At 33.4% G+C, this 115343-nt stretch carries 100 protein-coding genes, 2 tRNA genes and 1 pseudogene (2 of these 103 running past the window's edge); 74 read left to right on the top strand and 29 right to left on the bottom strand.

Annotation, left to right across the window (positions count from 1 at the left end):
* Together Q0820_RS08920 and Q0820_RS08915 are read left to right on the top strand one after the other, a co-directional pair.
* On the top strand, positions 1 to 949 hold the 3' portion of the coding sequence (locus tag Q0820_RS08920) for an iron-containing alcohol dehydrogenase family protein (protein ID WP_298487089.1). Its footprint begins 128 nt before the window's first position; the window shows 949 of its 1077 coding nt (coding positions 129-1077); the start codon falls outside the window, past its left edge; its stop codon occupies positions 947 to 949.
* A 43-nt stretch (positions 950 to 992) separates the two neighbouring features.
* Positions 993 to 1532 carry a 1-acyl-sn-glycerol-3-phosphate acyltransferase gene (locus tag Q0820_RS08915; RefSeq protein ID WP_298487290.1) on the top strand — a complete coding sequence of 180 codons (540 nt, stop codon included), beginning with the start codon at positions 993 to 995 and terminating at the stop codon, positions 1530 to 1532.
* On the opposite strand, the gene Q0820_RS08910 is transcribed toward Q0820_RS08915, so the two are convergent.
* From Q0820_RS08910 to thrA, 9 genes are all read right to left on the bottom strand, one after another.
* A complete protein-coding gene (locus tag Q0820_RS08910) occupies positions 1529 to 2032 on the bottom strand; it encodes a hypothetical protein (RefSeq protein WP_298487087.1) in 504 nt (167 codons plus the stop codon). The two genes, Q0820_RS08915 and Q0820_RS08910, sit on opposite strands and share 4 nt — an antisense overlap.
* Before the next feature lie 105 nt (positions 2033 to 2137).
* Complete coding sequence (locus Q0820_RS08905; protein ID WP_298477157.1) at positions 2138 to 2848, bottom strand: YebC/PmpR family DNA-binding transcriptional regulator; 711 nt, start codon at positions 2846 to 2848, stop codon at positions 2138 to 2140.
* A gap of 74 nt (positions 2849 to 2922) precedes the next feature.
* Complete coding sequence (locus Q0820_RS08900) at positions 2923 to 3210, bottom strand: 4a-hydroxytetrahydrobiopterin dehydratase (RefSeq protein WP_298487085.1); 288 nt, start codon at positions 3208 to 3210, stop codon at positions 2923 to 2925.
* A gap of 19 nt (positions 3211 to 3229) precedes the next feature.
* Positions 3230 to 4051: a sugar nucleotide-binding protein gene (locus Q0820_RS08895; protein WP_298487083.1), complete on the bottom strand. Its 822-nt coding sequence runs from the start codon at positions 4049 to 4051 to the stop codon at positions 3230 to 3232.
* A gap of 2 nt (positions 4052 to 4053) precedes the next feature.
* Positions 4054 to 4968, bottom strand: a complete 915-nt coding sequence (locus Q0820_RS08890; protein WP_298487081.1) for a glutaminase — start codon at positions 4966 to 4968, stop codon at positions 4054 to 4056.
* Positions 4968 to 6053 (bottom strand): glycine cleavage system aminomethyltransferase GcvT, encoded by a 1086-nt coding sequence (gcvT, locus tag Q0820_RS08885; protein WP_298487079.1) that lies wholly within the window; start codon positions 6051 to 6053, stop codon positions 4968 to 4970. Before gcvT ends, Q0820_RS08890 begins: the two co-directional genes overlap by 1 nt.
* Before the next feature lie 93 nt (positions 6054 to 6146).
* On the bottom strand, positions 6147 to 7439 hold the full coding sequence (thrC, locus tag Q0820_RS08880) for a threonine synthase (RefSeq protein ID WP_298487077.1): 1293 nt from the start codon (positions 7437 to 7439) through the stop codon (positions 6147 to 6149).
* Between the two features lie 3 nt (positions 7440 to 7442).
* Positions 7443 to 8366 (bottom strand): homoserine kinase, encoded by a 924-nt coding sequence (locus Q0820_RS08875; protein ID WP_298487075.1) that lies wholly within the window; start codon positions 8364 to 8366, stop codon positions 7443 to 7445.
* 2 nt (positions 8367 to 8368) lie between these two features.
* Complete coding sequence (gene thrA / locus Q0820_RS08870; RefSeq protein ID WP_298487073.1) at positions 8369 to 10813, bottom strand: bifunctional aspartate kinase/homoserine dehydrogenase I; 2445 nt, start codon at positions 10811 to 10813, stop codon at positions 8369 to 8371.
* Between the two features lie 261 nt (positions 10814 to 11074).
* On the opposite strand from thrA, the gene Q0820_RS08865 reads away from it, so the two are divergent.
* Positions 11075 to 12622 carry an NAD(P)H-hydrate dehydratase gene (locus Q0820_RS08865; RefSeq protein WP_298487072.1) on the top strand — a complete coding sequence of 516 codons (1548 nt, stop codon included), beginning with the start codon at positions 11075 to 11077 and terminating at the stop codon, positions 12620 to 12622.
* 1 nt (position 12623) lies between these two features.
* Here the strand turns inward: Q0820_RS08865 and Q0820_RS08860 are convergent, their stop codons facing one another.
* The gene (locus tag Q0820_RS08860; RefSeq protein ID WP_298487070.1) at positions 12624 to 13019 is read right to left on the bottom strand and encodes an STAS/SEC14 domain-containing protein; all 396 of its coding nucleotides are present in this window, start codon (positions 13017 to 13019) and stop codon (positions 12624 to 12626) included.
* Between the two features lie 196 nt (positions 13020 to 13215).
* Entirely contained in the window at positions 13216 to 15768 is a 2553-nt protein-coding gene (locus Q0820_RS08855; RefSeq protein WP_298487068.1) for an ATP-dependent Clp protease ATP-binding subunit, read from the bottom strand.
* Between the two features lie 263 nt (positions 15769 to 16031).
* Here Q0820_RS08855 and gyrA point away from each other — a divergent pair, with 263 nt between their 5' ends.
* Positions 16032 to 18590, top strand: a complete 2559-nt coding sequence (gene gyrA, locus Q0820_RS08850) for a DNA gyrase subunit A (protein ID WP_298487066.1) — start codon at positions 16032 to 16034, stop codon at positions 18588 to 18590.
* Positions 18591 to 18623: 33 nt separating this feature from the next.
* Complete coding sequence (locus tag Q0820_RS08845) at positions 18624 to 19886, top strand: tetratricopeptide repeat protein (RefSeq protein ID WP_298487064.1); 1263 nt, start codon at positions 18624 to 18626, stop codon at positions 19884 to 19886.
* Positions 19887 to 19962: 76 nt separating this feature from the next.
* Here the strand turns inward: Q0820_RS08845 and Q0820_RS08840 are convergent, their stop codons facing one another.
* Positions 19963 to 21138, bottom strand: coding sequence for an acetyl-CoA C-acyltransferase (locus tag Q0820_RS08840; protein WP_298487062.1), 1176 nt, complete (start codon positions 21136 to 21138; stop codon positions 19963 to 19965).
* A gap of 124 nt (positions 21139 to 21262) precedes the next feature.
* Here Q0820_RS08840 and Q0820_RS08835 point away from each other — a divergent pair, with 124 nt between their 5' ends.
* The 12 genes from Q0820_RS08835 (at position 21263) to Q0820_RS08780 (ending at position 29982) form a co-directional block, all read left to right on the top strand.
* Positions 21263 to 23314 carry an HDIG domain-containing metalloprotein gene (locus Q0820_RS08835; RefSeq protein WP_298487060.1) on the top strand — a complete coding sequence of 684 codons (2052 nt, stop codon included), beginning with the start codon at positions 21263 to 21265 and terminating at the stop codon, positions 23312 to 23314.
* A 110-nt stretch (positions 23315 to 23424) separates the two neighbouring features.
* Positions 23425 to 23513 (top strand) — tRNA-Ser (locus Q0820_RS08830).
* Positions 23514 to 23611: 98 nt separating this feature from the next.
* Positions 23612 to 23686: transfer RNA gene (locus Q0820_RS08825), tRNA-Pro, on the top strand.
* A 228-nt stretch (positions 23687 to 23914) separates the two neighbouring features.
* Entirely contained in the window at positions 23915 to 25180 is a 1266-nt protein-coding gene (locus Q0820_RS08820) for a site-specific integrase (RefSeq protein ID WP_298487058.1), read from the top strand.
* 395 nt (positions 25181 to 25575) lie between these two features.
* Positions 25576 to 25911 carry a single-stranded DNA-binding protein gene (gene ssb, locus Q0820_RS08815; protein ID WP_298487056.1) on the top strand — a complete coding sequence of 112 codons (336 nt, stop codon included), beginning with the start codon at positions 25576 to 25578 and terminating at the stop codon, positions 25909 to 25911.
* 76 nt (positions 25912 to 25987) lie between these two features.
* Entirely contained in the window at positions 25988 to 26437 is a 450-nt protein-coding gene (locus tag Q0820_RS08810) for a JAB domain-containing protein (protein WP_298487055.1), read from the top strand.
* A gap of 3 nt (positions 26438 to 26440) precedes the next feature.
* Positions 26441 to 26638: a hypothetical protein gene (locus tag Q0820_RS08805; protein ID WP_298487053.1), complete on the top strand. Its 198-nt coding sequence runs from the start codon at positions 26441 to 26443 to the stop codon at positions 26636 to 26638.
* Between the two features lie 126 nt (positions 26639 to 26764).
* Positions 26765 to 27622 carry a methylated-DNA--[protein]-cysteine S-methyltransferase gene (locus Q0820_RS08800; RefSeq protein ID WP_298487051.1) on the top strand — a complete coding sequence of 286 codons (858 nt, stop codon included), beginning with the start codon at positions 26765 to 26767 and terminating at the stop codon, positions 27620 to 27622.
* 2 nt (positions 27623 to 27624) lie between these two features.
* Entirely contained in the window at positions 27625 to 28338 is a 714-nt protein-coding gene (locus tag Q0820_RS08795) for a 2OG-Fe(II) oxygenase (protein WP_298487049.1), read from the top strand.
* Between the two features lie 4 nt (positions 28339 to 28342).
* Positions 28343 to 28588, top strand: a complete 246-nt coding sequence (locus Q0820_RS08790; protein ID WP_298487288.1) for an Ada metal-binding domain-containing protein — start codon at positions 28343 to 28345, stop codon at positions 28586 to 28588.
* The gene (locus Q0820_RS08785) at positions 28575 to 29174 is read left to right on the top strand and encodes an alpha-ketoglutarate-dependent dioxygenase AlkB (RefSeq protein WP_298487047.1); all 600 of its coding nucleotides are present in this window, start codon (positions 28575 to 28577) and stop codon (positions 29172 to 29174) included. Before Q0820_RS08790 ends, Q0820_RS08785 begins: the two co-directional genes overlap by 14 nt.
* Positions 29175 to 29250: 76 nt before the next feature.
* The gene (locus Q0820_RS08780; protein WP_298487045.1) at positions 29251 to 29982 is read left to right on the top strand and encodes an SDR family oxidoreductase; all 732 of its coding nucleotides are present in this window, start codon (positions 29251 to 29253) and stop codon (positions 29980 to 29982) included.
* A 44-nt stretch (positions 29983 to 30026) separates the two neighbouring features.
* Here Q0820_RS08780 and Q0820_RS08775 read toward each other — a convergent pair whose 3' ends face one another.
* Positions 30027 to 30578 carry an NADPH-dependent FMN reductase gene (locus tag Q0820_RS08775; RefSeq protein WP_298487044.1) on the bottom strand — a complete coding sequence of 184 codons (552 nt, stop codon included), beginning with the start codon at positions 30576 to 30578 and terminating at the stop codon, positions 30027 to 30029.
* A gap of 426 nt (positions 30579 to 31004) precedes the next feature.
* On the opposite strand from Q0820_RS08775, the gene Q0820_RS08770 reads away from it, so the two are divergent.
* The 34 genes and pseudogenes from Q0820_RS08770 (at position 31005) to Q0820_RS08605 (ending at position 68828) form a co-directional block, all read left to right on the top strand.
* Entirely contained in the window at positions 31005 to 31388 is a 384-nt protein-coding gene (locus tag Q0820_RS08770; RefSeq protein WP_298487043.1) for a BfmA/BtgA family mobilization protein, read from the top strand.
* Positions 31389 to 31394: 6 nt separating this feature from the next.
* Positions 31395 to 32423, top strand: coding sequence for a MobB family relaxase (mobB, locus tag Q0820_RS08765; protein WP_298487042.1), 1029 nt, complete (start codon positions 31395 to 31397; stop codon positions 32421 to 32423).
* Complete coding sequence (locus Q0820_RS08760; protein ID WP_298487041.1) at positions 32420 to 33859, top strand: type IV secretion system DNA-binding domain-containing protein; 1440 nt, start codon at positions 32420 to 32422, stop codon at positions 33857 to 33859. Before mobB ends, Q0820_RS08760 begins: the two co-directional genes overlap by 4 nt.
* 122 nt (positions 33860 to 33981) lie before the next feature.
* On the top strand, positions 33982 to 35154 hold the full coding sequence (locus Q0820_RS08755; RefSeq protein ID WP_298487040.1) for a hypothetical protein: 1173 nt from the start codon (positions 33982 to 33984) through the stop codon (positions 35152 to 35154).
* 410 nt (positions 35155 to 35564) lie between these two features.
* The gene (locus Q0820_RS08750; protein ID WP_298487039.1) at positions 35565 to 35810 is read left to right on the top strand and encodes a hypothetical protein; all 246 of its coding nucleotides are present in this window, start codon (positions 35565 to 35567) and stop codon (positions 35808 to 35810) included.
* 3 nt (positions 35811 to 35813) lie between these two features.
* Positions 35814 to 37886 (top strand): GMC family oxidoreductase, encoded by a 2073-nt coding sequence (locus tag Q0820_RS08745; protein WP_298487038.1) that lies wholly within the window; start codon positions 35814 to 35816, stop codon positions 37884 to 37886.
* Positions 37886 to 39379, top strand: coding sequence for a ferritin-like protein (locus Q0820_RS08740; RefSeq protein ID WP_298487037.1), 1494 nt, complete (start codon positions 37886 to 37888; stop codon positions 39377 to 39379). Before Q0820_RS08745 ends, Q0820_RS08740 begins: the two co-directional genes overlap by 1 nt.
* Positions 39380 to 39620: 241 nt before the next feature.
* Positions 39621 to 39944, top strand: coding sequence for an LCI fold-containing protein (locus Q0820_RS08735; protein ID WP_298487036.1), 324 nt, complete (start codon positions 39621 to 39623; stop codon positions 39942 to 39944).
* Between the two features lie 127 nt (positions 39945 to 40071).
* On the top strand, positions 40072 to 41154 hold the full coding sequence (locus tag Q0820_RS08730) for an efflux RND transporter periplasmic adaptor subunit (RefSeq protein WP_298487035.1): 1083 nt from the start codon (positions 40072 to 40074) through the stop codon (positions 41152 to 41154).
* 23 nt (positions 41155 to 41177) lie between these two features.
* Positions 41178 to 44426 carry an efflux RND transporter permease subunit gene (locus tag Q0820_RS08725; RefSeq protein WP_298487034.1) on the top strand — a complete coding sequence of 1083 codons (3249 nt, stop codon included), beginning with the start codon at positions 41178 to 41180 and terminating at the stop codon, positions 44424 to 44426.
* Positions 44426 to 45865: a TolC family protein gene (locus Q0820_RS08720; RefSeq protein WP_298487033.1), complete on the top strand. Its 1440-nt coding sequence runs from the start codon at positions 44426 to 44428 to the stop codon at positions 45863 to 45865. Before Q0820_RS08725 ends, Q0820_RS08720 begins: the two co-directional genes overlap by 1 nt.
* A 28-nt stretch (positions 45866 to 45893) precedes the next feature.
* Positions 45894 to 46307: a hypothetical protein gene (locus Q0820_RS08715; protein WP_298487032.1), complete on the top strand. Its 414-nt coding sequence runs from the start codon at positions 45894 to 45896 to the stop codon at positions 46305 to 46307.
* Between the two features lie 46 nt (positions 46308 to 46353).
* Positions 46354 to 46785, top strand: a complete 432-nt coding sequence (locus Q0820_RS08710) for a TerB family tellurite resistance protein (protein ID WP_298487031.1) — start codon at positions 46354 to 46356, stop codon at positions 46783 to 46785.
* Positions 46782 to 47390: an HD domain-containing protein gene (locus Q0820_RS08705; RefSeq protein ID WP_298487030.1), complete on the top strand. Its 609-nt coding sequence runs from the start codon at positions 46782 to 46784 to the stop codon at positions 47388 to 47390. The genes Q0820_RS08710 and Q0820_RS08705 overlap by 4 nt, the downstream gene beginning before the upstream one ends.
* Positions 47391 to 47488: 98 nt before the next feature.
* Positions 47489 to 48640: a helix-turn-helix domain-containing protein gene (locus Q0820_RS08700; protein WP_298487028.1), complete on the top strand. Its 1152-nt coding sequence runs from the start codon at positions 47489 to 47491 to the stop codon at positions 48638 to 48640.
* A 287-nt stretch (positions 48641 to 48927) separates the two neighbouring features.
* Positions 48928 to 49293 carry a hypothetical protein gene (locus tag Q0820_RS08695; RefSeq protein WP_298487027.1) on the top strand — a complete coding sequence of 122 codons (366 nt, stop codon included), beginning with the start codon at positions 48928 to 48930 and terminating at the stop codon, positions 49291 to 49293.
* Positions 49294 to 49421: 128 nt separating this feature from the next.
* Entirely contained in the window at positions 49422 to 49802 is a 381-nt protein-coding gene (locus tag Q0820_RS08690) for a hypothetical protein (RefSeq protein ID WP_298487026.1), read from the top strand.
* A 107-nt stretch (positions 49803 to 49909) separates the two neighbouring features.
* Positions 49910 to 53620, top strand: coding sequence for an efflux RND transporter permease subunit (locus Q0820_RS08685; protein ID WP_298487024.1), 3711 nt, complete (start codon positions 49910 to 49912; stop codon positions 53618 to 53620).
* The gene (locus tag Q0820_RS08680; protein WP_298487022.1) at positions 53617 to 54831 is read left to right on the top strand and encodes a TolC family protein; all 1215 of its coding nucleotides are present in this window, start codon (positions 53617 to 53619) and stop codon (positions 54829 to 54831) included. Before Q0820_RS08685 ends, Q0820_RS08680 begins: the two co-directional genes overlap by 4 nt.
* 30 nt (positions 54832 to 54861) lie before the next feature.
* A complete protein-coding gene (locus Q0820_RS08675; protein WP_298487020.1) occupies positions 54862 to 55392 on the top strand; it encodes a DUF3347 domain-containing protein in 531 nt (176 codons plus the stop codon).
* 1 nt (position 55393) lies between these two features.
* Positions 55394 to 56659 (top strand): annotated as a pseudogene (locus Q0820_RS08670) (efflux RND transporter periplasmic adaptor subunit); the annotation flags it as partial.
* Between the two features lie 187 nt (positions 56660 to 56846).
* Positions 56847 to 57692, top strand: a complete 846-nt coding sequence (locus tag Q0820_RS08665; protein WP_298487017.1) for an RteC domain-containing protein — start codon at positions 56847 to 56849, stop codon at positions 57690 to 57692.
* A gap of 326 nt (positions 57693 to 58018) precedes the next feature.
* Positions 58019 to 58297: a helix-turn-helix domain-containing protein gene (locus tag Q0820_RS08660; RefSeq protein WP_298487015.1), complete on the top strand. Its 279-nt coding sequence runs from the start codon at positions 58019 to 58021 to the stop codon at positions 58295 to 58297.
* Between the two features lie 290 nt (positions 58298 to 58587).
* Positions 58588 to 58836 carry a hypothetical protein gene (locus tag Q0820_RS16980; protein ID WP_366941654.1) on the top strand — a complete coding sequence of 83 codons (249 nt, stop codon included), beginning with the start codon at positions 58588 to 58590 and terminating at the stop codon, positions 58834 to 58836.
* A 31-nt stretch (positions 58837 to 58867) separates the two neighbouring features.
* The gene (locus tag Q0820_RS08650) at positions 58868 to 59533 is read left to right on the top strand and encodes an ATPase (protein WP_298487011.1); all 666 of its coding nucleotides are present in this window, start codon (positions 58868 to 58870) and stop codon (positions 59531 to 59533) included.
* A gap of 103 nt (positions 59534 to 59636) precedes the next feature.
* Complete coding sequence (locus Q0820_RS08645) at positions 59637 to 59939, top strand: helix-turn-helix transcriptional regulator (RefSeq protein ID WP_298487009.1); 303 nt, start codon at positions 59637 to 59639, stop codon at positions 59937 to 59939.
* 11 nt (positions 59940 to 59950) lie between these two features.
* Entirely contained in the window at positions 59951 to 61309 is a 1359-nt protein-coding gene (dndC, locus tag Q0820_RS08640; protein WP_298487007.1) for a DNA phosphorothioation system sulfurtransferase DndC, read from the top strand.
* Positions 61296 to 63362, top strand: a complete 2067-nt coding sequence (gene dndD, locus Q0820_RS08635; RefSeq protein ID WP_298487005.1) for a DNA sulfur modification protein DndD — start codon at positions 61296 to 61298, stop codon at positions 63360 to 63362. The genes dndC and dndD overlap by 14 nt, the downstream gene beginning before the upstream one ends.
* Positions 63355 to 63750: a DndE family protein gene (locus tag Q0820_RS08630; protein WP_298487003.1), complete on the top strand. Its 396-nt coding sequence runs from the start codon at positions 63355 to 63357 to the stop codon at positions 63748 to 63750. The genes dndD and Q0820_RS08630 overlap by 8 nt, the downstream gene beginning before the upstream one ends.
* A gap of 3 nt (positions 63751 to 63753) precedes the next feature.
* Positions 63754 to 64326, top strand: coding sequence for a hypothetical protein (locus Q0820_RS08625; protein ID WP_298487001.1), 573 nt, complete (start codon positions 63754 to 63756; stop codon positions 64324 to 64326).
* On the top strand, positions 64326 to 65573 hold the full coding sequence (locus Q0820_RS08620; RefSeq protein WP_298486999.1) for a DGQHR domain-containing protein: 1248 nt from the start codon (positions 64326 to 64328) through the stop codon (positions 65571 to 65573). Before Q0820_RS08625 ends, Q0820_RS08620 begins: the two co-directional genes overlap by 1 nt.
* A gap of 50 nt (positions 65574 to 65623) precedes the next feature.
* A complete protein-coding gene (locus Q0820_RS08615) occupies positions 65624 to 66970 on the top strand; it encodes an ATP-binding protein (protein WP_298486996.1) in 1347 nt (448 codons plus the stop codon).
* Positions 66963 to 67895, top strand: a complete 933-nt coding sequence (locus Q0820_RS08610) for an O-methyltransferase (RefSeq protein ID WP_298486995.1) — start codon at positions 66963 to 66965, stop codon at positions 67893 to 67895. Before Q0820_RS08615 ends, Q0820_RS08610 begins: the two co-directional genes overlap by 8 nt.
* 192 nt (positions 67896 to 68087) lie before the next feature.
* Complete coding sequence (locus Q0820_RS08605) at positions 68088 to 68828, top strand: hypothetical protein (protein WP_298486994.1); 741 nt, start codon at positions 68088 to 68090, stop codon at positions 68826 to 68828.
* Here Q0820_RS08605 and Q0820_RS08600 read toward each other — a convergent pair.
* Positions 68814 to 69461: an N-acetylmuramoyl-L-alanine amidase gene (locus Q0820_RS08600; protein ID WP_298486991.1), complete on the bottom strand. Its 648-nt coding sequence runs from the start codon at positions 69459 to 69461 to the stop codon at positions 68814 to 68816. The genes Q0820_RS08605 and Q0820_RS08600 overlap by 15 nt on opposite strands.
* 165 nt (positions 69462 to 69626) lie before the next feature.
* Between Q0820_RS08600 and Q0820_RS08595 the strand changes: the two genes are divergently transcribed.
* The 8 genes from Q0820_RS08595 to Q0820_RS08555 all read left to right on the top strand — a co-directional run bounded on the left by Q0820_RS08595 (position 69627) and on the right by Q0820_RS08555 (position 77282).
* Entirely contained in the window at positions 69627 to 69914 is a 288-nt protein-coding gene (locus Q0820_RS08595) for a hypothetical protein (protein WP_298486989.1), read from the top strand.
* A 272-nt stretch (positions 69915 to 70186) separates the two neighbouring features.
* Positions 70187 to 72586, top strand: a complete 2400-nt coding sequence (locus tag Q0820_RS08585) for a TraG family conjugative transposon ATPase (RefSeq protein ID WP_298486984.1) — start codon at positions 70187 to 70189, stop codon at positions 72584 to 72586.
* A gap of 10 nt (positions 72587 to 72596) precedes the next feature.
* The gene (locus tag Q0820_RS08580; protein ID WP_298486983.1) at positions 72597 to 73178 is read left to right on the top strand and encodes a conjugal transfer protein; all 582 of its coding nucleotides are present in this window, start codon (positions 72597 to 72599) and stop codon (positions 73176 to 73178) included.
* Complete coding sequence (locus Q0820_RS08575; RefSeq protein WP_298486981.1) at positions 73178 to 74020, top strand: hypothetical protein; 843 nt, start codon at positions 73178 to 73180, stop codon at positions 74018 to 74020. Before Q0820_RS08580 ends, Q0820_RS08575 begins: the two co-directional genes overlap by 1 nt.
* Before the next feature lie 33 nt (positions 74021 to 74053).
* Positions 74054 to 74671: a conjugal transfer protein TraK gene (locus Q0820_RS08570; protein ID WP_298486980.1), complete on the top strand. Its 618-nt coding sequence runs from the start codon at positions 74054 to 74056 to the stop codon at positions 74669 to 74671.
* Positions 74661 to 75593, top strand: a complete 933-nt coding sequence (traM, locus tag Q0820_RS08565; protein ID WP_298486978.1) for a conjugative transposon protein TraM — start codon at positions 74661 to 74663, stop codon at positions 75591 to 75593. The genes Q0820_RS08570 and traM overlap by 11 nt, the downstream gene beginning before the upstream one ends.
* Positions 75594 to 75609: 16 nt before the next feature.
* Positions 75610 to 76401, top strand: coding sequence for a DUF4138 domain-containing protein (locus tag Q0820_RS08560; RefSeq protein WP_298486977.1), 792 nt, complete (start codon positions 75610 to 75612; stop codon positions 76399 to 76401).
* Positions 76402 to 76487: 86 nt separating this feature from the next.
* Positions 76488 to 77282, top strand: a complete 795-nt coding sequence (locus tag Q0820_RS08555) for a cation transporter (protein ID WP_298486976.1) — start codon at positions 76488 to 76490, stop codon at positions 77280 to 77282.
* Positions 77283 to 77697: 415 nt separating this feature from the next.
* Here Q0820_RS08555 and Q0820_RS08550 read toward each other — a convergent pair whose 3' ends face one another.
* Genes Q0820_RS08550 through Q0820_RS08525 form a run of 6 tightly spaced genes read right to left on the bottom strand, consistent with a single transcriptional unit; the run spans position 77698 to position 85555 of the window.
* On the bottom strand, positions 77698 to 77868 hold the full coding sequence (locus Q0820_RS08550) for a hypothetical protein (protein WP_298486975.1): 171 nt from the start codon (positions 77866 to 77868) through the stop codon (positions 77698 to 77700).
* A gap of 53 nt (positions 77869 to 77921) precedes the next feature.
* Entirely contained in the window at positions 77922 to 79118 is a 1197-nt protein-coding gene (locus Q0820_RS08545; RefSeq protein WP_298486974.1) for an acetate kinase, read from the bottom strand.
* Positions 79119 to 79132: 14 nt separating this feature from the next.
* Complete coding sequence (pta, locus tag Q0820_RS08540; RefSeq protein ID WP_298486972.1) at positions 79133 to 81220, bottom strand: phosphate acetyltransferase; 2088 nt, start codon at positions 81218 to 81220, stop codon at positions 79133 to 79135.
* A gap of 37 nt (positions 81221 to 81257) precedes the next feature.
* The gene (gene pckA, locus Q0820_RS08535) at positions 81258 to 82889 is read right to left on the bottom strand and encodes a phosphoenolpyruvate carboxykinase (ATP) (protein WP_298486971.1); all 1632 of its coding nucleotides are present in this window, start codon (positions 82887 to 82889) and stop codon (positions 81258 to 81260) included.
* 25 nt (positions 82890 to 82914) lie between these two features.
* Positions 82915 to 84753: an SLC13 family permease gene (locus tag Q0820_RS08530; protein WP_298486970.1), complete on the bottom strand. Its 1839-nt coding sequence runs from the start codon at positions 84751 to 84753 to the stop codon at positions 82915 to 82917.
* A 22-nt stretch (positions 84754 to 84775) separates the two neighbouring features.
* Entirely contained in the window at positions 84776 to 85555 is a 780-nt protein-coding gene (locus Q0820_RS08525; RefSeq protein WP_298486968.1) for a universal stress protein, read from the bottom strand.
* Positions 85556 to 85787: 232 nt separating this feature from the next.
* On the opposite strand from Q0820_RS08525, the gene Q0820_RS08520 reads away from it, so the two are divergent.
* A complete protein-coding gene (locus Q0820_RS08520) occupies positions 85788 to 86516 on the top strand; it encodes a DUF2490 domain-containing protein (RefSeq protein ID WP_298486966.1) in 729 nt (242 codons plus the stop codon).
* On the opposite strand, the gene Q0820_RS08515 is transcribed toward Q0820_RS08520, so the two are convergent.
* A complete protein-coding gene (locus Q0820_RS08515; protein ID WP_298486965.1) occupies positions 86511 to 88115 on the bottom strand; it encodes a LuxR C-terminal-related transcriptional regulator in 1605 nt (534 codons plus the stop codon). The two genes, Q0820_RS08520 and Q0820_RS08515, sit on opposite strands and share 6 nt — an antisense overlap.
* Positions 88116 to 88504: 389 nt before the next feature.
* On the opposite strand from Q0820_RS08515, the gene Q0820_RS08510 reads away from it, so the two are divergent.
* From Q0820_RS08510 to Q0820_RS08500, 3 genes are all read left to right on the top strand, one after another.
* Positions 88505 to 89323: an SDR family NAD(P)-dependent oxidoreductase gene (locus Q0820_RS08510; RefSeq protein WP_298486964.1), complete on the top strand. Its 819-nt coding sequence runs from the start codon at positions 88505 to 88507 to the stop codon at positions 89321 to 89323.
* Between the two features lie 96 nt (positions 89324 to 89419).
* Positions 89420 to 90691, top strand: a complete 1272-nt coding sequence (locus tag Q0820_RS08505; protein ID WP_298486962.1) for an NTP/NDP exchange transporter — start codon at positions 89420 to 89422, stop codon at positions 90689 to 90691.
* Between the two features lie 41 nt (positions 90692 to 90732).
* Positions 90733 to 91509 (top strand): ThuA domain-containing protein, encoded by a 777-nt coding sequence (locus Q0820_RS08500; protein ID WP_298486960.1) that lies wholly within the window; start codon positions 90733 to 90735, stop codon positions 91507 to 91509.
* Positions 91510 to 91570: 61 nt separating this feature from the next.
* Here Q0820_RS08500 and Q0820_RS08495 read toward each other — a convergent pair whose 3' ends face one another.
* Positions 91571 to 92722 (bottom strand): hypothetical protein, encoded by a 1152-nt coding sequence (locus tag Q0820_RS08495; protein ID WP_298486957.1) that lies wholly within the window; start codon positions 92720 to 92722, stop codon positions 91571 to 91573.
* A 143-nt stretch (positions 92723 to 92865) separates the two neighbouring features.
* Here Q0820_RS08495 and uxaC point away from each other — a divergent pair, with 143 nt between their 5' ends.
* From uxaC to Q0820_RS08470, 5 genes are read left to right on the top strand one after another with little or no spacing between them, the layout of a single operon-like run.
* Complete coding sequence (gene uxaC / locus Q0820_RS08490) at positions 92866 to 94269, top strand: glucuronate isomerase (protein WP_298486955.1); 1404 nt, start codon at positions 92866 to 92868, stop codon at positions 94267 to 94269.
* Between the two features lie 7 nt (positions 94270 to 94276).
* Positions 94277 to 97099, top strand: a complete 2823-nt coding sequence (locus Q0820_RS08485; protein WP_298486953.1) for a glycoside hydrolase family 2 TIM barrel-domain containing protein — start codon at positions 94277 to 94279, stop codon at positions 97097 to 97099.
* Positions 97100 to 97111: 12 nt separating this feature from the next.
* Positions 97112 to 99940, top strand: coding sequence for a glycoside hydrolase family 2 TIM barrel-domain containing protein (locus Q0820_RS08480; protein WP_298486952.1), 2829 nt, complete (start codon positions 97112 to 97114; stop codon positions 99938 to 99940).
* Between the two features lie 7 nt (positions 99941 to 99947).
* Positions 99948 to 101270 carry a family 43 glycosylhydrolase gene (locus Q0820_RS08475; protein WP_298486950.1) on the top strand — a complete coding sequence of 441 codons (1323 nt, stop codon included), beginning with the start codon at positions 99948 to 99950 and terminating at the stop codon, positions 101268 to 101270.
* Positions 101271 to 101330: 60 nt separating this feature from the next.
* Entirely contained in the window at positions 101331 to 102851 is a 1521-nt protein-coding gene (locus tag Q0820_RS08470) for an alpha-L-fucosidase (RefSeq protein ID WP_298486948.1), read from the top strand.
* A 64-nt stretch (positions 102852 to 102915) separates the two neighbouring features.
* Here Q0820_RS08470 and Q0820_RS08465 read toward each other — a convergent pair whose 3' ends face one another.
* Genes Q0820_RS08465 through Q0820_RS08455 form a run of 3 tightly spaced genes read right to left on the bottom strand, consistent with a single transcriptional unit; the run spans position 102916 to position 103795 of the window.
* Positions 102916 to 103095, bottom strand: coding sequence for a hypothetical protein (locus Q0820_RS08465; protein ID WP_298486946.1), 180 nt, complete (start codon positions 103093 to 103095; stop codon positions 102916 to 102918).
* Between the two features lie 43 nt (positions 103096 to 103138).
* Positions 103139 to 103300 carry a DUF1328 family protein gene (locus Q0820_RS08460; protein WP_298486944.1) on the bottom strand — a complete coding sequence of 54 codons (162 nt, stop codon included), beginning with the start codon at positions 103298 to 103300 and terminating at the stop codon, positions 103139 to 103141.
* 45 nt (positions 103301 to 103345) lie between these two features.
* Positions 103346 to 103795 (bottom strand): PA2169 family four-helix-bundle protein, encoded by a 450-nt coding sequence (locus tag Q0820_RS08455; protein ID WP_298486942.1) that lies wholly within the window; start codon positions 103793 to 103795, stop codon positions 103346 to 103348.
* Positions 103796 to 104247: 452 nt separating this feature from the next.
* Between Q0820_RS08455 and Q0820_RS08450 the strand changes: the two genes are divergently transcribed.
* From Q0820_RS08450 to Q0820_RS08440, 3 genes are all read left to right on the top strand, one after another.
* Positions 104248 to 104757 carry a DNA starvation/stationary phase protection protein gene (locus tag Q0820_RS08450; RefSeq protein ID WP_298486940.1) on the top strand — a complete coding sequence of 170 codons (510 nt, stop codon included), beginning with the start codon at positions 104248 to 104250 and terminating at the stop codon, positions 104755 to 104757.
* Positions 104758 to 104801: 44 nt separating this feature from the next.
* Positions 104802 to 105701 carry a mechanosensitive ion channel family protein gene (locus Q0820_RS08445; protein ID WP_298486938.1) on the top strand — a complete coding sequence of 300 codons (900 nt, stop codon included), beginning with the start codon at positions 104802 to 104804 and terminating at the stop codon, positions 105699 to 105701.
* Positions 105702 to 105862: 161 nt separating this feature from the next.
* Entirely contained in the window at positions 105863 to 106927 is a 1065-nt protein-coding gene (locus tag Q0820_RS08440) for a helix-turn-helix transcriptional regulator (RefSeq protein ID WP_366941653.1), read from the top strand.
* 96 nt (positions 106928 to 107023) lie between these two features.
* On the opposite strand, the gene Q0820_RS08435 is transcribed toward Q0820_RS08440, so the two are convergent.
* From Q0820_RS08435 to Q0820_RS08425, 3 genes are read right to left on the bottom strand one after another with little or no spacing between them, the layout of a single operon-like run.
* Positions 107024 to 107224 carry a hypothetical protein gene (locus tag Q0820_RS08435; RefSeq protein ID WP_298486937.1) on the bottom strand — a complete coding sequence of 67 codons (201 nt, stop codon included), beginning with the start codon at positions 107222 to 107224 and terminating at the stop codon, positions 107024 to 107026.
* Position 107225: 1 nt separating this feature from the next.
* Complete coding sequence (locus Q0820_RS08430; RefSeq protein ID WP_298486935.1) at positions 107226 to 107573, bottom strand: hypothetical protein; 348 nt, start codon at positions 107571 to 107573, stop codon at positions 107226 to 107228.
* Positions 107573 to 107905: a YtxH domain-containing protein gene (locus Q0820_RS08425; protein WP_298486934.1), complete on the bottom strand. Its 333-nt coding sequence runs from the start codon at positions 107903 to 107905 to the stop codon at positions 107573 to 107575. Before Q0820_RS08425 ends, Q0820_RS08430 begins: the two co-directional genes overlap by 1 nt.
* A 518-nt stretch (positions 107906 to 108423) precedes the next feature.
* On the opposite strand from Q0820_RS08425, the gene Q0820_RS08420 reads away from it, so the two are divergent.
* Genes Q0820_RS08420 through Q0820_RS08410 form a run of 3 tightly spaced genes read left to right on the top strand, consistent with a single transcriptional unit; the run spans position 108424 to position 114942 of the window.
* Positions 108424 to 108981: a DUF4347 domain-containing protein gene (locus Q0820_RS08420; RefSeq protein ID WP_298486933.1), complete on the top strand. Its 558-nt coding sequence runs from the start codon at positions 108424 to 108426 to the stop codon at positions 108979 to 108981.
* Between the two features lie 10 nt (positions 108982 to 108991).
* Positions 108992 to 114037 carry a gliding motility-associated C-terminal domain-containing protein gene (locus Q0820_RS08415; protein WP_298486931.1) on the top strand — a complete coding sequence of 1682 codons (5046 nt, stop codon included), beginning with the start codon at positions 108992 to 108994 and terminating at the stop codon, positions 114035 to 114037.
* 17 nt (positions 114038 to 114054) lie between these two features.
* Positions 114055 to 114942 (top strand): type IX secretion system membrane protein PorP/SprF, encoded by an 888-nt coding sequence (locus tag Q0820_RS08410; protein ID WP_298486930.1) that lies wholly within the window; start codon positions 114055 to 114057, stop codon positions 114940 to 114942.
* 171 nt (positions 114943 to 115113) lie between these two features.
* Here Q0820_RS08410 and Q0820_RS08405 read toward each other — a convergent pair whose 3' ends face one another.
* Positions 115114 to 115343, bottom strand: partial view of a TetR/AcrR family transcriptional regulator gene (locus Q0820_RS08405; protein WP_298486928.1) — the 3' end only. 352 nt of this gene lie beyond the right edge of the window; only the last 230 of its 582 coding nucleotides appear in the window; its start codon lies beyond the right edge, outside the window; it ends in the stop codon at positions 115114 to 115116.

Raw genomic sequence — 115343 nt, 5'->3', positions numbered from 1 at the left:
AATTTTTGAAAATCAAGAATTGTCTAAAGAAATTCCAGTTTTATTTAATGACCAAATAATCTATGTTTCTACCGAAGAAGAACCTAAAACAGAGCAGGTAGATGCATTAGTTTCTCTACTAAAAACTAATTATTCAGAATTACCAGCAGCTATTGTTGGTATTGGTGGAGGCTCTATTTTAGATTTAGCAAAAGCGGTGTCTATTATGCTTACTAACAAAGGAAAAGCTGAAGAATACCAAGGTTGGGATTTAGTCAAAAACCCAGCAGTATACCACGTAGGTGTACCAACACTTAGTGGAACAGGGGCTGAAGTTTCTAGAACAGCAGTACTTTCTGGTCCAGAAAAAAAATTAGGAATTAATTCCGACTATACCCCTTTTGACCAAGTTGTGTTAGATCCAGATTTAACCACAAACGTAGAAAAAAACCAATGGTTTTATACAGGTATGGATTGTTTTATTCATTGTGTAGAGTCTTTAAATGGCACATATTTAAATGCTTTTAGCCAATCTTATGGAGAAAAAGCATTAGATTTATGTAAAGAGGTTTTTATGGAGGAATTAGATGAATCTAGTTCAAGAGATAAATTAATGATGGCTTCTTGGCATGGAGGTATGAGTATTGCCTACTCTCAAGTAGGTGTTGCACATGCAATTAGTTATGGTTTGTCTCATGTGTTGGGTGTTAAACACGGTATTGGTAATTGTCTTGTTTTTCAATACTTAGAAGAATTTTACCCAGAAGGTGTTGCTTTATTTTCTAAAATGATGAATAAGCATAATATTATTTTACCAAAAGGGATTTGTGAAAATTTGTCTGAAGCGCAACTTAACACCATGATAAAGGTAGCTATGGCAATGACACCTTTATGGGAAAATGCTTTGGGTGTAAATTGGCAAGACACAATTACCGAGAGTAAACTTAAGGCTATTTATAAAAAGATATAAGGGTTTATAGGTTTATTAAGACAAAACAATTCTAATTTTTTTGATGCACAAAATTGCAAAATTTATTTACTTTAAACTTTTAGGGTGGAAAACTGTTGGAGATTTCCCTCAAGTAAATAAGTGTGTTATTGCGGTGGTGCCGCATACCAGTTGGGTAGATTTTTTTCTTGGACTCCTTATTAGAAAAGTTTGGAATGAAGAGATTAATTATGTAGGAAAAAAAAGCTTGTTTAAATCTCCTTTTGGATGGTTTTTTAGATGGACCGGTGGTGCTCCAGTAGATAGGAGTAAAAATAATAATATGGTGAATGCCACTGCTGAGGTATTTAAAACTCGAAAAAAGTTTAGATTAACCTTAGCTCCAGAAGGTACACGTAAAAAAGTAACAGAATGGAAAACAGGATTTTACTATATAGCAATAGAAGCAAAAGTTCCAATAGTATTAGTTGCTTTTGATTTTGGAAAAAAACAAGTAAAAATATCTAAACCATATACACCAACAGGAAATAAAGAAGAAGACTTTAAATCTTATGAATTATTTTTTAAAGGAGTTAAGGGGATGGTAGAGAAATATAGCTATTAAAACCGTTCAATTAATTTTTTTTCTGGTGTTTTCTCTTCTTTTTTAGTGTTGCCAGGAAAAACTAGATTGGTGCTAGAATAGGTAGAGCCAAAAGTAATATTGGCATTGTATACTTGTTTTATTGCATCTTCTACTTGATGCGCTGTGAGCTCTTTTAATGGGTGAATAAAAACGGACCAAATTATTTCATCACTAAGGGCGTATTTTACGTCTAAAGCAGAATGAAAATTGGCTACTAAGGAGTTTAGTATTTGTTCTTCTTCTAATTTTTTAAATTCTATAATAGGAGAAATAATTCGCATTCGGTTGGCGTTTTCATCGTAAACACATACGAGCATAGTACGGTTGTATATAAACTGTATAGAGTTACCTTTTAAGTTGGTGGTATCTGCAATTTTAGTAATTATGTCTTCTAACTTTTCTGGACTCATATCCTGAGAATAGGCCTTAAAAGTAATAGCGAAAAATAGAATTGCAGGTAAAAAAAACGACTTAACCATAATGTTAATTTAGGATTAAGTCGTATAATTTATGAAGAGTTAACAGTAAACTCGTTTTTACTCTAATATCGCGAGTTAATGTTTCGTGGTTTTTTAATTGGTAGTTTATTCTTCCATGGTATGATATACATTCTGTACATCATCATCTTCTTCTATTTTTTCTAATAGCTTTTCAACATCTGCGGCTTGTTCCTCCGTAAGTTTTTTAGTTACTTGCGGAATACGTTCAAAACCAGAGGACAAAATTTCAATTTCTCTAGATTCTAATTCTTTTTGGATAGAACCAAAACTTTCAAAAGGAGCGTAAATTAGAATTCCGTCATCATCCACAAAAACTTCTTCCGCGCCAAAATCTATTAATTCTAGTTCTAATTCTTCTGGGTCTATTCCTTCAGCAGGAATTCTAAAATTACAGGTGTGGTCAAACATAAATTCTACAGAACCAGAAGTTCCCATATTACCATTACACTTGTTAAAATAGCTACGAACATTAGCTACTGTTCTGGTATTATTATCTGTTGCAGTTTCTACTAGTATTGCAATTCCATGAGGAGCATATCCTTCAAACAAAACCACCTTAAAATCACCAAGACTTTTATCACTTGCTCTTTTAATAGCGCGTTCTACATTATCTTTAGGCATGTTTACAGATTTTGCATTCTGTATAACTGCTCTTAGTTTTGCGTTTGAGTCTGGGTCTGGCCCTCCTTCTTTTACAGCCATTACAATATCTTTGCCAATACGTGTAAAGGCTTTGGACATAGCAGACCATCTTTTCATTTTACGTGCTTTTCTAAACTCAAAAGCTCTTCCCATGGTTATATTTTTTTAAGGTATAATTACAAATTTAATAAATTTTATTGCTGTAGCAAGTGCAAGAGGCTGCAGGTTTATTCGCTAGTAATTATTTCTTCTATGGTATGCGCAAGTGTAATATCGTTATCTGTAATACCATTAGCATCGTGCGTATTTAAACGAATATTAAGTTTGTTGTATACATTTGACCAATCTGGATGATGATTTTGCTTTTCGCACTCAAAAGCTATTCTAGTCATTACCGAAAAAGCATCTTTAAAATCTTTAAATTCAAAAGTTGTTTCTATAGCTCCGTTTATATATTCCCAGCCATCTAATTTTTTTAAATTCTCTTCTATTTGAGTATTGGTTAGTTTTTGCATTTTTTTATTTTTTATAAAGTTAGGTAATAATATGATGGTCTATTATTTCTTGATAAGTATACTGTAAGTTCTTTGGTAGTTTGTTAGATTTTGGTAAAACGGCTAAATAACGTTCGTTATTAGTTGTAAAATTTCGTTTATAAATGGGGTTAAAAGTACCAATACGTTCTATTATTTCTTTTATGAAATCTTCATGGTGTACTAAATCTTTAGAGCCTAAATGATAAATTCCACTTTTATTTCTATTAATTAAATAATGAATTTGTTGTGTTAGCTTATCATCATTAGTAACATTAATTATAAGGTTAGGAAAAACATCAATGGGTACATTATTTAGAATATACGTTTTAAAATCTTTTATTCTTGTAGACGTGTTTCCAAAAACCATAGGAACTCTTAATATTGCCATTTTTTCTTTTGGCAGTCTTAAGAGCATGTTTTCAATCCTGATTTTTAAACGGCCATAAATACTTTCTGATAACGTTTTATCATTTTCATAGGATGGATATTTGCTATACGCATCAAAAACGTTGGCAGAGGATATAAATAGAAGTCTACAGTTATGCTCTTCAACATATTCTACTATATGATGATGCGCTTGAATCTGCGATGCAAAATTACCTCTAATGGCAGAAATAATTATTTGCGGTTTTATATTTTCAAGGATGGTGTATATATCATCCTCTTCCATATTGTATTTAAAAAATTGTTGATTTTTTTCAAAAGACCTTCTGGCAGAATTATAAGTACCGTAGGTATTAAAATAGGGGTATAGCTCTTTATAAATAGCATTACCTATAAAGCCACTCCCGCCTATTATTAAAATTTTTTTTACTTCCAATTTTAAAAAATTGAGTACCCTGTTCTAGTTGTTAATTCTTCTAAGGCAGCCATGCCTAATTTGGAATTTCCTTTTTTGTTTAAACCAGGAGACCAAGTTACTACACAATATGTATTGGGTAGTAAGGCTACTATACCGCCACCAACACCACTTTTTCCAGGAAGACCTACCTCAAAAGCAAATTCCCCTGCTTCGTCATAAAAACCACAAGTTAGCATTAGGGCATTTATACGTTTTACTTGATTAATGTTTAAGTAATTTTTCCCTCTTTGGCATGTACCGTGATTCATAAAAATATAAAAAGCATCAGCAAGTTGTTTGCAATTCATTTCTATGGAGCATTGGTGAAAATAAAAATCTAATACAGTTTCCGTGTCATTATCTAAGTTTCCATAGGACTTTAATAAGTTGGCAGCTGCATAGTTTTTAAATCCAGTATTCTTTTCAGATAAAGCTACTTTTTCATTGTAGTGAATGGAGGAATCGTTAGTTAATTCTCGTATGAAATTTAAAAAATCTTCTTTCGGGTTTTCTAAATGAGAAACCAATATATCTGCAATTACAATTGCTCCAGCATTTATAAATGGGTTTCTTGGAATGCCATTTTCTAATTCTAGAAGAGATAAATGATTAAAAGGATCGCCAGAAGGTTCTACATCTACTCGTTTCCATAAATCATCTCCTATTAAAGCAAAAGATAGTGCTAGTGTTAATACTTTAGAGATACTTTGTATAGAGAAGCCTTCTAAGGCATCTCCAGAACTATAGCTGTTATTTTTAGCATCAAGAATATGAATTCCAAATTTATTTAAATTAATAGTTGCAAGTTCTGGGATGTAAGACGCCACAACACCTTTATTTAAAACGTTTTTAGAGTCTATTACAATTTTATCTATTATATTTTGGTATGCAATCATTATCCTTTGTAAAAAGGTAGCTTAACTACGGTTGCTGGTATTGCTTTTTTACGTACTTGTATGTTTATTTTAGAACCAATTTCTGAGAATACTTTTGGTACGTATCCTAAGCCTATTCCTTTTCCTAATGAAGGAGACATGGTGCCAGAAGTAACAATTCCTATTTTGTTTCCTTGGTGGTCTACAATATCATAATCTTGTCTAGGAATACCTCTTTCATCTAGCGCAAAGGCTACTAATTTTCTTTTTAATCCATGTTTTTTTTCTTCCGAAAGAGCTTCGCTATTTACAAAATCTTTAGTGAATTTTGTAATCCAACCAAGTCCAGCTTCAAAAGGAGAAGTAGTGTCATTGATGTCATTGCCATAAAGACAATAGCCCATTTCTAAACGTAAAGTATCTCTTGCGGCTAATCCTATTGGTTTAATACCAAATGTAGCGCCAGCTTCAAAAACGTTATCCCAAACTTTTTTTACCTCGTCATTTTTGCAATAAATTTCAAATCCTCCAGATCCAGTATATCCTGTGGCAGATATAATTACATGTTCTATACCTGCAAAATCTGCAACTTTAAAATTATAAAATTTAATTTCAGATAAATCTATACTGGTTAAGCTTTGCATAGCTTCTACCGCTTTTGGGCCTTGTATAGCTAGTAAAGAATACCCTTCCGAGATATTGCGCATATCTGCATTAAATTCTTTGTTGTATTTAGTAATATGGCTCCAATCTTTATCAATATTAGAAGCATTAACAACAAGTAAGTATTGTTCCTCTTTTATTTGATAAACAATTAAGTCGTCTACAATACCACCAGTTTCATTAGGTAAGCAGCTATATTGTGCTTTTCCAACAGAAAGTTTGGATGCATCATTAGAAGTTACTTTCTGTATTAAGGCTAATGCATTTGGGCCTGAAATTAAAAACTCTCCCATATGTGAAACATCAAAAACGCCAACAGCCTTGCGAACGGTTTCGTGTTCTATGTTTACCCCTTCATAAGAAACGGGCATATTATATCCAGCAAAAGGAACCATTTTTGCTCCTAGAGATTCGTGAATAGTAGTTAATGCAGTATTTTTCATTATTTCATAAATTTAGTCGCGCAAATTTATCGAAAATTTATGGATACGCTTATTTCGACTGAATTTTTTAATAAAAATGTAATAACAAAAATACTATTGTAATAAGTAGCTTTTTAGTTCTTCGTAAGTTCCTATTTTATGAGAAACTTTTTCTTTATCCATGACTTTCAAGATTTGCGAAGGGATAGGAATTTTAACATCCATGGTTTCTTCCACAATATCTAAAAACTTTACAGGATGAGCAGTCTCTAAGAAAATACCAAAAGTATTAGGATTTTCTTTTTGGTATTTCTTTAAACCTAAATAACCTACAGCTCCATGAGGGTCCGCAGTATATTCAGAATCTTTATAAATGGCTACCATAGCTTTTTTGGTTTCTTCATCTGTAAAAGAATAAGAAGAAAGGTTTTTAGCTAAATCTTGAAAATTGTCTTTAAATAAATGACGAATTCTAATAAAATTACTAGGGTCACCAACATCCATGGCATTAGATATTGTTGCTGTAGAAGGTTTAGGAGAATATTCTTGTGTTCTCATAAACTCAGGAACGGTATCATTAACATTAGTAGCTGCAACAAATTGTTTTACCGGCATGCCTAAACGTTGTGCCACTAAACCAGCACAAATATTTCCAAAGTTTCCACTAGGAACAGAAAATACAATTTCTTTTCCCTTGGATTTAGCTTCTTTGTAAGCAAATAAGAAATAAAATAATTGAGGTAACCAACGTGCAACGTTTATAGAGTTTGCGGAGGTTAACTGCATTTTATCTAATAACTCGCTATCTAAGAAAGCATTTTTAACCATTGCTTGGCAATCATCAAAAGTGCCATCTACTTCTAAGGCAGAAATGTTTTGCCCTAAAGTGGTTAATTGTCTTTCTTGAATATCGCTTACTTTTCCACTAGGATATAATATTACAACTTTTACACCTTTAACACCTAAGAAACCATTAGCTACAGCGCCTCCAGTATCTCCTGAAGTAGCAACTAAAACAGTAACTTCATTATCTTCTCCTTCAGAAAAATAGCCCAAACAGTTAGCCATAAATCTTGCCCCTACATCTTTAAAAGCCATAGTAGGGCCATGAAACAATTCTAAAGTTGCAGTATCTTCATTTAATTCTACCACAGGAAAATTAAAATCTAAAACGGTATCTAATATTCCTTTTAATCTATCTTCTGGAATTTCTGAAGAAACAAATTGTTTTATGGCTTTAAAGGCAATTTCCGTATTAGATAAGGATTCTATATTTTCAAAGAATGAAGCGGGTAATGGCGTTATACTCTCAGGAAAGTATAGTCCTTTATCTGGCGCAATACCTTTAATAACCGCGTCTTTGAAAGATACATTTGGAGCTTGTTTATTTAGGCTGTAAAAGTTCATTCTTTAATTTATTATTTTTATCCCTTGGGTATTAATTTTGGATACATGTATGTCAAAATCAATACCAATATTTTTGTATACTTTTTTCATTGCTTCAGCAACTTTTTGTGCGGTTTCTTCTCCTTTACTAAACGTAAATATAGAAGGCCCAGAACCAGATATACCACATCCTAAAGCACCAGCTTTAATGGTTTCTTCTTTAATAGAATCGAAACCAGGTATTAAGATAGAGCGTATAGGTTCTATGATATGGTCCTCTAGGGAACGGCCTATTAAATCATAATCCTCCATAAATAAACCAGCAATTAATCCGCCAACATTACCCCATTGTTTTATGCCATTTTCTAGAGAAATAGTAGTTTTTAAAATTTTTCTAGAGTCCGATGTTTTTACTTCAATCTGGGGATGTATAACAGTTGCATAAAGCTCTGACGGATTCTTTATAGGAACAATATCTAAAGGCGTATAACTACGCACTAAAGTAAAAGCGCCAAATAGGGCTGGAGCAACATTATCTGCATGTGCAACACCACTAGCTAAACGTTCTCCTTCCATTGCAAATTTTACCAATTCGGTTTGGGAAAAAGGATTTCCAAGTAAGTGGTTCATAGCCCATACTGCACCAGTAGAACTTGCTGCGCTACTTCCTATACCGCTACCAGCTTTAATTTTCTTGTAGATTTCTATTTCAAAACCACCAGTATATTCTGCTTTTTCTAAAAGAGCTAAGCCAGCAACACCTGCAACATTTTTATTGGTTTCTAAGGGTAAATTTTGCCCTTCTAGTTTTGTAATTCGTATTCCGGCTTCTTTGGTTTTACGAACAATCATTTCATCTCCAACAGAATCTAAAGCAACTCCTAGAACATCAAAACCACAAGAAATATTTGCAATTGTAGCAGGGCAAAAGACTTTTATTTCTTCCATATTTAAAAGTTTCCTATTCTAATAATATCTGCAAAAATACCAGATGCAGTAACATCTGCACCAGCGCCAGCTCCTTTTATAATCATAGGTTGGTTAGGATATCTTTCTGTATAGAAAAGAACAATATTGTCGCTTCCTTCTAGATTGTAAAAATCATGACCTTTTGGTATTTCTTGTAAACCTACACTAGCTTTTCCATCTTCATATTGTGCAACATACTTAAGTTTACTATCCGCGTCTTTTGCTTTCTTATAAATAGCTTGGAAAGAATCTTCATGTTTAATAAGTGAAGCAAAAAAGTCTTCGTTATTGGTTGTGTCTAAACTTTCTTTAGGTAAAAAAGGATTGTTAACAATATCCTCAATCTCAATTTGGTTTCCGCTTTCTCTTGCTAAGATTAATATCTTACGCATTACATCAACCCCACTTAAATCTATTTTTGGATCCGGCTCTGTATATCCCTCTTCCTGAGCTTGTTTCACAATATCATGAAAGGTTGTTTCATCATTAAAATAATTAAATACAAAATTTAAACTTCCAGAAAGTACCGCTTGTATTTTTAAGATTTTATCTCCAGAAGCAATTAAATGCTTAAGTGTATCTATAATTGGTAAACCTGCACCTACATTAGTTTCAAACAAGAAAGGAGCATTGTACTCTCTTGCTAATCTTTTTAATTCTTGGTAATTATCAAATTTAGAAGAACACGCAATTTTATTACAAGTAACTACAGAAATACTGTTTCCTAAATATTTATTATACGTTTCGGAAACTTCTGCACTAGCTGTATTATCTACAAAAATGCTGTTTCTGTAATTTAGAGAATTAACTTTCTCAAAGAACTTTTGCTTATCTGCTTTTTCCCCTTTTGCTAGAGAGTCTTCCCATTTACTAAGGTCAATTCCACTCTCATTAAATAGCATAGTTCTGGAATTAGAAATTCCAATTACTCTAATATTTAATTTTAAATTTTCTTTTAGATATTTCTTTTGTTGCGAAACTTGAGTTAAGAATTTTGCGCCAACGTTACCAACACCCATTACAAATAGGTTAAGTTGTTTTACGTTTTCTTCAAAAAACTCCTCGTGTAAAGTGTTTATTGCTTTCTTTACGTCGTCTTTTTTAATAACAGTTGATATGTTTCTTTCCGAAGCACCTTGCGCAATGGCTCTAATATTTACATTGTTTTTTCCTAAAGTGCTAAACATTTTACCACTTAACCCTTGATGGCTTTTCATATTATCTCCTACAAGCGCAACAATTGCTAAATCTTTTTCCGGAATTACAGGGTTAATTTTTCCGCGTTCTATCTCATATTCAAAAGCTGCGTTTACAATTTCTACAGCTTTATCTATGTCGTCTGCAGAGATACCTACACAGATAGAATGTTCTGAAGAAGCTTGTGTAATTAGAACTACACTAATTTCTGCTTGCGATAATACTTCAAAGAAACGCTTAGAAATACCTGGTATTCCTACCATTCCAGAGCCTTCTAAAGATAGTAAAGCAATATTTTCTACACTACTAATACCACGAACTGTTTTTCCTTTTTCGTTTTTAGATTTTGTAATTAATGTTCCGTCATTTTCTGGTTCAAAAGTATTCTTAATGCAAATAGAAATACCTTCTGAAAGTACTGGTTGTATTGTTGGAGGATATAATACTTTGGCTCCAAAATGAGAAAGTTCCATAGCTTCTTCATAAGATATATGAGGAATAGCCTTTGCTTGTTTTACCAATTTTGGGTTCGCAGTATACATACCGCTAACATCTGTCCAAATTTCTAGAATATCTGCTTTTACAGCAGCTGCATAAATAGCAGCAGTATAATCAGACCCTCCACGACCTAAGGTTGTAGAATTTCCATTTTCAGAAGATGCTATAAAGCCAGGGGTTACTACAACAGCATGTTTTGTATTAGAGAAAAAGGTGCTTGCATTTTTATAAGTAAGGCTAAAGTTTACAACAGCATTACCATTTAAATCGTTTGTTTTTATAAGTTCTCTACTGTCTTTATAAATAGCGTCTAAACCTTCTTGTTTAAAATATTCACTAATAATAAAGGAAGAAAGTAGCTCTCCAAAACTTACTATTTTATCCGATAATTTTGCAGTAATTTCTCCGATTAAAAAAGCGCCTTCTAATAAAGTTTCTAATGTGTTAAGTTCACTTTTTACTTTGCTTAGAACGGAACTTTGGTTTTTTACCGAAATAAGTTCTTTAGCAGTAGCTAAATGCCTTTCTTCTATTTCTGTAATTACTTGTTTGTATGTTGCGTCTTGTTTTGCAGCTAAATTGGCAGCTTTAATAAGTAAATCTGTAACTCCGCCAAGGGCAGACACAACAACTATATTTTTTTTGTTATTACTATTGCTAACAATGTTTTTTACTAAACCTATATTCTTTGCGTTGGCAACAGAAGTGCCTCCGAATTTTAAAACTTTCATTATGTATGGAAATTAACTTGTACTATATGAGTGAATTGCGTAAAATAACGCGAAAAATGGACGTATATGTAGTTGCTTACCCCAAAGGGGTAGTGGTTCCAATTGTAGTTGTACCATTGGTTAAAGTAGAAAATAATATGTCCGTAATTTTGTCGTACATGGTTCTTTGTGAGATTCAAAAGTAGTACATTTGGGTTGTTAATCAAATGTTTCTAGTGATTTTTATGAAATTATCACTAATTGACTGAATAATTGTATAGTATGAAACTTTTTGCTGCGGAGCAGATTTATGCTGCGGATAAATTTACAATAGAAAAACAACAAATAACCAGCGATGCTCTTATGGAGCAGGCTGCAATCCAGATTTTTAATTGGATGCATTTGCGAATGCAAGGAGCGCCAGTTAAGATTCACTTGTTTTGCGGGATAGGGAATAATGGTGGAGATGGAATGGCTTTAGCGAGACATTTACAAGAGCACGGTTATAATATAGAGGTTTATGTTGTTAATTATAGTGAGAAAAGGTCTAAGGATTTTTTAATTAATTTAGATAGATTAAAAGACCGTAAAATATGGCCAAACTTCATGGATTCTGATTGTGAGTTTCCTGAAATTCATAGAGATGACATTATTGTAGATGCTATTTTTGGAATTGGTTTAAATAGAGCGCCTAGTGATTGGGTTGTTAATTTAATAGATCATTTGCACAAGAGTGAGGCATTTGTTCTTTCTGTGGATATTCCTTCTGGTTTGTATACAGATAAGATTCCTACTAATGAAAAAGCTGTTGTTAAAGCAAATTATGTTCTAAGTTTTCAAGCGCCAAAGCTCATTTTCTTTTTACCAGATACGGGAATTTATATAGGGCAATGGGAGGTTTTAGATATTGGTTTAGATCCAGAATATTTATCTGCAACAGAGGTAGAGTATGAAATTATTGGTAAGAATGAAGTGCTCCCGATATACAAACCAAGAGAAAAGTTTACGCATAAAGGAACCTATGGTCATTCTTTACTAGTAGGTGGTAGTTATGGTAAAATAGGGGCTTCTATTTTAGCTACAAAAGCAGCTTTAAAAATAGGAAGCGGATTAGTAACAGCGTATATACCAAAGTGTGGATATATTCCAATGCAAACTGCAGTTCCTGAAGCTATGGTTGTAACAAATTCAGACGAAAATATTGCGGATATAGACTTTAAAATTGAACCAGATGCTATTGGTATAGGAGTTGGTTTAAGTACAGAGAAAGAAACTGTAAATGCTTTTTCTAAATTCTTAGATAAAAATAAGTTGCCTTTGGTAGTAGATGCCGATGGTTTAAATATACTGTCTGAGAATAAGGAATTATTAAAAAAACTCCCAGAGAACTCTATTCTTACGCCGCATCCTAAAGAATTGGAAAGGTTAATTGGTAAGTGGAAAGGAGATTTTGATAAGCTTAAAAAGGCCAAAGCATTTTCTAAAAAATATGCTTGTGTACTTGTTATAAAAGGAGCAAATACAGTTATTTTATTTAACGGAAAAGGCTATATAAATACTACGGGTAATCCAGGAATGGCAACAGCGGGAACGGGAGATGTATTAACAGGCGTAATTACAGGTTTACTAGCGCAAGGCTATGATTCTCTAGGAGCTGCAATATTCGGTGTTTATTTACACGGTAGAGCAGGAGATATGGTTGTAGAGCAAGTTGGGTATCAATCCTTAATGGCAAGTGATATTATAGAGGCCCTTGGTGATGCTTATATAGATTTGTTTAAAGTTCCAGAGCAATCTCCTGAGCAACAAGAACAGCAAGAGGAAGGGTAGGTTATTTTGTTTTAACCCTTCTTTTTATCCAAGCAATAGCGTTATCATATTCTATATAGAATTTCATAGCTTTTTTGTAGAAGAGTTTTTCTATATTAAAGTTATGCATATCTATTTCGTTTACAGAGACTATAGCAAACCCTTTTAAATTGTTTAGTTCTCGTAAATGACTATATATTGTAGGGTCTACTGCATAAGAATTTTTACGATAGCTAACATAGCCAAAAGGTTTGTTTTTAAAGTGAATTTCTGCAATACCAATTATTTGGAAAACACGCTCTAAAGTAAGTGTAATCCCTTCATTAAAAATGGAAACCATATGGGTGTCAAAAACCTGTATTTTTCCAATTTCTAATTGATATTCTTTTACTATAATTTTTTTCTTCGCCAAACTCACTTTCAAGTATTATTTGTTATAGTGTCTTAGGCGAATTTAGGGGTTAGTAAAGGTTTGGTATAATATTTTAGATTAAAGGCTTAAAATTCGTTTATACTGCTTTTGGGTATTTTTTTTATACAATATAGCTGTGGTTTTTTTTTGAGCATAAAAAAAGGGCTCAACGGAGCCCTTCTTCTTATAATATGGTAAAAAATTATTCTGTTTTAGAAGATTCTTCCGCTTTTTCAATTTTAATAGTAAGCTCATCTTTCTTTTTATCTAAATCCATGAAAATACTATCTCCCTCTTTTAATTTAGAATTTACAATCTCTTCAGCAAGTGCATCTTCAATATATTTTTGAATAGCTCTTTTTAGAGGTCTGGCGCCATATTGCTTATCAAAACCTTTTTCAGCAATATAATCTTTAGCTTTATCTGTAAGATTAAGGTTGTACCCTATATCTCTAATTCTAGCGTATAATTTAAGAAGTTCTATATCTATAATTTTATGAATATCTCCTCTTTCTAAAGCGTTAAATACTATTACATCATCTATTCTATTTAAGAATTCTGGAGCAAAAGCCTTTTTAAGGGCGTTTTCTATAACTCCTTTTTGATGTGCATCTGCTTGCGATTTTTTTGCTGCAGTACCAAAACCAACACCTTGGCCAAAGTCTTTTAATTGACGAGCACCAATATTAGAAGTCATTATAATAATGGTATTTCTAAAATCAATTTTTCTGCCTAAACTATCGGTTAAGAAACCATCATCTAACACTTGAAGCATCATATTAAACACATCTGGATGTGCTTTTTCTACTTCATCTAATAGTACAACAGAATAAGGTTTGCGTCTAACTTTTTCTGTTAATTGTCCTCCTTCTTCATAGCCAACATAACCTGGAGGTGCACCAACTAATCTAGAAATGGCAAACTTTTCCATATACTCACTCATGTCTATACGAATTAGAGCTTCTTCAGAATCAAATAATTCTTTAGCAAGAACTTTTGCTAACTGGGTTTTACCAACACCGGTTTGTCCTAAGAAAATAAAAGAACCAATTGGCTTGTTAGGGTCTTTAAGTCCTGCTCTATTTCTTTGAATAGCTTTTGCAACTTTAGCAACAGCATCATCTTGCCCAATTACGTTAGATTTAATTAATTCTGGTAATTCGGCTAATTTGTTGCTTTCCGTTTGTGCAATTCTGTTAACAGGAATACCACTCATCATAGAAACAACATCAGCAACATTGTCTTCAGATACAGTTTCTTTATGAAGTTTGCTGTCATCTTCCCATTTTTCTTGAGCAGTAGCAAGGTCTTTTTCTATCCTTTTTTCGTCGTCTCTAAGTTTTGCAGCCTCTTCATATTTCTGCTTTTTGACAACGCTATTTTTTAATTCTCTAACATCTTCTAATTGTTTTTCTAATTCTAGAATTTGTTTAGGAACATCCATATTAACAATATGTACTCTAGAACCGGCTTCATCTAAAGCATCAATAGCTTTGTCTGGAAGAAAACGGTCTGTCATATACCTATTTGTTAGTTTAACACAGGCAATAATTGCTTCATCTGTGTACGTAACATTATGGTGGTCTTCGTATTTAGTCTTAATGTTTTGCAGAATCTCTATCGTTTCTTCCACAGAAGTAGGCTCTACAATAACTTTCTGAAAACGTCTTTCTAAAGCGCCATCTTTTTCAATATACTGTCTGTATTCATCTAAAGTGGTAGCACCAATACATTGAATTTCACCTCTTGCTAAGGCTGGTTTAAACATGTTAGAAGCGTCTAAGCTCCCGGTGGCACCACCTGCACCAACAATGGTGTGTATTTCATCAATAAAAAGAATAACATCATCATTCTTTTCTAACTCATTCATAACGGCTTTCATGCGTTCTTCAAACTGGCCACGGTATTTTGTGCCAGCAACTAAAGACGCTAAATCTAAGGTTACAACTCTTTTGTTGTATAGAATTCTAGAAACCTTTTTATTAATAATTCGTAATGCTAAACCTTCTGCAATAGCACTTTTACCAACTCCAGGTTCTCCTATTAATAATGGGTTGTTCTTTTTTCTTCGACTTAATATTTGAGAAACACGTTCTATTTCTTTTTCTCTACCTACAACAGGGTCCAAATTATTTTCCTCTGCCATACGTGTTAGGTCTCTTCCAAAATTATCTAAAACAGGTGTCTTAGATTTTTTGTTCCCTTTAGGGGAAGAAGAGTTCCCGAATGTACTTTCTTTATTGTCTCCGCTCTCATCAGAATCACTTGGAAAAGATTCAGATGTTGGTGGGTTTACAATATCATCATCGCTTGTAATCATAAATTTAAACTGTTCTTTTACGCCATCATAGTCTACTTTTAACTTGTGAAGTAGTTTGGTGGTGGGGTCATTCTCATTTCTTAATATGCAAAGTAATAAATGAGCAGTATTAATTGAGGAACTTTGAAATAACTTAGCTTCTAAAAACGTGGTTTTTAGAGCACGTTCCGCTTGTCTTGTTAAATGTAAGTTCTTTTTGTCTTTTTGTATGCCGCTTGGGTTAGGATTAGAAGGGCTAAGAATTTCAACCTTTCTTCTTAAATGGTCTAAATCTACATCTAGAGCATCAAGAATGTTGATAGCTTTGCCGTTTCCATCTCGTAATAATCCAAGCATAAGATGCTCTGTACCAATAAAATCATGGCCAAGTCTTAGCGCCTCTTCTTTACTAAAGGCTATTACATCTTTTACCCGTGGTGAGAAATTATCATCCATATAATTATTTGTATCAACTATAAAATTACTAAATATTGCTTAATTAGTCGCAATTACCATACCTATATTCGTTAAACTATTCCTAAATGACGAAAAAAGAGCTGGATTACAAAATTTTACCCTATATAATTGTTAACGATAGTTTTTCATGAAAAGTGTTAATAAATTATTTAATAAAAAACTTTAAGTGTGCTGTGTTAGCTTCGATTTTGAGTATATTGGCATGCTTTTTTAACCTTAATTAAAACAACTAGATTTTTAAGATGGCAGACGGAGAAAAATTGATTCCTATTAATATTGAAGATGAAATGAAATCGGCTTACATTGATTACTCAATGTCGGTCATTGTGTCACGTGCACTTCCAGACGTAAGAGATGGATTAAAACCTGTACACCGAAGAGTTTTATTTGGAATGTATGAATTAGGGGTAAGATCTAGTAGTGCTCATAAAAAATCTGCCCGTATTGTTGGGGAGGTTTTAGGTAAGTATCACCCACATGGAGATACTTCCGTTTATGACTCTATGGTACGTATGGCTCAGGAATGGAGTTTGCGTTATATGTTAGTAGACGGCCAAGGTAACTTTGGTTCTATTGATGGAGATAGCCCTGCAGCAATGCGTTATACGGAGGCTCGTATGCGTAAGATTGCAGATGACATGTTAGCAGATATTGATAAGGACACGGTAGATCATCAATTAAACTTTGATGATTCTCTTAAAGAACCTACTGTATTGCCAACAAGAATCCCAAATTTGTTAGTAAATGGTGCTTCTGGTATTGCTGTTGGTATGGCAACAAACATGCCTCCTCACAACTTATCTGAAGTTGTAGACGGTACTGTTGCTTATATTGATAATAATGATATTGAGATTGATGAGCTAATTACACATATTAAAGCGCCAGATTTTCCAACTGGTGGAATTATATATGGGTATGAAGGTGTAAAAGAAGCTTTTCATACAGGTAGAGGTAGAGTTGTAATGCGTGCCAAAGCTGTTATTGAAGAAGTGCAAGGAAGAGAATGTATTATTGTTACAGAAATTCCTTATCAAGTGAATAAAGCGGATATGATTAAGAAAACCGCTGACTTGGTAAATGATAAAAAGATAGATGGTATATCTACAATCCGTGATGAATCGGATAGAAAAGGTATGCGTATTGTATATATACTTAAAAGAGATGCAGTTCCTAATATAGTATTAAATATGCTATATAAATACACGGCTTTACAATCTTCTTTTAGTGTAAATAATATTGCTTTAGTTAATGGTAGACCGCAATTATTGAATGTTAAACAGATGATTCATTATTTTGTGGAGCATAGACATGAGGTAGTTGTAAGGCGCACAGAATATGAATTAAAGAAAGCCGAAGATAGAGCGCACATCTTAGAAGGTTTAATTATAGCGTCGGATAATATTGATGAGGTAATTGCTATTATTAGGGCATCTTCTAACGCAGATGAAGCTAGAGAGAATTTAATGGAGCGTTTTAAGCTAACAGAAATTCAATCTAAAGCAATTGTAGAAATGAGATTGCGCCAGTTAACTGGTTTAGAGCAAGATAAGCTACGTGCAGAATATGATGAAATATTAAAGACTATTGCAGATTTAAAAGATATTCTTGCTAATAAAGAGCGTAGAATGTCTATTATTAAAGACGAGCTTTTAGAAGTAAAAGATAAGTACGGAGATGAGCGTAGATCCGAAATTAACTTTGCAGGTGGTGATTTAAGTATGGAAGATATGATTCCTAATGAGCAAGTAGTAATTACTATTTCTCATGCGGGTTATATTAAAAGAACGCCACTTTCAGAATACAAAACACAAAATAGAGGAGGAGTTGGTCAAAAAGCATCTTCTACAAGAAATGAAGACTTTTTAGAACATTTATTTGTAGGAACTAATCACCAATACATGTTATTCTTTACGCAAAAAGGAAAATGTTTCTGGATGCGAGTTTATGAAATTCCGGAAGGAAGTAGAACTTCTAAAGGGCGTGCAATCCAAAACCTTATAAACATTGAACAAGATGATAAGGTAAAAGCTTTCATCTGTACACAAGATTTAAAGGATGAGGAGTATGTAAATAGCCATTATGTAATTATGGCTACTAAAAAAGGTACTGTTAAGAAAACTTCATTAGAGCAATATTCTAGACCACGCCAAAACGGAATTAATGCTATTGGTGTTAGAGAAGGAGATGAGCTATTAGAAGCTAAATTAACCACAGGAACTAGTCAGGTATTCTTAGGATTAAAATCTGGTAAAGCTATTCGTTTTGAAGAAAGTAAAACTAGACCTATGGGAAGAAATGCTTCTGGTGTGCGTGGTATTACTTTAGCGCATGATGATGATGAGGTAATAGGAATGGTAACCGTACATAACTTTGAAGATGAGCTCTTAGTAGTTTCTGAAAATGGATATGGTAAACGTTCTAGTATAGATGATTATAGAGTAACTAACCGTGGTGGTAAGGGTGTTAAGACTATATCTATTACAGAGAAAACAGGAGGTTTAGTGGCTATTAAAAATGTTACAGATTCTGACGATTTAATGATTATTAATAAATCTGGTATCGCAATTCGTATGGCGGTAGAGGATTTAAGAGTTATGGGTAGAGCTACGCAAGGAGTTAAGCTTATTAATATAAAAGGCGAAGATTCTATTGCTGCAGTTGCTAAGGTGATGAAGGATGAAGATGAAATCGATGAATCTGAAATAGCTGATTTAGAGGTGAATGCAGAAGATGGCACGGCAATTGATAAGGATAGTTCGGATAGTAACACAGACGATACTACAGAAGAAACAAAAGAGTAATTTACGAACACTAATATTTAATTAAATTAAAAAATGAAAACGAAGGTTATATTATTGGCAGCACTATCTTTTACAATGGTAGGTTTTGCCCAGAAGAATGAATTAAAAGCTGCAGATAAAGCTTTAAAAGGGGGAGACTCTGCAAGTGCAAAGGCTTCTTTAGAAGCAGCTTCTAGTTTAGTAGCTGGTGCAGATGCTAAAGTACAAGCACAATATGAGTTTTTAAGAGGAAAAACATATGCAGATTTAGCAAAAAAAGGGGATGGCTCTGCTTTTCAAGAAGCTGTTAGCTCTTTTAAGAAAGTTTTAAAAATAGAAAAAGAAAGCGGTAAGTCTAAATATTCTGCAGAAACAAAGCAGCAAATGTCTGCTATTACTGCAGATTTAGTTAATTCTGCTGTAGCAGATAATGGAGCTAAAAAGTTTAAAGAAGCTGCAGAAAAATTATATTTAAGCTACAAATTAAGTCCAAAAGATACTTCTTACCTTTATTATGCAGCAAGTAGCGCAGTAAATGGTGGTCATTATGAAGAAGCCTTAACTTATTATAACGAATTGCAAGAGGTTGGCTATGATGGTAGTGCTATTGTATATAAAGCAACAAACGTTGCTTCTGGTGAAGAAGAAGAAATGGATAAAGTACAAAGAGATTTAATGGTAAAATCTGGTACTTATAAAGATCCTAAAGATGAGAAAACGCCATCTAAAAAAGCAGAAATTGTTAAGAATACGGCATTAATATACACACAGTTAGGTCAGGACGACAAAGCGTTAAAGGCTTATGAAGCAGCAAGAGCAAATGACCCTAAAGATGTTAACTTAATTCTTAACCAAGCTAACCTATATTTTAAATTAGGAGATAAGGATAAATTTAAATCATTAATGGCAGAAGCTGTAGCTGTTGCTCCTGATAATCCAGATTTACACTATAATATTGGTGTAATTAATATGGAACAAGGGAATATAGAAGAAGCAAGAGCGTCTTATAAAAAAGCATTAGAAGTTAATCCAGGGTATACAAATGCACAATTAAACTTATCTACAACCTATGTAAATGAAGGTAATGGATTAATTGATGAAATGAATTCTTTAGGTAACTCTAGAGCAGATATAGCTCGTTATGATGAGTTAAAACAACAAAAGGATGATTTATTTAAAGAAGGTGCAGGGGTTTTAGAAGAAGCATTAAAAACTAATCCAGATAACCAAGGGATATTAACACAGTTAAAAAATATCTATGGTGCAATGGGAGATAATGAAAACTTTATGAGATTAAAGAAGTTATTAGGAGAGTAATTCTCTAATATTATTATAGAATACAAAAAGGGTCTTTCACCAAGTGAAAGACCCTTTTTTGTTTTGATATATTTTGTTAGTCTCTTTCAATAATTATGGCAGACGCACCACCACCACCATTGCATATTGCAGCGGCTCCAGTCTTAGCATTTTTTTGTTCTAAGACATTTATTAGGGTAACTAGTATTCTTGTTCCAGAACATCCTAAAGGGTGTCCTAAAGAAACAGCACCACCATTTACATTAACGTTGGAGTCGTTAAGGCCTAAAATTTTCATATTAGCAAGCCCTACTACAGAAAAAGCTTCATTAAATTCAAAATAATCCACATCAGAAATAGAAATATTAGCTTTTTCTAAAGCTTTTGGTAAAGCTTTAGCAGGAGCAGTTGTAAACCATTCTGGTTCATGAGCAGCATCCGCATAACTTTTAATAGTAGCTATAGGTTTTAAATTTAGTTCTTTCGCTTTTTCTTCGCTCATTAGAACTAAGGCAGCAGCTCCGTCATTAATTGTAGAAGCATTTGCGGCAGTTACCGTACCTTCTTTGGTAAAAGCAGGTCTTAAATTTGGTATTTTTTCTAATTTTACGTTTTTATACTCTTCATCTTCCTCTACTAGAATAGGTTCTCCTCTTCTTTGTGGTACTTCAACAGGAACAACTTCATTTTTAAAAAGATTGCTTTTCCAAGCATCTGTAGACCTTTTGTAAGATTGGATTGCAAAATTATCTTGGTCTTCTCTAGAGAATTCATATTCTGTTGCACAAGCATCTGCGCAAACACCCATTGCATTTTCATCATAAGCATCTACTAGTCCGTCTCTCTGCATGCCATCAACCATAGAAGTAGGTCCAAATTTTACTCCATTTCTTAAGTGTACGTAATGAGGTATTTGACTCATGTTTTCCATTCCGCCAGCAACAACAATAGAGGCATCTCCTAGGGCAATTGCTTGTGCAGCTTGCATAACAGCTTTCATACCAGAAGCACAAACTTTGTTAATAGCGGAACAGGGAACCGTGTTTGGTATTCCAGCATATATGGCAGCTTGCCTAGCAGGAGCTTGCCCTGTGCCAGCTTGTACTACGTTGCCCATTATTACTTCTTCTATTTTATCTGGGCTTAAATTTATTTTTTGCAAAGCCCCTTTAATGGCAGTTGCGCCTAGTTTTGGAGCAGGTATTGTGGATAATGCCCCCATGAAGCTTCCAATTGGGGTTCTAACTGCGGAAACTATTACTACTTTTTTCATTTATCTAGTTTACTTAAACGTTTTCGTAAAATTAAGAAATTTAATTACAAACTAAATGGTTAATAGTGCAATAGGCTATTTAACGTTATATTTTTCTATTTTTGGAATTCAGATACATCTATATATGCAAAAATCTTTGGACAATATTTACAAGAATCAGTCCCATATTTATAAATACGGTTTATATATAGTATCTATTTGTTTTATAGTTTTCTTTTTTCCTAAAGGAGGAAAATTTAAATATGAATACCAAAAAGGAAAGCCTTGGCAGTTTGAAAACCTTTATGCACCTTTTGATTTTTCTGTTAATAAATCAGAAGAAGAAATTTCTATAGAAAAGAATTCAATACAAAAAAATCAAATTCCTTATTACAGAGTTGACAGGAATATAGAAAAAGAAGTATTTCAAGCTTTTGTTTCTAACTTTTTTGTCTTTTTTGATAGAGAAGCATACACAAAAGAGCAACTAAAAACCTTAGATGAAGTTGGTAGGGAAATTTTAAAAAATATTTATAAAAAGGGGTTTAGTTCTGGAAAAGATATAAAAGAAAATGCAGAGTTAATTTATTTGATAAAAAATAATTCGGCACAGCAATTAGATAAGGAAGACTTACCAAGTTTATTAAGTAAAGAAAATTATATAAGTGAGGTTCTTTCTCAAAAAGGACTTATGAATTTTGAAAAAGTGTATCAAGCATTTTTTAATAAAATATTAAAACCCAATATTTCTTTTGATGAAAAATTGTCTAAAAAAGCATTAGATGATGCATTGTCAAAAATATCTTATACAAGAGGGGCAATTGAGGAAGGAGATATTATTATAGCTAAAGGAGAAGTAGTTAGGGCAGATAATATTAAAATTTTAGATTCATTAAAAGGAGAGTATGAATCTGAATTATGGTCTGATGCAAATTATTATTTCATTATTGGTGGATACATTGTTTTGGTTGCTCTTGTTTTAATGATGTTATTACTTTTTATTAGAAAGTATAGGAATGTAATTTTTGAAAATAATACCAAAGTAACTTTTATTTTTTTTAATATACTCTTATTTATATTGGTAACCACGTTAATGCTTAAATATAAAGAAGCATACGTTTTTGTAGTTCCTCTATGTATTTTGCCATTAATATTAAAAACTTTTTTTGACTCTAGGTTAGCATTAATTGTACATGTATTAACCGTTTTACTTTTAGGATTTATTGTTCCAAATAGTTTTGAGTATCTTTTTTTACAAATTATTGCAGGAGTAGTAACTGTGCTTACAATTTCGGAACTTTATAAGAGAGCAAATTTATTTATATCTATTGGGCAAATTACACTTATATACATATTAGGGTATTTGGCTTTTCACGTAATACATGAAGGTAATTTAAATAATTTAGATTGGATAACACTCAGCCTGTTTTTGTTAAATGGGATGATTACAACAGTTTTTGTACAACCATTAATATATATCTACGAAAAAGTATTTGGGTTAGTGTCTGATGTTTCTTTGTTGGAGTTGTCCGATACAAATTCTAAGCTACTAAAGGAGCTTTCTAATAAAGCGCCAGGAACTTTTCATCATTCTTTACAGGTTTCTAATTTAGCAGAAGCAGCAGCCAACGAAATTGGAGCTAATGCAATGTTAGTTAGGGTAGGGGCTTTGTATCATGATATAGGAAAAATGGCAAATCCTACATTTTTTACCGAAAATCAGGTTACAAATGCTAATCCTCATGATGAGTTAGAGCCTAAGGAAAGTGCAAAAATAATTATAGATCACGTAATAAAAGGTATTGAAATTGCTAGGAAGAATAAACTTCCAGATAGAGTTATAGATTTTATACGTACACATCATGGTTTTACCTTGGTCTATTACTTTTATAAAAAAAATATAGATATTCATGGAGAAGCAGATGAAAAAGATTTTAGGTATCCTGGACCATTACCTTTTTCTAAAGAGACTGCAATTTTAATGATGGCAGATTCAGTTGAAGCAGCATCAAAGAGTTTAAAAAACCCAACATATGTTATAATAGATGAGTTTGTAGATAAAATTATAGCCGGACAAGTTAGCGCAAACCAATTTTTAAACGCAAATATTACGTTTAAAGAGATAGAAATTATAAAAAAAGTGATGAAACAGAAGCTTAGAAACATTTATCATTTAAGGGTAGAGTATCCAGAATGAGATAGTTATGATTTTGGGTTAAAAAAAAGTAAAAAAAATGTTGCATTATAGTATATGAAAATATACATTTGCATCCGCGTTTTGATACGCACGTTCTTAAAAAAAGATTTGGAGAGGTGCCTGAGTGGCCGAAAGGAGCGGTTTGCTAAATCGTCGTACCTAGAAATAGGTACCCAGGGTTCGAATCCCTGTCTCTCCGCAAGAGTCTGCGTGAGATGGCAGATATATAATATAAACAAAGAAACTTATCACCGGTTGTTTTTTTGTTTTCTACAGAAGTAGAAATACACTCATTATCGGGGTGTAGCGTAGCCCGGTTATCGCGCCGCGTTTGGGACGCGGAGGTCGCAGGTTCGAATCCTGCCACCCCGACAAAAAGGGTTTCAAGCGAAACCATAAAAATGCTAACTAAATGATTTTCAGTGAAATTCATTTTTTCTGATTCCATTTAGTTAGCTTTAATATCACAACAAAAGTTACCTATTCGGTTACCTATTTTTGGCCGAATTTTTTCACTACTTTGGTAACTCCTTAGCGTTTGACTTTCGCTTCGATTTGACTTTCGATTTCAAATCGAGTATTAACTTAAAGCGAGAGTATATGGACTCTTCAAGAACATTTAGCATCCATTTTTGGCTTAAAACGGCCAAGAATAAAGGCGATTTTGCACCAATATATGCACGTGTAACGGTTGATGGCAAGCGGGCAGAAATTAGTTTAAAACGCCAAACAAAAGTTACCTATTGGGACACCAAATCCAAGAAAACCACCTCTAGAACACCTGAAGGGAAGGAATTGAATGCTTATTTGGACCAAGTGAAGTCCAAACTACTACTGTGTTATAAACAATTAACTTCTGATTTTGAGCTGGTTACGGCAAATTCAATAAAGGCTAGGTTCGTCGGGCAAGATGAAAAACATAAAACCTTGATGGATTTAGTGGTCTACCACAATGAAAATATGTCGGGAATACTTAAACAAGGTACCTTAAAAAACTATTATACTACTGAAAATTATTTAAGACGTTTCCTAGTCAAGAAAAAGAAGACTACAGACATTTATTTGAAACATCTTAAATATAGTTTCATTATAGACTTTGAACAATACTTACGAAAAGGACCATCGCTCCAGAATGCCAATCCTCTAAATAATAACGGTATAATGAAACACTTGGAACGACTTCGTAAACTAATGAATTTTGCAATGGACTTAGAATGGTTGGACAAAAACCCGTTCGGTCGATATAAACTCAAGTTTAATAGACATAAGAAGGAGTTTCTATCCAAAGAAGAACTGAAGGTCTTTGAGGAGGCCATAATTCATGATAAAGGTCATCAAAAAGTTCTAGATATCTTTTTGTTTTCTTGTTATACCGGATTATCATTTACTGATGTCAAAAATTTGACAGAAGATAATATATCAAGAGGAATTGATGGGGATTACTGGATATTTACTCAACGTGAAAAAAATGAACAACCTGTAAAGATTCCATTATTGGATATAGCATGGAATATTTTAAAAAAATATGCTCCATATTCAGAAAAAAATAACGGACAACTCCTACCTGTATTTTCAAATCAAAAAATCAATGTCTATTTAAAGGAGATAGCCAGTTCTTTAAAGATTAATAAGAACCTGACATTCCATTCAGCGAGACATACATTTGCCACTACGGTAATGCTTTCAAATGGTGTACCTATCGAGACAGTTTCTAAGTTGTTGGGGCATACCAAAATTTCCACTACTCAGATTTATGCAAGGGTACTAGAGGAAAAAATAAGCGTCGATATCAAGAATCTAAAGAATAAATTTCAAGAATTAAATAAAATGAATAAAGAGAATGTTAGGTCTATTTCTAATAGTTAATTTCATAAGTTAACAATTTAGGTTTATTAATTAGTCCCACTCCCTTCCATTTTAAACTTCATATAGTTTTTTAATTTACTTACCGAGCCCTCGCCATCACACTTTTTTTGTCAGCAAAACAACAACATTAAGTTTTGAACTACGGCATAAACCAGGCTCGTTCCTCGCACTTTTTTATACGTCTTATCAAATCTGAATATTGAATCACACAGGGCATCAAAAAAAGGTAACAACGAAGGCTCTATGGGAAGTAAATCAAAATATCGAACTATGAAATCATCTCAAAATATCCAAAAAGGAAGTGGAACTAAAAAAATCAAAAAAGGAAAACACTCTGGATATAATAAGTAAATCACTTTTAAAACAAACGAATATTAATCTTTAAATCTATAATTATGAGTACTATTAAAAATCATGTACAGTTAGTTGGAAATGTTGGACAAGAACCAACGATTACAAACCTTGAAAGCGGTAAAAAAGTTGCTCGCTTTTCTTTAGCTACTAATGAGAATTACAAAGACAGCAAAGGAGAAAAGCAAACAGACACCAACTGGCATACGGTAGTTGCTTGGGGTAAGGTTGCAGAAATCATCGAAAAATATGTAACAAAAGGTAAAGAGGTTGGAATTGCAGGAAAATTAAAAACTAGAACCTATGAAACCGAAAACGGCAACATGCGCTATGTTACAGAAGTTGAAGCAAGTGAAATATTGCTTTTAGGTAGTAAGTAAACCAAAAAAATAAAGAGGGCATCTCTGTCGAAAGTTCTGCCCTCTTTTTCATTATCAATCCTATAAAGAAAAAACAATGAAAGACAAAGTTAACGAAATACAGATTAGTTACAAAGAACGAGTAACATCCCCTTTTTGGAAAAAAATAAATTCATCGCAAGATGCTAGTGAATTATTATATGAGCATTGGAACAAAAACACCATAGAGGTGCAAGAATCTTTTAAAGTGGTATTACTAAATAATAGTAATAAAGTAAAGGGTATATACGAACTTTCTAAAGGTGGAATAACGGGAACTATGATTGACTTACGCATTTTATTTGCCGTTGTTTTAAAAACCCTTTCGGTTGCTATTATTTTAATCCACAATCATCCATCGGGAAAATTGCAACCTAGTGAAGCTGATAAAAAAATCACTAAAAAAATAAAGGATGCAGCTTCTCTTTTTGATGTGAATGTGTTAGACCATTTGATTATTGCACCTAATGGAGGCTACTACAGCTTTGCAGATAATTCAATGCTTTAAGCCATGGTCTACTTAAATTATAATAATCTTGATGAAGAAACACAGCAACATTTATTATCCGTTTCTAAAGAAGATGTAGAACATAAAATTGGAGAGAGTTTAAAAGAATATGCAAAAGAGAATCATATAGAATATGAGACTGTTTTATACGAAGAAGCTGTAAAAAATTTATATAGCTACAAATATGTTTTTAATATCTAACCTTTAAAAAAAAATCTAAGACCTTTGAATTATCAAAGGTCTTAGATAATAAAAATAATAAGCAAGTTTCGGGTTTTATTCCAGTACAATCACTTTTATTTTTGTTATTAGAAAATTTCATTTAATATGAACGAACAAGAATATATCAATTATAATCGAATAGCAGAAGCTATCGAATATATACAACATAACTATACGGAACAACCAACACTTGAGGAAATTGCGGATAAAGTTCATTTAAGCCCTTTTCATTTTCAAAAAATGTTTACTGATTGGGCAGGTGTTAGCCCTAAAAAATTCTTACAATTTATAAGTGTTCAACATGCAAAACAAATTCTGAATGATTCACAATCTACATTATTTGAAACGGCATACAAAACAGGACTTTCAGGTACAGGTAGATTACATGATTTATTCGTGAAAATTGAGGGGATGACACCCGGAGAATACAAAAACAGAGGTGAAAATTTGACTATAAACTATAGCTTTTCAGAAAGTTTATTTGGGAGAATTTTAGTTGCTTCCACATATAAAGGTATTTGTTATATGGGGTTCTCGGACGACAAAAAAATAGCATTTTTGGAACTGGAAAAACGATTTCCCAAAGCCAGATTTATTCAACAAACAGACGAAATTCAACAAAATGCTTTGCAAATTTACACACAAGATTGGAGTAAGATTAACAAAATAAAACTACACCTAAAAGGAACCGATTTTCAACTAAAAGTTTGGGAAGCACTTTTAAAAATCCCAACGGGAAATTTAGCAACTTATGGTAACATTGCTAACCTCATTCAGAAACCGAAAGCATCAAGAGCAGTCGGAACGGCTATTGGAAACAATCCTATTGCCTTTTTAATTCCTTGCCATAGAGTTATTCAATCCACAGGAGTATTTGGTGGTTATATGTGGGGAACTACTAGAAAAACAGCCATTATTGGTTGGGAAGCATCAAAAATCAATTCTTCAAATAGTACTATATAGCAATGGAATATTTAAAAACAAAAATTGCTACAACCGATTGGCAATCTGTATCTGAAGCAATGAATGAAAAAGGTTATGCAATTATTCCCAAAATTCTATCAGATGAACATTGCAATGAGTTAACACAAGAATACAATAACGAAAACCTGTATCGAAAAACGGTTGTAATGGAACGCTATCGTTTTGGTTTGGGCGAATATAAATACTTCAATTATCCACTTCCCAAAATCATTCAAATTCTAAGAGAAACCATATACCCTAAACTTTCACCTATCGCAAACCTATGGATGAAAGTATTGAATATCGATAAAATATTTCCCAAAACATTGGAAGAATTACAGTTGCTTTGCCACCAAAATAACCAGTTAAAACCAACACCATTGATTTTAAAATATGGAAAAGGTAGTTTTAATACTTTGCATCAAGATTTATATGGAGACGTTTATTTTCCTATGCAATGTGTTCTTTTTTTAAACGAGCCTGATAAAGATTTTACAGGTGGAGAATTTGTTTTGACACAACAAACACCAAGAGCACAATCAAAAGCCATAGTTTTAAAACCCAAAAAAGGCGATATGCTCATTTTCACCACGAATTTTCGACCAGTTAAAGGAACAAGAGGTTATTATCGAGTAAATATGAAACACGGAGTTAGTGAAGTAATTAGTGGAGAACGACATACCTTAGGTATTATATTTCATGACGCAACAAGCTAATAAAATGATAAAACATATCGATATTGATGCTGCCGAACTTCATCAAAAAATAAGGAAAAAGGAAATCGTTTATGGTGGAAATCTCAACCTAAAAATTTACGGAACTCTGCAATGCAAATCGGGCAAAAGAATGAAAGCCAAAAACCGTGTTTTTTTCAATACAGAAGAACAAGCCAAAGAATTTGGTTTTAGACCCTGTGGACATTGTTTACGTGCCGACTATAAAATTTGGAAAAATGGACTTATTTAATACTTCAGAAACTAACCTTTTACCTTTTGATGGAGAAGTAAATTATTATGGCGCTGTAATGAATACAGAAAAAGCTCAACATTACTTTGACCAATTATTACAAAATATTCAATGGGAAAATGACAAAGCAATCATTTTTGGAAAATTAATTATTACCAAACGAAAAGTAGCTTGGTATGGTGACAAACCATTTAATTACACCTATTCAAAAACCACTAAATCCGCTTTACCTTGGACTAAAGAACTTTTAGAACTTAAAGGAATTATAGAAAATAAAACAGGAGAGAAATTCAATTCTTGCTTACTTAATCTATATCATAACGGCGATGAGGGAATGGCTTGGCATAGTGATGGCGAAAAAGATTTGAAAAAAAATGGGGCAATTGGTTCATTAAGTTTTGGAGCAGAGCGTAAATTTTCATTCAAACATAAAACTACAAAGCAAACAGTTTCTGTCCATTTAGAAAAAGGTAGCTTATTGGTTATGAAAGGAAAAACACAAACAAATTGGTTACACCGTTTACCACCAACAAAAAAAGTGAAAAATGCAAGAATAAATTTAACCTTTAGAACTATTGATATTTAAGACAGCAAGTATCGGGTTTTATAGGCTTTAGCATGAGTGTAAGTTTGCATGGTAATTATTAATTTAAAGACGAAATATGCAAACATTAAAAGACAAAATTACCCTAATTACAGGAGCAAATAGAGGAATTGGAAAATCACTCGTTAAAGCATCATTGGAAAAAGGAGCAAGAAAAATTTATGCTACTTGCAGAGATTTAAACAAAATGCCAAATTTTGAAGACGAGAGAGTAGTAACATTAGAATTGGATATTACAGATAATTCTCAAATTTTAAAAATTGTAGAAAAAGCAAAAGACGTAGAAATTCTAATCAACAATGCAGGTGTACTAAGTCAAGGTAATGTATTAGAAGGTGAAGTTAGTGGCTTCGAAAATAATATGAATGTCAATTATTACGGTACAATTAATATGATGCGAGCTTTTGCTCCTATTTTAGAGAAAAATTCCCCTGCTAAGATAATTAATATTGTTTCTATCGCTGCTTATTCCCCTTTGCCTTTTATTTCGGGCTATGCAGCTTCTAAAGCAGCACTATTTTCTGCAACCAAATCTGTAAGAATTGAGCTTGCAAAAAAAGGAATAACTGTATATGCAATAAATCCTGGAGCAATTGACACCGATATGAACAAAGGAAGTGAATGGGATATGCCAGCACCAGATGGAATTGCAACTATAATTTTGGATAAAGTAGAAGCAGGAGAATTAGATGTTATTCCAGATGAAATGGGGCAAGGAATGTATAAGGCTTGGAGAGAAGAACCATCAAAATTGGCTGAAATGTTTTCTAATATGTATCACGGAGAATAACAAATTGCAACATGCCTTTATTAGAAAGGCATAAAAAAATAATCTTAGACCTTTGAATTATCAAAGGTCTTTTTTATAATATCTTTAAATGATTGTGTGAATTTTTTCAATTCATTTTTGGTTTTTGCATCTAGGGTTTTACCCTCTTCATCAATTTTTCCTTTTATGCCTTGAATTAAAAGTGTCGTCTCTTCTGTAAAATTAGTTTGAATAGTTTCCATAATTAACTTTAGTTCTTCATGTCCTTTTAGACCACTTGCAGAAGCTGTTATAAGTCCAACAGGTTTGTCAGAAAAAACGGTTGTGGAAACACACCATTCAACCATATTTTTTAAACCGCTCGGAATACTAAAAACATACTCAGGTGTACATATAATAATTCCATCTGCTTTTTCAATTTTATTCCGAAATTCAACGATTTTTTCAGGTGTATTTTTATCGGTAAGTTCCGTTTTAAAATGTGGCAATTGGGTTAAGTCATCGATTATTTCTAATTCAAAATAAGGCTGACCTAATTCTGCAATGATTTTAAGAAGAGATAAATTTGCTGAATTACTACTAGCACTCCCACAGATTCCAATTACGCTTTTTTTCATAACTACTCCTTTTTAGAGCTAAGGTAAGAATCTCATTTGTTAAACTTGAACTACTATTTTAAAATCTGACGTTCTATTTTCAAGGTCATTATCAATTCATAAGAACTGCGATTAAAACAGGGTATTTGGTACTATTCTTCGTTTCAATATTTCACTTCAAATAGATAGCTTTATAAGGCTTGTTACTCATAAAAAAAGCAACTGACTTTTTGGTCAGGTTGTTTGGAATTTTGTTCGCTTTGGGCGAACGAAATGGAAAAGCAAGAGGGTAACACGCTGCGCGATGTTTCAGCTAGCCTCTTGTTTTTAAACATCTGTATAACAGTGGTTTAAAAAATAATTTTATGTGAGATAATATTTAAAGTATTGATTTTTAGAGTAAAAAGGCGTTCAGCCCAATAAAACCAATGAATTTTTAGAGTAAAAATGGATAACGGATACGAAAAAGAACAATTTACAACCATCAGTTTTAAAAGCTCGATAGCTAAAAAGTTTCGTGCATTTAGCAAGAAAATGGGAGCCTCAAATTCTATGACCTTGCTCATGATGTTGGATTTTTTTGAAACTAATAATCTTTCCCCAAAAGAATCCATTGGACCGACTGTCCACACTCTTGAAAATCTCATTAAAAAAAGGGTCAGTGCGGTCATTGCTATTTTAAGAGATATGGAAAAAAGCCAGACTCGACCTACCGTAGCCATGATGCAATCACTCTTTGAAGAAGTCGAGCCTAAAAACAAACCGTTATTGGTTGAAAAGAAAAATACAGAAGATAGAAAAGTAAGATTTCAAGAAAAGAATCAATTATAAGTAAAAATGTATATCACCATCACACCTCAAAAACTAGGAGGCTCATATTCACAAAGTGTAGCAGATTATGTTGCCTATCTGGAGAAAGAAAATCAGGGATTAGAGCAACAGGATATGGAACACTTTTTCAATCAATACGGAGAAGAAATAAGTGCAAAAGAAGTGGTAAAAGAAATTGATGGAAACACCGCAAAATTGAAAAAGACCGAACCCAAATTTTATTCCATCACCATAAGCCCAAGCAAATACGAATTGAAGCAATTACAAAATAACAGCAAAGATTTAAAAGCCTATACCCGTGAGTTGATGAAAGACTATGTTGCATCATTTAATAGAGAAATCAACGGTAAGCAGATAACCATCAATGATATAAAATACTATGCCAAGATTGAACACCAACGAAAGTTCAAGGGAACGGATTTTCAAATTAAAGAAAACCAACCCTATGCTACCAAAATACTTCAGTTAAAGCAAGACATCCGAAGAATTGAAAATGGCAAGCTGGAAGGCGATATTTCAAAACTGAAGAAAAGAATGAATCAACTGGAGAAAGAAGCACCACACCAACAGAACGGAAAGCGGATTGTTCAAGGAATGCAAAAGGAAGGAAGCCAAAGTCATATCCACATTATCGTAAGCCGAAAAGACGCATCCAATTCCGTGAGCCTATCCCCAGGAAGTAAATACAAAGCTTCGGAAGTGGAGATGAACGGAAAAAAAGTCAAGCGTGGATTTAATAGGGATTCATTTTTTGCCAATGCGGAAAAGAGGTTTGATAAACAATTTGGGTATAAAAGAAACTATGCAGAAACCTATCAAGCTAAAAAAGATTTTATCAAAAATCCCAAGCTCTATTTTTCTGTACTGAGTGGATTGCCTACCAATGAAAAAGCAGCAGCATTTAAAATTCTAGGCAAGTCAGGTGTACCCGTGATGAACATTCCAACTAATCAGGCGCAATTGGCAATCAAAGCCATTAAACGCCTTAAAAAAGGGGTAGACATTGCCATTAAATCAAGTTCCATAGGTATATGAGTTGGTCAGTGGCTCATATCGTCCTTTATATAATTGCCCCAACACTATTTTTATGTACAGTGCTTTATGTGTTTTTAAGTTCTTCAAGTAGTAAAGCGGATAAAAAATATCAGGTTCAGTTCAAAACTAAATCGGGTAAGTTCCAAATCGATAATATAAAACGGGGCGCATCCGTAATTGGTTCTGCAGGCAGTGGGAAAACCGAAAGCGTCGTCTATAATTTTCTAAGGCATTTTAGCCAACATTCATTTTGTGGGGTGCTTCACGATTACAAACATTTTGAACTTACGGAGATTGCTTATCCTTTATTTGAAGCAGCCAAAATTCCGTTTTATATTGTCTCGTTTGATAGGATATATCATCGGGTAAATCCCATTGCTCCCCGTTACATGATTAATGAAGAAAGTGTCAACGAAGTTTCCAGGGTATTGATTGAAAATCTTTTGGAGCAAAAAGAGTCAGGTAGTACAGGAACATCTAAATTTTTTACCGATGCTGCAGAAGGCTTGATTAGTGGATTGATATGGAAATTAAAAACATCATACCCAGAGTACTGTACCTTACCTCATTTAATAGCTATCTATCAACTTCTAGATACCGATAGCCTCATTGCTTTTCTAGAAAGCAATGTAACCTCCAGAGCTATGGCAGACGCTTTTATAAGTGGTAAAGATTCTGATAGACAGACTGCAGGCGTAAAAAGCACCTTGGCAAATGCGTTTAAAAAGATAAGCACACAACGCATCTTTATGGCATTATCTGCAGATGAAGTTCCTCTGGACATCAATAGTCAGGAAAAATCAGGTGTAATTTCGGTGGTTAATAATCCTAAATATGAATCCGCTTATTCACCCATCATAGCCACTATTGTGCATACCATTACCAAACAAATGAGTGTACGAAATGCAAAGCCCTCATTTTTGATGATGGAGGAAGCTCCTACGATTCGCTTATTGAATATGCATCGTATTCCTGCCACTTTACGTAGTTACGATATTGCCACAGTTTATGTAATGCAGGACAAAATCCAAAATGATATGATTTATGGAGATAAGGCGAGTAGAGCTATTTTAAGTAACCTATCTTATCAATTTTTTGGAAAAGTAAACGACCCTGATACCGCCAAATACTATGAACGCTTTTTTGAATTAATCAAACAGCCAACGAAAAGCATTAGTAAAAGTAGCGGATTGAGTTTAGAGAGTCGAATAACTAAAGGTGAAAAAGAAGTCTCCAAACGTAGAGCTGATATTTTCTTTCGATTAAAGCAAGGAGAATTTATCACGTTTGCAGATGGTAAAGACAAAAAAGTACAGTTTACCTTGCCCAAAATTGAAAAGGAATTGCCTGAAAGAAGAAAGCAATTTTCAGAAGCTGAATTGCAATCGAATTTTGAACAAGTATATCGAGATATAAGGTCATTGTTTACCAAATAGATTCAAAGACTTTTAAAAGAGAGTCTACTTCAGTTTTTTTTTTGAGTAAAAAAATACCCAGTAAAAGGTATGTTTTTTAATGTTAAAATTCTTATTTTGAAGACTTTAAAAAATCAATCAAAATGAAAGAAATCGACAATAAAAATGACCTTCGGATATGGTTGGATAGCGGAGCCAAAGAACCAACAGCGATACAAGCTATAGACTTAACCGATTTCACAGAAAAAATAACTAAACTCTTTTTCAAAGATTCAATATTCTTAGGTTGTGAAATGCCAGATGAATTAGCGGGATATATTGTTAAAACTGGAGGTATGGTTATTTCCAATGGAGAAGATATAGCTTTTGAAACACACAGGGCACGTTTATATAAAGTAAAAGAACTATTTAAAGGATTTGATATTAAAAATGAAGATGGTTATAAAAGTACTTATGACTATAAAGTTTATAAGGAATACGTAGTTAACGGAATGGAAAATCCATTGTCCATAAAGACAAGTCTTATGAGACGACTTCATGACCATAGTATTACGGATGCTTTGGGTGAAGTTTTAAAAGGGCGTAAGGTAGTGGCAATAATGGGAGGTCATTCGATGGAGCGTCGAGACCCATACTATTTACGAGTTGCTAAAATTTCAAGAACACTTACGCAAAAAGGTTTTTTAATGGTAAGTGGTGGTGGTCCTGGCGCTATGGAAGCTACTCATTTAGGTGCATACTTCGCTTGTAGAAAATTGGAAGAATTAGAGGAAGCCGTTGACGAAATAAAAGTACGTCCGCCAGATGCACCAGATGGTAAAGAATATGCTGATAAGGATTGGTTGCATAGAGCTTGGAGAGTTATGGAAAAATATCCTATTCCTAATGGAAAAGAAAAAGAATCTAAGAGTGTTGGAATCCCTACTTGGTTGTATGGACATGAACCACCAGCACCATTTGCAACGCACATAGCTAAATATTTTGCAAATAGCGTTCGAGAAGATGGGCTTTTAGCGATTGCAAAATATGGAGTCATTTTTGCTCCTGGCAGTGCAGGAACTACACAAGAGATTTTTCAGGATGCTGCCCAAAATCATTATGCTCCCTACAATAAACATGATTTTAAGAAATATGTCTCCCCAATGATTCTATTTGGGAAGCAAAGATGGACAAAGGAACGACCTGTTTGGGACTTAATAAAGAAAGTGTCTGAGGGTAGACCATATGGAGAGCTGCTACATCTATCTGAGGATGAAAATGAAATTATAGATATAATATTGAAATATAATCCAGACAAATACTCTTTTCCCAAATAAAGTGATGTAATCTATAAATGTCATTGTCTTTAAAGATTTTTAGCAGATGATATTATCCTAAAAAGCAATACAAATCTGATACAAGGCATTTTATTTTAGAGAGAAAATTTAAGAGTCAAATATCAAGTAATAGTATTTAAAGAGGTAACTGATTTTTATGATTACATGATACTAGATGAATTAAGAACAATTGTACTTCATTAAAACAAATAATTGAAATGAGGATAAATGAAATAATAAACATAAATGACTTTTATTACGAGGTATTTATGTCTATTTCGAAAGCCCTGACAGGGTTTTCTATAGAAGAATTACAATCCACTGGTTTAAGTATAGAATATTACAATTACATTTTGAACTCAATGGAATCAGGCACTTTTGTTGAATTTCTCAGTGTTTCCAAATCTATTTTGGAAACTTCATCTAATGAAGATGAATTGAAAAAAAACATAACAGATAGCTTGGTAACTGCTAAAGATATGAAGGTCATTACAAGCAAGATAATTAATGTTTGGTATTTAGGTTCGTGGAATGGAACTTATATTACTCAGTTGTCTTATACCGAAGGTTTAATCTGGAAGTTAATGGAGAGTCATCCTCCTGGTGCTAAACAACCTGGATTTAAATCATGGAGTGTTAAACCATTTAATTCATAATCCATGTCTAAATCAGAAAAGAAAAAAAAGAATGATGTTATTATAGTTGGCACAGGAATTTCAGGTTCAATGGTCGCAAAACTTCTTACTGATCATGTCTATGAAAAAAATGAAAATCGAATTATTCATAGAAGAGAGGTGGGTTCTAAATCGAACATTAGAGAAATATCTATTTTAATGTTAGAGGCAGGTTTAAAGGCTGGACTGGAACTAGAGAACACTGATGCACTAAATACATACAGTGATTATATAAAGACTTACTATGAAAGTGTGGCTAAAGTACCCAATTCTCCTTATCCTAATTTGAAACAAGCTCCTTCTCCTGATGTAATCCACATACGTAAAATTACCCCTCCATTTCCAGATAAAACAGGCTACCTCGTACAGTTTGGTCCGATGCCTTTTGCTAGTGACTCAATTCGTATTGGTGGTGGAACAACGCTTCATTGGCTAGGAACTACCCCTAGAATGCTACCAAATGATTTTAAATTGAAAAACAAATATAATCGGGCGGTAGATTGGCCAATAGATTACGATGAGTTAAAACCATATTATGAGATGGCCGAGTTTGAAATAGGTGTTTCTGGTAATGTTCATGTTCAACAATATCCCGAAATAACAGATATGGATGAGTATTATGGAAAAGATTATGTATTTCCAATGAAAGAAATCCCTCAGAGTTATATGGATAAAAAAATCATGGAAAAACTGTCAGGTGAGAATGTAAAAATGGGCTCGGAAAATTATCCACTAATCTTTGTGCCTTCTCCTCAAGCACGAAATTCTACACCCAATCCAAAATTTAAGAATACTAAACTAATTAAAGCACAGAAAACGAAAAAGTTACCTAACTATCGTTTGGTTTTAGATGAAGACAAAGAAAAGTATGCTGCGATTGGAGCTACATGGAATCCCTATTTAGGTGAGCGTTGCGAAGGTAATGCTTCTTGTGTACCTATTTGCCCTGTTCAGGCCAAATACAATGCTTTGAAAACTTTAAAAAAAGCATTGTATAAGAGAAATGATAATGATAGTCTAACACGTATTGACAATATTGAAGTTCAAGCTCAGAGTGTTGTATACAAGTTGGAAGTTGATACTTCTGATAATGAGCGTATCACTAAGCTTTATTTACGTAAATATTTTTCAGAAGATAAGAGTGACTTTGTTGAAGAAGTAATTGATACTTCCGAGTCTATAGTGGTTCTTGCTGCAAATGCCTTTGAAAACCCGAAAATTTTATTGAATTCAAAATACTTAAAAATAGAAAATAACAAAACAGTAGAGAGAACTGTTGCAAACCGTAGTGATCAGGTAGGTAGAAATTTAATGGACCATATGGTATTGCTTACATGGGGATTGTTCCCTGAACCTGTTTATCCTTTCAGAGGACCAGGTTCTACAACCAATATTTCTACTTTTCGAGATGGTGATTTTCGAGGTGATTATGCTCCTTGGATTTCGCCATTAGATAATTGGGGGTGGGGTTGGCCCGCGTTTTCACCTGGCACAGATATTCAAGAATTCATTAGAAATGGCCAATTTGGAACTGAATTAAAGGAATCTCTAAAACATAGACTTACAAGGCAATTCTTGATTCACTTTGAGATAGAACAACTTCCCCATCCAGAAAACAGAGTGACTATCAGTGAAGAATATCTTGATGTTATGGGGATTCCAAGACCTATTGTTCACTTTCAATTGACGGATTATGAAAAGAAAGGTATGGAACAGGCAAAACTTGTGTCTGATCAAATGATGAAACAAATGGGAGCTAAAGATTATACAGATTATAGAGAAGGAGACAATAACACTTTTGTTTACAACAATGTTAGATATTCATATAATGGGGCAGGCCATGTAGTAGGTACGCATCGAATGGGTGATGACCCAAATAAATCGGTTACCAATAACTATTGTAAAGCTTGGGATCATCCAAATTTATATATCGTAGGTGCTGGTAATATGCCAACTTTGGGAACATCAAATCCAACCTTGACCTTAACGGCTTTAGCCATTCGTTCAGTAGAATCCATTCTTAGCGATATTGAACAAAATATTAAATACAATAAATAATGAGGCAGAAACTAATCGACAAAAACAAAAATGTAGAAGAGCCAGTTCTTAAACCTAAAAATTCGAAGTCGTTACCTGAAAATGATTTTCCATCTCTTTCTCAACTTCTATTCAATAAAGAGATTAGTATAGAGGATTGGAAACTTGGACTCAAAGAGCATAGTAATACGCTGTCAAACTTACTTATTAATGGCGATTACGAAACTTTTCAACAATATATGGAAAGCACATCTAAATCATTGCTGGAAATGGAGTTAGAAGTTAAGAAAGAAACTGATAGTAGTATTTCATTAGTTGAGCAAAGTGATATTGCTACGATAGATTACAAAGGGTTTCTTCAGGAACTTTTACAATTAGCAATACTTATAGAACATTCTACAATTCCTCCTTACTTAACTGCACTTTACTCTATTAAAAATGGCACAAATGAATGGGCATCTCAAGTCGTTAGAAGTATTGCTGTGGAGGAAATGCTTCATATGATTATGGTATGTAACGTTATGAATGCAATGGATATTCAACCTTCGGTTAATGCTCCTGAAAACTATCCTGTTTACCCAATGCAATTACCGTTGAATGTTGATTTTTATGTTGGTCTTGAAAAATTTTCTCAAAATAGTGTATCAACTTTTATTTCCATCGAAAGTCCAACTAGTCCATTGGTAGAAGCTCCCGTCTACCAGGATCCTTTAATGGGTGTTAAATTATTTGGAATAGAAGAAATAGCTAGAACCGATGGACACTGGAATATTAAAAACTTAGAAGAGTATATAAAAATGTATGTCAATACCATAGGGGAATTTTATGACCTTGTGTTCTTCTTTATTGTTCTGTTCCAGGCTCTTGATTATTATCGTACAACAGGGAAATGGCCTTCTTCCTTTGAAGAAATAAATACCGGAGGAATATTTAAGGGAAACCCTAAAAAACAGATACGTCCTGAACAATATTATGGTAGTGGTGGTAAGTTGCATACTGTAGAAAGCCTAAAAGGAGTTATAGAAGTTTTTGAAGAGATTAAGGGACAGGGAGAAGGTGCAGATGGAACAGTTTTTTCTGTTGACCCATCTCAGTTTGGAGAAGGGTTTGAACTTGCCCATTATTTCAGGTTTAAGGAAATTTTTCATGAACACCTCTATTCGGGTGGGGATTATAAACCATTTATGGATAAAGATGGAATGATGCCCGTATCTACACCTCCTGTTGGAAATGAACTTCTAATAGATTGGAGTGCGGTATATCCAATTAAGTCAAATTTTAAAATTGAGGAAGTGTCATCTAATGCTTCATTGAGTCGAATGGTCAATGAATTCAATAAAACTTACAAAAAACTATTAGATGCTATACAACATGCTGTAGAAGGCAAGCATGAGGAATTGGAGAAGTCAATCATTATAATGTATGCTTTGAAAGAACAAGCGGTAAATTTGATGCGTCAACCGTTGTCTAGTGTAGAAAATGCTGCTCCTACTTTTGAATATCCAATTGATTGAAAGGGTATAAAAATTAATTCAAAAGGATTACTGTTTTAATAGCTTCTCTCAAATGTAACTTCTGTTTGAAATTAAAGCTATATGGAAATCGGAATCAGTTTTCAAAGGTTAAAATCGGTTCATAAAAAGGTTATTGAGTTCAAATTTCTGAAATTTAAACTCCCCTAATCACTTACTTCTTGTATATAAAGGTGATTCTAAAATACTTTTGCCCTCGATTAAAACGATTCTATAAAATTTAATGAAACTTAAGTTTCTCATATTAATTTCTTCCTTGCTTTTAGCTCCTCTGACCTCAGGGGAGGTATTCAATACACAACCTTTGGAAGGTATTACTTCAGAGGTTGAAGAAGAAATTTATGTAGATGTCATCGCACCCATTGTCGATGATGTTATCATTGAGGACGGTGGAAGTTTCGGAAATGGAGCACTGCTTCAAAATTATGTTGATATACGGCATATAGAGATTCTCGTAAAATCAAGTATTGGTTCTTTTTCCAATAATTTCAGTCTAAACCAGACACCACATTATATCAAGTATTGTCGTCTGAAGATTGCTTGTTAATCCTACACTTTAAAGTCCTAACGATTTAGGCATTTCCCAGTATTTAAAATTTCAATTCAAATAATCAATTGAGTTCGATGATATGTAATCGTACTCACAATATCAATTCATTTAAACAATCAAAGTAATGAAAAGAATTCCCATTGTTATGGTCTTATTGATTCTGTTAAGCTATACAAGCTGCAATCAACACAAAAAAGAGCATAAAGAGCAGGTCAAACATTTGGTAACCAGTCCAATTAAAATGGATACCATAATTACCAAAGACTATGTATGTCAAATCCATTCCATAAGGCACATAGAGTTAAGAGCTCTTGAAAAAGGATACTTGCAAAAGATATCCGTAGATGAAGGACAGACGGTAAAGAAAGGGCAACCCATGTTTAAAATAATGCCCAATGTGTATCAGGCAGAACTACAAAGAGCCGAAGCTGAAGCCGATGTAGCGGAAATCGAGTATAAAAACACCAAATTATTGGCAGATAAAAATGTGGTTTCCCCTAATGAGTTGGCAATGTCCAAAGCAAATTTTGAAAAAGCGAATGCCGAAGTTACGATGGCAAAAACCCATCTTGGGTTTACGGACGTTAAAGCGCCATTTGATGGTATTATGGACCACCTGCATGTAAGGGAAGGAAGTTTGCTGGATGAAGGTGAACTGCTCACCACTTTATCCGATAATAGTAAGATGTGGGTCTATTTCAATGTTCCCGAAGCTGAATATCTGGATTACATTACAGATGGCCATAAAGATGACAGAACGGAAGTAAGCCTATTGATGGCCAATAACAGAGAATTCAATCATAAGGGAATCGTAGAAACCATAGAAGGTGAATTTAATAACGAGACGGGTAATATTGCCTTTAGAGCGACATTTCCAAATCCGGACAAGATTCTAAGGCACGGGGAAACTGGTAGTATTTTAATGAGGGTACCACTTATGGATGCTCTTATTATTCCACAGAAAGCAACCTTTGAAGTGTTGGACAAGAAATTTGTTTTTGTACTGGATAAGGACAATGTGATTCAACAAAGAGAAATTTTTATAAGTGCCGAACTCCCTCATTTGTTTGTCGTGGAAAAAGGACTTTCCGAAAATGATAAGGTGTTGTTGGAAGGGATTCGATTGGTAAAAGAAGGGGAACAAATTGCCTATGAGTTTCTTGAGCCTGAAAAAGCGATGTCAAGCTTAGACCTCTACGCAGAATAATCCACCCGTAAATAGCAAAAGAAATGTTCAGTCAATTTATAAAACGGCCCGTATTGGCCATAGTCATCTCTGTAATTATTGTTTTTACGGGGTTGCTTTCCATCAATAAATTACCAACTTCTCAATTCCCGCAGATTGCCCCAACAACGGTCAATATTTTTATTGCCTATCCAGGTGCAAGTGCAGATGTATTGGTGAAATCCACCTTGATTCCCTTGGAAACCTCCATTAACGGGGTTCAGGGAATGCGTTATATCGCCTCAGATGCTACCAGTGCTGGTGAAGGTACTTTGCGCATCATTTTTGAACCAGGTACAGACCCTAACCAAGCTGTGGTACGTGTAAAGACAAGGGTAGACCAAGTCATGCCATTATTGCCGCCATTGGTACAACGTGAAGGGGTAATCATTACTCCCGTTCAGCCGAGTATGCTCATGTATGTGAACCTGTATAGTGATGCAAAGAAGAACGATGAAAAGTTCCTATACAATTATGCTTATACCAAAATCGTACCTGAGTTACAGCGAATCAACGGTATTGCGAGTGCTAAAATTTTGGGTAGCCGTAAATATGCTATGCGTGTATGGCTCAAACCAGACCGTATGCGTGCCTATAATATATCAGCCGAAGAAGTTTTGGAGGCTATGGACGAACAGAGTGTCATTGCCAGACCAGGTAGGTTGGGAAGAAGTTCTGGAAAACAGGCGCAATCCCTAGAATACGTACTTACTTATGAAGGGAGGTTCAATGAGGCAGACCAATACAAGGATATTATTATAAAGGCAAATGAAGAAGGTGAAATCCTTACGTTGGGAGATATTGCGGAAGTAGAGTTGGGAAGTGAGTTCTTTGATATCTATTCCAATTTGGATGGAAAGCCTTCAGCATCCATAGTATTAAAACAAACGTTCGGTAGTAATGCCAGTGATGTTATCGATACCGTAAAAGATAAATTAAATGAACTTGAAGAATATCTCCCTCCAGGAGTAGACTATAAAATCAGTTATGATGTTTCCAATTTTCTGGATGCATCCATAGAGCAAGTAATACATACACTCAGGGATGCATTTATCCTAGTAGCTATTGTAGTATTCCTGTTTTTAGGGGATTGGAGGTCTACGCTCATTCCCATTATAGCCGTACCCGTTTCATTGATTGGAGCGTTCTTTGTGATGCAGTTGTTCGGGCTCTCTATCAATTTGATTACGTTGTTCGCACTGGTACTGGCAATTGGAATTGTTGTGGATGACGCTATTGTTGTGGTCGAGGCGGTTCATGCCAAAATGGAGGGAGACCACAACTTAACACCTTATCAGGCGGTGAAAACGGTAATAGGTGAAATTGGTGGTGCAATTATAGCCATTACACTGGTCATGGTATCGGTTTTTGTACCCGTATCGTTTATGACGGGGCCTGTTGGGGTGTTCTACAGACAGTTTTCAATCACAATGGCAGGTTCCATTATTATTTCAGCCGTTGTCGCATTGACACTGACCCCAGTGTTATGTGCCATGATATTGAAAAATGACCACAACAAACCAAGGAAGAAAACACCAATCAACCGATTTATTGATTGGTTCAATGGCAGATTTGAGAAGTTGACAGGACGTTATGTTGGCATTTTAACGCGTATTGTAAACAGAAGAGTTGTCACTTTTGGTATTCTAATAGCTTTCTGCGTAGGAATCTTTGTAACCAATAAGGTTTTGCCTGCAGGATTTATACCAAATGAAGACCAGGGTACTATTTATGCTATAATTCAGACTCCCCCAGGTGCTACATTGGAGCGCACGAATGAGGTTGCGAGAAATCTACAGTTGTTATGTGAAGAAACGGAAGGCGTAGAATCTGTTTCATCACTTGCAGGATATGAGATTATGACGGAAGGACGTGGCTCCAATGCCGGTACTTGTTTAATCAATTTGAAACCCTGGTCAGAACGGGACAAATCGGTACATGAAATCATGGAGGAATTGGAAGAGGAAAGTAAGGATTTAGGTGCCGTAATTGAATATTTTGAACCTCCTGCAGTACCTGGTTTTGGGTCTTCGGGTGGATTTTCAATGCGTCTGTTGGATAAGACAGATGGTACGGATTATCAGGAATTCGAGAAAATAAACAATGCCTTTATGGATGCGTTGCGCGAAAGAAAAGAACTCACAGGGCTTTTTACCTTTTTTGCGGCAAACTATCCACAGTATGAGCTTAAGGTCAATAATAAAGCGGCCATGCAAAAAGGGGTTTCCATTGGAAAAGCAATGGAGAACCTGAACATTCTTATAGGAAGTACCTATGAGCAGGGATTCATTAAGTTCGGACGATTCTTTAAAGTGTATACACAGGCAGGTCCAGAATACCGTAGACTTCCGTCTGATTTGGAAAAACTCTTTGTTAAGAATGAAACAGGAGAAATGGTACCCTATTCTTCTTTTATGACCTTGGAAAAAAAATTGGGACCTAATGAGATTACCCGTTACAACCTGTATAATTCAGCAGCGATTAGGGGGCTTCCAGCGGCAGGGTATACCAGTGATGATGCCATCAAAGCCATTCGTGAAGTAGCCAAAGAAAAGTTACCCCGTGGATATGATATCGCTTGGGAAGGACTTTCCTATGATGAGGCTGGTCGTGGAAACGAATCCATTTACATTTTTGCAGTGGTATTGATATTTGTTTACCTCGTTTTAGCCGCCCAATATGAGAGTTTTCTATTGCCTTTGGCGGTGATATTATCATTGCCCGTTGGTATTTTCGGTTCATTCCTGTTGCTTAAAATGATGGGCTTAGCCAATGATGTATACGCTCAGATTGGACTCATCATGTTGGTTGGACTACTCGGTAAAAATGCGGTGCTTATTGTTGAATTTGCCGTACAAAGTAGACGTGAAGGTGCCACTGTACTGGCTGCGGCCATTGAAGGCGCAAAGATGCGTTTTCGTCCTATTCTCATGACCTCTTTTTCATTTATTGCTGGATTGATTCCATTGGTAATTGCTACAGGAGCAGGCGCCATTGGAAACAGAACCATTGGTGGTTCCGCTATGGGAGGAATGCTTATTGGAACCTTAATTGGTGTTTTGGTAATTCCTGGACTGTACTACATTTTTGGTAGAATGGCCGATGGTCGCGGACTGATTAAAAACGAGTCCGATGAACCGGTTTCCGAAGAGTTTATGAGAACATCTGAAGGTAAAAGTGAAACCAAAATGGAATTGACCCGCATAAAGAAACTGTTACAAAAGCTTACAGCTAGAAAAAAAACGAATAAGTAATGAAAACAATATTCAAACATAAAAAATCATATATCCTTCTTTTAGTTCTGGTGGCGTTCCTACAGTCTTGTGTGCCAACTAAGAACATACGGGAAGCAAATACAACTGTCCCAGAAGTGTATAAGCAACAATTGAACGACACGCTTAATAGTGGCGTGGTTCCCTGGAAGGATTTTTTCTCCGACCCATATTTGAGTGCTCTTATTGACACTGCACTGGTGAATAATCAAGAATTAAACATCGTGTTGCAGCAGATAGCAGTTGCCAAAAATGAAATTAAAGCACGAAAGGGAGAGTATCTTCCTTTCGTGAATTATCAGGCAGGAGCAGAAGTTGAAAAAGTGGGAGAATTTACCCGTAATGGTGCTGTGGAGGGCAACTTGCCAATACGAGAAGAAGAAGCATTTCCTGACCCGTTACAGAACTATACTGCAGGACTGTTTGCTTCTTGGGAGCTTGATGTATGGAAGAAACTGCGCAATTCAAAGAAAGCAGCGGTGATGGAGTATCTCGCCAGTATGGAAGGCAAGAATTTTATGGTAACCAATCTGGTGGCTGAAATAGCCGATGCTTATTACGAATTGATTGCCCTAGATAATCAATTAGCTATCATAGAACAGAATCTTGAAATTCAACAAAATGCCCTAGAAATTGTCAAACTTCAAAAACAAGCTGCTCGTGCTACCGAGTTGGCGGTAAAACGTTTTGAAGCCGAGGTATTAAAAAACAGAAGTGGTAAATATGAAGTGAAGCAACAGATTGTTGAAACTGAGAACAGAATCAACTTTTTGATGGGTAGACAGCCTATGCCAATTACCAGAATCTCAGAAAGTTTCTTAGGTACTTCTATTGATGCGGTATCTGCAGGGATACCGTCGCAATTATTACAAAATCGCCCAGATATAAGAAGGGCTGAGTATGAATTGGCAGCTTCCAAATTAGATGTAAAAGCAGCAAGAGCCAATTTTTATCCATCGTTCGGTTTAAAGGCAGGAGTCGGACTGGAGGCATTTAAACCAAAATTTTTGACTTCAACCCCTGAATCTCTTCTTTATAGTTTGGCTGGTGATGTTGTTGGTCCTTTAATCAATAGAAATGCTATTAAAGCCGAATATGCTAATGCTAACGCCAAACAATTAAGAGCCGTTTTTGAGTATGAGAAAACCATTTTGAACGGATATATGGAAGTAACCAATGAGCTGTCCAATATTGAGAACTTGAAAAAGAATTATGAGTTTAAAAATGAACAGGTCAATGCGCTCACAAAATCCATAGAAATATCAAACCAACTCTTTCAGTCGGCCCGTGCAGATTATATGGAAGTATTGCTCACACAACGAGATGCGTTAGAATCCAAAATAGAACTTGTAGAAACCAAAAAAGAGCAGATGATGGCTAGAATTTCAGTATACCGCGCTCTTGGAGGTGGATGGAAATAAAAAATATCAGTAATTAAAAAAAATAAAGATGTTCATCAATGACATTAAAAACAGTAAAATCGGTCTGCTGAAGTTAGACCATCAGGAAGCAATTTTATATCAAAGAAGCAATGAGTTTACTCAAAATCCTGAAAAGAAACATAAACACAGTGATGATTGGAAAGCAGTGGGTAAAATAAAAAATAATGCAGGTGGCAAATCAAAGAATGATGAGCACCGCTTTTTTAAAAAAATAATAAAAGAAATTTCGGATTTCGATTTTCTGCTCATAGCTGCACATGGAAAAGGAAGTGCCAATGAGGGTGAAAACCTAGAGGCATATATAAACAAACACTATAAGAATCTAGGTAAAAAGATAATGGGGCATATAGCAACCCATAATCATCGAACGGAAAATGAGTTGCTCACAGAAGCTGACACTTTTTTAAACTTTCGATGGTAAGGTCTTTTTAAATGCAAAGAATTAATAAACTAAAAACACACATAAAATGTCTATATCACAAATATATGAGTCTGGAACCCAGAAACGGAATGTACTGCATTTTGCAGCAATAGTCAATATGGCTTTGGTGGATGGGAAAGTGAACAAAGCAGAGCAGGAAATGTTGAACAACTTTTCAAGAAAGCTTGATATTAGTGAAGAACAGCACAAGGAAATAATGAATAATATTTCTAGCTATCCTTTGCCTATGGTAACATCCATAAAAGAACGCTTTGAATACATCTATGAATTGTTTTGCATGATTTATGCAGATCATGAGATTGATGAACTTGAAATGCACCTGATTAAAAGGTATGCGATAGGTATTGGATTTGATGATGTTATGGCAAAAAAATTGATACAAACCTCTATCAAGATATTCAGTGGAAAGGTCTCTTTTGATGAGTATACACTGTTCGTTAAGCTATTATCAGAATGAACTATGATATTGTAAGCATAGCAAAGAATCATTGTATGCAACGGCTTTCCAAAAGCCGTTGCGCTATGCTGCAATTCCATAATTTAAGACATACGATAGAGGTATATCAAAATGTCTTGAAAATAGGAAAATACGAAAGGATAGACTTAAAAATGCTCGAACCAGTTTTATTGGCAGCACTATTCCATGATATTGGAAATTCGCTGGTTTTTGAAGGTCATGAAGATTGCAGCTGCCATGAGGCTCGTTCGTTTTTATCCAAATACAAGTATGACAAGGTTAAGATAGCTATTGTTTGTGCCTGTATAAATGCCACTAAGATGCCGCAGAAACCTTACAGCAAATTTGAAAATATTATCTGTGATGCAGATTTATATCATTTAGGAACAAAGATGTTTTTTACGAAATGTGAGTTATTGCGAAGGGAGTGGTCAGATTTTAAGAAGGTGAATTATTCAGATGAAGATTGGAAAGTCTTAAATGTCTGTTTTTTGGAGAAGCATAAGTTTCACACCTCCTATGGTAAAAACATTTTGGATCCTATCAAGCAGGAAAATATTAAACTCTTAAAAACAGGATACAAAAGAAGGATTATTAAAGACTGATATTACCCGTGTTTAATTGGCTATTTTATAACGATGAGTATATTTTATGCATTTCAATGAATATAAAAAACTATTAAAATGTAATTTTGTAATCCTTAATGGAGTTTTCATATAACATAATAAGTATCATAGATATCCTTGGTGTAATTCAAGGACTGCTTTTTGGAATAATGCTACTATTATTGCATTCCAAAAAGAATAGGCCCACACTGTTTTTGGGGCTATTTATACTATTGTTTTCTTTAGAGCCAATTCCAAATATATTAGAGGATATGGGGATTTTGCATCAATATCCCATATTAGAACTACCACCTATTCATTTTCATTTTTTGGCCTATCCGTTGTTTTATATCTATATCCAAAAAGTATCGGTATTCAATGGTAGAAAACTGAGTTATTGGACGCTGATACCTGGTGTTGTTGAAACTGTTGTTGGGCTGATAATTTTCTTTCTTCCGATTGAAACCAAACTGCAACTCAAGTTTTCATACTATGCGTTGATTTATTTTGTGTTTGGTCTAGGCTATTCCATTTTTATTGGTGTGTTGACCATTCGTTGGATTATATTACACCAAAAAGAAGTAGGCAATCAATTTTCTGAGACGTTTCATAAAAACCTAAATTGGTCCAAACTTTTTATATACGGCAGTATTTGTTTTCAACTGCTGTTATTGCTTCACCATTTCATCGATAACCATGCGCTTTATTTCTTCGTAACCTTGGTTAATGTGATATTGATTTATTGGGTCTCTTTTAAAGGAATCACCCAGGACAATATAGTGTCGTTATATTTGGTTCTTCCTGAACCAGAGCAAAATTTTATACCCTATGAAGAAGTAAGTTCTGAGATAGAGACATCAGTTCCATTATTGTCTCAACTGTCAAGTAAGAAAGATAAGCCTCAATTTATGAATTCCGAAGAAATGATGGAGGTCATAAATACAATAACAGACAGTATACGGAATACGCAAAGTTTTTTAAGACATAACCTAACCATAGTGGACATAGCAGAGGCAACTCAAATTCACCCTAGAAGAATTTCTTATGCTCTTAACAATCAATTGGAGCTAAACTTCAACAATTTTATCAATAAGTTTAGGGTAGACAAGGCGAAAGAACTTTTAGGCGATGCTAAGTTCAGTCATTTGTCCATAGAAGGTATTGGCATGGAAGTTGGCTTTCACACCAAAGCCACATTTTATTCGGCATTTAAAAAATATGAAGGCTGTACACCTGCTAAGTATCGTTAAATCTTTTTTGAGTTTAATATTCTGAAATTTAAACTTTGTTTCCCATAGATTAATAAGAAATCAATGCAACGCAATTTAACTTTGCCCTATAAAGATTTTCATTTTTTTGATTGTTCCTTGATTGGTTAGTTGAAAGAACCCTTTATATGGTTAGATTTTATAATGTTTATAAAGGGTTTATTCAAGTTAATTACTTACAAAAATGCAAGAAATACGAAAACTTTAATCGATACCAACTTGTTGACAACAATTAGAAAAAATCGAAATCAATAATAAAATTACTGAATATGTTTAAATGGTTTAAGAAAAACAATAACTCGAAATCAGAAAATGGAAATGCGCCTGATTTTAGCAAAATAGATAGTAATAAAAAAGCAATTGGACTATTTAAAAAAGGTGAATTGGCTGAAATTCACTTAATGCCATTGGAATTTGGAGGAGAAGATAGTCCTATGAATATTCTATATGTTCCTGAATTTGTTAAAGTATTTAAACAGAAATTTGACAAAATGATTGAGGAATTATTAGCTGACGGAAAAAAATTAAACTATTCGGCTGAGCCAGAATATAAAGGAAAAAGTTTTATTCCTTCTAAACTAAAAATCAATGTGACAGGAGATTCAGAATTTAGTGAAACTATAAATATTTGGTAAACAATTTTTTTCTAAAACTAAATCACAGTCGAAACCATTTTAACATATTATTTTAACAAAAAAATATCAAGTTTTATAGCTTTGCGTTTCATATGAAACAAATTTTCCACAAAATAATGGCATCAACAATGGCGCTCGTAGTGCTTTTCTCTACGCTGTCATTTACTGTTGATATGCATTATTGTGGAGATGTATTAGTGGATACTTCGATGTTTCATACCGCAGAAACCTGTGGAATGGAAATGGAAAAAACAGTTACTACTTCAGAGTGTTCCATTGCCAAAAAGAATTGTTGTAGTGATGAACAAATAGTAGTTGATGGACAAGATGAATTGCAATTGTCCATAGACAAGCTTACGTTAGACCAGCAAATCTTTGTTGCCTCTTTTGTATATTCCTATATAAACCTTTTTGATGGATTAGAAGAAAAGGAAAATACCTATAACGATTATTCACCGCCACTCGTCATTAGGCAAATCTACAAGCTAGACGAGACCTATTTAATTTGATTTTTAAGCATTAGACTGTATTGTCCTATGGCTATGCCATTAGGATAAAATTCTTGTATTCGGTGTTTTTTCAACACCAATGTCTAACTGTTTAAAAATCAAAATAAATGCTAAACAAAAGCATAAAATTTCTAATAGAAAATAAACTTGTAGCGGTACTATTACTTATCCTTTTTATAGGATGGGGTACGGTCAATGCACCATTTAATTGGGATACAGGTTTATTGCCAAGCGACCCCGTAGCTGTGGATGCTATTCCGGATATTGGCGAAAATCAACAAATCATATTTACTAAATGGGATGGTCGTTCCCCACAAGATATTGAAGACCAAATAACATATCCCCTTACTACCTCATTGTTGGGTATTCCTGGAGTGAAAACCATTCGTAGCTCATCCATGTTCGGTTTTTCAAGTATCTATGTCATTTTCGAAGAAGACATAGAGTTTTATTGGAGCCGTAGCCGTATTCTAGAAAAACTGAACTCTTTGCCAAGTGGCTTATTACCAGAAGGTGTAAACCCTGCTTTGGGGCCTGATGCTACAGGTTTAGGGCAAATCTTTTGGTACACTTTGGAAGGTCGGGACAAAGATGGAAATGTGACAGGAGGTTGGGATTTACATGAACTGCGAAGTATTCAGGACTACTACGTAAAATACGCATTGTCATCGGCAAGCGGTGTATCCGAAGTAGCCTCAATTGGAGGATATGTTCAGGAATATCAAGTTGATGTTAACCCCGAACTAATGCGTCAATATCATATTGGATTGCATCACATTGTAAAGGCAGTAAAAGAAAGTAACAAAGACATTGGTGCCCAAACTTTGGAAATCAATCAGGCAGAATATTTAGTCAGAGGTTTGGGCTATGTAAAATCCATTGCCGATATAGAAAATGCTGCGGTTACTTCAGAAGACTTTACCACAATACGAATAAAAGACATTGCTAAAGTAACCCTGGGGCCTGCCACAAGAAGGGGTGTTTTAGACAAAGAAGGTGCAGAAGTAGTAGGTGCTGTCGTGGTTGCTAGATATGGTGCCAATCCTTTGGAAGTTATCAATAACGTTAAAGAAAAAATTAAGGAACTAAGTGCAGGACTACCGTCTAAAGTATTGAAAGATGGCGGGACTTCGCAAGTTACCATTGTTCCGTTTTATGATAGAACAGAACTGATTCATGAAACTCTGGGAACACTTAATGAGGCATTGACCTTAGAAATATTGGTTACCATTTTGGTCATTATCATAATGGTATTTAACCTGCGCGCCTCTATCCTCATTTCAGGTTTACTGCCTGTAGCCGTACTAATGGTATTTATAGCTATGAAGCTCTTTGGTGTGGATGCCAATATTGTAGCATTATCAGGAATTGCTATAGCCATTGGAACGATGGTGGACGTTGGCGTTATTCTTTCGGAAAACATCATTAGGCATTTGGATGAAGAGAAAGGAAAATTACCAATAAACACCATAGTTTATAATGCCACAGCCGAAGTTTCAGGTGCCATTGTAACAGCAGTAATGACTACTATTATCAGTTTTATTCCTGTCTTCACGATGATTGGTGCAGAGGGAAAATTATTCAGACCTCTGGCTTTTACAAAAACCTTTGCACTGACAGCCTCCATCATAGTCGCGTTATTCTTAATACCACCGTTCGCAGCATTTTTATTTCAAAAGAAAAGCATTAGAAAAAGATTGAATTACCTGCTAAATGGAATACTCATCCTCTTGGGAATTACAGTGCTTGTATATGGATACTGGTTAGGAGTAATTGTTATTGCTTTTGGAGTAGTGGCCTTGTTAAAACTACAAGATAAAGTTTCCGAAAAGCGAGCGAATCTATGCAATATCATCATATCCGCTTTAGCCATTATTTTTCTTTTAGCTGAATATTGGCGACCATTGGGAGTCGATAAAAATATTTTTTGGAACCTCATTTTCGTGAGTCTTATCTGTTTTGGACTATTAGGTGTTTTTGCACTCTTCAGAAGGTATTACACGCGTATTTTAAAATGGGCTTTGGCTAATAAAGCCCTGTTTTTATCGGTGCCCACACTTATCGTCATTGGTGGGTTTTTTATCATGAAAAATACTGGCAAAGAGTTTATGCCATCACTAAATGAAGGTTCATTTTTATTGATGCCCACTTCCATGCCGCATTCAGGTGTAGAAGAAAATAAACGTGTGCTACAACAGTTGGACATGGCGGTGGCAAGCATTCCAGAAATAAAAACTGTTGTAGGTAAATCTGGGAGAACAGAATCGGCTTTAGACCCAGCACCCCTGTCCATGTATGAAAACGTGATTCAGTACAAATCGGAATATATGATGAATGAAAATGGAACACGCCAACGCTATAAGGTAAATGATGATGGGTGGTTTGCATTGAAAAAAGGAGGTTTTGTTCCCAATCCAAATTCAGACGAAAGCACTGAGCTCGACCCTGAAATCAAAAAAGAAGATTTAATTGCGGATACCAATGGCGAATTCTATCGCAATTGGCGGCCAGAAATACAATCTCCTGATGATATTTGGAAAGAGATAGTTAAAGTCACCAAGTTGCCGGGAGTGACTTCTGCACCAAAACTGCAGCCGATAGAAACCCGATTGGTGATGCTGCAAACAGGAATGCGGGCACCTATGGGAATTAAGGTAAAAGGACAGGATTTAAAACAGATTGAGGCATTTGGAGTGCAATTGGAGAATATCTTAAAGCAAGCCGAAGGAGTTAAAAAAGAAGCCGTTTTTGCAGACCGTATTGTAGGTAAACCTTATTTGCTGATTGATATAGATAGAGAAAAAATTGCCCGATATGGTATTTCAATTGATGCAGTACAAAATGTATTGAAAGTAGCTGTTGGTGGTATGGTCTTGACCCAGACAGTTGAAGGGCGCGAACGTTATGGTGTACGTGTGCGATATCCTAGGGAATTGCGTTCTACGCCTACCGATTTAAAGAACATTTATGTTCCCGTGGAGAAAGGAAGCCCAGTACCGTTAAGTGAATTGGCAACCATTCGATATGAACAAGGTCCGCAGGTAATTAAAAGTGAAGATACCTTTTTAGTGGGCTATGTACTGTTTGACAAACTCGATGGTTTTGCAGAGGTAAATGTAGTTGAAAATGCCCAAGCACTTATCCAAAAGAAAATTGATGCAGGCGAATTGATAGTGCCCAAAGGAATCAATTATCAATTTACGGGAACCTATGAAAATCAAATACGCGCCGAAAAAACATTATCGATGGTCGTACCATTAGCATTGATTATTATCTTTTTAATCCTGTATTTTCAATTCCGTTCCGTAGCTACATCCTTAATGGTTTTTACAGGTATCGCCGTTGCTTTTGCAGGTGGTTTTGTAATGATTTGGTTATATGGTCAAGACTGGTTTTTAAACTTTAATTTCTTCGGGGAAAATTTGAGAGACCTCTTTCAAATGCACACCATTAATTTAAGTGTTGCAGTCTGGGTCGGTTTCATCGCATTGTTTGGTATCGCCACAGATGATGGTGTGGTAATGGCTACCTACTTAACCCAAACTTTTGATAGAAACAGCCCTAAAACCAGAAAAGAAATAAGGGCATCCATTGTGGAGGCAGGAGAAAAACGAATTAGACCATGTTTAATGACTACAGCCACTACTATTCTTGCATTACTGCCCGTGTTAACATCAACAGGAAGAGGAAGTGATATCATGATTCCTATGGCAATCCCAAGCTTTGGGGGTATGCTCATAGCACTAATCACCTTGTTTGTTGTACCCGTGTTATATAGCTGGAAGCAAGAAGTTCAACTTAAAAAAGCAAGCATATGAAACGTATTTTTTTAATAGTCATTCTGTTGTTTGGTTTTGGGTTTGCCAAGGCGCAACAATTACAATCTTACATAAACGAAGCCTTAAAAAACAATCCGAATATTCAAGCGAGTGAGCTGCGTTACAACATCGCCACTGAAAAAGTAAATGAAGCGAATTGGCTGCCCAATACAGAGTTTGCTACAGGTTATTTTATAAGTGAACCGGAGACTAGAACAGGTGCTCAGAAAGCTCGATTTTCTGTTAAGCAAATGTTGCCCTGGTTTGGTACTGTTTCCGCACGCGAAAAGTATGCTTCGGCAATGGCGGAAACGGATTATGTAGATTATCTGGTTGCAAAGAGAAGACTAAGCTTAAATGTAGCCCAATCCTATTACGTGCTCTACAGTCTTAAGGCGAAGCAAGTTGTATTGGACAATAACATTCAATTATTGGAAACCTATGAACAACTAGCATTGACCGCTGTTGAAGTAGATAAAGCCAGTGCTGTAGATGTGCTTCGATTGCAAATTAGACAAAACGAATTGCAGCAGCAAAAAGAGATTTTGCAAGAGAAATTTGTGGCAGAACAGGCTGTGTTTAACGGGTTGTTGAATCGAGATGGTGACATAACGGTAGAAGTAGTACAACAGATGATTTTACCTCAAACAGAACCAATCGTTGATGATAGTCTTGGGCTGAATCCAGAATTACTTCGTTTTGATAGATTATATGCGTCTGTTACGCAAGCAGAATTGCTCAACCAGAAAGAAGGTGCACCAAAGATTGGTTTTGGACTGGATTATCTTCCTGTCCAAGAACGCGCAAATCTGAATTTTAGTGATAATGGGAAAGATATTATCATGCCTATGGTCTCTCTTTCCGTTCCCATTTTCAACAAGCGTTATCGTTCAAAAACAAAACAGAATGAGTTGCGCCAGTTTGAAATACAATCTCAAAAGCAAGAACGGTTAAACGTATTGGAATCTGCTTTTGCCAAAGCTATTGCAGGCAGAAATGAAGCTCGCATAGCATACCATACGCAGTCTAAAAACCTGGAACAAGCCAAAAATGCTGAACAGATTCTCATCAAGAATTATGAAACGGCAACTATTGACTTTAATGATGTGTTGGATATTCAGGAACTGCAATTGAAATTTCAATTGAATCAAATAGAATCGGTAAAAAGGTATTACTCACAGTTTGCCATTCTGAACTATTTAACCAAATAAAATTCTATATAATAATTAAAAACAATAAAAATGAAAACAGTAAAAACATTAATCGCAATCACAATTTTAGTAGTAACAGCTTATGCTTGTAAAGACGGTAATTCTTCTGAAAAAACAATAGTCAAGAATAGTGCTACGGCGGCAACACCAATGGTAAATGCCTATCTCGAAATTAAGAATGGCCTGGTTGCTGACAGTAAAGAGGCTACAGTTAAAGGTGCTAATGAATTGATTACCGCCTTTTCAAGTTTTGATATGACCAAGCTTACCGGTGCAACCCATAAAACATATATGGAAATTATGGAAAATGCTAAAGAGCATGCAGGGCATATCGCTAAAAGTGATATTGACCATCAACGTAAGCACTTTGAAGGTTTAAGTTCAACCATAAACGACCTTGTTGCACTTTTAGGAACGGAAAAGACTTTGTATCAGGATTTTTGCCCAATGGCAAATAATAACCAGGGAGCCTATTGGTTAAGTGAAGTTAAGGAGATTAAAAACCCATATTTCGGTTCTAGAATGTTGAAATGTGGTAGTCTGAAAAAACAAATCAATTAAAATGAAAAAGTATAGTATTTACATCATAGGGGCGGCTCTATTTGGATTGTTAGCAGGTTACCTGCTATTCGGAAACTCCAATGCTGAAAAAGATACAATGGTTACACATGACCATTCATCTGAATCCGCTGACCAAATGTGGACCTGTTCCATGCATCCACAAATTATGAAGCCCGAAGCAGGAGATTGCCCTATTTGTGGGATGGATTTAATCCCCGCAGAAAATAATGCGGTAGGATTAGAGGCAAATCAATTTAAGTTAACTAAAAACGCAATGGCTTTAGCCAATGTACAGACTTCTATTGTAGGGCATGGTGAAACAGCAGATGGAGTCATTAAGTTATCTGGGAAAATTGTTGAAAATGAAGAAAACAATCTAGTTCAGGTTAGTTATTTTTCTGGAAGAATTGAGCGTTTAAATGTGAACTTTACAGGAGAAACCGTTCGTAAAGGTCAATTACTGGCAACTATATATTCACCAGAATTATATGCGGCACAACAAGAATTAATTACTACTGCTTCTTTAAAAGCATCTCAACCAGGGCTATACAAAGCGGTACGCAATAAACTAAAGCTGTGGAAACTCTCGGAACAGCAAATCAATCAAATTGAAACGACAGGAGAAATAAGGGATAACTTTCCTGTTTACGCTACAGTTTCAGGAACTGTATTGGAAAAACTTGTGAATCAGGGCGATTATATCAAAATGGGGCAACCCTTATTTAAAATTGCCAATTTAAATACGGTCTGGGCAAACTTTGATGTGTATGAGAATCAAATTAATTTATTTAAAAAAGGGCAGGAAGTATTGGTAACCACCAATGCCTATGCTAACAAGGAATTTAAGGCAAAAGTAGATTTTATAGACCCCATTTTGGATAATAGAACACGAACAGTGAAACTAAGAGCGGTCTTAAAAAATGCAGATGATATTTTTAAACCAGGAATGTTTGTGCAGGCTAAAATAAAAGGCATTCAGCAAAATGAAAGACAAGTGTTAAAAGTGCCGTCATCAGCAGTGTTGTGGACTGGTGAACGTTCAGTTGTTTATATAAAAACAAATCCTAGCAAACCTGTCTTTGAATTACGAGAAGTGGCGGTAGGCGATGAAATAGGAGGAAACTATGAAGTTTTCGAAGGTTTGGAAAACGGTAATGAAATTGTAACCAATGGAGCTTTTACGGTTGATGCTGCAGCACAGTTACAAGGCAAAAAATCGATGATGAATAAAGAAGCAGGTAAAAAAATGACAGGACATGAAGGGCATCATATGTAACATATGAGTCCTTCGCAACTAGGTGCTGAAAATATTATGGTTCATATTTCAGAAATATAAACTTGAAACATGCAATTTCATTACGTATAATAAACCGTATTCCTGTTATTTAAACTGAACTAATGAGATGATATATAACTCAAAAGAGGTGAATAATGTCACAAAGACTAACCAATAAATGAAACGCTATAAGGATATACTGAAAACATTAGGCACTGAATTAGATGAAATAGAAACCAGAATTGAAGATGTATTGATTAGAGCTGAAAAAGGAATAAGACTCGCTAAAAAAGCGTTGCAGGAAACACGGAAATTAATCGATAAACATGAGTTTAAATCAGAACACGATGAAATTACCTTTTTCAAAAAAATCAAACCCTCATTGAATAGTAAATTGATTTACTATGTAAAACTGTTTAATATAGAAAGTAGAAGGCCTCGTAGCAGTAAAAAGTCACAAACAAAATACTTAAATGGTCATATTGATAAACTCCAAAGTTTCTTTAACGAGAACCTGGAGTTTTACCATTATTACCGAAGAAATGCAACCTCGTTAGATGAACAATACTTTTTAAGAAATAAGGCAGATATTCGATTGCTCCCAGATTGTTTGCTTTTTTATACAGATGAACAGTTTTCAACGAGCCATGACAGTACAGTAGCAACAATTATAGCGTATGATATGCTCATTGTTCATCTCAAAACTGAAATTGATAAACTTGAAAATAACAATGGTATGGAACAGGCAATGAATCCTTTTAGTCAACAGTCGCATTTATTTTGGACAGCCCACAAAACTGACCTAATTGAGTTAATCTATGCGCTTCATAGCTGTGGTGCCGTAAATAGTGGTACTGCAGATATAAAAGAGATGGCAGCTGCTTTTGAACGATTGTACAATATTGATTTAGGTAATTATTATCACACCTTTGTGGAAATAAGGTCTAGGAAATCCAACAACACTAAATTCCTTGATAAGTTAAAAACAGCACTACTTAAGCGTTACGAAGATTCCGATGAATAATACCATAGTTGTACCCAAGTTGGGTGTATTAATTACCTATGGCAATGTCATTTTATTTGCTGGTGAATGATGCGACGATATTTTTTACAGTTATTAAATAGTATTAATGTAACTCATTAAAAATGAGTAAAAAAAGAACCCAAGTTGGGATTGCCTATTGAATAAAGTAGATTAATACTTACCAAATTTGTAGGACGAAAGTCAAATCGAAGATTCACGAACACCGATTTATTGAAATATTAAGTTCGTGAGCTAAATCAATGCAAAGCCGTCTAATATCTCTCAACTGATTGAAGACGGTTTTGTTTTCTAAAAAAGTCTTACTTATGGGAGCAACTATTATTACCACTGAAGACTTGATGGAATTCAAATTAGAATTATTAGAAGACATCAAGCAACTTTTACAAAACCAAAACGGACAGCCTGCCAAAAAATGGCTTAAATCTCCAGAAGTCCGAGAGCTTTTGGGTATTTCTCCAGGTACTTTGCAAAATCTACGCATTAACGGCACATTGCCTTATACCAAGATTGGTGGAGTATTGTATTACGACTATCAGGAAATAATGCAGGTGTTGGAACAAAACAGAATTCATAACAAATTCTAGATTTTGGTTTGCAAGACATTAATTATATCAAGCATCTCAATGGGGTGTTTGAGCAATTTTCCAAAGACCATAGGTTAAATCCAACTCACATCAGTTTGTATGTGGCCTTGTTTCAAATTTGGAACCACAATTTCTTTAAAGATGAATTCTATATCAACCGCGAAGAAGTCATGGGGTTTTCAAAGATTGGCTCAAAGTCTACCTACCATCGTTGTATCAAAGAGTTGAGTCATTGGAATTACTTGCTCTACACACCATCTCACAACCCATTTAAAGGAAGTCGAATCAAGATGTTCAATTTTGGGACAAGTACCGAACAAGCTTTGTACCCAAGCAGTACCAAAATAGAGACAAGTACTGGACAAGCATTGGTACCTATAAACAAACATATACAAACTATAGAAAACAATAAAAACATAAACAAACGGGAATTTTTAGAAAATTCAAATTCAGAAAATGAAGAAAACTATTTGGCGAGTGTCCCATATCAGGACAACCTTAAGACCAGTTTGGATAAAAACTATGATGACCCATTATAATCGTCGGGCTCTAATCCGAAGGGAAAGTAATATGAAACAACTATTAAAACCACATATCATCACTGAAGGAACTGTGCAGTATGTATTGGGTACTATGCGAGGCAATCAAATTTTGTATGATTTTGATAAAATGTTGGTATATCTAGATGCTAAAGGGAAATTACTTTTCGGTAAGAAATTTAAAATCTATAAAGAAGACCGTGATATTCTATACAAACTATGCCTGTATTTTATCCAGGATAGAATTGCGTGCAAAGAGTTTGAAATTGATATTGACAAAGGTATTTTGCTTTCTGGTCCTGTAGGCTGTGGTAAAACCTCTTTGATTCGTTTATTGAAACACCTAGTACCACACCGAAAACCCTACGAAGTTGTACCCACTCGAAACATCGTTTTTGGATTTAATCATATCGGTTATAAGACCATTGAAGATTACGGAAACACCCAATTTTTTTGTTTTGATGATTTAGGTGTTGAGCCTATGGGTAGACACTACGGTAAAGACTGTAATGTGATGGGTGAAATTTTACTATCTCGTCATGACTTATTTCTGGACAAGAAAATTAAAACTCATGCTACTACGAACTTAAATGCTGCAGAACTGGAAGAACTTTATGGTATTCGTGTTCGTAGCCGAATGCGACAGCTTTTTAATTTGGTGGCTTTTGATAGGGGGAGCAGGGATAAGAGAAAATAATGTTAATTTTTTTCTTTATAAGTCTTCCTTATTATCTAAGATTTTAGGTTATAATTTCTTATTTTGGTCAAAATTTGTCAAGACCCGCATTGAACACAAAAAAATGATTGGAGAGCACATTAGAGTACTCAGAGAAAACCAGAATCTTTTACTTAGGGAATTAGCAGCTACGCTCAGAATAGATACTGCAATGTTAAGTAAAATGGAAAGAGGCTTACGTCCTTTTAGAAAAGAAGATATTAAGCCTTTATCTAACATTCTGAAAGAAAATGAAAGTAAATTATACACATTATGGTTAGCTGATAAAATTCTAAGAGTAACTGACAATGATAAGTTTACTAGTGATGCGCTAGAAATAGCACTGATGAGCTGTAAACAAAATAATATGAATCAAAAGAATAGATAGACATATATACCATGTCCAAAAGAATAGAAAAAATAATAGATGAAATAGTTGACCAGTATGCATATGCAGACCAGTCAGACAGACCGTGGATAATTGGTTTTAGCGGAGGAAAAGATTCTACAGTATTACTTACATTAGTTTGGAGAGCTTTGGAAAAAATTAAAAATTTACCAACTCCATTTCAATTAAGAAGACCAGTATATGTCGTCTGTAATGATACTTTAGTTGAAAATCCAATTATTTCATCCTATGTAGATGATGTATTAGAAAAAATTGATGTAGCAGCTAGAGAACAAAACCTTCCTGTTTTTGTTAAGAAAACGGCTCCTTTACTTGAAGAAACTTTTTGGGTAAATGTTTTAGGTAAAGGTTACCCTGTTCCGAACAATTCTTTTCGTTGGTGTACAGATAAGCTTAAGATTAGACCTACTTCAAATTTTCTCGTTGAACAAATAGATGAAAAAGGTGAGGCAATTGTACTTCTAGGTACTAGATATGAAGAAAGTGCTTCCAGAGAGCGTTCAATGAAAAAACATGAAATTCAAGGACAAAGATTATCTAAACATCAAACAGGAGTAAATACTTATGTTTATGCTCCTATTAAAGAATTAATGTTAGAGGAAGTTTGGTACATCATAAATACTTTTGCTTCACCTTGGGGATTTGATAATTCTATTCTGTTTCAAATCTATTCAGATGCAAGTGCAGATGACTATGAATGTCCTACAGTTGTGGTAAATAAAAAGCACTCTTCTTGTGGTCAATCTCGTTTTGGATGTTGGACATGTACTGTTGTTAAAAAGGATAAATCTATGTCTGCATTAATAGAAAATGGACAGCATTGGATGACCCCATTACTTAACTATAGGAATTCCTTAGCTGAAGAAAGAAATATTCACGAGAACAGGATGCCAGAAAGAAGAGATGGAAGACCAGCTGTTCATGAAGAGGGTACTAATTGGGGACCATATTGGCCAGCATATAGATTTAAAAAATTAAAAGAATTACTTTTAATTCAGAAAGAAATCCAAAAGGAAAGACCTTATATATATCTTATTAAAAATCAAGAATTGATAGCAATACAAGTTACTTGGAATAGAGATTTATATTTTGATAAAAATGTTGGAGATTTATATCGTGAGATTTTTGGTAAAGAGATGAATACCAATAATACAAAATCACTAAATAATACAGAAAAAAGGATTTTAAAAGAGGTTTGTGAAGATGATATGAATTATTACCACCTTATAGATAATCTTATTTCTCTCCAAGAAACCAAGACTTTAATGGTGTCAAAGTATGGTTTACATAATGATATTGAAAAAAGAATTGAACGTTTCGTAAATCCAAAGGAATATGAAAATAAGTAAAGTTAGCTTACATAATTTCCGAATATATAAGGATGTAAACGAATTATCTTTTGCACCTTTTTCTGAAAAAAACATCAGTGTAATAGCAGGAAGAAATGGGTATGGAAAAACCACACTTTTAACTTCTTTACTTTGGGCTTTTTATGGAAAATTGATTGGTCAAGTAGAAAATAAATACAGACTTGATATTAAACAAGCTGGAGGTTATCCTAATTACCTAATTTCCTTATTAAATAGAGATGTAAAAGCGAATAGTAGTTCGGAAGAACAAAGTTTTTATGTTGAAATTAAATTAGAAGAACTTTCTATACCTGCGTTATCTTGTAATTCTATAACCATTAGGAGGTCTTATAATTTAGGAGATAAAGAAGAGAAATTAAATATTTTGATTGATGGCTCAGAAAATGAGTTAACAAAAGAAGTAGGTTACGAATTATTCATAAATGATTTTATATTACCTAGAGAAATTGCCAAATTTTTCTTTTTTGATGCAGAGAAAATAGTTTCGCTTGCTGAAGCTAAATCTCTAGAAGAGTTAAGAAGTTTAAATAAAGCGTATTCTGAAGTCTTAGGAATTAAGAAATACGAAGAATTAAAAAAGAATCTTGAATCATTACGCTCTAAATTAATACGGGATGAAATCTCAGATAAAGAACGTAAAGAATTAGAAGAATTATACAAAAAAGCTGACGATTCATCTAAATTACTAGAATATAATTTAGAACAACAACAAGAGGTTTCAGAAGAATTATCTAATTTAAAGCAGCGTAGTAGTAACATTCAAGAAAAGCTTATTCGTGAAGGTAATTCAATAACATTAGAAGAATTAAAAGAGTTAAAAAAAGACCGAGATACATTTAAAAAAGAATCCGCAGTAATTAAATCGGAACTTTCATCCATTCTCGATTTAGCACCTTTAGTACTGGCAGGCAAAAAGCTCACGCAATTAAAAGAACAATTAGATTTAGAGTTTAATAGTAATATCGCATCTGATAATATTATCAAGAAAGAAATCACTTCTTTTTCTAATACCTTATTAGAAAAACTTAAAAAATCTGGTCTAAAGGATAGGAATGAGTTTGAAAATATAATTGAATCGGTAATAGAACAGCGTTTTGAAAAAACACCTCAGAATACTCAAACGCTTTTAGCATTTAATGAAGAAAAGTATCGGAATTTTAATGCGCTATACAGTAATATAAAAGGTGCATATAGTTCGCAGCTCAAAAATATAGTTCAAAGGGAAAAGAATAACCGTGTTTTGCTCTCAAGAACATTAAACAAAATTAAACAAGCAGAAGCGAGAAAAGACAATCATTTAGCCGTAAAACTTAGAGAAGAAAAAATGCTTACGGATAGGCAGATTGATGAATTAGAGCTTAAAAACAGGTCTTTATCAGTTGAAGAAGGAACATTATCAGCAAAAAATAGTTCAGACAAAAAATTGGTTTCTGAACGAGAAAAGAAATTCAATCTTGTTGAAATTGATAATAAGAAGTTAAAAGCTACTCAAAACTTATTAGAAAGAATCAATTCTTTAATTACACGTATAAAGGAAGATAAAAAATATACATTACAAAAAGGCTTAAAGCTTATTCTTAACAAGTTAATGCATAAAGGAAACTTTATTAACGATGTGAAAATCATAATAAATGATGACACCTTAATAATTGATTTAATTGATGAAAATGGATTTATAATAGATAAGGAAACCCTTTCTAAAGGAGAGCAACAATTATATGCAACAGCTTTATTAAAAGCACTAGTAGATGAATCTGGAATAAAATTCCCAGTTTTTATAGATAGCCCACTTCAAAAATTTGATAAATTTCATTCTCAAAATATAATTGAAGAATTTTATCCTACAATTTCAGAGCAAGTAGTATTGCTACCATTGTTAGAAAAAGAACTTACAGAAAAGGAATATAGAACGTTAAAACCTAATTTACACAATAGCTATATGATTGATAATATTAATCATAATAGTTCAAGTATTACAAATGTAGATTTAGATAATGTTTTTAATGAGTTAAATGAAGGTATCTATGTTTAAGCAAATAAAAACAAGTGAGGCTAACAGAGAAGTTGTAGCTCAATTAAGTAAAAAATTAAATTTAGGAAAGGAAAATGTTATTGCAAGAATAGCATTAACACACTCATTGTCTAAGGATAAAAGATTAGATTTAAAGCATATTAAAGATGCTAAAGGCAAAGAATATTCAAAATCAGTATTATTAGGAGAATATGAAGATGTTTATGTTGGTTTAATCTGTACACATTATAACCTATATAAATCAGACAAAAATCTTGCTAAGTATATTAAAATGCATATTGATGATGGCTTGGAATTACTTAATAATGAATTAAATGAGAACCCTAAGTTTGATGGGTTTGATTTTTTAACAGAAAAAATAGATTCTGCTTTGAAAGAGATTAATTAGTTTATGGTTACAACAAAAACGTTAGATATACTCGATGCTGAATATACTACAATTGTTAAAAAGTATAAAGAATTAGAAGATAATTTAAGATATAAAAATTCTGAAGAAACATTTATCCTAGACCCTATATATTGGGAAAAATATCAAAATGAGATAGATGCATTAAACTGTGTTTTAGATTGGAAAGAGTTTAAATTTGATAGTAAGCCAAATTTAGAGACATTAATCCCTACAAATGAAATAGGTATATATATGTTTACGGTAAAGCCTAATAATCTAATTTACGATTTTCCGAAGTATGTTATTTATGTAGGTATTTCTGGTGAAAAAGGTTCGAATAGACCTTTAAAAGAAAGATTAAATGATTATTTTAATTTTAATGAAATTAAAAAGAGGAAAAAGTTACATAGACTTTTAAGTAAATATTTTAAAAATACTCATGTGGCTTATTCGACAGTTAATATTACATGGCAAAATCTAGAAAAACTTGAAAAAGCATTTCATGGCTTTTTTCTTCCTATTGGAAATTCTAGAGATTTCCCAGTGGATATAAAAACAATTAAAGATGCCTTTTGATGAATGATAATTATAAATTAGCTGTTCCTTGTCTTAGGGGGATTATTGGAGATTGGGTGTATTACACATCTCTAATGTCTGCAAAACAAATTTCGGATACTGTTTCAACTGTGAAAGAAATACGTGAAGCAAAAACTCTTGATGAAGTTTTACAGCGAAAACTAAAAGAACGAAAAGCTGATATCGCAAGATATTTAATTTCAAAAGACTCTAGATTTTTTAATTCTATTATTTTAGGAGTATTTGATAATGTACCTAAATGGATTGAATTTGACTTAACAGATAAATTTAATGCAGTTTTAAAGGGTGAAGATATTGAAAATTCAGAGTCGTCCATGGGGATAATGATTTTCAATGGTAATGAGAAAATTTTTGCTATTGATGGGCAACATAGAGTTGAAGGTATAAAAATTGCTTATCAGAAGTGTTTAGATGCTAATGTTGAAAATAGTGTTTTGGAAGACCAATACCCTGTGATTTTTATAGCTCATGTGGATGATAACGATGGAAGAAAACGTACAAGAAGACTTTTTTCTGATATAAACACGAATGCAAAACAGGTTTCAAAAGGTGATAGAATTATAATTGACGAAGATGATATAAAAGCTATTGTAGCTAGAAAATTATATCAGGATTATGCGAACTTCTCGAAAAATACTAAAAGTATTATATCTGTATCAGAACAGGCAAACCTTGAAAAAGATGATGATAAATATTTTACTAACCTAATCACTCTTCATACAGTAAATATCCATTTAAAGAAACTCTATAGATTACCCAATGGCACAAGTCAAAACGATAAAGAAAATGTTACTGCATTTTATAAAATAGTAACAGATTTTTATGATAGAATAATTAGAGATATAGAAGATTACAAGAAGTATTTTCTTGATAGAACCTCTAATTTATCTGAATTAAGGTTGAATAATAAATATTTATTATTTAGACCTGTAGGATTGATATTAATTACGAGAATCTATTGTTATTATTATAAAAAAGAGAGCCTGGATTTATTTAGTAAAAATATAAATAAATTATGTTTTGTTTTTCCAGAAAGTCCTTTGAATGGAGTGATTTGGAATAATGGAAAAATGGAGGTTAGAGCTAAAAATCAAAATTTATCATATGATTTATGCCTTTATTTGTTAAATGAATTACCTGAAAATAAAAAACCGAAATTATTAGAAACTTATAGAGAAATAACAAAAAATAAAGATGCTAGTTTACCTGAAAAAATAGTCTCTTAATTGTTTTTATGTATAAATACTCTTTTAAAACCAACTTAATGAAATAAAAAATGGCAGGACAAATAAACGGAAATCCAACCAAAACTTTTTTCATAGAAATGATTACTCGTGATATTTCTATAAAAGATGCTATACTAGATTTGTTAGATAATTCTATAGATGGAGCTAATTCAATAAATCCAGATAACTATGAAGGGTTATATATTGATATAAATGTAGATGGGAATAGCTTTACTGTTAAAGATAACTGTGGAGGATTTTCATTAGAAACAGCAAAGAAATATGCATTTCGTTTTGGAAGACCTGATGAAATAGTCTTAAATACAGGTTCAATAGGAAGGTTTGGTGTCGGAATGAAACGAGCTCTTTTTAAAATGGGGATGAATTTTGAAGTAGAGTCAAAAACCGAAGATGACCATTTTCAAATTGATGTTAACGTTCAAGAATGGAAAAACAAAAAAACTACTATTAAAGATGAAGAAGATAATGAGTTGGAGATAGAAGATTGGAATTTTAATTTTCAGTTTATAAATGAAGGAACTGTGAATTTAGAACAAAGTGGAACCTTTATTCATGTAGAAAATTTAAAAACGGAGGTTTCTAATATTTTTCAGGATACTGAGTTTTTAAATGAATTAGAAAGTGACATAGAAAGGTTCTTAAATTTTAGCCTCGAAAAGGGGCTAAAAATTACTTTAAACGGAAAAGACTTAGAAAAAAGAGGAATTGTTCTTTTCAATGAAGAATCTAAGCCTTATTTACATGAAGGAACAATTGATGGTGTTAACTTTAAAATAGCAGCAGGTCTAAGTCATGTTGGAGACCCAAAAACCTCTGGTTGGTATATCTATTGTAATGACAGGCTAGTTTTAGAAGAAGACAAAACCACAGCAACAGGGTGGCATACTGCTGGTATTCCAAAATGGCATGTAGATTATGTAATGTTTAAAGGGGTGGTGTTTCTGGATTCAGATGATACTTTAAAGTTACCATTAACAACGACAAAAAAAGGAATTGATACAACTTCCGAATTATATAAGAAGGTGTTATTCTTTATGAGAGAGGCTATGAATTCGGTTTTAGGTTTTTTAAAAGAAGTTCGTAAGTTGGGGAATGAAGCAAATGATTATAGAAAAATTTTAGGAGAACAAGAAGATAAAATTGTAGTTAGTGAATTAAAAACTGTTGCTGTTGCAGAGCCGAGAAAGTTTATTTCACCAGAAATTAGTATTGATGTAATTGCTGAAAAGAAAGATTATGTTAGAATTGCCTATAATGCTAATAGAGAGTTAGCTGATTTGGCTAAAAATCATTCAGGGACATCAAATTTTAAACAATTAGGTGAATACATTTTTGACTATTATTTAAAAATGGAAGAATTAGCGGAAGATGAATAGTCCAAAATACTTAAACTATGAGGTAAGACCTTTTAAGTTTACAGAAAGAAAAATGATGCTAGCTTCTTTACAAAGAATATGTAGTTATTTTGGTTCAGATTATCAATATATTGGACTTGGAGGGCTTTCCTTTGCTGATTTTAAGTTGTTCCATAAAGAACTTCATATTGATGACATGATTAGTATTGAGGGAGGTAGCTTTAGCCAAGAAAAATTAGAGTTTAATTCTCCTTACTCATTTATAGAGATACTAAAAGAAAGGACAACAACGGCTTTAAATAGGATTGACTTAAATAAGAAGACATTAATTTGGCTTGATTATGATGGAGTTTTGGATAATTATTTCTTTGATGATATTACAACTTTATTTAGTAAGTTACCAGAAGGTAGTATCTATATAGTAACTTGTAATAAAGAGCTTAAAGTCGATGAAACTCGAAAAGAATACGATAAAGAAAAATTCAAAGAAAAATTTGGAAGTTTAGTCCCTTTTGATATCAATAATAAAGATTTCTCTTCGGCTAATAATCATAAGACTATTAGAAAGATGATATCTAATCATATTACAAAAATTTTAAAAAATAGGTCAGAAGTAGATATTGATTTAAAATTTATTCAGCTTTTTAATTTGATATACCAAGAATATAGGGGTGCTAATATGTATACTTTTGGAGGTATTATAGCATCTAAAGATTTTGATATTTCTAGCTTAAGTTTAAATGATTTTGATTTTCTTAGTGATGATGAAAGCTCTTATAAAATTGAAATTCCGAATTTGACAAGAAAAGAAGTTGAATTAGTTAATAGTAAGGTGCATAAAAAAGAAGAAGATTTAATAGAAATGAATATTATCAGTGAAAGTGATTTAAGAAAATATAAAAAATCTTATAAATATATACCACACTTTTACGATGTTAGGGTTTAATTAAGCTTCTTCATAATATACAAATAACTAGTCCCTTTTTTTATAAATTTCAGTTTGCCTGCCTCTCGCATATGCATTAGGTCACAAGCTGAAATTTTTAATTCTTTTCTCATTTCCTTACTAGTCAGATATTTTATCTCATTTTTCACAATAACTTAGACGAAGTAAAAACTATTTACTTACTAAGTTATTATGAAACAGAAACTTCACCCACTCGTTCAAAAAACAAAAGTCGAATTAAAAAGATTAGATAAAATAAAAGACCGAAGGAGTTGGGAAGAGCAGAAAAAATATAATGGCGAGTTTTTGCCTATTTCCGTAGAGCCAAAGTTAAGAGCAAGAGCTCTAAAATTTATGAGTGATTTAATATATCTCTTAGAAGCAGATGGACATGGTATTAAATACGAATATGACCGTTGTCATATTGAAATGTACGACCAACTTACCGAAATAAATTTAAGGCAAAAGTATTTCAGAAAGCGCACTGAAAATTCATCAGGATATAGTACAGAAACTTATGAGAAAAGTGATAAGCTTGAATTTCAAATAGGGTATCATGCACGTAAAGGATGGATTGACCGAAAAACCAAATGCTTAGAGGATTATCTACAAGTCATATATGATTATCTTGAGAAAGATAGTAAAGAGTGGGCAGATTTAAGAGAAAGACAGCGTATTCAGAAAGAAAAAGATAAAATCCTAAAGGAGCAAGAAGCTGAAAAAGCTAGGTTAATGGCGATAGAAACTGAAAAATTGGAAAAACTGATTTCAGATGCTGAAAATTATGAGAAGGCTGTAAAGATTCGTACTTATCTAAAAGCATTGGAAGAAAAAATTAATTCAAACAATGAATTAAGTACTTCTGAAGGAAAAGAATATTTGAAATGGGCTTATCAAAAAGCAGATGATATTGACCCTTTATCCAGTATTTAAGTAATCCATAATGCCAATTAAAAAAGCCAACGCAATAGCCTTAATATTTTTAGGCTTCAAAAAATAATCAGCTTCATCTATACTGGTCATAAACCCCATTTCAACAAGTACAGAAGGACAATACGAAATGGTTTCTCGCAACACCTGAAAATTGGCAAACTTCACACCTCGTTTTTCAAAACCTAGCTTTTGGGTGCTTTCATTCAGAACAGAAACACCAAGAGCAATAGACTTTTTATTTTTTGAATTATGCACATAAACCTCTATACCCCTAGAATTATTTCGAGAAGCATTACAATGTAACGACACAAACACATCCGCTTTTAAACTTTTAGCCAATCGGCTTCTATCAGATAGAGAAATGAGTGTATCAGTATATCGGGTCAGATAGATATCCAATTCGTTATCAATAAGGGAATTGTTCAGTTTCAAAATGGCTTTGGCAACCTTTAGAACAACATCCTTTTCATAAGTACCATTTACACCAACGGCACCTGAATCAATTCCACCATGTCCAGGGTCAATTACAACTACTTTTTTCTGACCAAAAACCAAACACATTTTCAGCAGTAAAAACACAAAACTGACGTTTTTGAGTGTCGAGCGATTCAAAAGTTTTGGAGTTATCAACATATGTGTTTCAATTTTTCATACGATTTGATGCCAAATCACATCATTGAAAATCAATCTATTATAAATAATATTTTATTCACAAAATACTGACTTACAGTATTTTAGTATTCAATATAGCGTATTTTTCAAACAACGAAATACAACAAATTTTAAATCAATTTAGACATGAAAAAATCACTATTCCTGACCGCTTTTTTACTGCTCATTTCCAATACCATTTTTGGCCAAATTGGAGGTATTGAAGATTCCGTTAATGATGTTTCCGATACCATAAGAGCCATCTTTCCTATAATTCTGGGAGTAATCTTCCTAATAGGCTTCCTCTTCAATGCAGGTCACTTCTTTGGAGAGAATGCAGACCTCAAAAAAGGAATTACCCGTGTCTTGGTATTCGTGCTTATTGCAGGTGCAGTAGTGGGCATCTTTACTTATTTGATTGGCATCGTAGTGTAACATGAAACGCTACGAAATCTATAAAGATATTAGAAAGCGAGCAGTGATTATGGGATTGCCCATTTCATTGTTCGCCTTGATGATAACATCAGCCATCGGTTCGTTATTGTTCATCATTTTTTCCTTTAGCTTTTTAGTCATCATTTCAGTATTCATTTTCAACGGTGGTCTATTTGTGGTACTTACGCAGCTGACCAAACATCCTGCTTTACTGCATTTCAAGAAAGTATTCCCGAAAACCATCAGCAATAAAAAACTTAGTCAGTTATACTATGAAGAAAATTAATCTATCAGCATACCATCCTATTTTAAGTATAGAAAAACACATCGTGTTTGCCAATAATGGTAATGTGGTATTGTGTTATAAAGTAGACTTACCCGAAATCTACTCCTTATCCTCAACCGATTTTGAAGGCATCCATGGTTCTTGGTTTCAGGCATTCAAATCGTTGCCAACAAGTACCGTCATCCACAAACAGGATATTTATAGGAAAACCGATTTTGATGCCAGTTATATTCCCAATAAAAGCTTCTTGGAGAAGGCTACATACAAACATTTTAAAGGACGTGAATGTTTATATCATGAGTCCTATCTGTTTTTTACTCTTCCTTTAGACAAAGCATTAAACGCTTCAAAATTTACTAATCCGTTTCGCAAAGTAGAAAAAGGCATCCATAAACAAATAGACCATAATGTACAGGATTTTATTACTTCGGTAAACGATGCTGTCTCCTTTATCAATAACAGTCGAAAAATTGGTTTGAAACCACTAAATCCTAAAGAAATAATGAACATCAGCAATGCCTACTTTAATGGATTTAATGAAGGTTTTGATACTGATATTCAACTCAACAAATCTGCTATTGAAATTGGAGAGAACCATTTTGATGTACTGGCAGTAAATAGCGAACTCTGTTTTGGGGATTCGGTACAAAGCAGTAAGACCAATGACAAATTCACTTCAGATGATTTTGTATTTCATCAGGGTTTTATTGATGGATTGGGATTGAACCTCAATGAAAACCATATCATCAACCAAATCATTTACCTAGATGACAAACACAAATGGAGAAAACTTCTGGATAAAAAAATTGAAGAACTCAATAAAAGTTCCAACTTCGGAACACAGAACAAAGTCATTCAAAAGAAAATTGAGGCTATTGTTGCTAAAATTAATGAAGACGACAGTTCAAGAATTATACGTGGGCATCTCAACATTATTTTCTGGTGTCCGGAAGCCGGACGGCTAAAAAATATTGCCTCGAAGATTAAGACTGAGTTTAAGGAGCTGGATATTGTTCCGTACTATCCGAAAGGGGAAGAACGAAAGCATTATTTCCTTAATTCTTACTGTTGTTTCAGTTCCAATTTCTCCAATGAAGATTTATACGTTACCGATTTAAAACATGCACTATGCCTATACATCAACAACAGCAATTATAAGTCTGATGAGCAGGGTATCATTTTCAATGATAGGCAATATAATATTCCAGTTTTAAAAGATGTATGGGACGAGCACAAGAAGCGCATTAAGGCCAGAAACTTTGCTATTTTCGCCCCAACAGGTGAAGGCAAATCCTTTTTAGCTAATAATATACTTCGTCAATATTTTGAGCAGCAAGTCCGATTAGTCATTATCGATTTGGGAGGTTCCTATTCCAAGTTTGCCAAGCTCTATCCCAATGACCATATCATCTTACGATATGAGCAGGGAAAGAATTTGGGCATCAATCCTTTTTACATTTCCAATGAAGCAGATTTAACTCCTGAACGACTGGAAGACCTAGCCATTTTCCTATTGGAACTATTGGCTGAGGGCAAGCAGGTTTCAAAAGCCAAGGAAGTAGCCATTAAAAAAGTAATCCTCCACTATTACAAAAACGTCCGATTAAATCACTCACTGGCTTCTTTGTATCAATTTATAGACGATAAAAAAGATAGTCTCATAGAGGCTCTTAGTATAAGGGAAGAGCATTTCAGTGTTTACAACTTCTTGCACGTCCTTTCGGAATATGTAGATGATGGATTATACAGCTTCCTCTTCAATGTGAGTGAAGACCAGACTTATAAAATTGAGGATAAGCGAATGATTGTCTTTGAACTGGATGAAGTGAAGGACAACAAGGAAATCCTTTCTGTTATGCTGAAACTTATCAAATCAGCTATTCAAAGAACCATTTGGCGTAACCGTTCCGAAAGAGGTATTATCCTATTTGACGAGTTTGCCAAACAACTCAAATTCGATAATGTTCTGGAAAGCGTGGAATTCTATTATCAAGCTATCCGAAAACAAAATGGAGCTATCGGCATCATTCTACAATCCATTAATCAATTGCCTAATAATTCCACATCGGCCAGTATTTTGGAGAATACTCAGGTCATTTATAGTCTTAGGAACGAAAAAGGGTATGAAGAACTTCAAAAGCGATTGAATCTGTCGAGCCACGATTTGAATCAATTAAAGTCCATTCGCAACAACCTTACAGGAGATAGAAAATACACGGAGATGTTCATCAAGATTGGAAAAGAGAGCAACATTTTCCGTCTCGAAGTACCCAAAGAAGTATATGCCGCTTACCTCACAGATGGTAAGGAAAGTGAGCGCATCATGAAACTCTACAAACAATACCAATCAATGGAAAAAGCCATCAACATATTTATTAATTCTTAAAACGAAAATCATGAAGAACAAAATCAAAATTCTAGTATTGGCAGTAGCCATTATCTTTTTATTGCCTGCCCGTGCCACTGGCCAGGGAATGCCAGTGTATGATAATACCAACTTTATCAGTTTTGCCAAGTCTTTGATTGAATCTGCAAAACAGACTTCTCAACTTCTAAAAACAGTAAAATTTCTAAAGACTCAAAAAGAAAATATAGAAAAGGTCAATAATGTAATTAAGCAACTAAAGGCAGTGAATGAATTGGCAAAGAACAACCAAAAACTATTCCGCATTGTTCAGGATGATTTACGGGAAATTCTGCATTCTCCCTATATCAAACCCGATGAAGTAACCAAAGTTTCAGAATCCTTTAATTCAATTATTGAAAGCTCACTGGAAGGTTTGGACTATATCGACCAGATTTTGTCTAGTAACAATCTTAAAATGACAGATGCCGAACGTGCTGAAGTTTTGAAAGGTATGGAACTACAATCTAAGGAAATGGTAGCAGAAATTGAAGCCAAGACCAAACGCTATCGTGAGATTATTGCCTTTCGTGAAATGCAGGATAAAATCAATAACAGGGAAACCAATTACTAATGGCAGGTATTTTTTTGGGCATAGGATTGGAATATGTTGATGCGGTGTTTACAACCATCAAAAACAGTGACTTTTCCCAGTATACCATTACTGGGATGAAGACACTAGCCATTCTGTTCTTTCTTATCAATATCCTAAAAAAGTATAACGAAGGTGTTGCCAACAATGAAGGGTATACCTGGGGACTAACCCCTGCCGAACTGGCTAAAAATTTTGCGGTGGTTATCCTGGTCATTTTCTCAACACAGGTATTGAGTTTTTTTGATACTATTCTAGTGGCTATCGAAACCCAATACCGAGACACGGCTCCAGCGCTCCTCCCGTTACAAATGCAAGATATTGATTTGGAACAGGATGTGGGCGCACTGGAAGCCGCCAAAAAAGCAATGGCCATGTTGTATGAAGCATTAGTCACACCCTTATATGGGTTAAAAATGTTAGCTTTTATAGGTGGTATATTCCTATGGTTACTGGATTTATTTATCTACCCATTGTTTTTAGCAGAACGTTTCTTTTTGTTAGGTATCATGCAAGCTTTTTTTCCTTTGGTTATTAGTCTTGCCGTATTTGAAAAGTTCCGCTCTTTGGCATATAACTTCTTTAAATTATATGCAGGAGTATATATGCTTGTACCTGCCTTTTTCTTGGTAAATGTCTTTGTGAACAATCTCTATACAGAATTTAATACCAACTTTTGGTCAGATTTATTTGGTACAGATTGGGGCAGTAACTTTTTTGCTCCATTGCTTCAATTTGGCTCTATAGGCTTCATTGTACTGTTAAAATTTAAGCTTTATAGAAGAGCTAGCTCATTTGTATTTAAACTCTTTAGTGGAGGATAATCCCCATTAGGCAATTCTAATTAAAACTAAAAAATGAAAACACCATATCAAAATATTTACAAAGTACTTCGTTTGAATCGATTCATCGTTTTGTCCGTGGTAATAGGAACAGTTTTAGTCTGTATAGTTTCAGTGTTCATGGTCATAAAACTTCACAAAGAATCCGTGAATAATGCGTTTGTTGTCAATACGGATGGAAGTGTCATTCCCATTAAAATGGTACAGCAAAATGAAAACTTGGAAGTAGAAGTATTATCACACTTAGAATTGTTCCATACCTATTTCTACCACATCGATGCGAGTAACTATGAAAAGAACCTAGAGAAAGCTTTATGGCTGGGGAATAGTTCTGTGGATGCATTGTATAGACAGAAAAAAGCTGATGGCGTTTACAATCGATTATTACAATACTCCTTAGTGCAAAAGGTATTGAAAATTGAATCGACAATCGACATTCAACAAGAACCGTATCGATTTGAGACCATTGTCATTTTTGAAATCAATCGTGGGTCGACAATCGACATTTATGAATTGGTCACGTCAGGAAACATTATCCATGTGGATAGAAACTTCCCTAACAATACCCACGGATTATTGATAACCAACTTTTTTGAAAACAAACTGAAAAAGCTAGAAGATTATGAAAATTGAAAAGAATAAAATAGTATTTGCTGCCATTATTTTATGCGTAGTACTGTTCATTGGTTCCTACGCTGTAATTGTATTGGGAGATGAAAAAGAACCAACAATTGAAAATAATCAGATTCCAGTTCCAGAATTGAGTAGCGAGCAAAAGGAATATGATTCCAAATTAGAAGCTCTAGACGACCTGAAAGAAGTTAGGCAGACCAATGCACCCAGTATTTATGATGAACGTCTCTTGGATTCCACAGGAGTGTATGACCCCGATTTGTTGGATAAAGAAAAGATGCGAATTGTGGATAGTATTTACAATGAAGGACGTATCAGTTATTCCGATAGGAGTTTTAGAAAACCCAAGGTTAAAATTGAACCAAAGCCACTTCAGAAAGATTCTATTTCCAAGATAGCTATGAAAGAAGAAAACATCACTTCTAAAGAATTAGGACTAGAACATCAACTGTTTTTTGCTTCAAATCCATTGGAAAATGAAAATCTCGTAGCCCAGAATACTGATGCTTTCATTTATGTACGAGTAGATGGTACACAAACAGTTCGAAATAATTATCGTTTGCAAATGCGTTTGACCAAAGATGCACTCATCAATGGTAATACTGTCCGAAGAAATACACCCATTTATGGTTTCGTGAGCTTTAAACCCAATCGAACCATTATAGAAATTGAAAATATCAATCACAAACCAGTAAAGTTAAATGCGTTTGACCTTCAGGACGGAAGTGAAGGTATTTACATTGAAAATAGCTTTAGAGCTGAAGTTCGACAAGAAGTAGTTGGCGATATTGTGGATGACATCAATATCGTGGGAGTGCCACAGGTAAGTGGCATCAAAAGGATATTCCAACGTAATAATCGCAGTGTAAAAGTTACGGTAACCGATAATTACCAACTCATTTTAGCCTCTAAGAGACATTAATTAAAACCCTTTAATCATGAAAATATATATCATATTCATACTAGCCATATGCTCAAACTATGTAAATGCACAACAATCACTAGATACAATTTATGCCAATGAGAAAAAAAATGTTGCCTTATTTTTCCCCGAACCAATTCGACAAGGTATCACAGGAACATCAAATTTTGTATTTACTTATAACCGAGAAAAAGAACAGTACTTTGGTTTGCTGCAAGCTACTCCAGGAACCGAGAGCAACTTGCTTACCGTAACCAAAAATGGTCAGGTCTATTCCTATATTTTAAAGTATAAAGAACAGTTATCGAAATTGAACTATTTCATTTCATTAAAAGAAAGTATCGGAAGTGAGCGACCTTTGATTTTAAAACAGAAGCCGATAGCACAACCACTTGACAGGATACATTACTTCAAAAAATTCAGTAATCATTTATTAAAATCAAATTCTGGTTCTATCACAACTAAGAGACGAAAAGGTATCAAATTACAGTTGCAAGAGATGGTTTATAATGGTTCTGAAGTTTACCTAGTATTAGAAATCAATAACAAGTCCGAAATCGATTTTGAGATAGATTACTTAAACGTCTACAGGGTGAACGGCAATAAAAAGCGTAAGGCTTCCTATCAAAAACTGTTTATGCAAGCCGATTATAAGCATGAAATGCCCAATACCATCAAAGTAGGGCTATCTCATAGATTTGTATATGTTCTTCCTAAATTCGTTTTAGGGGATAATGAAAAGTTGATGATTGAATTACAGGAATTGAAAGGGAGTAGAAAAATGGCTATGGAGACTGTACTTCAATAATTGTCAATTAATCGGTTTCGGGCAATTCAAGTATCTTTGTTACAAATACAACAATTTGTGTTTTAGCTTTAAATTCAACAAATCAAATGCAGAAAACGATATTTGAAATTACCAAAATGGACTGTCCTTCTGAGGAAAATCTAATCCGAATGAAACTGGATGGAATTTCAAGTATTGCGAATCTGGACTTTGATATACCTAACCGCAAATTGACTGTATACCATAATGAAGAAATCGAACTAATTGAACAATCGATTCTCGAACTGAACCTGGGTGGTAAAAAAGTATCTACTGAAGATACCGACCTAACAGACTTTAAAGATAATACAGACCAGAAAAAACTATTGTGGACCGTACTAGGAATTAATTTTGCTTTTTTCGTTATTGAAATGACAACAGGATTGATTTCTAAATCCATGGGACTTGTTGCCGATAGTTTAGATATGTTAGCAGATAGTTTTGTCTACGGCATTAGTTTGTTTGCAGTAGGAGGAACCCTGACCAGGAAAAAAAGAATTGCGCGAATTGCTGGATACTTTCAAATAACCCTTGCAATTATTGGTTTTGTAGAAGTCTTGAGAAGGTTTTTTGGAACAGAGAAATTACCCGACTTCTCCACAATGATTATCGTTTCAATTTTTGCGCTCATTGCAAATGGAATTTGCCTTTACGTTTTACAAAAGTCGAAGAATAAAGAAGAGGCACATATGAAAGCAAGTATGATTTTCACATCAAACGACGTGATTATTAATTTGGGAGTTATAACAGCTGGACTTCTGGTTAATTGGTTAAGTTCCAATAAACCTGATTTGATTATTGGAACTATAGTCTTCATTCTAGTAATTCAAGGTGCCTTTCGAATATTGAAGCTAAGTAAATAGTTTAGAAATAGAGTAGTGGTATTTGCTATAAGCCAATCTAATCAATGTATTTACCATTTTAAAAAATCACAAAGTTTGAACTCTTTTGCGTCTTTTTAAATTTCATATATTTACCTATCAAAATGAAATAAAATCAAAGCAAAAGTTACCTATTCGGTTACCTGTTTTGAAAAAATCAAAGTAACTTTTTGATTTATAATGATATAGGGAATGACTGTTAGTTCTGCCACCCCGACAAAAAGCCTTTAAATCTTTTGATTTAAAGGCTTTTTTAATTTTAACCATTGTTCCGTCCTAAAATAAGTTGATACAAATTCAACTTATTTACATACGAGAAAATGTAAAAGTTACTAACTACGTAATATTTTAGAATAAAATTGAACGGTATAAAAGATGTAACTTTTTTGAGAACCTATTAAAGGAACATCATATAAGCTGTTATAGCTTCTTTTTCTTTTTTTGTTAATCTTAATTCTAAAACTATATTAAAAAACTCTGTCGCATCGTCTAATGTTGGTAACCTGCCGTCATGTAAATAAGGCGGAGAATCTTTTATACCCCTTAAAGGAAATGTTTTTATTGGCACCTCGGGTCTTCCATTGTAAAAACACTCTGTTTTTAAATCATGTAAATCATTCTCTATTTGGGTATAATATTAGATAACGAATAACTTTGTTTGGCAATTTCAAGTTCTTCATTCGTTGGTATAACTAAAATACGAGTACTGCTAGATGCGGAGCCTATATCTCTAATACCATCTATTTTTAGATTGTTACTTTCCTTATCTAATTGTATATTAAAACATTCTAGACTTTCGCATATTAATTTTCTTAACGTGCTAGAATTTTCACCAATACCAGCAGTAAAAACAATAGCGTCTATTCCAGAAAGTACAGTAATATAGGAGCCAATATATTTTTTAATTCTATATGCAGAAAGTTTTAGTGCAAGAATACAATCAGGATTTCCTGCTTTTGCTTTTTCTTCAATTTCACGAAGATCAGAATGTCCTGTGAGACCCAAAAGGCCGCTTTTTTTTTGCAGTATGTCACTAACTTCTTGTCCTGTAAGATTTAAATTTTCCATCATATAAAAAATGATAGATTGGTCTATATCTCCACAGCGAGTACCCATTACTAAACCATTAGTAGGACTAAAACCTAAAGAATGGTCAATACTTTTTCCATTTTTAACAGCAGTAATACTACAGCCATTTCCAAGGTGTATTGTAATTATTTTACTTTGTTTTTTTTTGAGAATTGAATTTGCTTTTTCAGATACATATTTATGACTTGTACCATGAAAACCATAAGCTCTTATTTTGTGTTTAAGAGCTATATCTTTGGGAATAGCGTAGGTATATGCTACTTCTGGTAAAGTTTGAAAAAAAGCAGTATCAAAAACAGCAATTTGTTCAGCATCTTTAAATACATTCATAGCAACTCTAATCCCTTCTGCATTAGCAGGGTTATGTAATGGCGCTAAAAAAGACAAAGCTTCTATTTCTTTTAAAACTTCTGGTGTAACCTTTGTTGGGGCATTAAATTTACTGCCGCCATGTACTACTCTGTGTCCCACTATATCAATATCAGAAACAGATGAAATTAATTCTTGGGAGGGATTTAATAAAAATTGAGAAATTTTATCAAGTCCTACACCATGATTAGGTATTTGTGTTTTTTCTTTATGAGAGGAACTCCCTTTATTATAACTAAAAATGCTATCCTCTAAGCCTATACGTTCTAATAAACCTTTACACAAAACTTTTTCAGCGGGCATTTGTATAAGTTGAAACTTAATGGAAGAGCTACCTGAATTAATTACTAATATGTTCATTAATTAAATTTAAATTATTGTTCCTGAGCTTGTATTGCGGTTACTATAACGGTATTAAAAATATCTTCTATGGTACAGCCTCTACTTAAATCGTTTACCGGTTTATTTAAGCCCTGAAGTATTGGTCCAATAGCTAAAGCTCCTGTTTCTCTTTGTACTGCTTTGTACGTGTTATTTCCGGTGTTTAAATCAGGAAAAATTAATACAGATGCTTGTCCGGCTACTTTAGAATTAGGTAATTTATTTTTACCAACTATGGGGTCTACAGCGGCATCATACTGTATGGGACCTTCCACATTAAGGTCTTTTCTTTTTTCCTTAACTAAATCCGTAGCTTGGCGTACACGATCTACATCTTCTCCAATACCAGATGCTCCAGAAGAATAAGAGAGCATTGCAATTTTGGGTTCAATATTAAAAGCTTTTGCGGTATCTGCAGAGGATATTGCTATTTCTGCAAGTTCTATAGCTGTTGGATTTGGGTTTATAGCACAGTCTCCAAAAACAGAAACTCTATTTTCTAAACACATAAAAAAGATAGAAGAGACTATAGAGCTATTTGGTTTTGTTTTTATAAACTGCAAGGCAGGTCTAATAGTATGTTGCGTAGTGTGTATTGCACCAGATACCATACCATCTGCATCCCCTTTGTAAACCATCATAGTTCCAAAATAAGAAATATCTTGCATTAAATCTTTTGCAGCGTCCATAGTAATGCCTTTGTGTTTTCTTAATTCATAAAGTGTATTCACATAATCGTCAAAATTACTAGAAGAGCAGGGGTCTGTTATTTCAATACCATTTAAATTTAGACCATGTAGAATTGCATTTTTTTTAATCTCTTCTTTATTCCCTAATAAAACTAAATTTACCACTCCGGTTTTTTGTAAGTTAGAAGCAGCTTGTAGTATTCTCAAATCTTCACCTTCGGGCAATACAATTCTTTTTTTAATTGCTTGTGCACGTAAAGCCAAATTATATTGGAACATTCTAGGGGTTACTATTTTTGGTTCATAGGTTTCCAGTTTTTCCAGTATCTCTTGTCTGTTTATATGCTTGTTGAACAAGGCAATAGAAGTATTTATTTTTCCTTTGTTTTTTGCATAAATTTTAGATTTAATATTCCCAACCGCATTTGTGGTGGCAAAAGTACCTTGCTTTACAGATAAAATTGGCACACTGGGCTCAGAACCTTCTAGGAGTTTCATGATAGATTCTTCAGGTTTAATACCACCAGTAAGCAAAATTCCAGAAATAGCAGGATAGTTTGCAGAGGAGTTTGCTTGCAAAGCCCCTAAAATTATATCGGATCTATCACCAGGAGTAATAACCAAACCATTAGCACTTAAATGTTTTAGATAATTTGCTAATTGCATAGCACCAACGCCAAAACTTCCGGTTTGGTTGTTTAAATATTTTTTTCCAAAAAGCACTTCGGCCATTAAAGCATCTTTTATCTCCATCATCGTAGGATGGGATAATTCTGGATGTCTAGGAACGGAATATATAGATGTTCTATTATCTAATTCCTTAGAAATTTCAGAGATTACTAATTCTGTGTTTTCAGGGCGAGTTTTATTAGCAATTACACCGAGAATATTTAAACCTTTGTCTTTATAAGAGCGTACCGCAGATACGACACTACTACAAAAATCTTTTAAGGATTTACCTTTTGCATTATCTACTAAAATAACAGGAGACCCCAAGTTTTTTGCTATATCCCTGTTTAGGTCTAATTCTATTACATTGTTTTCTCTATAAAAATCTGTTCCTTCAATTAAAATAAAGTCAAAACGTTTTTCTAAATTTTTATAAGTATTGATAATCCTGTCAAGAATTTCACTGCTTTTTCCCTCATTATATAGTTCTAAGACTTCATCTTGAGTTAAGGCGTAAGATTCTTTGACAGGAATATCAATATTAAAATGGTTAATTACCGTTTCAATATGATTATCGGCCCCATTGGAGTTTACTTGGTCAATAACTGGTCTAAAGTAGCCCACCTTTCCCATTTTGCCCAATAGCATTTCCATTAGTCCTAAAACTACCAAAGATTTACCGCTATGGGCTTCTAAAGTAGCTACATAAAGTGATTTTACCATTTTAAATTATATAAAGTGACAGTTTTTTTGTTTTAATTTACAAGTGAGCTAAACCTTGATGTGTGTCAATTAACGGCCCACCATGCATAATCTCATTAGATGCTTGATCTATAAATTTATCAAAATTTAAATGAAAAGAGTGTGCTAATTGTATAGCTTTACTAACATATGCTCCTTTTTGTAACCAAGTATTCATTGGGTCTAATATTTCTGAAGGTACATCGTGTATATATTTTGGCATGTGTAACCCAAACACAGGATGCTGTTCATAATCTACATCATTAAGGGCTCCTTTCATAGCCTCTGTAATCATAGTTCTTGTGTAGCGTAACTTTATTCTAGAACCTACACCATAAGGTCCGCCGCTCCAACCTGTATTTACTAGCCATACATTTACGCCAGCTTCGGTCATTTTTTTACTTAACATTTCTGCATATACTGTAGGGTGTAATGGCATAAATGGTTCTCCAAAACAAGCAGAAAAGGATGGTACTGGTTCTGTAATACCAGCTTCTGTACCAGCAACTTTAGCGGTATATCCAGATATAAAATGATACGCAGCTTGTCCTGGTGTAAGTTTAGATATTGGAGGTAAAACCCCAAAAGCATCACAAGTTAAAAAGAAAATATTTTTAGGATTTTGTGCAAAAGAAGGTTCCATAATGTTATCTATATGATGTATTGGATAACTTACTCTTGTATTTTGAGTAATAGAAGTATCTGCATAATCTACCTCTTTTGTTCCTTCCTTAAAAACAATATTTTCTAGCATAGCTCCAGGGCGAATTGCACGAAAAATATCGGGTTCTTTTTCCTCGGTTAAATCTACTACTTTAGCATAACAACCACCTTCAAAATTAAAAATGGTATTATCAGCTGTCCAACCATGCTCATCATCTCCAATTAGCTTACGATTTGGATCTGCAGATAAAGTAGTTTTTCCTGTGCCAGAAAGTCCAAAGAAAATAGCAGTTTCTCCATCTTCTCCTACGTTAGCAGAGCAATGCATAGGTAAAACATTCTTTTCTATAGGCAGTATAAGATTAAGTGCACTAAAAATACCTTTCTTCATTTCTCCAGCATAAGCAGAACCACCTACTAACGCAATTTTTCTTGTAAAGTCTAAAATAGAGAAGTTTCCTTGTCGTATTCCAAGAGCTTCAGCATTTGGTGTTTCATAACCTGGTGCACATACTACTAACCAATCTTCAGAAAAATCTGCATATTCAGAATCTTTTAGTCTTAAGAACATATTATTTACAAAGTAGTTAGACCATGGATACTCTGCTATAGTCCTAACATTTAAGCGATATTCAGGAGCAGCACAAACATAACCGTCGTGTATGTAAATTTCTTTATTAGAAAGGTAGTTTACAACTTCGTTATATAATTGGTTAAAGCTATCAGAACTAATGCCTTTATTAGTTCTGTTCCAAAAAACTTTATCTTTCGTGTAATCATCTTTTACTAGGAAGCGATCTTGCGGAGACCTACCAGTAAATTTACCAGTATTTATACAAAGAGTACCATTCTCGGTCTCTGTACCCATTCCTTTTTCTAATGTTATTTTTTGAAGAGTATCTGCATCTAAATTCCAGTGCACATTTGCATCTTTAATGCCGTATTTTTCTAGGCTAGAGTTAGTAGGTGTTTTTGTCATTGTTTCCATAATATTCTAATTTTTAAGTTATTAATTAAAATGGCCAAAATAATGGCACTAAAAATATTGTTGTAATAAAAAAGAGGAAGAGTAGTGGTGCTCCAACTTTTACATAATCTAGGAATTTGTAACCTCCAGCAGCCATAACCATTGCATTGGTAGTAGTACCTACAGGAGTTAAAAATGCAGTTGATGCCGATACCGCTACAACAATCATAAATGGTTTAGGAGAAACCCCTAGCGTAGTAGCGGCAATTAAAGCAATTGGAGCCATTAGAACTGCTGTTGCCGAATTGTTTATGGTTTGACTAAAAGCAGTTGCTAATAAGAAAATACCACCTAAAAGCATGGTAGGGTTTATAGCTCCTAACTTTGTTACAAGGGTGTCTGCGGCCCATTGTGCAACACCTGTTTTTTGTAGTGCCACTCCCATAGGAATCATTGCGGCGATCATAACCACACTTGTCCAGCTTATTCCTTTGTAGGCTTTGTTTATAGGCACACAACCAGTAAGCATTAACACTCCTGCACAAACTAATGCAGCAATAGCACCGGGTAAGATTTTAAATACTAATAAAATAATCATTAGGATTAAGGTACTTAGTGCTATATAGGATTTAAGAGTAAGTTTATCTACATTTTTGGCCATTGTTTCTGGATTTCCAGTTATAACAACATGTTCGTATTCTTGCTGTAAATCTTCTATAGCACTCCATGATCCTCTAATAATAAAGGCATCTCCTGGTTTTATAGTCACTTCTTCCCCCACAAGTGGAGCATTATCTCGAGACACGCCTAAAAGTTGAATGCGATTTTTATCTAAATAACTCCCTAAAGGAACTTTGCGTCCTACAAAAGCAGAATTAGGTGTTATAAGCATTTGAGAAAGCCCTACTTCTTGATTAATAAGCTCTTCTTTTAATTCTGAATTTGTATGTTTAAAAGGAATAATTCCTAATTTATATTTGCGCATTATAATATCAATATTCTTTGCTTTTCCTTTAACTGTTATAATATCATGATAGCGCATTTGAGTCTTAGGTTCAGGAAATTCTACAAATTCAGGAACTCTTTTTAAAGTATTAGGATGTCTTCTGCGCAAGCGCATAATGGTTACTTTATGATTCTCCTCAAAATTCCAATCTTCAATTTTTGTATTTATAAGAGGAGACATAGAACGGATACGAAAACGGTACATATTATCCCCAATACTATAATCTTTAACCCATTTGTGCATTTCAGAATCTATGTCTATTGGGCGGTCTTTTGTTTTGTTTGATGGTAAAAGTCTATGACCTACATATCTAAAATATAGTAGAGCAATAAGTAATAGAGGAACTCCTATTAAACCAAATTCAAAAAAAGAAAACCCTTCTAAACCAGCATCTACCAAAGCATTACTAGCTATAATATTTGGAGGTGTTCCTGTTAAGGTTAGCAAACCTCCCGTATTAGAACCAAAAGCTATAGGCATTAGTAGTTTGGATGGTAATGTACCCGCGTTCCATGCAGCGGATACAGTTACAGGTAATAAGGATGCTACAGTTCCAGTATTGCTTACAAATCCAGAAAGTATACTGGAGCCCATGGTTACAATGATTAGTAACTTAGGAACGCTGTTACCAGCCCATTCTACAAACTTTTTACCTGCTAAGGCTGTCCATCCAGTTCTTGAAAGACCTTCACCAATTATAAATAACGCAGCAATCATTACTACTGTGGGGTTACTAAAACCGCTTAAGGTCTCTTTTAAATTAAGAACACCAGATAAATAAAGGGTAAGCATAGATAAAATAGCTACAACATCTGGCGGATATTTTCCCCAGATAAAAAGTAGTATCGTAATACTTAAGATTATAGTTATGGTTAGCAAGGTTTTGTCTTTTTAGAATTAATTATTCAATTGTTAATACAGGTACTGTGGCTTTTAAGATTAATTCCTTAGTAAGCAAACCATCAGACGGAGTAGCTTTTTTAGTATGGTTTCTAGGAAGAATAGCAATCATATCTATATCATGTTCATTCACATAAGAAAAAATTCCTTCTACTATATCTGGGTTTTCTATAAAGGTGTGTTCACTGTAAAAATTCTCTAGATAATACATTAATGTATTCTCATTTTTTTCATCACTTTCTGTATATCCAAAAGTTCCTGGTTCATTTTGAATGGTTAACACATGAACTTTAGCGTTAAACTTTTGAGAAATACTTAAAAGGGTTTTTAAGGCAGTAGGCTTATCAATTTCATTTTTACCTAAAACCAAACTAATATTCTTAATTTCTTGTTTTTTATTGCCTTCAGGAACAACCAAAATTGGATATTTAGATTCTTTAACAAGTTTGGAGGTTAAAGAAGTCTTTTTATCTAAGGACCAGCCTGAAGTACCCATAATAATTAAGTCAGACTTTTTTTCTTCTTGCACTTCCATTATTACATCTGTAACAGAACCGTCCCAACCTAATGACCATGTCATAGGAATTTTAAGCTTGTTTTCATATTTTTTGGAAAGACTTTCATAAGTGTCTCGCATCTTATCATCATCTGCATTATTAGATACATGGATGAGGTTTATGTTAATCTTTTCATCTGCCACAAATTGTACAGCATAGTCCAAAGCTTTATCGGCACTTTTAGAATAATCGTAGGGTACTAATATTTTAGATATTGTGTTCATGGTAACTTTGTTTTTAAGATTATTTAAATTTTCTATTCAAAAGTATATTGGTTTCTTTTTATAAAATGTGACTTATATCATGTTCTGATTATTAACCTGTTAGATGTATTATTTTTAACTTTATGTTAACCTAAATTTTATATGCTTAAAAATTCTAAACATGTCATATGTCATGTTTTGATAGGTATGCATTTTAAAAATTTGTAATTGATTCTAAAGAGGAGTTTTTGTAATGATAAAATTTAGAAAAAGCGCAGATTACTATGGACTAAATAGGGCTTTTAAAAAGGGTATAACAATACTTTTAATGCTTGCTTTCTTTGTAAACTATGCACAAGAACAGGAGGATTTGTTAGGGTCTTGGTTTATAATTTCTGGAAGTAATAAAATATCTAATAAATTTAGTATTCCTACTCTGAGTATTTTAAGGCATTATAAACTCATTAGTAATTATGAGTTTGCTTTTTTTAGAACAGGATTAACCTATGAGGTAAAAAAGAATTTTCAAACTACAATAGGAGTAGCATATTTAGATTCTGAAGCATATATAGGTAATGAATTTGGGGGGCATACGAAGCAAATTTGGGTATATGAAGAGTTAGTATTTAAATCAAAGTATAAAAACGCATTAATTTCTAATAGAATACGATTAGAATCTCGTTGGATAGATAAAGTAGGAGAGAGTTTTGTAAATAATAGAATTAGATATAGATTACAAGCAAAAATTCCTTTAAACAATACTTTATATTTTAAAATATTTAATGAATATTTTGTAAACCTAAAAGCACCCCACTTTAACCAAAATAGATTTTTTATTGGGTTGGGCCATAATGTAACAAGGAGTGTAAAAGTAGATATTGGGTACATGAAAAATACTTTTAAAAAAAGTAATTTTGATCGTATACAGTTAGCTGTTTATTTTAAAACTGATTTTAGAAAAAAGAATAACCTAAATTTATAACCTCCCAATAAATTCCGATAAGTTTACAGACTTTTTTAGATTCATTTTTTTTCTAAGCCTGTATCGTGAGGTGTTTACGCTCTCCATAGAAATTCCTAAAAAATTAGAAATTTCTTTACTAGAGAATTTAAGTTTTATTAGGGCGCACAATCTATGATCACGTTGTGTTAATTCAGGAAAGGTTTCGGTTAGTTTTCGGTAAAAAACTTTATTTACAGAGATAAAGCGGGCATTAAATTCCTCCCAGTCTAAGTTTTTGTTAATTTTTATTTTCGTTAGAATTTTGTTTATTTCTCTTTTGTTACTGGGGTTTAATTTTCCTAAAGAGTTTTTTATTTCAAGAATAAGTTCATCTTTTTGTACTAATTGAAGAGCAGAACTTGTTAGTTCTCTATTCTTAAAAGCTAAAACCTCTTCGTTTTTTTCTTTACTTAATTGTTGTTTATTTAAATAATCAAATTTTTCTGATTTTCTTCTTTTATGTAAATACCAAATAATAACTCCTGAAATAATAATTAGGGATAGTATAGAAACAAGTAATGCAATATTTCTAAAAAAAAGTATTTTTTGTTGTTGTTCTAGTTTATTTAATCTAGCAGCTTCTAGTTTCTTTTTTTGTTTTTCATTTTCAATACGGTGTGCATCTTTAATTTCTAAGATATCAGTATTGCTAAAACTTCTTACTCCAAACAATTGTTCAGTTAAATTTTTAGATAATTGTAAGTTTTTATAGGCTAAATCTTTTTTATTTATTTTAAAATATAAATCACTTAATTTCTGATATAAATTTGGAATGTAATTAGAGTGACTTTGGTACCTTTTTGAAAAATCAAGAGATTTTAAATAATAATATTCTCCTTTATGATATTCCTCTTTTTTTAAGTAAATATCTCCTAAAAAGGAGTAATATATAACAAGGTACGCTGGATAGTAAGTTTTAAAATAACTTTCACTAGGTAATAGTAACTTTATTGCTAAATCATATTTTCCTTCATGATAATAGATGTATCCTTGTTCCGCATTAAGAAATTGATACTCTTTTTTTGAAATTCTATTATAGATAATACGGCAGCTATCTAAATACTTTTTGGCTAATCCGTAGTTACCTTGTTCTCTATTATGACTAGACATAATGTAATATGTGTCATTTAAAGCTTTATATTTTATTATAGAATCTATAGATTTGTCTTTTGCTGTTTTTAATGATAGATTAAAATATTCTTCTGCTTTTTCACTTCTTCTAAAAATACTATAAAGCAGGCCTAACTTTCTGTATATAGTAACTTTATGAATGCTATCAGAAATGGCATTAGAGTATATTAACGCTTCCCAATAGCCATCATATGCTTTAGAGTAATTACCAGTAGTTGTGTGTATTTTAGATGCTTTAATGATTGCGTTAATTGCATTTGTAGTATCTCTAATCTTTAAGCTCTCTAATTTGTCTTTATTGTGAATGTATAATAAGCTATCATAGTTCGTAAATTTTGAGTTTAAAGAAGTATTCTCTATTTCTGAAGAGATAGTTTTATCCTGAGCCGTAGAATTTTTAATAGAAAAAATGGTAATTAATGGAATTAAGATATATTTTATTTTCATTTTTTCTATGGGTTTAAGGTAAATGGAATAATATTAAAAATACATATCATTAATTAATTATCAAAAATCATGTTATTATTTAATTATTGTAAAACATTGGTTTTCATTATTTTATATTTTTATTTTATCCTATTGTCTATACGTAGTCTATTATCTTTTTTTAAAAGTCTATTATGTAGCTATATCCAATTTTAGATTTATTAGCATTAATCAAACATATTTGGCATAATTCTAAATGCTTTAGTTGTGTGTTTGTTATTTTTTAAAGTGTTTAAGAATTTTCATGCTTATTATTCTTTCTGTTTGATATGGCTCAAATATGATTTTTGAGCATTAGTTTTTTTACTAATTCATGAATACTAAAAATAGTAACTATTAAAAACCAATTTATGTTAAAAATTATGCATCAAAACTTAAAGGTAAGTGTAGCAAGTATGGTAATTATACTGTGCTTTAGTTCTTTTGGCACTTTAAAAGAATTTAAAAGTGAACCCTTAAATACAAAACTTAATATGGATAAAAAAACTGCAATAGTTACCGGGTCTAATAGAGGAATGGGACTTGGTTGGGTTAAACATTTTTTAAAAGAAGGGTATATTGTTATAGCAACAGCACGTAAGCCAGAAAAGGCAAGTGATCTTCTTGCGCTTAAGAAGGAGTATAAAAAACAATTAATAGTACAAAAATTAGATGTTACTAGTGAGGAAGATATGGCTGCATTATCAGATAAATTAAAGTCCGAGAAAATAAAAATAGATATTGCTATTAGTAATGCCGGCGTAACTGTTGAAGAGGATTTTGGAAATTGGACAGCTAAAGGGATTCAAATAAATTTTAATGTAAATACTATGGGAGCGGCTCTTTTTGCTCAAGCTATATCACCATATTTAAACGAAGGAGCTAAATTAATACAATTATCATCAGGACATGGTAGTATTTCTGGCCAAAAGAAAATTACCCCTATTGATGCTTATGGTATTAGTAAAGCGGGTGTTAATATGTTAACTAAAAAGTTATCTATAAGATGGGCAGATCGTAAAATCATTGTTGTATCTATTACTCCAGGAGGAGTAAAAACGGATATGAATCAATATGGAAAATTATCTGTATCTGAGGCTATTCCAATTATGTATCAAACAATAGGAAACCTTACCATAGAAAATAGTGGAACTTTCATAACTAATAAAGGCAAAGCAATGTCTTGGTAATTTCTGTAATCTAATTATATAAAAAATTAGTATTAATAAAGCGTTTCTAATGGAGCGCTAGAAATTAACACCCTTTTTTTAATAAAAAACAACCTAATGATAAAAAAAATATTAAAAAAAGCTTCTGAAATAGAGCCTCATGAGATTAAGGCTACAGCATTCTCTTTTCTACTTGTTTTTGTGTTAATGTTGGCTTATTATATTTTAAGACCAGTAAGGGATGCTATGGCAAGCGATTGGTCTGATTCGGAAGTTAGCCAATTATGGACACTAAACTTTTTTATAAGTACTGGTGTGGTAGCGCTTTATGGTTTAGCTGTTTCTAAAGTAAAGTTTAAGAATCTTGTGCCTGGAGTTTATGCTTTTTTTGCAATTTCTTTTGTGCTTTTTTATTTTTTCATGTCTACTATAACAGATAGGACGCTTATTGAAAAATCATTTTATATATGGATAAGTGTTTTCGGTATGTTTCACCTTTCTGTTTTTTGGAGTTTCATGTCAGATTTGTTTAACAAGGATCAAGCTAGACGTTTATTTGCTACAATTGCTACGGGGGCAAGTGCAGGAGCTTTAATAGGCCCAATGATACCAGCCGTATTTGCAGGAATATCAGGAACAGATAATTTGATTTTAGTAGCATCTGTATTGCTTCTATTTCCTATTCCAATAATAGTATACTTATCTAAAATCAAGGTAGAGGTATTAAAAAATGAAGATATTACTGCGGATACAAGTAAGTTTAAAATAGGAGGAAACCCATTTGCAGGCTTTAAGTCGTTTATAACCAATCCATATTTATTAGCAATTGGAGTATTTATTTTGTTTTATACTATGATAAGCACCTTTGTATATTTTGAACAAAAAAATTTATTAGCAGAATATGATAGGGCAACCCGAACACAAATTTTAGGCAGTATAGATTGGATTGTAAATGTTTTAACATTTGGGATTGCATTTTTTGCAACTTCAAGAATTGTAAAAAGTATTGGAATGGGGTATACCTTAGCCATTATGCCCTTAATTGTATGTGCGGGTATTTTGGTTTTAGCTTTTGCTCCAATCATAGTAGTTTTATTGGCACTTCAAGTTGGTCGTAGAGCAGGCAATTATGCTATTACAAAGCCTGCCAGAGAAATGCTTTTTACAGAGGTAGATAAGGAGACTAGGTTTAAAGCAAAACCTGTAATAGACGTAGTAGTTTATAGGGGAGGAGATACGGTTACGGCATGGATATTTACAGGTTTAACAGAGGGGCTTGGGTTAGGATTTGCAGCAGTTGGTGTTATTGGAGCAGGAATAGCAGCTTTATGGGCAGGCGTAGGTATATATATGGGGAAACTTTATAACCGCAAAAGAACCGAAGAATAAACACTAGGAAAATTTTTATTAATTAAATAAATTCTATTATTATGTTTTGTAAAAAATTATGTTCGTCTTTAAATAATAATACTTTAAAAAAAATAATTGCTTTCATTCCTTTGTTTTTATTTCTTTTTGTTTTTCAAATATCTAACAGTCAAGAGGATGTAAAAACTTCCGTGTTGGTAGTTCGTGGGGGGCACCCTTATGATACTCCAGATTTTGAAAATATGTGTAATAGCCTTGAGGGTGTGAATGTAGATTTAGTATTAGATGCCCATTTTAAAACAATGAAGCTTAATAAAATCAAGGAAAAGTATACTGCTATTTTGTTTTTAAATCAGAATAAATATTATGAAGAATCTGATAAAACTAAAAGGAAATATGTAGAATTAACTAATGAAGGTATTGGTATGGTGTTTCTTCATTTTACATTGTCATCACAACCAAACTGGGACCAATATCATGATATAATAGGAGGTAAGTGGTTTTTAGGGAAATTTACACCAGAGAAAGCAAAAAGGTCTACTTATTTTATAGATCTTAAGGTAGATGTAAAAGTGTTAGATAAGAAACATCCAGTAACAAAGGGGATTAAGGATTTTACAATGACCGATGTTTTTTATGGTAATATTTACCTTAAGCCAGAAGTAAAGCCTTTATTAGGTTCTAATAATAAAGATTTAGCTCCAATTGCATGGACGCAAAAGTATAATAAATCTAAGGTAGTTTATATAATGCCCGGATATTCTAAGAAAGCATTTGAAAATCCTTCCTATAAGAAGTTAGTATCTAATGCATTAAATTATGTTAGTGATATGGAATAAAACCATCTATTATTCTCTGTTAATTAGATAAAAGACCTTCTATTTTATAGAGGGCTTTTTTTTAAAACCCAATTACATTTTCTAGTTTAATATCTGTGTTCGTTCTATTTTGTCCTTTTACTTTAAAAATGGCAGTAAAATATTTTTTGTTTTTTAAATAGGTGTTTGTAAAAGACATTAGACTATCCTTATTTGTAAAGTATTCTGCAGTAGCACTAACTCCAATATCATGTTCAGAGAAGAAAACAAAATGTTCTGTATCTCCTATGCTAGGGTATTTAGAAACTATAGCATATTCTTCATCTACCATAGAAGATCTTAAATTTAGTGTAGTGTCTTTTATAGTAGGGTGGTTAGAGATATGAAGGCTATATTCTGAGAGTTTTATATACGGATTAGCCTGGTTCAGAAAATGAGTAAACTTGTTTTTATTCTTAATGGGACCAGCATAAATAGCATTACCTTCTTTTATGTCAGATATAGAGGTTAATGTAGAAAATTTAATAAGAATATTTTTGTTGTAATATTGATATAGTCTTTGAAACTGTTGTGTCGCTAAGGCTCCCATTCTTGTGGTGTAGGTGTAATTAGCAGGTTTAATAATGTTTTTAAGCTCTGGGTTTTTGTCTATGAATAAGTAAAAATCATTAACGCTATTAATTTTAAAGTCTCTAGTCCATCCTGTATTCCCAGTTATTGTTTTTCCAGAGATTCCAAAATGATCACCTATGAATAGGGTTGTTGGTGCTTTTGTAGAAATAAAAGATTTCCATATTCTAGGAGTTTTGGGAGTTGTATTGGTATAGATTAATGCTGTAATAGCTACCAATAATCCTAAATAGGGTAATGCTTTAGCCCAACTTATTCTTTTAAAGAAGGATGCTGCTGCAGGCTTTTTTAAGAAGCGAATTTCATATTGCCCTTTATCTATAAGTACTTGCCAAGTTTCATGTTTACCTTCAGAATCATAATATGCAGTAAGTTTTTTTCTTAGGTTGTATACATTTACCCTAACTCTAGGGTTACTTTTTTCTGTAGGTTCCTTATTTCCAAAAAACTCAATATCTATAACCGTTTCTTTTAAGTTAGTTCCTTTAAGGGTGGCCTCATGTAAATACTGTAGTAATGCATTACTTGTTGGGGCGTTTTTAAAAGTATTGCTGTTTCTTATTTTGGATACTATCTTTTGTTTTTGAATGTTAGAAAGTACCATTGTTAAATATTGATTTTTAGTTTAATACGACAAAACTTTAACCGTTATGGCTACCGTTAAAGTAGCGTTAAAGTTATAAAAATAAAGTGAAGCATCTATTTTTAAGCCAAATACTTTTTAGTAGAGAATTAATTTAATCTTTTATGAAAGCTTTTTTAGATGCCAATTTTATTTTAGAAACAGAAACAGCAATAGAGCTATTTCATAATACGGCAGTTAAAATGCCAATTATAGATTACCATTGTCATTTAAGTCCCAAACAAATAGCGGAGAACAAGAATTTTAAAAACCTTACAGAACTATGGCTATATGGGGATCATTATAAATGGAGAGCTATGCGAACCAATGGTGTTTCTGAAAAGTATTGTACAGGAGATGCTAAAGATTGGGAAAAATTCGAGGCTTGGGCAAAAACGGTTCCACATACTTTAAGAAACCCATTGTACCACTGGACGCACATGGAGCTTAAGATTTTTTTTGGCTACAACGGTATTTTAAATGGAGATACAGCAAAAGAAGTTTGGGATTTAGCAAACGAGAAATTAAAAATGAATCATTTTACGCCTCAAGGGCTTTTGGAGATGATGAATGTGGAAGTGGTATGTACTACAGACGACCCTATAGATTCATTAGCGTATCACAAACAAATAGCTGCTTCAGCATGCAAAACAAAAGTGTTTCCTACCTGGAGACCAGACAAAGCAATGGCTGTAGAAGATGCAGAAACCTTTAATGTATATATAGATAAGTTGGCCGAAGTTTCAGAAATAAAAATTTCTGTATTTAGTGATTTATTAAATGCTCTAGAGGTAAGACATGATTTTTTTGGTAGTTTAGGTTGTAAATTATCAGATCATGGAATAGAAGAATTTTATGCGGAAGAGTATACTAGGGAAGAAATTCAAACTAGTTTTTTAAAGATTAGATCAGGGATGGAACTAGATTCTTTAGAAATTAGAAAATTTAAATCTGCAATGCTCTACGAATTGGGAGTAATGGATAACAATAAGGGTTGGGCGCAACAATTTCATTATGGTGCTTTAAGAAATAATAACACAAGATTATTAACTCAACTAGGTCCGGATACAGGTTTCGATTCTATTCACGATGTAAACGGTGCAGCTGCTATGTCTAAATTTTTAAATAGGTTAGACGTAGAAAATAAACTAACCAAAACTATTATCTATAATTTAAATCCGTCTCAAAATGAGGTGGTTGCCACTATGATTGGTAATTTTCAAGACGGAACCATCCCTGGTAAAATTCAGTTTGGTTCTGGTTGGTGGTTTTTAGATCAAAAAATAGGTATGGAAAATCAAATGAACGCCTTGTCAAGCTTAGGCTTGTTAAGTCGTTTTATTGGTATGTTAACAGATTCTAGAAGCTTTTTATCTTTTCCAAGGCATGAGTATTTTAGAAGAATACTATGTAATTTGTTAGGTAATGATGTTGAGAATGGCTTAATAAATAAAGATATGGACTTGCTTAATAAAATGGTGCAAGATATTTGCTATTATAATGCCAAAAATTATTTCAACTTTAATTAAACTAGTAATGCAGAAATTAAAATTAATTCTAGTAGCTTTCTTACTATTATCTCAGGTAAATTTTGCGCAAAAGAATACAAAGACTCAAATTCAATACTTATCTGGTACAGATAAAGACAACTTGGTAGAATGGGATTTTTATGCTTCAGAAGGAAGGAAAAGTGGGGAGTGGACTAAAATTGGAGTGCCTTCTTGTTGGGAACAACAAGGTTTTGGTGCTTATAATTACGGGAGTGATGATGTAAAAATTCGTGCCAAAGAGTATGGTTTATATAAGCATACGTTCCTTGCGCCTATGGAATGGAAAGGCAATGAAGTAAAGATTGTTTTTGAAGGAGTAATGACAGATGCCGAAGTAAAAATTAATGGCACATTAGCTGGAGAAATTCACCAAGGATCTTTTTATGAATTTAAATATGCTATTAGCAAACTATTAAACTATGGAAAAGAAAACGTATTAGAAGTAAAAGTAAACAAGGTTTCGGCCAACGAATCTATAAATCATGCCGAGCGCGATGCAGATTTTTGGATTTTTGGAGGTATATATAGACCTGTTTATTTAGAAGTTTCTCCAAAGGATAATATAGAACGTGTTGCTATTGATGCTAAAGCAAGTGGAGTTATTAATACGGATGTTTTTACGACATCAAAAAAAGCAAGATCCATACAAATGTTTCTATCTGATGAGAAGGGGAATAAAATTCAAGATTTATCAGTTACAGAAAACTTAAGAAGTAATGGTAAATGGAACGTTTCTACAAAAGCGAAGACCATAAAAACTTGGAATCCTGAGTTTCCTAATTTGTATACTTTAACTATTCAAATTCTTAATAAAAAGAAAGAAGTTCTACATAGTATAAATAAACGTATTGGATTTAGAACTGTTGAAATTCTAGAAGGAGATGGTATTTATGTAAACGGTGAGCGCATTAAATTTAAAGGAGTAAATCGTCATTCTTTTCACCCAAAATCTGGTCGTACCACATCAAAAGCATGGAGTATAGAGCAGGCGCAGCAAATGAAAGATATGAATATGAATGCGGTTCGTATGTCGCATTACCCACCAGATGTACATTTTTTAGACGTCTGCGATTCATTAGGGTTATTTGTTATTGATGAAATTTGTACTTGGCATAATCCCATGTTAGACACTAAGGTGGCTCGTAAAATTGTAAAGGAAACCGTGGTAAGAGATGTTAACCACCCTTCCATTATACTTTGGGCAAATGGAAACGAACAAGGTTGGAATCCAGAAGTGGATGATGATTATGCAAAATGGGATATTCAAAATCGTGAAGTTATTCATCCTTGGAGTATTTTTAATAAAACAAATACCATTCACTATAGCCATTACCATTCCTTAATAAACGATTCTTATTCCAAAGAAAAAATATTATTTCCAACGGAGTTTTTACATGGGTTATATGATGGCGGACATGGAGCAGGGTTAGACGATTATTGGAATATGATGTGGAATTTACCCCTAAGTGCTGGTGGGTTTTTATGGGATTTTGCAGATGAAGGTATTGAGCGTACCGATAGAGATAATGAGATTGATTTACAAGGAAATAAAGCAGCAGATGGTATTGTTGGGCCTTATGGCGAAAAAGAAGCTAGTTATTTTACTATTAAAGAAATATGGTCTCCAGTATACATAGAAGACCGTTTTATAACTAAAGATTTTAATGGAATATTTAGATTAGAGAACCGGTATCATTACACCAATTTAGATAAAGTTTCTATGACAGCTAAATGGTTAAAGTTTAATGGTCCAAAAGAAGAAAAGAAATCTACTGTCTTTAGTGAGAGCCAAGTAAAATTGCCTAACCTATCCCCATCATCTAAAGGAAAGTTTACGGTAAATAAGCCTCAAAATTGGCAATCTGCTGATGCGCTACACCTTACAGCTGTAGACCAATATGGCAAAGAGATTTTTACTTGGAGTTATCCTGTTTCTACTCCAAAAAAGGTTAGCAATTCTAAAATTGATTATTCTGGCAACAGAGAAATAAAGACAGAAACTAAGGATAAAGAGATCATAGTACAAGCTAATGACATGACCTATGTTTTTTCTAAAGAAACAGGTATTTTAAAAGAGGTAAAAAAGGGAGAGGGCATTATTCCTCTAAATAACGGACCAATTATTTTAAATCAAAATAATAAAATAGATACTATAAAAATTTCTTCTACAAATAAAAATGTTCAAATAGAGGTGGTCTATGAAAAAACAGATAAGTCACCAGGATGGTCTACGGTTAAAGAGTATGCTTCAGACATTATAAAATGGACAGTACATTCTAATGGCTTACTTGATTTACAGGTGAAGTTTAAAGGATATAGAAATTTAAAAGGATATAGAGGTATAACATTTTCTTTTCCAGAGGAAGAAGTTGCTGGTATGAAATGGCTTGGAGATGGCCCATATCGTGTTTGGAGAAATAGAATGAAAGGAACCAAGTTTCAAGTTTGGGAGAATGATTATAACAATACTATTACAGGGGAGTCCGGGTTTGTATACCCAGAATTTAAAGGTTTTTTTTCAAGTTTATATTGGTCAGAGTTAAAGGGTAAGAATAATAATGGCTTTACCGTGTATTGTAAAACACCACATACCTATTTAAGAATGCTAACTCCAGATGCGCCAGCAGATAATAAAAGGGAGAAAGTTATTCCTAAGTTCCCCAAAGGAGATATTTCGTTTGTGATGAATATTCCGGGCATAGGTACTAAATTTCAATATCCAGAAAGTACCGGACCCCAAGGAAACAAAGAGTATTACTTTGGTAATGATGACGATTTAATAGAGATAGACTTAACCTTTCAATTTTAAGAAAAACTAAGCATGAAAACTATAACTAAATTGCTAGTACTAATGCTATGTATTTGTTTGTTTCAAGGGATAAAAGCTCAAAGCAACACAGAAATTCAATACTTATCTGGTACAGATAAAGATAATATAGTAGCATGGGATTTCTTTTGTTCTGATGGAATGAATAGTAAAAAATGGACAAAAATTGGCGTACCTTCTTGTTGGGAATTACAAGGTTTTGGGAATTACAATTACGGACGCGACTATAAAGATGGTAAGCAGTATTACAACGAGTATGGTTTGTATAAACATAAATTTAAAGCTCCAAAAGCATGGAAAACTAAGGAGGTTAAGATTGTGTTTGAAGGCGTTATGACGGATTGTGAGGTAAAAATAAATGGCAAATTAGCAGGCGAAATTCATCAGGGTGCTTTCTATGAGTTTAATTATACAATATCTAAATTACTAAAGTATGGCGAAGAAAATGTACTAGAGGTTAAGGTAAATAAAATGTCTGCTAATACATCTATAAACGCAGCAGAGCGTAATGCAGATTTTTGGATTTTTGGAGGTATTTATCGCCCTGTATATTTAAAAATTTTACCAAAGCAGTTTATAGAACGTGTTGCTATAGATGCAAAAGCTAACGGAGATATTAGTGCTGATGTTTTTACAAACTCAAAAAAAGCAACGTCTGTAAATGTAAATTTATTAGATGTAAAAGGAGTTTTAGTTCAAAAGTTATCAGATATAAAAGTAGACAAGACAGAAGAAAAACTGTCACTATCTACAAAAGCAGTTAATATTAAAACATGGAATCCGGAGAAACCTAACTTGTATCAGCTTCAAATTAATTTGTTAGATAAAAAAGGAAACACATTGCATACGGTTTCAAAACAAATTGGTTTTCGTACAGTTGAGATTAGAGAGAGCGATGGTATTTATGTAAATAATCAGCAAATAAAATTTAAGGGTGTAAATCATCATTCTTTTTATCCAGAATCTGGAAGAACTACTTCAAAAGCATTGAGTATAGCGCATGTAAAAATGATAAAGGATATGAATATGAATTCGGTTCGTATGTCACATTATCCGCCAGATGTTCATTTTTTAGAAGCGTGCGATTCATTAGGTCTATTTGTTTTAGATGAGTTGTGTACGTGGCATGTCCCATATTTAGATACTAAAGTGGGTAAAAAACTTATAAAAGAACTTATAGTAAGAGACGTTAATCATCCTTCTATTTTAATATGGGATAATGGTAACGAAAGTGGGTGGAATACAGCACTTGATGATGAATTTTCTAAATGGGATATTCAAAAAAGAGAAGTTATTCATCCTTGGAATGTATTTAAAAAAACAAACACTATGCATTATCCAGATTACTATAAGTTTGCTTTTGATTCTCCTAGTAAAGATAAAATTTATTTCCCTACAGAGTTTTTGCATGGTTTATACGATGGCGGACATGGTGCTGGTCTAGATGATTATTGGAAGCAAATTTGGAACATGCCATTAGCCGCAGGTGGGTTTCTATGGGATTTTGCCGATGAAGGGGTAGTGCGTACAGATAAAGGTGGTATAATTGATACCGATGGCAATCATGGAGCAGACGGTATTGTTGGACCATATGGCGAAAAAGAAGCTAGTTATTTTACAATTAAAGAAATATGGTCGCCAATTTATATAGCAGATAGATATATTAGAGAAGATTTTTCGGGAATTTTTAGCGTTGAAAATAGATACCATTTTACAAATTTAGACGAGTGCTCTATGGTTGCTAAATGGGTGATTTTTAATGGGCCAGAAGAAACAGCAGACTTTAATGTTTTGGTAGAAAGTAAGGTGAAATTACCAAAGCTAGCACCATTAGAAAAAGGGCGTTTTAATGTGGAAAAACCTGTTAATTGGAAGTCTGCAGATGCCTTGTATTTAACAGCTACAGATATTCATGGAAATGAAATTTTTACATGGACGTATCCTGTTAAAACACCCAAGGAAATTAGTAACGATAAAATAAGTTATACTAAAAAAGGAAGTATTAAAACCACGACTTCTAATAACGTAATAACAGTACATACAACGGGAAGTATATTTAAATTTTCGAGTAAAACAGGCCTACTTAAAGAAGTTATTAAAAATGGGAAGCTTATACCATTAAAAGACGGGCCAATTCTATTGGGTAACAAAACCAAATTAGAAGATGTAAAAGTAAAACTGTTAGATAATAAGGTTGAAATTATTAGTAGATATAATAAAAAGCCTAAGTACCATGATTGGAAGGATAATAAAGAAACGACGCAAGACTTTTTTAAATGGACAATCTATACTAACGGAATACTTGATTTGCATGTTGAAATAAGAAATAAAAAAATTGTTGAAGAATATATGGGTATTTCTTTTTCTTTTCCAGAAAAAGAAGTTAAAGGGATGAAATGGTTAGGCGACGGGCCTTACCGTGTATGGAGTAACCGTATGAAAGGAACAAAATTTAAAGTTTGGGAAAACGATTATAACGATACTGCTACAGGCGAATTAGGGTTTGTATATCCGGAGTTTAAAGGTTTTTACTCTAGCCTTAATTGGATGAAGTTAAAAGGGAATAATGCAAATGGTTTTACGGTTTTTTGTCATTCAGATTTTACTTTTTTAAGAATGCTTACACCAAAACAACCCACAGATTTTGGACGAGGAGCTGCGGTAACCAAGTTTCCTAAAGGAGATATTTCATTTGTAAAAAATATTCCAGCAATGGGGACCAAGTTTATGGTAGCATCTCAGTCTGGTCCGCAAGGAAACAATACAAAATACTTTGGCAATAATGATGAGCCTATAACAATTAAATTAACCTTTCAATTTTAAATTAAATATGAAAATACATTATCAAATTCTAGTACTTTCACTTGTATTATTTTGTATCTCTTGCAACGTTAAAGAGTCTAAGCTAGAAGAAAAACAAGAAAAAGAGCAGAAGGATTTTCCATTTCTTATACCAGCAGAAAAACCAAACCGCCCTTTAAGTGCTGCAGTTACTCGTGGTTATGATACTTATGGAACAATGCGACCAGAGCAAAATGAATTGTATACTCAATTTAAATATACCAAGCTCAAAGGCTTTGATTATAATGGGGGTGATGGTACTATATCTAGAAGAGATCCGTCTAAAGTTATTTTTGAAAACGGTAAATATTATGTGTGGTATACGCATCGTAAATCGCCTGTGCCAGTTGGTATGGCAAATGCTAAAGAAGCTACAGACGTTATACCATCGGCAGACTGGGATTTAGCAGATATCTACTATGCAACGTCAGAAGACGGTTTTACTTGGGAGGAGCAAGGAGTTGCAGTACCCCGTCCACCAAAACCGCAACCAGGATGGCGTTCGGTTACTACCACGGATATTTTAAAATGGAAGGGAAAATACTATCTATACTTTCAGGCCTTTATGGAAGCTAGTGGATTACGAGGCGATTTTTGCCCAGTTTCTGTGGCTTGGGCCAATTCTCCTGATGGACCTTGGACACATACTGGAAAACTAGTAATTCCTAATGGGGCAGAAGGTACGTGGGACCAATATCAAATACATGACCCATATCCTTTAATTCACGATGGTAATATATATATTTATTATAAAGCTGGTTTTGATAAAAGAGAGGAATTTACTCCATCAAAGGTGTTAATGCAAGGTTTGGCAATTGCAGAAGACCCGTTGGGGCCATTTACGAAGCACCCTTTAAACCCATTAATTAACTCGGGTCATGAAACAACCTTATTTCCATTTAAAGAAGGGGTAGCAGCAATTATTCAACGTAATGGGCATGAGCATAATACCATTCAATATGCCAAGGATTGGGTAAATTTTGAAGTTGCTTCACATGTAGAATTATTGCCTTTAGCTGCAGGACCTTATGTGCCAGATGCGTTTACGGATACTAAAGATGGTAGAGGTATAACTTGGGGTATATCTCACTTTATTAAGGAAGGGCCAGATAAAACTAAAAATAACCTATCAATATTAACGCGATTTGATTGCGACTTGAGTCTTGATTTAAATGATCCAGGCATGAAAGAGCACTACACCCTTTATGGCTCTGAACTTCACTATAAGCAAGGTTTAAATAAAACACAAAAGCAGAGAATAAAAGAAGCCAATGATAAACTTTTAAATAAAAGTAAAAAGGTAAAGAAGTAGTATTATAATAAATAAGAACTTACTACCCAATGGCTGTAGCTAATTTATAAAATTAGAGTTATGAAAATAAAATATATTGTGTTTATAGTTCTTCTATTAAACGTATTAACTAGCTGTAATACTACAAAACCAAAACTTGAAAAAGAAGCACATTTTGTACCAACATTTAAATCGCTATCAAAACACAAAGCAGCACCAGAATGGTTTGCAGATGCTAAATTAGGAATGTATTTTCATTGGGGGCCGTACAGTGTCCCAGCTTATGGAAGTGCTTGGTATCCTCATAATATGTATAAAGATGTAGGGAGTGTTAGAAAGCATCATGAAAACACGTATGGAAGTATTCAAGAGTTTGGATATGAAGATTTTATTCCAATGTTTAAAGCAGAAAAATTTGATCCTGAAGATTGGGCAGAATTATTTAAAAACACGGGAGCTAAGTTTGCAGGGCCTGTTGCACAACACCATGATGGTTTTGCTATGTGGAATAGTGAAGTAAATCCATGGAACGCAGCAGATATGGGACCAAAACGCGATATTCTTGGAGAAATATTTAAATCTTTAAATAAAAGAGGGTTAAAAACAATAGCTACTTTTCATCATGCCAGAAATGGACAACGTAATGCAGATAAACCAGAATTATGGAAAACAGCATATAACAGCCATTATGTATACCACCCAGATTTACCAACGGCAACCACAGACCCAAAACTGAGGAAACTTTTTGGAAATTTTGAAACCATTGAAGAGTTTAATAAATATTGGTTAGACCAAGTAAATGAAGTAGTAGATAAATATCATCCAGATATTATATGGTATGATTCATGGCTAAATTTAATTCCAAAAGATAAAATTATGGAAATGGCTGCGCATCATTTTAATACTGGTTTAAAAAATAATAAAGAAGTAATGCTTGCGCATAAGCAAGACGATATGCCTTTGGATTATAGTGTTATGGATTATGAGCAAGGAGGTAGAAGAGATATTTACCCATTGCCATGGATGACAGATATTACGTTAGGAGAGAGTAGATGGATGTATGTGGAAGGTCATAAATATAAGCAAGCATCGCTTGTTATTAGAAATATGATTGATGTTTGGAGTAAAAATGGAATTGTTTTATTAAACGTATCGCCAAGAGCAGATGGTGTAATAAACCAGGAGCAAAGAGTTATTTTAAAACAAATAGGAGATTGGCTAAGAGTACATGGTGAGGCGGTATATGGCACTCGTACTCACACTATTTTTGGTTACGGAAATGCAAGTACAGGGCAAGGACATAATGAAGGGCAGTCTGCAACCGTAAAATATACAGCCGATGATGTACGATTTACAATTGCTAAAGATAAAAAGGCAATGTATGTTTTCTTTTTAGGAGAGCCCAAAGCAGGTAAAAAAATTGCAATGCGCTCTATTGGAGGGTATCATAGAAATATACCTCCATCACCAATTAAAAATGTTACGTTGTTAGGGAGCAATACAAAAGTGGATTGGGAAGTAACTACCGATAGTTTTTACTTAACCATGCCAGAAGTAGAGTTTAATTCTATGGCTACTGTTTTTAAATTTGAGTTGGAGTAAAAAAATAAGGTCTTAAATAATAATTTTATTTAAGACCTTATTTTTTCTTTTGTAAATATTGTAATTAATTTTCATCTGTAGCATCATCAATTTCATCCTCTATTTCTTCTACTCCTTCTTCAATATCATCTGCAACCTCTTCAATTCCATCTTCAATTTTTTCAGCTTTCGTTTTTTCTCTGCAACTAGTCGCTGCAATGATTATAACAAAAGTTACTAGAAATGTGTATACTGTTTTTTTCATTCTAAATTTTTATATTAATAAATGTGATTAAAACTAAGTGTTGTTATATTTTTCTTCTCCCTGTTATTAGTGAAATAATAAAGAGAACAATAAAAATGAAAAATAAAACTTTAGCAATACTTGCTGCTCCCGCAGCAATTCCTCCAAATCCAAAGACCCCTGCAATAATTGCTAATATTATAAAAGTAACTGTCCATCGTAACATAATTTATATTTTTTTAAGTTTAATAATTAATTTGTAGGTTTTATTTTAAGCTAAATCTTCAAGAGTTTTAATATTTGTAATTCCAATTTCAATAGCCTTTTTTTGTTTTCCTAAAACATGCGCTGTACTAGGTGGTAAGGTTGTATCATTAAGAACCTCTGTATATTCTTTAACAGCAGCTTTTTCTCCTCTAATAGCTTCTTCTAAAATTGCCTCTTCATTATCAGTTGCAAATAAAGTTTTTATATCTATCCAGGTTCTGTGTGCTTTTGCTGCCATACTATCTCCAGTTTCTACTTCTTGACCGTATGCTTTTATTTCTGTTTTAAGTTCTTGTCCAAAATTGTAACGTTCTTTTGTTTTACGATCAAAATATCCTTTTAAAAAGGCATTGTTTGTTTTTTCTGCTGCTTTTTTAAATCCTTTCTCAGCGTCGTAAGTTTTTTCTAAAAGATTGTTCAATTTGTTTCCAATAGCTTCTCTATAAGTATTCATGTATTATGGTGTTTAAATGAACAATGATTTTATTTAAAGATGCTCATTGCTTTACATCATTATTTCATCTTTAAAACATTTTTCATAGTATTTTCTATTTAAAAAGAAAAATACAACCACACTTTACAAGTGTATAATGTTTTAAGTAGTAAAAAATTATTTCTCTTTAACTACACTCCAAAATTACAGACTATGTTTCTCTAGTCTTTGTTCATATGCAGTAATTCTTAACTCATATAAAAAAACTTATTTTCCTTGTAATATTTGGGGTTGTACGTTTTTGTTAATAGGTACTATATAAGGTTAAGAAGTTAAAAAACCACCACGTAAAGGCATATGTGTTAAGATATATTTTATATGAGCAAAGGTTTAAATAATGCTAGTTATAACTTTGTAGAGTAAAGGAAAAAGATATGAAAGTCATATCTGAAATGAATTAAAAGATAAATAAAATGAGTTATTTAAAAATGAACGAAAATAAAATAGAACCTGTAGTAGATGCATTAAATTTACTGCTAGCAAACTACAATGTGTATTATCAAAAACTAAGAAGTTTTCATTGGAATATTTTGGGAGAAAATTTCTTTGTTTTACATAATAAGTTTGAAGAATTATATACAGATGCTAGAATTAAAATTGATGAAATAGCAGAGCGTATTTTAACATTAAGATACCACCCTGTTAGTGATTTTAGTGCATATTTAAAAATGGCTAAAATAAAAGAAGAATCTGCCCTATTAACAGATAAGCAAATGGTAGGTAGTATCTTGGAAGATCACGGGCTTTTACTAGAGCAAATGAGAATAATAGTTTCTAAAGCAAATGCAGCAGGCGATGAAGGTACCATAGATGTTATAGGTGGGTATATTAGAGAACTAGAAAAAACAAGTTGGATGCTTAATGCATGGAAAAAAGATACTCGAGAGCAATTAAAAACTAATAAAATGGAAAGAGTTTCATAGTATTTTTTTATTGAACAATTAGATTAATATTAAAAAACACAAAAATGAAACAAAGTATAGAAACATCTTTTTTAGAAATAATTGATAAGCTTAAAGGTTGGCTGGGCGCTTTTATTGAAAACCTTCCAAACTTATTGGTAGCTATTATTGTAATGGTCATATCATTTTATATTTCTAGAAAAGTAAGTAAATGGATCACCAAATTAGCATCAAAAAAAATACCCCAAGAAAGTATAACAAAACTTATTGGAAGAATATCTGCAACAGTAGTTGTTTTAATAGGCTTGTTTTTAGCATTAGGAGCTTTAGATTTAAGCAAAACCTTAAATACATTACTTGCAGGAGCAGGTATTTCTGGTTTAGTAATTGGTCTTGCATTGCAGGGCACATTATCTAATTTATTATCAGGTGTTATTTTATCATTCAGGAAAAAAGTACAGATAGGAAATTGGGTAAAAACAACTGGCTATGAAGGGGAGATTGTAGATATAAGTTTAAATAGTTTTATCTTAAAAGAAGCAGATAATAGCATGGTTATTATACCCAATAAAACAATAATAGAAAACCCTTTAAAAAACTTCTCTTTAACCAAGACTATGCGTATTACAGTAGAGTGTGGAGTTGGGTATGAGTCTAATTTAGAAGAAGTTGAAAAAATTACAAAGAAAGCTATTGAAGGAGTTTACCATCAAAATGAAGGAACAGATGTAGAATTTTATTATACAAGTTTTGCAGATAGTTCTATAAATTTTAAATGTCGTTTTTGGGTAGATTCTAAAGATGCTAAAAATAGGTTAGAAGCTAAAAGTGTTGCAATCATGGCAATAAAGAAAGCCTTTAATACAAATGATATTAATATACCTTTCCCTATAAGGACGTTAGAATTTTCTAATAAACTAGGAGTAAATTCTTTTAATAAAGAGTCTCCAGTGTTTCAAAACTAACTAATTTTAGTAATTGAAATCATCAAGTAAAATTATTAAATATAAAATAAGCCTCTATATGCATATAGAGGCTTATTTTATATTTAATTTATAGGCTATTTAGTATTAAATAGAAAGTTCTACTGTATTATGTTTTGATTTATACTTTTAAAATAACTAATTTGGTTACTATAATTGTAAATATTAGTCAATTTAATATGACACAAATTGTTATAGATGCTAAGAGTGTAGAAGGTACTGTTAGGCAAATTAGAGCCGTAATTGGAGGTACAATAGAGGAGCAATGGGGAGAGTATACCTTAACTACTAATAGTAACCTTGCAAATGGTACTATTCGTTTTATCACTTTTGATTGGGGGGTTTCTCTCTTAGAATATGACATTACTTTTTTTGATGATATATGCCTTGTTATGGATTCTTCAGAATACAATCCAATACATTTTGCCTATTGTTTAGAGGGAGAATGTGGACATCGTTTTGGATATCAATCAGAAAATGATATAAAGACTTTAGAACAATTCCAGTCGGTAATAATTACTAGCAAAGATGGGGGGTATAATTACGGATACTTTCCAAAGGATAAAAAACTAGCTATAAACGTTATTCAAATTAAAAGAAAACTTTTCTTAAAGAAAAGACTTAATAATGTAGAGGAACTAAATAGAAAATTATACGAAGTTTTTTTAGATACAGACCATGATAACTCCTTTCGTTATTTTGGGACTTATAATCTTAAATTGGCAGATAAAATAGGGGCTCTAAGAACAATAAAAACCAAGGGTATTGTTCGTATGATGAAAATAGAAGGCATGGTTTATGAAATTTTATCTATGCATATTTTACAACATGATAAGGCTATAAAGAATAAAAAACCTACTACAAGTCTTTTACGATCAGAACTGAAAATAATAAGAAGGATAGCAAAAAAAATTATAAAAAACCCATCTAAGGAATATACTTTAGATAGCCTGGCATTAGAGTCTGGTTTATCGCAAGCAAAATTGCAAGAAGGTTTTAAGAGTTTGTATAAGAGGACGGTTACAGAGTATATAAGACATGTTCGTCTAGAAGCTGCTAGAGATTATATAAGAACTACAGAGATGAATATTTCGCAAATAGTTTATACTATTGGCTTTAGTAGTAGAAGTTATTTTTCAAAAATATTTAAAAATAAGTATGGTATAAGCCCTAGTGAATTTCAAAATAACACCCTTCAAATAGGGTAAAAAATAGTTTATAAAAAAATGGTGTATTCCCCACGAATACACCATTTCTTAATCACCAACCAACTATATTTTTTTCGATACTTGTCTTAAGTTTATTTACTTAAGAATTTTTTTAATTAAAAAGAGAAAGCCATATTTTTTTCCGATAGATAAAGCAGTATTTATCCAATTGTATGGTTGTAAGTCTTGCTGAACATCTTGTTTAATTCCTTTAATTTCTTCTAAAGCAATTTGGCGTTCTAGTTTAAGACGTTTTAAATCTAGATTTATAGATTTGAATGTTGTGTATGATTTCATTTTAATCAAAAAATTGTTTTGTTAATTTGGTAATAACTAGTCTGTTAATCTTTTCTCTAAACCTATATATAATAGCGCATATAATTAAAAGACTTAATGCTATAATTAAACATGCATATACCATATTGCCAATAAGGCTACCTAATGCTAATGTTCCTGCAACAACTAATAAGGTAATGGATAAAAAAGCAAGGCTTCCTATAATTGCTATTTTACAAAATAGAGAAGTTGTTATGGCAAGTTGCTGAAAAACTTTAAGGGTGTAATATTCTTGCGTTTTTTGCACATATTCCTCACTATAATCAATAGCTTTTTTTGAAGTTTGATTTAAAGAATTAAATACTCCCATTATACCGTTTTCTGTAATTTCTTATTTTTATTTTTTAAAATTGCTAATTTGTTTTCTAAGGCTGTTATAACATCTTCTGTTTTGTAACTTACATCCGAAACAATATTTTCTACTTTAGTTTCTAAAGTATCAGTGTCTGCTGCTATTTTGGTAGCCATTTTATCTTTAAAGTCTATCGCATTTTCTTCAAGACTCTTTTTTGTCTCACTTGCCATGTTGGCAATATTTTTTCTAGTTACTTCTCCTTTTTCTGGAGCAAATAAGATTCCTAATGCAGCACCAATTGCTGTTCCTGTTATAACTCCAAGTATTGTATTTCCTGTATTGCTCATACTATTAAATTTAAAATTTAGAATAATGACTTTCATTATTGCTCCCTACAAAGGTGCAAATATTAAAGAAGGAACCTTAGCTCAAATGATGAAATGTTTAGCTTAAATACTAAAGCGGTTTTAAATAAAAACAGTATGTACTACTAGCGATATTTAAATTAAGAAGCTTGTACTTATAAATTCTTTTGCAAAAGGCGATATTTTCCTTGGAAAGGTAAGTTTAGAAGCTAGTTACAAGAAATATTCCTTAGGAGTTTTAGGGATGTTACCTATTTCTCAAAATTTAAATAGTAAAAGAGTAGAGCTTAAGAATAGAATTTCAGTTTATTTTAATATTAATATATAAAACAATTGATTGTAAGAATTTTACGTATACACTGTTGTGTTAAAGTAATGCAATACCGTTTTTTTTGAATGTCACATACAATTTATAACAGCTCACAACATTTGTAAGAAAATACGTACTTTATATATTTAGATTAGCGTTTAACTTTTAAAATATAATTAAACCCTAATCTATGCAAACTAAGTATCCCACATCCAAAAGAACATTTTTATATATATTCTTTTTTCTTTTTTGTTTAAAATTTTATGCCCAATCTGGCTCTAAAAGTCTTGTTGTAATAGATTCATATTTTGCTGATAAACAACAAGTTATTAATTATTTAACTTCAAATGAAGTAGTGTTACAATTAACGAATTCTAATAACCCCTGGAGCGATATTAGAAACGAACTAGCCTCTAATTCTACTATAAAGACTATTCATCTTTTTGTAAATGCATCTTACAACTCTTTACAAATGGGTGGCATAACTTATAACTTAGATTCGGTTAATTCTGAGTTTGAGCTTGGTATGTTAGAAGGTCTTTATCAAGGCGAGCATATTCAATTACTTATTTACAATTGCAATTTAGGATCAAACACAGATGGTTTGGCATTAATAAAAGCAATTGGAGAAAAGGCATATTTTAATATAGGTGCTTGCACAAGTTGTACATCTATTTTTGACGCAGCATTTAATTTTGACTATTGGTCCTTAAGTACGTCAACTACCAATTCTATTTTAACAAAATAAAATCCCCCAAATGAAAAAAATATTTAAAACCACCTTAGTGTGGGTATGCTTGGTATTTACCAGTGTATCCTTTGCACAAACTGTAGATATGACAGTGCAGCAGGGGCCAAACATAGATGTTATGGTTACTGTTGGTTCTGCGCAATTAGATTTAACACCTTTTGAAGCTGATTTAGAAGCATCCTTAATTGGAAAAGGATTGCCATTAGGAAAACTTCGTGTAGAGGCTTTTGAGAGAAGTACTATATCATCTGATCAAGCAGATGCCTCAGATATTTTTAATAGCTGGAATAAGATGGATTTTACAGGAGCGGAACCACCAAATCCTCACAACTCTTTAAGTGGAGGTTTGTATAATGGGCCATATTTTTCTTTTGACTCGGGAACAAATCGAATTTTAGCAGATCCTGTGGCAAGAAATTCTGGAAATTATGGAGTAGCCATGTATGATCCAACAGGCGATGTCTCTGATGGTTCAATTTCGGCAACTTTTGGTCTTTCAGGAGCACCATACGTACATGCAGAAGTTGGTTTTATCTTTAGAAAGGTTGACAATGATAATTTTTATGCCTACATCATTGATAATCATACCTACTGTGGAAACTTGCAAGGATATGCAGGAGGAGATGGTTTCCCTGCCGAGGCAATTTTAAAAAGAGAAAATGGCGTTACAACTATTTTGGCTGTTAATACTAATAGTGGGCAAAGCGGTACTGCTACTTATGGCTGGAATGGTAATAGAGCAGACATGTTCGGTGCTTTTTATAATGGTCAGGCTATTGATTTTAGAATTGAAATGAGTGGTAATGATATTAAAATTTATCGTAAAGGCGGAGGAGGTAATGCAGGAACAGATTGGATAGAATCTTTTGATATTACGGATACAACACATTCTACTGGTAGTTATGGTTTTTATGTTCATGAACAAGAAAATGCATACTTTGAAGACATTGCAATAGAAAAATTATCACTTAGAGCTTTTAAAGATGTATTGAGAGAGCCACAGTGGAGAAATAGTGCACTACGTTTTAACGTAAACTTGGACGATTTGGAAGTTGCAGATTTTGATGTGGATTCCGATTTATCCGAAATTTTAATGCGTACCATAAATGAAGACATTCATTATATAGGATGGGGTGTTAATGCCAATAAAGCCCAGTTTGAAAGATTTGTTGCACAAAACAATCAAAAAGGAACCTTTGTAAATAGAGACGAAACAGCATATAACGATTGGATAGACCAAATTGCACAATACATATACGATCAATATGTTTTTGGCACCGTTAGCGCAGGTGAGTTTTTTATAGCAGGTACTTCTATTGAAATGGATATTACGCCAGCGGAATTAAAAACAAATACAGCTAATGCAACCTATCCTAATGGAAGATGGAAAGTTAGCCATAACGAGACCTATTTTGACAATGATAGTGGTAAAGTATCTTGGCATGATTTATATTTAGAAGATGTTCCAGAATTTTATGAAAAACCTGGAGAATATACTTTTACTTTCCAGGATTTACCTACAGCACCAACAACATTGTATTTTCATAGAAAACCAGTGGCAAGTTTTGCTTACAATCCAAGTACAGGTGCGTTAACCAATAATTCATACGATTTAGATGGTGGGGCAAATAATGGCATTGCAAATTCCGAATGGAAATGGAAATCCGTAGATGCAGGATCTACAAATGATTGGACAATAGGGCAATTTAACCCTTCTGGTCAGCCAGATGGTCAATATTTAATAATGCTTACCGTACAAGATCATCAAGGAACGTATAGTTCTCCTTCAAGTGTTTATGTAGAGAAAACGTCAGCCACACCTGGTAATGATGATTTGCCTTTAGCACAATTTAATATTCTACCAGATGTGTTAACAACATATACCGGGGCTATGACAATAGCAATAGAAAATAACTCAGCTGATCCTTATGGAAGAACACTCACTGCTGAAGAGTGGATTGTAACACAACGAACGTATGATAATGACAATAATCCAACGGATGTTGAAGTATATAATTCTACCACGCCAATGACTGATTTTTCTGCATATAATACAGAAAGCGCAGAGTATATAATTAGTTTAAGAACGCAAACAAATACAGGAGTATGGTCCTTACCATTTTATAGAACGTTAAACATAATTCACGACGCGTCTAACCCTACAATTTCGGCTTCGCCAGCAAACGGGAATGTTACTACAGTGGATAATATTACCTTAAGTTTTTTAGATGAAGGTTCGGGTAGCGGTTTTGATGTACAACGTTATGCATTAACACAAAGTGCTACACCACCTGCAACCGATGATGTTAATTGGAGTTCATGGAGTAATAGTCAATCTAAAGATGTTTCTTTCTCAAGTGGAGGTTCTGGTTGGTATATTCACGCTGAGGCTAAAGACAATGCAGGTAATACAGGGGCAACTTCTTTTGGTCCATATAATTTAACCTTAGTAGTGGGAGCGGAAGATGATTTGGCTCTGACTAATGAGGATAATACTTCTGACCCTATTAATGTATTGTATAATGATACATATGACGGGGGACAAAGCGTTACAATTACCATTGATACACAGGGAACAAAAGGAATTGCAACAGTAGATGGAAGTAATAATATTATTTATGCTCCAAACGAAGATGCGTATGGAACAGATACTGTAATTTATCAATTAGATAACAACGGAACAATTGTTACAGGTACACTTACAATGTCTATTCAAGCAGAAGATGATTTACCAATTGCTGTTGTAGATAGTTTTAACGTAGATGAGAATGATACTTTAAATAATGATGTTTCAACTAATGATGAAGAAGTTGATGGGGATCCATTAGTATATCATTTAGTGGATGGACCTTCTGATGCAACCTCATTTACATTTAATAATGACGGAACATTTACCTACGAACATAATGGTTCTGAAAACTTAATAGATACTTTTACGTATAATTTTGAAGACGCAAATAACTTTTCTAGTACGGTAACCGTAACCCTTAATTTTACTCCGCAGAACGATGCTCCTACAGGAGGAAACATTTCTGTAGATGTGGTACAAGATGTAGATTTTACTTTTACACCAGGAGATTTTACATTTAATGATGTAGATACAGGAGATCAATTTAACGGAATTCAAATAATTTCTTTACCGTCCGTTGGGAAAGGAGTATTAACATATGAAGGTAATCCAGTTTCTGAAAATGATTTAATAGATGATGTAACAAAGTTAATTTATGTTACAGAGGCAGGAGAGTTTGGAACCAATTACACGTCTTTCTCCTTTAAAGTAAAAGATTTAGAGGATGAGGTTAGTACCGCAACATATACCTCTAATATTGATGCGGATGAAGATACAGATGGTGATGGAGATGGTAACAGTACAGATCCAGATGATGATGGCGATGGTACACCAGATGTTGAGGATGCTTTTCCATTAGATAATACAGAAGATACCGATTCCGATAATGACGGAACAGGAGATAATGCAGATGATGACGATGATAATGATGGTACACCAGATGAAGAGGATGATTTCCCATTAGATGCCAATGAAGATACCGATACGGATAATGATGGTACAGGTGATAATGCAGATACCGATGATGATAATGATGGTACACCAGATGTTGATGATGCTTTTCCATTAGATGCCAATGAAGATGCCGATACAGATAATGATGGTACAGGTGATAATGCAGATACCGATGACGATGGTGATGGTACACTAGATGTTGATGATGCTTTCCCGTTAGATGCCAATGAAGATACCGATACGGATAATGATGGTACAGGCGATAATGCAGATACCGATGATGATAATGATGGCACACTAGATGTTGAGGATGATTTTCCATTAGATGCTAATGAAGATACCGATACAGATAATGATGGTACAGGTGATAATGCGGATACCGATGACGACGGTGATGGTACACCAGATGTTGAGGATGATTTCCCGTTAGATACCAATGAAGACACCGATTCCGATAATGACGGAACAGGCGATAATGCAGATACCGATGACGATGGTGATGGTACACCAGATGTTGAGGATGATTTCCCATTAGATGCCAATGAAGATACCGATACGGATAATGATGGTACAGGCGATAATGCAGATACCGATGACGATGGTGATGGTACACCAGATGTTGAGGATGATTTTCCTTTAGATGCCAATGAAGATACCGATACGGATAATGATGGTACCGGAGATAATGCAGATACCGATGATGATAATGATGGTACATCAGATGTTGAGGATGATTTTCCATTAGATGCCAATGAAGATACCGATACGGATAATGATGGTACAGGCGATAATGCGGATGACGATGATGATAATGATGGCACCCTAGATTCTGAAGATGATTTTCCACTAGATCCTACTGAGGATACAGATACGGATAACGATGGTATTGGAGATTACGCAGATACCGATGATGATGGTGATGGAAATATAGATACCGATACCGATGGTGACGGTTTAGGAAATAATATTGATTTAGATGACGATAACGACGGTACTTTAGATTTTGAAGATGCTTTTTCAACAGATCCAGCAGAAGATACGGATACCGATGGCGATGGAACAGGGGATAACGCAGATTTAGATGATGATAATGATGGGTATTCGGATCAAGTAGAACATAGAGAAGGTACAGATTCTAAAAATTTCGCCAGTACACCTGAAGATACAGATTTAGATGGAATTTCTGATAGTGTTGATATCGACGATGATAATGATGGAGTTGTAGATACTGAGGATGTATTTCCTAAAATAGCAGAACCTACATTAGCACCAGCTGAAGCATTTACCCCTAACGGAGATGGTATAAATGATAGTTGGGTTATTCCAGGAATAGATAATTATCCTAATTCCAATGTAAAAGTTTATAATCGATGGGGGCATGAGGTTTTTGCTACAGAAAGTTATAAAAATGATTGGAATGGAAAATACAAATCTAATTCAGAAAAACTTCCAGCAGGATCCTATTTATATGTAATAGACTTAGGTAATGGTACAGCACCTTTACGTGGTTGGATGTTTATTAATTACTAATGCAAAACCCCCAGATAATGAAACTAAAATTAATATATACAATAATCTTGTTTGCTTTGGCAACGGTAAGTTTGTCTGCACAGCAAGAACCTAATTATACATTTTATAGGTATAATATGAACTTAATAAATCCAGCTTATGCAGGAGCTAATGAAGGTACCGATTTAGGGCTCAATGTACGCAGCCAATGGGCAAGTGTAGAAGGAGCTCCAGAAACGCAAAGTGTTATTTTCGGTACACCTTTACGTAAAAATGTAGGTATTGGTGCATCTATAATAAATGATAGAACTTTTATAGAAAATCAAACCTCTATTGCTCTAGATTTTTCTTATAAACTTAAATTAAATGAAAAGCATGACTTATTTTTTGGATTAAAGGCTGGGTTTAATTCCTATAAAGCAAATACTGCAGGTTTAATGACTTATGGAATTCAGGCAGATCCTTCTTTAATGAATATTGATGGCAGTTTTAATGTTAATATTGGAATAGGAGCTTATTTAAAGAACGACAAGTATTTTTTAGCCTTGTCTATACCAAGAGTTTTAACGCCGGATAGATTAGAGTATGATGATGGTTTAGCAAAGATTGGTATGGATAAAATGCACGTATATTTAGCGGGTGGATACGATATTGCGCTTGCAGATAAGATTGTATTAAAACCAACGGTACTATTAAGTTATGTGGAAGCATCTCCTTTATCCTTAGATGTTACGACACTTGTAGAATTTAATAATAGATTCGATATTGGTGTAGGTTACAGATTAGATGAAAGCATAAGTGGTATCCTCATTTTTAAAGCCAGTAAATGGATGGATATAGGATATGCTTATGAAGCAGCTTTTGAAAGTCCAGTTAGGACTATTGATAATGGTACACATGAAATATTACTTAATTTAAAATTGTAGCAGTGAAGTTTATTTGTCTTGTTCTAAATAATAAATACAAATTATTTTAGAACAAGACAATACATATCTTATAATTACAATATATATAACTAATATTAAATTCTAAAGTGTTTTGTTAGTTTCATTTTATTTATAGAAAACCAATGAATATTAGAATGGTATATAGTTATCTTAAAGCAATATGCCACTTAAAATAAACCCTACGATTTGTCTTTCAAATTCGATAGGGTTTAAATTTTTTTCATTTTTTTTAACGGTATACTCATCATAAAACCACCTTAGAGAGGCCAGAACCACGGAAGTGGCAATTCTAATATCCATTTGCTTAAAGATTTTATTATTAATTCCATCCTCAAGTAACTTACTCACTTTTTTTTCATAAGTATCTCTAAGCGTAACAA

The sequence above is a fragment of the uncultured Maribacter sp. genome, from assembly GCF_947495965.1.
Classification (GTDB): domain Bacteria; phylum Bacteroidota; class Bacteroidia; order Flavobacteriales; family Flavobacteriaceae; genus Maribacter_B.
Note: the sequence above shows the minus strand (reverse complement) of the source record. Positions and strands in the feature narration are given on the sequence as shown.

What these genes read in the sequence shown, in the direction of transcription:
- Q0820_RS08470 (WP_298486948.1), top strand. Translation starts at nt 101,331, where the DNA reads ATGAAAATAAAATATATTGTGTTTATAGTTCTTCTATTAAACGTATTA.
- dndD (WP_298487005.1), top strand. Translation starts at nt 61,296, where the DNA reads ATGAAAATAAGTAAAGTTAGCTTACATAATTTCCGAATATATAAGGAT.
- mobB (WP_298487042.1), top strand. Translation starts at nt 31,395, where the DNA reads ATGTATATCACCATCACACCTCAAAAACTAGGAGGCTCATATTCACAA.
- Q0820_RS08705 (WP_298487030.1), top strand. Translation starts at nt 46,782, where the DNA reads ATGAACTATGATATTGTAAGCATAGCAAAGAATCATTGTATGCAACGG.
- Q0820_RS08480 (WP_298486952.1), top strand. Translation starts at nt 97,112, where the DNA reads ATGAAAACTATAACTAAATTGCTAGTACTAATGCTATGTATTTGTTTG.
- Q0820_RS08610 (WP_298486995.1), top strand. Translation starts at nt 66,963, where the DNA reads ATGAATAGTCCAAAATACTTAAACTATGAGGTAAGACCTTTTAAGTTT.
- pckA (WP_298486971.1), bottom strand. Translation starts at nt 82,889, where the DNA reads ATGGAAACAATGACAAAAACACCTACTAACTCTAGCCTAGAAAAATAC.
- Q0820_RS08545 (WP_298486974.1), bottom strand. Translation starts at nt 79,118, where the DNA reads ATGAACATATTAGTAATTAATTCAGGTAGCTCTTCCATTAAGTTTCAA.
- Q0820_RS08755 (WP_298487040.1), top strand. Translation starts at nt 33,982, where the DNA reads ATGAAAGAAATCGACAATAAAAATGACCTTCGGATATGGTTGGATAGC.
- Q0820_RS08485 (WP_298486953.1), top strand. Translation starts at nt 94,277, where the DNA reads ATGCAGAAATTAAAATTAATTCTAGTAGCTTTCTTACTATTATCTCAG.
- Q0820_RS08790 (WP_298487288.1), top strand. Translation starts at nt 28,343, where the DNA reads ATGATAAAACATATCGATATTGATGCTGCCGAACTTCATCAAAAAATA.
- Q0820_RS08665 (WP_298487017.1), top strand. Translation starts at nt 56,847, where the DNA reads ATGAAACGCTATAAGGATATACTGAAAACATTAGGCACTGAATTAGAT.
- Q0820_RS08475 (WP_298486950.1), top strand. Translation starts at nt 99,948, where the DNA reads ATGAAAATACATTATCAAATTCTAGTACTTTCACTTGTATTATTTTGT.
- Q0820_RS08420 (WP_298486933.1), top strand. Translation starts at nt 108,424, where the DNA reads ATGCAAACTAAGTATCCCACATCCAAAAGAACATTTTTATATATATTC.
- Q0820_RS08890 (WP_298487081.1), bottom strand. Translation starts at nt 4,968, where the DNA reads ATGATTGCATACCAAAATATAATAGATAAAATTGTAATAGACTCTAAA.
- Q0820_RS08735 (WP_298487036.1), top strand. Translation starts at nt 39,621, where the DNA reads ATGAAACTTAAGTTTCTCATATTAATTTCTTCCTTGCTTTTAGCTCCT.
- Q0820_RS08630 (WP_298487003.1), top strand. Translation starts at nt 63,355, where the DNA reads ATGTTTAAGCAAATAAAAACAAGTGAGGCTAACAGAGAAGTTGTAGCT.
- Q0820_RS08620 (WP_298486999.1), top strand. Translation starts at nt 64,326, where the DNA reads ATGAATGATAATTATAAATTAGCTGTTCCTTGTCTTAGGGGGATTATT.
- dndC (WP_298487007.1), top strand. Translation starts at nt 59,951, where the DNA reads ATGTCCAAAAGAATAGAAAAAATAATAGATGAAATAGTTGACCAGTAT.
- Q0820_RS08520 (WP_298486966.1), top strand. Translation starts at nt 85,788, where the DNA reads ATGATAAAATTTAGAAAAAGCGCAGATTACTATGGACTAAATAGGGCT.
- thrC (WP_298487077.1), bottom strand. Translation starts at nt 7,439, where the DNA reads ATGAACTTTTACAGCCTAAATAAACAAGCTCCAAATGTATCTTTCAAA.
- Q0820_RS08575 (WP_298486981.1), top strand. Translation starts at nt 73,178, where the DNA reads ATGGCAGGTATTTTTTTGGGCATAGGATTGGAATATGTTGATGCGGTG.
- Q0820_RS08835 (WP_298487060.1), top strand. Translation starts at nt 21,263, where the DNA reads ATGCAAAAATCTTTGGACAATATTTACAAGAATCAGTCCCATATTTAT.
- gcvT (WP_298487079.1), bottom strand. Translation starts at nt 6,053, where the DNA reads ATGAAAAATACTGCATTAACTACTATTCACGAATCTCTAGGAGCAAAA.
- Q0820_RS08435 (WP_298486937.1), bottom strand. Translation starts at nt 107,224, where the DNA reads ATGAAATCATACACAACATTCAAATCTATAAATCTAGATTTAAAACGT.
- Q0820_RS08600 (WP_298486991.1), bottom strand. Translation starts at nt 69,461, where the DNA reads ATGTTGATAACTCCAAAACTTTTGAATCGCTCGACACTCAAAAACGTC.
- Q0820_RS08660 (WP_298487015.1), top strand. Translation starts at nt 58,019, where the DNA reads ATGGGAGCAACTATTATTACCACTGAAGACTTGATGGAATTCAAATTA.
- Q0820_RS08865 (WP_298487072.1), top strand. Translation starts at nt 11,075, where the DNA reads ATGAAACTTTTTGCTGCGGAGCAGATTTATGCTGCGGATAAATTTACA.
- Q0820_RS08680 (WP_298487022.1), top strand. Translation starts at nt 53,617, where the DNA reads ATGAAACGTATTTTTTTAATAGTCATTCTGTTGTTTGGTTTTGGGTTT.
- Q0820_RS08810 (WP_298487055.1), top strand. Translation starts at nt 25,988, where the DNA reads ATGAAAGACAAAGTTAACGAAATACAGATTAGTTACAAAGAACGAGTA.
- Q0820_RS08745 (WP_298487038.1), top strand. Translation starts at nt 35,814, where the DNA reads ATGTCTAAATCAGAAAAGAAAAAAAAGAATGATGTTATTATAGTTGGC.
- Q0820_RS16980 (WP_366941654.1), top strand. Translation starts at nt 58,588, where the DNA reads ATGTTCAATTTTGGGACAAGTACCGAACAAGCTTTGTACCCAAGCAGT.
- Q0820_RS08770 (WP_298487043.1), top strand. Translation starts at nt 31,005, where the DNA reads ATGGATAACGGATACGAAAAAGAACAATTTACAACCATCAGTTTTAAA.
- Q0820_RS08805 (WP_298487053.1), top strand. Translation starts at nt 26,441, where the DNA reads ATGGTCTACTTAAATTATAATAATCTTGATGAAGAAACACAGCAACAT.
- Q0820_RS08730 (WP_298487035.1), top strand. Translation starts at nt 40,072, where the DNA reads ATGAAAAGAATTCCCATTGTTATGGTCTTATTGATTCTGTTAAGCTAT.
- Q0820_RS08415 (WP_298486931.1), top strand. Translation starts at nt 108,992, where the DNA reads ATGAAAAAAATATTTAAAACCACCTTAGTGTGGGTATGCTTGGTATTT.
- Q0820_RS08555 (WP_298486976.1), top strand. Translation starts at nt 76,488, where the DNA reads ATGCAGAAAACGATATTTGAAATTACCAAAATGGACTGTCCTTCTGAG.
- Q0820_RS08515 (WP_298486965.1), bottom strand. Translation starts at nt 88,115, where the DNA reads ATGAAAATAAAATATATCTTAATTCCATTAATTACCATTTTTTCTATT.
- Q0820_RS08740 (WP_298487037.1), top strand. Translation starts at nt 37,886, where the DNA reads ATGAGGCAGAAACTAATCGACAAAAACAAAAATGTAGAAGAGCCAGTT.
- Q0820_RS08760 (WP_298487041.1), top strand. Translation starts at nt 32,420, where the DNA reads ATGAGTTGGTCAGTGGCTCATATCGTCCTTTATATAATTGCCCCAACA.
- gyrA (WP_298487066.1), top strand. Translation starts at nt 16,032, where the DNA reads ATGGCAGACGGAGAAAAATTGATTCCTATTAATATTGAAGATGAAATG.
- Q0820_RS08875 (WP_298487075.1), bottom strand. Translation starts at nt 8,366, where the DNA reads ATGGAAGAAATAAAAGTCTTTTGCCCTGCTACAATTGCAAATATTTCT.
- Q0820_RS08625 (WP_298487001.1), top strand. Translation starts at nt 63,754, where the DNA reads ATGGTTACAACAAAAACGTTAGATATACTCGATGCTGAATATACTACA.
- Q0820_RS08570 (WP_298486980.1), top strand. Translation starts at nt 74,054, where the DNA reads ATGAAAACACCATATCAAAATATTTACAAAGTACTTCGTTTGAATCGA.
- Q0820_RS08425 (WP_298486934.1), bottom strand. Translation starts at nt 107,905, where the DNA reads ATGAGCAATACAGGAAATACAATACTTGGAGTTATAACAGGAACAGCA.
- Q0820_RS08905 (WP_298477157.1), bottom strand. Translation starts at nt 2,848, where the DNA reads ATGGGAAGAGCTTTTGAGTTTAGAAAAGCACGTAAAATGAAAAGATGG.
- Q0820_RS08595 (WP_298486989.1), top strand. Translation starts at nt 69,627, where the DNA reads ATGAAAAAATCACTATTCCTGACCGCTTTTTTACTGCTCATTTCCAAT.
- Q0820_RS08695 (WP_298487027.1), top strand. Translation starts at nt 48,928, where the DNA reads ATGTTTAAATGGTTTAAGAAAAACAATAACTCGAAATCAGAAAATGGA.
- Q0820_RS08800 (WP_298487051.1), top strand. Translation starts at nt 26,765, where the DNA reads ATGAACGAACAAGAATATATCAATTATAATCGAATAGCAGAAGCTATC.
- Q0820_RS08855 (WP_298487068.1), bottom strand. Translation starts at nt 15,768, where the DNA reads ATGGATGATAATTTCTCACCACGGGTAAAAGATGTAATAGCCTTTAGT.
- traM (WP_298486978.1), top strand. Translation starts at nt 74,661, where the DNA reads ATGAAAATTGAAAAGAATAAAATAGTATTTGCTGCCATTATTTTATGC.
- Q0820_RS08560 (WP_298486977.1), top strand. Translation starts at nt 75,610, where the DNA reads ATGAAAATATATATCATATTCATACTAGCCATATGCTCAAACTATGTA.
- Q0820_RS08675 (WP_298487020.1), top strand. Translation starts at nt 54,862, where the DNA reads ATGAAAACAGTAAAAACATTAATCGCAATCACAATTTTAGTAGTAACA.
- Q0820_RS08455 (WP_298486942.1), bottom strand. Translation starts at nt 103,795, where the DNA reads ATGAATACTTATAGAGAAGCTATTGGAAACAAATTGAACAATCTTTTA.
- Q0820_RS08465 (WP_298486946.1), bottom strand. Translation starts at nt 103,095, where the DNA reads ATGAAAAAAACAGTATACACATTTCTAGTAACTTTTGTTATAATCATT.
- Q0820_RS08585 (WP_298486984.1), top strand. Translation starts at nt 70,187, where the DNA reads ATGAAGAAAATTAATCTATCAGCATACCATCCTATTTTAAGTATAGAA.
- Q0820_RS08645 (WP_298487009.1), top strand. Translation starts at nt 59,637, where the DNA reads ATGATTGGAGAGCACATTAGAGTACTCAGAGAAAACCAGAATCTTTTA.
- Q0820_RS08410 (WP_298486930.1), top strand. Translation starts at nt 114,055, where the DNA reads ATGAAACTAAAATTAATATATACAATAATCTTGTTTGCTTTGGCAACG.
- Q0820_RS08820 (WP_298487058.1), top strand. Translation starts at nt 23,915, where the DNA reads ATGGACTCTTCAAGAACATTTAGCATCCATTTTTGGCTTAAAACGGCC.
- pta (WP_298486972.1), bottom strand. Translation starts at nt 81,220, where the DNA reads ATGGTAAAATCACTTTATGTAGCTACTTTAGAAGCCCATAGCGGTAAA.
- uxaC (WP_298486955.1), top strand. Translation starts at nt 92,866, where the DNA reads ATGAAAGCTTTTTTAGATGCCAATTTTATTTTAGAAACAGAAACAGCA.
- Q0820_RS08430 (WP_298486935.1), bottom strand. Translation starts at nt 107,573, where the DNA reads ATGGGAGTATTTAATTCTTTAAATCAAACTTCAAAAAAAGCTATTGAT.
- thrA (WP_298487073.1), bottom strand. Translation starts at nt 10,813, where the DNA reads ATGAAAGTTTTAAAATTCGGAGGCACTTCTGTTGCCAACGCAAAGAAT.
- Q0820_RS08445 (WP_298486938.1), top strand. Translation starts at nt 104,802, where the DNA reads ATGAAACAAAGTATAGAAACATCTTTTTTAGAAATAATTGATAAGCTT.
- Q0820_RS08795 (WP_298487049.1), top strand. Translation starts at nt 27,625, where the DNA reads ATGGAATATTTAAAAACAAAAATTGCTACAACCGATTGGCAATCTGTA.
- Q0820_RS08700 (WP_298487028.1), top strand. Translation starts at nt 47,489, where the DNA reads ATGGAGTTTTCATATAACATAATAAGTATCATAGATATCCTTGGTGTA.
- Q0820_RS08605 (WP_298486994.1), top strand. Translation starts at nt 68,088, where the DNA reads ATGAAACAGAAACTTCACCCACTCGTTCAAAAAACAAAAGTCGAATTA.
- Q0820_RS08690 (WP_298487026.1), top strand. Translation starts at nt 49,422, where the DNA reads ATGGCGCTCGTAGTGCTTTTCTCTACGCTGTCATTTACTGTTGATATG.
- Q0820_RS08910 (WP_298487087.1), bottom strand. Translation starts at nt 2,032, where the DNA reads ATGGTTAAGTCGTTTTTTTTACCTGCAATTCTATTTTTCGCTATTACT.
- Q0820_RS08580 (WP_298486983.1), top strand. Translation starts at nt 72,597, where the DNA reads ATGAAGAACAAAATCAAAATTCTAGTATTGGCAGTAGCCATTATCTTT.
- Q0820_RS08495 (WP_298486957.1), bottom strand. Translation starts at nt 92,722, where the DNA reads ATGGTACTTTCTAACATTCAAAAACAAAAGATAGTATCCAAAATAAGA.
- ssb (WP_298487056.1), top strand. Translation starts at nt 25,576, where the DNA reads ATGAGTACTATTAAAAATCATGTACAGTTAGTTGGAAATGTTGGACAA.
- Q0820_RS08510 (WP_298486964.1), top strand. Translation starts at nt 88,505, where the DNA reads ATGTTAAAAATTATGCATCAAAACTTAAAGGTAAGTGTAGCAAGTATG.
- Q0820_RS08450 (WP_298486940.1), top strand. Translation starts at nt 104,248, where the DNA reads ATGAGTTATTTAAAAATGAACGAAAATAAAATAGAACCTGTAGTAGAT.
- Q0820_RS08725 (WP_298487034.1), top strand. Translation starts at nt 41,178, where the DNA reads ATGTTCAGTCAATTTATAAAACGGCCCGTATTGGCCATAGTCATCTCT.
- Q0820_RS08615 (WP_298486996.1), top strand. Translation starts at nt 65,624, where the DNA reads ATGGCAGGACAAATAAACGGAAATCCAACCAAAACTTTTTTCATAGAA.
- Q0820_RS08525 (WP_298486968.1), bottom strand. Translation starts at nt 85,555, where the DNA reads ATGAACACAATATCTAAAATATTAGTACCCTACGATTATTCTAAAAGT.
- Q0820_RS08780 (WP_298487045.1), top strand. Translation starts at nt 29,251, where the DNA reads ATGCAAACATTAAAAGACAAAATTACCCTAATTACAGGAGCAAATAGA.
- Q0820_RS08650 (WP_298487011.1), top strand. Translation starts at nt 58,868, where the DNA reads ATGAAACAACTATTAAAACCACATATCATCACTGAAGGAACTGTGCAG.
- Q0820_RS08720 (WP_298487033.1), top strand. Translation starts at nt 44,426, where the DNA reads ATGAAAACAATATTCAAACATAAAAAATCATATATCCTTCTTTTAGTT.
- Q0820_RS08685 (WP_298487024.1), top strand. Translation starts at nt 49,910, where the DNA reads ATGCTAAACAAAAGCATAAAATTTCTAATAGAAAATAAACTTGTAGCG.
- Q0820_RS08715 (WP_298487032.1), top strand. Translation starts at nt 45,894, where the DNA reads ATGTTCATCAATGACATTAAAAACAGTAAAATCGGTCTGCTGAAGTTA.
- Q0820_RS08785 (WP_298487047.1), top strand. Translation starts at nt 28,575, where the DNA reads ATGGACTTATTTAATACTTCAGAAACTAACCTTTTACCTTTTGATGGA.
- Q0820_RS08900 (WP_298487085.1), bottom strand. Translation starts at nt 3,210, where the DNA reads ATGCAAAAACTAACCAATACTCAAATAGAAGAGAATTTAAAAAAATTA.
- Q0820_RS08460 (WP_298486944.1), bottom strand. Translation starts at nt 103,300, where the DNA reads ATGTTACGATGGACAGTTACTTTTATAATATTAGCAATTATTGCAGGG.
- Q0820_RS08500 (WP_298486960.1), top strand. Translation starts at nt 90,733, where the DNA reads ATGTTTTGTAAAAAATTATGTTCGTCTTTAAATAATAATACTTTAAAA.
- Q0820_RS08775 (WP_298487044.1), bottom strand. Translation starts at nt 30,578, where the DNA reads ATGAAAAAAAGCGTAATTGGAATCTGTGGGAGTGCTAGTAGTAATTCA.
- Q0820_RS08845 (WP_298487064.1), top strand. Translation starts at nt 18,624, where the DNA reads ATGAAAACGAAGGTTATATTATTGGCAGCACTATCTTTTACAATGGTA.
- Q0820_RS08710 (WP_298487031.1), top strand. Translation starts at nt 46,354, where the DNA reads ATGTCTATATCACAAATATATGAGTCTGGAACCCAGAAACGGAATGTA.
- Q0820_RS08915 (WP_298487290.1), top strand. Translation starts at nt 993, where the DNA reads ATGCACAAAATTGCAAAATTTATTTACTTTAAACTTTTAGGGTGGAAA.
- Q0820_RS08840 (WP_298487062.1), bottom strand. Translation starts at nt 21,138, where the DNA reads ATGAAAAAAGTAGTAATAGTTTCCGCAGTTAGAACCCCAATTGGAAGC.
- Q0820_RS08505 (WP_298486962.1), top strand. Translation starts at nt 89,420, where the DNA reads ATGATAAAAAAAATATTAAAAAAAGCTTCTGAAATAGAGCCTCATGAG.